Here is a 112,166-nt window from a genome sequence, read left to right on the forward strand (position 1 = left end):
CGTCTGGTCCGCGTACGCCCGCGCGAAGCGGACCATCGCCCGGTCCAGCCTGTCCGACCGCCCGGCGTACCCCGCGATCATCGACGCCCCGCTCGTGCGCGCGTGCCCCTTCGCGAGCAGGTGCCCGACGATGCCCGCGTAGTCGGCCAGCGCCGTCGCGTCGATCGCGTCGAGCGGGACCGTGCCCTTCATGTTCCGGAACTGCCGCACGTAGTACTGCCGCTCGCCGACGGTCGTCCACCCCAGCAGCGGGTCGCTCACGGTCTGCAGCGCCTGCTGGTACTCCACGACGCGCTGACCCTGGTGCGCGTGCCATGCGGAGTCGCCGTGCACGAACGGGGCCAGCACCGAGCGGCGCGCCTGCTTGAGCTGGAGGAACAGCACGTCGTCGGGGTCGCTGCCCTCGAGCAGCGCGACGTACGCCCGCAGGCCGACGCTCCCGACGCCGACGACCTTGTGGGCGAGGTCGACGAGCGTGTAGCCGCCGAGGACGCGCCGCCAGTGCGGGGCCAGGGTGTCGAGGTAGTCGTCCAGCGCGGCCGCCAGGTGCTCGGCCTCCGGCTCCGGCACGCGGGTGATCAGGGGCGGCTGGTCCACGATCTGGCGCCGGCCCTCGTGCTCGCGCGTGAACCGGGGCAGGGCCCGGTCGCTCGTGCGGCTGCGAGCCCGCCGTGCGGCCCGGATGATCTCGGCGCGCAGGGTCTTGTCGCTGGCCGTCTCGTGCATCCGCTCGACGTCGAGCCGGTTGTAGGAGCGCAGCAGCAGCGGCTGCCCGGCGAGGAACGTCACCTCCGAGCGGTAGGCGGCGACGCACGACGCGACGGCGCCGGCGCACTGCTCCTCGCTCGCCGCGTTCTCCCGGCCCGCGACCCAGATGCTCGCGACGAGCCGCCGCAGGTCCCACTCCCAGGCGCCGGGGTGCGACTCGTCGAAGTCGTTGAGGTCGATGACGAGCTCGCCCTCGGGCGAGGCGTAGAACCCGAAGTTGCCGAGGTGCGCGTCGCCGCAGACCACCGGCGTGATCCCCGTCGCCGGCAGGCCCGCCACGTCGTGCGCCATCACGATCGCCGTGCCGCGCAGGAACCCGTACGGCGACGCGACCATGCGCGCGACGCGGATCGGCACGAGCCCCTCGAGGCGGCCCTCGTGCGAGCGACGGATCAGCTCGACCGTGTCCGGGCGGTCGGTGGGCGCGCTCCAGTTCGCCAGCGCGCGCCGGGGGACCCCCTGGCGGAGGCTCTTGCCGAGGGCGAACCGCTCCTGGCGTGACGTGGGCCTCCGGCGCAGCGAGGTGAAGGCGTCGCTCTCGGGCGTGGCCAGCACGGTGTGGCGTCCGCGACTCGTCGTCACCTCGGCCACCTCCGCTCCCTGCCCCGTCTCGTTCTACCAGACGATCCGCCGGGCGGACGGTCTGAGCGGTCCGGCCGCAGCCGAGGTCGCGCTGTGCCTAGGCTGCCGGGATGGCCACAGTCATCCTCGTCCGGCACGGGCGCACCACGGCGAACGTCGACGGCATCCTCGCGGGGCGTCTGCCCGGGGTGATGCTCGACGACGTCGGGCGCGAGCAGGCGGCGCGAACGGGGGAGCGGCTCGCGGTCGTCCCGCTCGTCGGGCTCGTGTCGAGCCCCCTCGAGCGCTGCCAGGACACGTCCCGCGCGCTGCTCGAGCGGCAGGCAGGCGCGCTCGAGGTGAGGCTCGACGAGGCGCTCACCGAGTGCGGGTACGGCGAGTGGCAGGGCCGGTCGCTCGGCGAGCTCGCGAAGGAGCCGCTGTGGTCGGTCGTGCAGACGCAACCGTCAGCGGCGGTCTTCCCGGGCGGCGAGTCCCTCGCGGCGATGCAGGCGCGGGCCGTCGCGGCGGTCCGCGGGCACGACGCCGCGTTCGAGGCCGAGCACGGACCCGGTGCGGTGTGGGCGGCCGTGAGCCACGGCGACGTCATCAAGGCGGTCCTCGCCGACGCCCTGGGCATGCACCTCGACCTGTTCCAGCGGCTCAACGTCGGCCCCGCGTCGATCTCGATCGTCCGGTACGGGAAGGCCCGGCCCGACGTGGTCGCGACCAACACCGACTTCGGGGACCTGACCTGGCTCCGGTCCAGCGGCCCGGTGGCGGACGCGGCGGTCGGGGGAGGGGCCGGGCACGACGGCGTCGCCCGGCGCGATCCCGGTGCTGCCTCGTAGACTGGGGACCATGCGGACCCTCGTCCACGAGTTCGACTGGCCGGATCGCGTCGTCGTCGGGACGGTCGGTCGCCCCGGCGAACGGACCTTCTACCTGCAGGCCCGCGCGGGTGCGCGCTCGACGAGCGTCGCGCTCGAGAAGGAGCAGTCCGCGGTCCTCGCCGACACGATCGACGAGCTCCTCGACCGGCTCGTCGCCGAGGCGGGCAGCAAGGTGAGCGTCCCCGCGGAGACCCCGGCCGAGCTCGTCGACAACGACCCCCTGGACCAGCCCGTCGAGGAGCAGTTCCGCGTCGGTGCGCTGCGCCTCGGCTGGGACCCGCGGACCGCGCAGGTCGTCATCGAGGCCTACCCGGTCGAGGCGGTCGGGGAGGACGACGACGTGCTCCCCGAGCCCGACGCCGCCGAGCCCGCCGAGATGCTGCTCGTCCGGATCCCCGTCGGCACCGCCCGGGCGTTCGCCCAGCGCACGCGCCAGGTGGTCCGCGCCGGCCGGCCGGCGTGCCCGCTCTGCGGCGGACCGGTCGACCCCGACGGTCACGTCTGCCCTCCCGCCGACGGCGAGTGACGGCTCCGGACGTCGACCTCGACGGCGGCGCGCTCGAGCTCGTCGGTCGGATCACCGCCGCCTCGAACGCGACGTTCGTCGGCAAGGTCGGCGACGTCGCGGTGGTCTACAAGCCCGTGGCCGGCGAGCGGCCGCTGTGGGACTTCCCGGACGGGACCCTGGCGAACCGGGAGGTCGCGGCGTACCTGGTCTCCGAGGCGACCGGGTGGGACGTCGTCCCCCGGACCTGGCTGCGCGACGGACCGCTCGGGCCCGGGATGGTGCAGCTGTGGCAGGAGCCCGATGCCGCGCAGGACCCGGTGGACGTGGTCCCGGTCGCGGACGTGCCGGCGCAGGGGTGGCGCACCGTGCTCGAGGGGCGCGACGAGGACGGGAGGACCGTGGCGGTGATCCACGAGGACACCGCGGCGCTGCGGCGCATGGCGGTGTTCGACGTCCTCGTGAACAACGCGGACCGCAAGGGCGGGCACGTCCTGCCCACGGCCGGCGGTCACCGGTACGGGGTGGACCACGGGGTCACGTTCCACGAGGAGCACAAGCTGCGGACCGTGCTGTGGGGGTGGGTCGGCGAGCCGCTGTCGGCGGAGGAGCTGGCGGGGGTCGAGCGGGTGCGTGTGGGTCTCGGCGGTGAGCTGGGAGCGCACCTCGCGGACCTGCTCAGCCGGCCGGAGCTCCGGGCTCTGGCGGCCCGGTGCGGGGCGCTGACGGCCGCACGGACGCTTCCCGCGCCTCGCGGTGACATGCCCGCCGTGCCGTGGCCCTTGTTCTGAGGCGCGTCCCCGCGCCTCCGAGGTGACCCGTCGGCGGCGACGGGCCCGGCGAGGAACCGCTCGAGCCGGTACGCGTGGCGCAGCTCAGTGCTGATGCCCCGTCGTCGCGGGACGCGACGCTCTCGTCCCCGGCTCCACCACCACGAACTGCCCCATGAGCCCCTCGTCCTCGTGCAGCAGCAGGTGGCAGTGGAACATGTACGGCACCGCGGCGTCGGTGTAGTCCTCGAACCGCATGATCAGCCGGTACGTGCGCCGCGGCTCGAGGTACACCGTGTCCTTGGGACCGCCGAGGGCGGCCGGCGGTGCGTCGCCGTCGACGTCGAGCACCCGGAACTGCACGTCGTGCACGTGGAAGTTGTGCGGGACGGCGTCGTCGTTGCGGACCTCCCAGACCTCGGTCGCGCCGACCTCGACGGTCTCGTCGATGCGGGACATGTCCATGCGGCGTCCGTTGATCTCGCGCCCGGAGACCGAGAACGTCCGGGTCACGTCGGCGTCGGCGGTGCGCAGCGGCTCGAGCGCCGTCAGCACGTCCGCGACCTCGGGTGAGGCCGCCAACGCCGCAGCGGCGCGCAGCTCCAGCACGTCGAACTCGTCGTTGGCGCCCATCGCGAACCCGGCGGCGATCCGTCCGAGGTCAGGCCGGAACGACCGCAGCCGCACCGTCTCGCCCGGGGTCATCGTGACCACGACCTCGGCGCGCTCGCCGGGGGAGAGCCGGACACGCGTCGCCTCGACCGGCGCAGGCAGCAGCCCGCCGTCGGTCGCGACCTGGAGGAACGTCCGGTCGTCGGCGAACCCGAAGGAGTAGGTCCGCCCGGTCGAGCCGTTGAGCAGGCGCAGGCGGACCCGCTCGGTCACGACGGACAGGTGGCCGCCGTGCACGCCGTTCGCGGTGACGAGCGAGCCGAGCACGCCGACCTCGCCGCCGTCGAGGTCGAGCGTGCCGTCGTCGTCCAGGTTCTTGTCCTGGACGACGACCGGCACGTCGTCGACCCCGTACTCGTGCGGGAGGCCGACGTCGGGGGCCGCGGGGTCGTCGAGCAGGAAGAAACCGGCGAGGCCGCGGTACACGTGCTCCTCGGTCCGGCCGTGCGGGTGCGGGTGGTACCAGAGGGTCGCGGCCGGCTGGTCGACGCGCCACGTCGGGCGCCAGACGTCGCCGGGGTCGACGGGCTGGTGCGGGCCACCGTCCATCGCCGCGGGCAGGTGCATGCCGTGCCAGTGGACGCTCGTCGGCTCGGGGAGCTCGTTGCGGACCTCGACCGCGACCTGCTCGCCGCGCGACGCCCGCAGCGTCGGGCCCAGGAGGTCGCCGTCGAAGCCCCACGTCGGGGTGTCGACGCCGTCGACGAGCTGCGTCGTGCCCTCCTGCGCGGTGAGGTGGAACGTGCGGGTGCCGTCGGCGGCCACCTCCGAGGGCGCGAGCGGCGGGACGGGCAGCGGCGTGCCGAAGCCCTCGGGCGCGGAGACCGACGAGACCGAGACCGGCACGCCGCAGCCGCCGACGAGCGCGACGACCACGGCCGCTCCGACTGCCGCGGCGATCGTCCGCCTCACGGCCGCCGCCTCCGCCCACGCTGGATCGCCTGACCGAGCAGCCCCACGCCCGCGCCGAGCATCGCGACCCACACGAGCTCCCACAGCGCGCCGAGCACGATCACCGGACCGGTCACGCCGGCACCGCGGCCGCCCACGACCACCGAGAGCGTGACGATCGCCGCGCCGTACAGGACACCGGCGAGCGTCGCCGTCGCGACGGGGCGCGGCACGTCGCGCAGCCCGAGCACGCCGACCCACACGCCGGCGGTCAGGGCGAAGACGGTGAGCGCGAAGACGGGACCGTCCTGGCCGGCGATCCCGAGGAGCGGCCAGAGCAGCACCGTGGCGGCGAGGCCGAGGACGACGCGCCAGCGGATCGGGCGCGCGGAGGTGGTCGGGGGAGTCGTGGTGTCCATGCGTCCGACGCTAGGAACGGCGGCCCGGGCGGGAATCCGTCGGGTGTCGTCGGTGCACCCCGGCATCCGCGGACGCCCGATGTCGTCCGGAGGCGACACCCGGCATCGCCCCCTCGGGGATGTCCCTGGGCGCCACCGCTTCCTACGCTCGGGGAATGGCCGTCCCCCCTGCGTCGTCGCGACAGCGCGGAGCCGGCCTCGCGCACCCCGGTCCGTCGCACGGCTCCGGCACGCCAGCCGCCGACCGGCGCGCCGCGCGCACCCTCCATCTCGGCCCCGAGCGCACCGTCGACCTCGCGCTCGCCGCCGTCACGGTCCTCGTCGTCGGGCTCACCGTGGGTGCCGGGCTCGAGGCCGAGCGCGACCCGTCGGTCCTCGCGTACGTGTTCGCCGCGGGGTTCGGCGCTGTGCTGCTCGTGCGCCGCCGTCGGCCCGTGGCGGTGCTGCTCGTCACGGTGCTCGGCATCTTCGCGTACTACGCGCTCGGCTTCCCGGCCATCGGGCAGGCGCTGCCCGCGGCGGCGGCGCTGTACTCCGCGGCCGAGCTCGACCGCACGCGCGCGGCGCTGACGATCGGCGGCGTGCTCGTGGGCGTCGCGGCGTACTTCCGGATCACCGAGGGGCTGCCCGCGACCTACCTGCTGAGCTACGAGCTGCTGACCAACGTCGCGCTCGTGGTCGCCGCGGTCGCGCTCGGGGTCAGCGTGCGGGTGCGGCGGCAGTCGCGCCTCGACCAGGAGCGGCTGCGGCTCGCGTCGCTCGCGGAGCAGGAGCTCGAGACCGACCAGCGCCTGCAGGCACAGCGGGTGCGCATCGCCCGCGACCTGCACGACTCGGTCGGACACACCGTCTCCGTCGTCGCCGTGCACGCGAACGTCGCGGCGGAGGCGGTCGGGCGGGACGACGCGCTCGTCGCCGCGTCGCTCGAGCAGATCCGCACCGCGACGTCCTCGACGCTGCGCGAGCTGCGCTCGACGGTGCGGCTCCTGCGCACCCCGGCGGACGACCCGGCGCGCGGGACGGTCGGGCTCGCCGGACTGGCCGCGCTCGCGGGGTCGACGCGCGCCGCGGGACTCGACGTCCGCGCCCACCTCGACGTGCCGGACGACGCGGTCGACGGGGCGATCGGCGCGGGCGCGTACCGGATCGTGCAGGAGGCGCTGACGAACGCGCTGCGGCACGCCCACGCCGGCCGGGTCGACGTGCGCGTGGCGCTGGCGGGAGGCTGGCTCGACGTCGTGGTGCGGGACGACGGCGTCGGGGCGACGCGCACGCCGGCGGCAGCGGGCGCCGGGCAGGGGCTGCGCGGGATGGTCGAGCGCGCCTCCCTGCTGGGCGGGACCGTCACGTCCGGCGCGGCCGACGGCGGGGGCTTCGTCGTGCACGCGCGGCTGCCTGCGAGGCTGACCGCATGACGACGGCGGACACCGACGCGGACGGTTCCCGTGCACCCGACGGCGGCCGCCGCGTGATCCGCGTCGTGCTCGTCGACGACCAGGAGCTGCTGCGCGCCGGGCTGCGCACGCTCGTCGAGCGCGACGGCGACATCGCGGTCGTGGCCGACGCCGCGACCGGGCGTCAGGGCGTGGCGCGCGTGCGGGAGCTGCGGCCCGACGTCGTGCTCATGGACGTCCGGATGCCCGACCTGGACGGGATCGAGGCGACGCGGGCGATCGTCGCCGACCCCGCGCTGACCGGCGTCGCGGTCCTGGTGCTCACGACGTTCGACGAGGACGAGCACGTGTTCGAGGCGATCCGGGCGGGCGCCGCGGGGTTCCTGCTCAAGGACGTCGCGCCCGACGAGCTCCGCCAGGCGGTCCGCGCCGTCGCGGCCGGGGACGCGCTGCTCGACCCGTCGGTGACGTGGCGCGTGATGCAGGCCGCGGCGACGGCTCCGCGTCGCGACGACGGTGCCCGCCTCGCCGGGCTGACCGACCGGGAGCGCGAGGTGCTGCGCGAGATCGGGCGGGGCCGCTCGAACCAGGAGATCGCGACGACGCTGCACCTGAGCCCCGCGACGGCCCGGACCTACGTGAGCCGCCTGCTCACCAAGCTCGACGCGCGCGACCGGTCGCAGCTCGTGGTGCTGGCGTACGAGACCGGGCTCGTGTCACCGGGGACGCCCTCCGCCTGATCGGGCGCCGGATGCGGCTGCCGATCGTCCGGGAGGCGGCCTACCGTCGGTCGGATGGAGGACGCGCGGGTGACGGTGGACGGGTACCGGATCGTGCCGTTGAGCGCGGACACGTGGGACGCGTTCGCGGCGCTGGCGGAACGTCACAACGGGGTCTGGCGAGGGTGCTGGTGCACGTACTTCCACCTGTTCCCCGACCCGCCCGAGCGCAAGGAGATCGGGGAGCGCGAGCTCAAGCACCGGCTCGTCGTCGCCGGCCGCGCTCATGCGGCGCTCGTCACGGACGGCGACCGCGTCCTCGCGTGGGCGCAGTTCGGGCCGGTCGCCGAGCTGCCGAACATCCACCACCGCAAGGAGTGGGAGAAGGGCCTCGTCCGGGCGCCCGACTTCCGGATCACGTGCCTGTTCGTGGATCGCGACCACCGCCGGCGAGGGGTCGCGGCGGTCGCGGTGCGGGGTGCGCTGGCCCTGATCGCCGAGGCCGGCGGCGGGCTCGTCGAGGCGTACCCGCACGACCTCCCACCCGGGAAGAAGACCTCCTCCTCGTTCCTCTACAACGCCACGCGGACGATGTACGAGGGGCTCGGCTTCACGTACCAGCGACCCAAGGGCAAGGGGAACTGCGTCATGACCACGGAGGTCGCCGCGGCCCAGCGGACCGAGCCGCCCGGGCCGCCCGGCTGAGCGCCGGCCGACCGCGGGTCAGCCGGCGCGGTCCGGGGACCGTCGCCGCAGGTCGACGACGCCCAGGACGAGCGCGACCACCAGGAGCGCGACGGTCGCGCGCAGCCCGTGCGTGACCCCGGCCGCGGTGTCGCCGCTGCCGGTGCCGGCGAAGTAGAGCGACCCGGCGACGGCGATCCCGACGGCCGAGCCGAGCCGCTGCCCGGTCTGCAGCACGCCGCCGGCCGCGCCGGCCTGCTCGACGGGCACGTGCTCGAGCGCGAGCGTCTGGTTCGGCGAGATGACCAGGCCGCTGCCGAGCCCGGCGACGAGCAGCGGTGCGGCGATCCACCACCCGGTCGCGGACGAGCCAGCGGCGAGCGCGAGCAGCGCGTCGGTCGCGACCACGCCCACCACGACGAGCACGAGCCCCAGGACGACGACGCTGCGTCCGCGCGTGCTGACCACCCGCCCGCCGACCGCGGACGTCACGGCCGAGCCCAGCGCGAACGGGGTGATCGCGAGCCCCGCCGCCAGGGGCGAGTAGGCGAGCTCGTCCTGCAGGTACAGGGTCAGGACGAAGAAGATCGACGTGAACCCCGAGAAGTACGCGAGGGCGAGCAGCGCGCTGCTGCCGTAGCCGGGGACCCGGAACAGCGCGAGCCGCACCATCGGGGTCCCGCCGCGGGCGTCGACGCGCCGCTCCCACAGCGCGAAGGCGACGAGCAGGACGAGCCCGGCGACCAGCAGCACGAGGTCGACGGGCTCCCACTGCTCGCTGAGGAGCGGCCACAGGACGCCGACGACCCCCGCACCGAGCAGCACGGCGCCGACGGGGTCGAGGTCGCGTGCGGGCTCCTTGTCGCGCCGCGGCGAGAGGTAGCGCAGCGAGAGCAGGACGGCGAGCAGGCCCACCGGCAGGTTGACCAGGAAGACCCAGCGCCAGCCGTGCTCGGGCCCGACGACCGCGAGGATCACGCCGCCGAGCACGGGTCCGATCGCCGTGGAGACCCCGATGGTCGTGCCGAGCCTGCCGAACGCGCGCCCGCGCTCGGCGCCACGGAAGAGCTGCTGGATGATGCCGGAGACCTGCGGGTTGATGATGCCTCCCCCGATGCCCTGCACCAGCCGGGCGGCGACGAGCCATCCCGCCGACGGCGCGAGCCCGGCCGTCAGCGACGCGAGCGTGAAGACCACCACCCCGACGATGAACAGGCTCCGCCGTCCGCGGGCGTCGCCCAGCCGGCCGGCGCTGACGAGCACGAGCCCGAACGTCAGGGCGTAGCCGGACACGACCCACTGCAGGGCCGACGGCGAGGCGTCGAGCTCCTGGGCGATCGAGGGGAGCGCGACGTTGACGATGCTGACGTCGAGCAGCGTCATGAACCCGGCGGCGAGGCAGACGCTGAGCGCCTTCCACCGGTTCGGGTCCGGCTCGTCGGTGGGTGTGGCCGCGCTGCGGGTCCGGGCGTCCGTCACCCTTCCGGACACTACGTCCGGGGTCCGTGCCGCGCGCGTCGCCAGCGGGGCGTCCGCGGGAGGGCGGAGTCAGGGCCCGACGGGCTGGCGCAGGATCGTGCGCATCCGTTCCGGGGCGACGCGCCGCGGGTCCGAGAGGTAGACCTCGTGGTGGCGGCCTCGCAGCGCACGCCCGGCGCCGGCGGCGAACGCGTGCAGGCGCTCGATCGTCGGGCCCTCCGCCGAGTAGGGCCCGTGGTGCAGGACCTGGACGACCTCGCCCTCGTCGAGCACCTCGAGCCGGAGGCGGTCCGCCGCGGGCGCCTTCTTCTTGCGCCCCGCAGCGTCGAGCGCCTCGCCGACCAGCTCGGCGGTGACACCGTCGTGCTGCGCGATGAGCATCGTCCACAGCCAGTCGTCGCGCCGCCCCGCCGTGAAGGTGGTGAGGTCGTCGGCCCACCACAACCCCTCGAGCGGCATCACGGTCCACGGCGTGCCGCCCGACGCCTTCACCAGCGCCCGGACGCCGTAGCTCACCGCGTAGAGCGTCTGCACCGCGTCGGTGTAGGCCTGCGCCGTGGACGGGTCGCCCGCGCCGTCGACCATGAGGTACTGGACGGGCGGGACGACGACGAGCTCGGGGTCGTCGGGGGCGTGCCACACCCCGGGGTGGGTGCGCCGCAGGTCGGGACCGGTCGTCGTGGTCATCTCAGGGCTCCTCGCGGGCGGGGGACGGGGCGGTGGTGACGGGGACGCACACCTCGGTGACCCAGTGCGCAGGCTCCGGGTCGTGCGCGGGGGAGACGACGTAGACGTCGAGCAGCGGGCCGTCGAACGCGAGCCCCTGCTCGGCGACCCACGCGCCGACCGCCCCGATCGTCGCGGCGACGGCGTCGTACGGGCCGCGCAGGACCCCGACGGCGACGTCCTGCGCCGCCCGCTCGACGCACCGGACCTCGCCGGTCGACCCGAACGACGACGCGACCTCGCACTGCACCTCGACGTCGACGTCGTGCTCGCGGAACTCGGCGTCGTGGAGGACGGCGGCTGTCCACCCGGACGCGGCCGGACGGCCCCCGGCCGCCCCGAGCGCGGGGTAGAGGCGCTGCCAGAGCACCCCCTCGTCGGCGTACGTCGGGATCGTCGCGCGCAGCGCTGCGACCGTCCGGGCCGGGAGCCGGCGCCGCGTCACGGGGACGGGCAGGGCCGGCGCGCCGAGCGTCGCCAGGAGCCGGTCGACCTCGCCCACACGACCGAGCGCCGCGGCGGCCTCCCGCACGAGCCGGCCGCGCTGCGCCTCGAGCACCGAGCGCAGGGCGCCGGGGTCGTCGACCAGGCCGGCGCACGCCGTCAGCTCCGCGACGCCCAGGCCGAGGTCGCGGAGCGTGCGGACCCAGTCCGCCGTGCGCAGGGCGTGCGCCGAGTAGGTGCGGTAGCCCGACGCCGGGTCGACGTGCGCGGGCGGCAGCACGCCGTGCGCGTCGTAGTAGCGCAGCATGCGGACGCTGAGCCGGGACAGCCGGGAGAACTCCCCGATGCTCAGGAGGTGGTCGTCGCGCATGCCCATGACCCCACACCCTGACACCGTGCGAGGGTCAACGGGGCCTGCCGGCGGGGCGACGCCCCCGCCGGTCGGTACCCGCCGCGACGCGCGCCCAGGTGGACCCGCGCGGGCGCCTGCCGTCAGCCCGCCGCGAGCACCTCGCGCAGCCGGGCTGCGAACGCCTCGGGCTGCCCCGGCATCCCGTACTCGTCGCCCAGGAACCCGCCGTGGTTGCTCGGGAACACGGCGAGCTCCTCGCCGAGCTTCCCGGCGAGCGCCTCCGTCGTGCGCCAGGTCATCGTGTCCTTGCTCTCGATGCCCGCGGCGAGCACCAGCGGCACCGAGGCCGCGCGCAGCGCCTCGACGTCCGGGCGGTAGGCGACGACCGGGTCGGACGCGCCGGACAGCAGCGGGTCGGTGCGGGCGCCGTCGTCCTCGCCCGGCATGCCGAACATCGCCGGGTCGGGGGCCTCGGCGAGGACGTCGGGCGTGAACTCGCCCTGCCAGGACGTCATGGCGATGAACGACGCCATGCCCCAGCCCCAGCCCTTCGCGTCGAACGTGTCCCGGACGCGGCGCCACACGGCCGCCGCCTGCTCGGCGTCGGGCAGCACGGTGATCGCGGGCGGCTCGTGCGCGACGACCCGCACGACGTCCTCGGGGTGCGCGGTGAGGAGCGCGAGCGCCGTGATCGCGCCGCCGCTGCTGCCGAACAGCTCGACCGGCCCGGCACCGAGCGCGGCGACGAGGTGGTGCAGGTCCTCGGCCTGCTGCTCGGGCCGCTGCTCGGTGCTGCCGTCATGGCGCACGCTGCGGCCGAGCCCGCGCGGGTCGTAGGTGACGACCGTGCGGTCCGTGAAGTACGAGGCGAGCGTGCCGAAGCCGGCCGCGTCCATCGGCTGCCCGATCAGCAGCAGCGGCGGGGTGCCGTCGGCCGTCGGGAGCGGCCCGCGCACGTCGTAGGTCAGCGTCGCGCCCGGGACCTCGAGGGTGTGGGTCGCGAGGGTCGTCGTGGTCATTGCCGTGCTCCTGTCGGTCGGTCGTCCGTCGGGGCGCTGCTCCGCGCCCGCCGACAGTTCCGACTCCGCCCGGCGCCGTAACTCATCGCTCACCGGGCGGAGCGCCGGGTCAGAACAGCAGACCCTTCAGCGCCACGGTCCCGCCGGCCCCGATCACCGCGAGCACGAGGCCGACGACCGCCGCGGTCCGGCCCACGGGCGCATACCCCGCGGTCGTGAGCTGACCGGCCCGCACCAGAGCCTGCGCGCTCAGCACGATCGCGGCGATCGACGTGACCAGGAACGGGTTGAGGAGCAGCGACAGCACCCCGACCACGAGGCCGGCGGTCGCTCTCGTGTTCTTCAGGACGACCGGCGCGAGCGGGCGTGCGAGCCCCTCGAGCGGCCGGGTCTGCGCGCCCCACGCCGTCCCGTCCCACCAGCGCTCGACCCCCGGGGTCGCGCGGTCGGGGTACCAGCCCGGTGCGGCGGCGCCGTGCGGGGCGGCGGGTTGCGGAACCGTCGGGTCGGGTGCGTCGTGGCTCATGGACTCATCCTCGGGCACGCGGCGAGCCGGCGGCGGCCACGGCCTCCCCGTACCAGGCGACGAACGCCTCGCCGGCCTCGCCCGACCGGCGGCACGTGCGCCCTCTCACCGAGAGGACGAGCACCGGACGGTCCTTGGCGCCGGGCCGGTCCTCGAACGGGACGTCCGCGAACCACACCTCACCCGGACGCGGGGTCGGCCCGCGACCGCGGCGCGAGAGCCGCAGCAGCACGAGCAGGACGGCGACGGCGAGCGCAGTCAGCCACGGGCGCTCGTGCAGCGCAGCGGCGGCCGCGGCGAGGGTCGACTCCGGCGCGGTCACCCGGGCAGCCTAGGCCGCGCGGCCCGGCTCCCGGACCAGGACCTCCGGGCGGCGGCCCGGGTCGGCGTCGGCGTGCGTCGAGGGCCGTTCGCGGCCGGTGTTCACGAAACCGGCACGCGAACGACCCCGGAGGGTGGCGTGCACGTCTTAGGGTGCGTGCGTGACCCTGGGCGAACCCGCGCTGCTGCGCATCAACCACGTGTCCGAGAGCGTCTCCACGGTGCAGGGCCACGGTGTGCACACCGCGTTCTGCGACCTCGCGGCGGCGCACGCGGCGCTCGGCTTCGACGTCGGCATCAACGAGGACTGGCGCGACGGCGTCCTGCACGTGCACACGCTCGGGCCGGCGAGCCTGCGCCGGCTCCGGCGTCACCGCGGGCTGCGCGTCGTGTCCGCGCACGTGACCCCTGGCTCGCTCGAGGGCAGCCTCGTCGGCGTCCGGCTGTACGGGTCGGCGTTCACCGCGTACCTCCGGACGTTCTACAACCAGGCGCACCTGATCCTCGCGGTGAGCGCGGCGGCGGCCGCCGAGCTGCAGGAGATCGGGGTGCGCACCGCGATCGAGGTCGTCCCGAACGCGGTCGTCGCCGAGCCGTTCCAGGGCTCGCCGGCACACCGCGCGAGCGCCCGCGCGGCTCTCGGGCTCGGCGCGGACGAGTTCGTGGTGCTGGGCGTCGGCCAGCTGCAGCCGCGCAAGGGCGTGCAGGAGTTCGCCGACTGCGCCCGTGCGCTGCCCGACGCACGGTTCGCCTGGGTCGGCGGGACGCTGTTCGGCGCCGCGTCGGCCGGTCGCGGCGAGATGAGCCGCGTCGTCGCCGACGCGCCGTCCAACCTGCGGTTCACGGGTCAGCTCTCGCGCACCGAGGTCGCCCGGTACTGCCGCGCGGCCGACGTGTTCCTGTTCCCGTCGCGGCACGAGACGTTCGGGATGGCGCCCGTCGAGGCGGGGTTCGCGGGGCTCCCGCTCGTGCTGAGCGACCTGCCGGTGTTCGCAGAGGTCTTCGGCGCCCGGCCCGACGCGTACCTGCAGGCGGGGGACGTCGCCGGGTACGTCGCGCACCTGCGCGCGCTGCGCGACGACCCGGACCTGCGTGCGGACGCGGGCGCCCGGGCGGCGGCCGCGGTCGCGCGCTACGAGGGGAGCCGCGTCGCGGAGCAGATCGCGGACCTGTACCGGATCTGGTCCGGGCTGGGCGTGCTCGGCACCGGGACGGCGCCGACCGCGCAGGTCCGCTAGCCCCGCACGGCCGCCCCCCTTCAGGCGCCGCCCCGACGCGCCGCGCAGGTGCAGGCGCAGCGGGCCGCGCCGACTCGGTCTCGACGGTGCGTGCCGCGTCACTCCCCGCGCACGTGGCTGTACAGCCAGTCGATCATCACGTCGTTCGAGTAGGTCGGCACCCACGCGAAGTGCGGGTTGACCGGAGTCGTCCCGGCGGTCCACGCGGTGAACAGGGTGTGGCTGCCCTCGGCCTCCGCTCGCTCCCACTGCGCGCGGGCGTTCGCCTCGTTCTCCTCGTCGGGCAGGTTCGCGGCCCACTCGTCGCGCGTCACCGGCGTGCCGGTCGCCTCGATCGCGGCCATGAGGTTCCAGTCGGAGTCGGGGCGGTCGAACAGCACGGTCGCGTCGTCGACCGAGTGCGTCGCCCAGATCGGGATGTCCTTGAGGACCGGCGCCGACACCAGGTCCGCGTAGCCGGTCACCGGCAGCGCCGCCGCGAACAGCTCGGGCCGCTTGGGCAGGATGTCGAACGTCCCCATCGAGCCCATGGAGAGGCCCGTCAGGTACACGCGGTCGGGGTCGACGGGGTAGGTCGCGATGGCGCGGTCCACGAGCTCGAGGAGGGCCGACTGCACACCCGGGACCTCCCACACCGACTGGCCCGGCTCGAGCGGCTGCACCGACGGCGGCGGCGCCTGCGGCACGAGCACGAAGCTGGGGTCGGACGCCTGGCGCGACGGCTTCGCGAACGCGACGCCGAGCTCGTTCGCGAGGAGCTGCGTCGTCCCGTCGGTGCCGCGCTCGCCCGAGCCGTGCAGCGCGACGACGAGCGGGTACAGCGTCGCGTCGGGGCCCTCGCCGCGGCGGTGCCCGTGGTGCGAGCCCGGGGAGCGGTCGCGTGCCGGGGAGTAGAGCCCGTAGCGCAGCAGCACGCCCGACGACCCGGTCGACGCGCGCACCGCGAAGTCGTCCACCACCGGGATCACGACGTCGTCGTTCGCGAGCGCGTCGCCCGTCCCGCGCACGAGCACCCGGCCACGGCGGTCCACGACGTCGTCGAGGACGTCGACGAGGTAGGCGCCCTCGAGCGCGTACCGGTGGTTGAGCGTGCCGTCGTACCAGAGCACCGCGGCGTTCGGGTCGTCGGCGGCCAGCTCGACGACCACGACACGGCCGCGGGCGCGCGGCTCCCCGGGCTGCGCGGTGTCGCTCAGGTACACGTCGGTCACGGTGCGCGGCGCGGTGACGTCGTCGAGCGTGGCCTGCACCGCGAACGCGGCCTCGTCGAGGTCGGTGTACGGCGCGCTCACCGCGCGGTCGAGCTCGAGCGCGACCGCGGTGACGGCTGCCCCGAGCGGACCGACCTCCGCGACCACGTCGACGCCGACCACCGACGCCACACCGCGACCGGCCTGCGGAGCCTGCGCCGCGGTGGCGGGCGACGGCACGACCACCGCTGCGAGGAGCGCGGCCGCTGCGACCGCCGGGACGAGGTGTGCGCGCACGGTCATGGGAGCCCCCGAGGTCGTGGCGCGGTCGCCGTCGACCGCGCGCCCGCCCAGTCAACGATCAGGCGGGACGGGGGTCAACGGACGAAACGGACACCTCGGTGCACGAACGGGCCCCGACGAACTGGTCGCCCGGCCCCCACCGGGGACCGGGCGACCGTCGGTGCGCGGACCGGGGGTCAGCGCGTGGTGTCCGTCCGGCGCTCGTCGACCACGACGTCCGCGTCGGCGCGGTGCGCGCCGCCGGCGGTGTCGGTGCGACGGCCGTCCGTGGGCACGTCCGGGTCGATGCGGTCGGCGCGCCCGAGCTGGTCGTCGAGCTTGGCGCGGGCGCCCTCCGCGTGCTCCGCGCGACGGCGCGCCTCGGCCTGGAGCTCCGCGGCGTCCGCCGCGCGCTGGTCGGCCTCCGCCTGCGCGAGCCGAGCCTCGGCGTCGACGCGAGCCGCCTGGGCCTCGCGGCGCTGGACCTCGACGCGGTCCGCCTCGGCCTTCTCCCGGATCTGGCGCGCCTTGGCGCGCTGCGCCTCGGCCGCTCGCTCGCCGCGCTTGCGCGAGAGCGCGAGCAGCACCACGACGACCACCACCAGCACGACGACGCCGATGATGATCCCGACGGTCTGGCCGTCCATGATTCCTCCTGGGGTCCGAACGGGTGACCTGGCTACCCGACCGCCAACGGGCCGCGGCCGCAACCGGAGGCGGTGCGACGCCCGCGGCGACGACCCCTTCGAGTGACCCGGGCCGCCCCGGGACGTCCGGGTGATTCTGGTCCGGCGTCCAGGTGCACCCGCCCGCGTCGCTCACCGCGGCGCCCGCGGTGCCGAATCGCACACCATGAGCGGGCCTGGGTCGTCGGGGCGGACGCTCGGCTCCCGTCTGTTCGCCACGTACGCCGCTGCGAGCCTGGTGCCGATCGTCGGCATCAGCGCGCTCCTGATCGGTGGTGCGCGCTCCGACGCGCTCAACACCGGGCTGCTCCAGGCCAAGGCGCAGGCGGCCGTCATCCAGCAGATGGCCATCGGCCCGGCCCTGCGCGACGCGCACCTCGACGGCACCGTGCGGGACGAGGCGCTCACCGAGGACGCCGTCCGCCGCCTCGGCGAGTCGACGCAGCTCGCGGTCTTCAACGCCTCGGTCGTGCACCTGCGCGTGCGCGACGAGTCGGGCCGCGTCCTGTTCACCGACGACGGCTCGGACGAGAGCCCGCAGGCGGCGGACTCGCCCGACTTCCGGGCGGCCGTCGCGGGCACCCCGGTCGCGAGCCTCGTCGAGGACGGCGTCGACGGCACCGTCGTGCGGGTCACGCAGCCGATCATCGTGAGCACCGCGGGGCGCGCGAGCGGGGTGCTCGAGGTCGAGCTGCCCTACGAGCCGATCCAGCAGAACCTCGACGCGAGCCTGCGCAGCACCTACGGCCGGCTCGCCGGCGGCCTCCTCGTGCTCTACGTCGTGCTGGCGTCGATCTCCTGGTCGACCACGCGGCGCCTGCGCCAGCACGCCGCCGAGCGCGAGCACGAGGCGACGCACGACCAGCTCACCGGCCTGCCCAACCGTGCGCTCCTGCGCGAGCGCGTCCGGCGGATGACGGACCGCGGGGCCGAGCCGCACGGCGCGCTCGCGCTCGTCGACCTCGACCGGTTCAAGGACGTCAACGACACGCTCGGCCACCACGCCGGCGACGTGCTGCTCGAGGTGGTCGCGCGGCGGCTGCAGGGCGCGCTGCGTCCCGACGACACCGTCGCGCGGATCGGCGGGGACGAGTTCGCGCTCGTCCTGCCGGGCGTGACGACCGCCGACGAGGCGCAGGCGCTGCTCGCGCGCGTCGTCGACGAGCTCGGCGCCGACATCGACCTCGACGGCACCCCCATCCGCATCGACGCCAGCATCGGCGTCGCGCTCAGCCCGCAGCACGGCGCGTCGTTCGCCGAGCTGCTGCGGCACGCGGACGCCGCGATGTACCGCGGCAAGCGCGGCACGTCGAGCGTCGTGATCTACGAGCCCGGGGCCGCCGAGGCGCCGACGGGCCACGGGCTGCTCATGCGCGAGCTCGCCACGGCCCTCGACCGCGACGAGCTGGTGCTGCACTACCAGCCGCAGGTCGACCTCGTGACCGGGCGGGCGGTGGGGCTCGAGGCGCTCGTGCGCTGGCAGCACCCGACGCGCGGGCTGCTGGCGCCGCTCGAGTTCCTGCCGACGCTCGAGCAGTCGCACCTCGTCGACCCGTTCACCGCGTGGGTGCTGCGCCGCGCGCTCGCCGACCGTGCGCGCTGGGCCGAGCTCGGCCGGGACGTGTCCGTCGCGGTCAACGTCTCGCCCCGCAACCTCACCACGGCCGGGCTAGTCGAGACGGTCGCCGAGCTCCTCGAGCGCACGGGCACCCCGGCGGACCGGCTCACGGTCGAGGTGACCGAGAGCGCCTTCGGGACCGAGACCGAGCAGGCCGGCACCGTCCTGCGCGCGCTCGACGACCTCGGGGTGCGGGTCTCCCTCGACGACTTCGGCACCGGGTACACGAGCCTGCGCCAGCTGCGGAGCCTGCCGTTCGCCGAGGTCAAGATCGACCGGGCGTTCGTCGCGGGGGTGGCGTCGCCGGACCCCGACGCCGACCGTGCCGTCGTCGCGTCGGTCGTCGGGCTCGCGCACGGGCTCGGCTGCGTCGTCGTGGCCGAGGGCGTCGAGGACGCCGCCGCGGGCGCGTGGCTCCGCGCCGCCGGCTGCGACGTCGCGCAGGGGTACCACTACGCGCGCCCCGGACCGTGGCCGGACGTGCTCGGTCTCCACGCCGACGCGGACGCCACGGCCGCACCCCGCCCTGCCGGCACGCCGAGCACCGGCAGCACGCCCAGCCCGGACAGCACACCGAGCACCGACAGCACCGAGAACCAGGTGGTAGCGCCATGAGCACCCACGTCCTCCGCCGGGCCGCCGCCGTGGCCGCAGCGGCCCTCGTCGCGCTCGCCCTCGCCGGGTGCACGCCCGAGGCGGCGCCCGAGCCCGAGACGCGGCAGGCCGCGTTCTCCCAGGAGCTCCACGACCGGCTCCCGGCCGAGGTCCGTGACGACAGCACCCTCACGGTCCTGACGTCGGCCGGGTACGCGCCGGTCATGTTCTACGCCGCGGACGGGCGCACGCTCGAGGGCTCGGAGGCGGACCTCGCGGCGGCGCTCGGGCGTGTGCTCGGCGTGGACGTCGAGTTCCTCCCGGCCGAGTTCCCGACGATCCTCGACCGGCTCGCCGCCGGCGAGGCCGACCTCGGCATGTCGGGGATCACCGACACCGTCGAGCGGCAGGCCAAGGTCGACTTCGTCGACTACTTCCGCGCCGGGACGGCGATCCTCGTCCAGCACGGCAACGCGCACGGGATCACGGGGCTCGAGGACCTGTGCGGGCGGCCGGTGTCGGTCGGCGCGGGGACCACGCAGGAGCTGCTCGCCGGCCGGCTCCAGGAGACGTGCGGCGACGAGCCGCTCGCCGTCACGCAGTCGCTCACGGCGGCCGACGCGATGCTCGAGCTGCGCGCGGGCACGGTGCAGGCGACGCTCGTCGACTACCCGCCCGCGGCGCACCTCGCGAGCGACCCGCGCAGCCGCAGCGCGTTCGAGCTCGTGAGCGACGAGCAGCACGAGCCCGCGCCGTTCGGCATCGCGGTGTCGCGCACGAACGCGGGCCTGGCGCCGGTGCTGCAGGACGCCATGAGCGAGGTGCTCGCGTCGGGCGAGTACGAGGACGTGCTGGCCCGGTGGAACCTCCAGGGCGGCGCGGTCACCGAGATCACGCTCAACGCGGGGACGTAGCGGTGCGCGTCCGCCGAGCGGGCGGGGCCGGCGACCGGGCGCCGTAGAGTCGGGGCCGTGCACTGCTCGTACTTCGTGGCGGAGCGATGCCGGTCGTGCACGCTCCTCGACCAGTCGTACCCCGCGCAGCTCGCCGCCAAGCAGGCGCACGCGCAGGCCGTGCTCGGACCGCGCCCGGAGCTCGTCTGGCTCCCGCCGGTCCCGAGCATCGAGGCCGGGTTCCGCAACAAGGCCAAGATGGTCGCGGGTGGCACCGTCGACGCCCCGACGCTCGGGATCCTCGATCCCGAGGGAGCCGGCGTCGACCTGCGCGACTGCCCGCTCTACCCGCCGGCGCTGCACGCGAGCCTGCCGGTGCTCGCGGACTTCGTGGCGCTGGCCCGGCTCACGCCCTACGACGTCGCGCGCCGGACCGGCGAGCTCAAGTACGTGCTCGTGACGCAGTCGCCCGACGACGAGCTGATGGTCCGGTTCGTGCTGCGCTCGCAGGAGTCGGTGACGCGCATGCGCAAGCACCTGCCGAGCCTGCTCGCCGCGCTGCCCCACGCGGTGGTCGTCTCGGTGAACCTGCACCCCGAGCACAAGGCGACGGTCGAGGGCGACCGCGAGATCCTGCTGACCGGCGACGAGACGCTGCGCATGCGCGTCAACGGGTTCGACCTGCACCTGCGCCCGCAGAGCTTCTTCCAGACGAACACCGAGGTCGCCGCGGCGCTGTACCGGCAGGCGCGCGACTGGGTCGACGAGCGCGCGCCCGCGACGGTCTGGGACCTGTACTGCGGCGTCGGCGGCTTCGCTCTGCACGTGGCGGCGCCGGGCCGCACGGTGACCGGGATCGAGACGAGCGTCGAGGCGGTCGCGAGCGCCGAGGTCAGCGCGCGCCAGGCCGGCCTCGACGGCACGCGGTTCCTCGCGGGGGACGCGACGGCGTTCGCGCTCGGGTCGGGCGGGGCCGACGGCGCCGACGGCGCTCCGGACGTCGTGATCGTGAACCCGCCGCGGCGGGGCCTCGGGCCGGAGCTCGCCCGCTGGCTCGAGCGCTCGCCCGTGCGCAGCGTCGTGTACTCGAGCTGCCACTCGGGGTCGCTCGCGCGCGACCTCGCCGAGATGCCGTCGCTCGTCCCCGTCCGCGGGCGGGTGCTCGACATGTTCCCGCAGACGATGCACTACGAGGTCGTCACGCTGCTCGAACGCCGGTAGGACGGCGCCAGGGGGGCCAGGGCCGACGGTGGTGCGGCGGCGTGCCGTGTCCCCGGTCCGTGGTGGACTTCACCCGGGCGGGGGCGACGAGCGGGAGAGCGGGCATGACCTACGAGTTCGACGCGGAGCTGTGGCTGTGGCAGTCGCGCAGCGACAGCTGGACGTTCGTGAGCCTGCCCACGGACGTCGCGGACGAGGTGCTCGACGTCGCCGGCGGTCGCGCGCGCGGCTTCGGGTCGCTCCGCGTCGAGGTCACCGTCGGCGCGACGACGTGGCGGACGTCGATCTTCCCGGACTCGGGCCGCAAGACGTACGTCCTGCCGGTCAAGAAGGCGGTCCGCACGGCGGAGGGGCTCAACGCGGGGTCGACCGCACGCGTGCACCTCGTGGTCCTCGACGCCTGAGCACGGGACGTCCCGGCACCGCCCGGCGGTCCTCGTCCGTCCCGTCCCGCACGTCCCGCACGACCTCCCGCCGCAGGGCGACCACGACGACGAACGGCCACAGCGCCTGCGCCCCGGCGACGAGCCGCTCGGTGAGCCCGGTCGCGGCTCCGCCGTCGGGCGTCACGCCCTGCAGCTCGGCGACGAAGACCACGAGCAGCCCCGTGAGGACCCCGGCGGCACCGAGCGCGACCGCGCGCCGGCGCACACCGACCGCACCCGGGCGCCACGCGGCCGCCGGCCAGAGCGCGAGCGCGCCGAAGCCGATCCCCGCCGCGACGCCGTGCGGGTGGGAGAACGCGTCGACGGGGAGCGCCGCGACCGCGAGGGTCGCCAGCCCGCCGACGGCGTGCAGGGTGCGGGCGAGCCGGGGGAGCGGCCGCAGGCCGGCGGCGGTGACGACGTGCGCGACGCCGGTGAGCGCGAGCCCGGCGGTCATGATCCAGGGCGCGGTGACGTCCGCGGCGGCGAGCGCGCTGATCGTCTCCCGCACCGGGTCGAAGTCGTCCTGCACGGCAGCGGCGAGCGTCCACCCGCCGATCATCCCGACCGGGGCGGCGAGCGCGGAGACGAGCGCCCAGCGGGGGACGGGCGGCCGGTCGGTGGGTCGCGGGGTGGGCATGCTCGGACGGTACGCAGGCGCGGCGCCCCGTGCCCGCCCGCCCGGGGTGAACCCGCGGCTCCCGTCCCCCGCCGGTCGGTTCGCCCGCGGCGTCCGGGCCGGACCCGTCGCGGTGGACCCCGCGGCGTCCTCGTCCTCGGGTGCGCGGTCAGCGCCCGGCCACGCCCGTCCCGCCCCCGGACTGCCACGCGGCCGACGCCGCCTCGACGGTCAGGCGGAAGAGCTCGGGGTAGGTCGTGCGCAGGCCCTGCGCGGTCACTGCGAGCCCGTCCGCGCCGAGCGCACGGTTCGCCCGGCGGGACGAGCGCGCGATCGTCGTGAGCGTGAGCCGGTCCCACACGTCGTCGGCGACCCGCAGGACCAGGACGTGCTGGCCCGAGTGCGTCCACGTCGAGATCTCGAGCACGTCGGCCCACGGCACGGTCTCGCGGGCGATCCGCACGTCACGGAAGCCCTCCGGCGAGACGGTCACGACCGCGCCGCGCTGCACGAGCGCGCGCCGGACCCACACGGCCCCGCAGGCGCCGAAGAACAGCGCGCCGACCCAGCCGACGACCACCACGACGACGCCCTCGCCGACCAGCGCGAGCGCCGCCGAGGCGGCGGTCATGAGCGCGCTGAGCAGGGTGAGACCCAGGGTCCGGCCCGGGGACGTGCCGATCTCGACGGTCGGGCCGGCGGGCGTGGTCACGCGGTCTCCTGGGCGTCGGCCGCCGGGCGCTCGGTGGCGCGGGCGGCGGCGGGGTGCGGGGGCACGGGCGGTGTGCCGGGTGCCGGGGCTCGGGCGGGCAGCGGGCCCGTCAGTGCGCGTCGCCCGGCGCGCGCACCTCGACGTGCACCGTCCACGTCACGGGGATGCCGGGCTCGAGCAGCTGGGCGCGGCCGTCGTCGCGGGACGCACTGAGCGCCTCGCGGGCGCCCGTCGCGGGCTCGAGCGCCACGACGCGCTCGCGCGAGAACATGCCGGCGTCGACCCAGAGCGCCAGGTACGGCACGGCGGCGGCGTCCCACGAGAGCCGGAGCACCGACCCGTCGGCCGCGCGCACGCCCGCCCAGGAGGCCGGGGTCTGCGGCGCGACCCAGATCTTGAGCGCCTCGCCCGCCTCGACGTGCTCGGCGTCGGCGAGCTCGGGGGTCCACGGTGCCCGCCCGTCGAGCCCGTACACGCCGTCGACGTGGGTCGCGTCCGCGGGGAGCTCGATGCGCGCGCCGGGGCCGGGGGCGAGCTGGGGGTGCGCGGCCCACTGGAACGGCACCGGCTCCGTGCCGAGCGCCTCCGCGGTGTAGACCAGCGCGAGCCCGGTCGCGGTCGGCTCGGTGCGGCGCGTGAACCGGTACGGCAGCAGCCGGCTCTCGAACCCCCACGACCCGTCGTCCTGCGCGGTCCACGGCGTCGTCCAGGCCTCGCCGTGGTCGGGGAGCGCGACGCCGTCGAGCACGTCCGCGTCGACGTTCGGGACGCACTCGTCCCACCCGCACATCTCCGCGTCGGTGAACGACGCCGGGCCGCGCGCGGGCGGCGGCACGTCCGGGCCGGGACCGAGCAACCACTCGCGCCCGGAGGCGTCCCGCAGCGACGCGATCTTGGCGCCGCGGCCGGGCACGACCACCGCGACGAGCCCCCCGCCGCCGGTCACCTGCACCGCCGGCTCGCCGTGCCAGGTGGTCGTCGACTCGTGCGTGCGTGTCACCGTGCTGGTCTACCAGATCGCCCGGGCCCCGCGGGCGGTGGTTCGTGTCGTGGCGACGCCGGACCGCCCGCGACCTACGCTGCCCGGATGGACTGCGACGTCGTGGTGGTCGGTGCCGGGATCGCGGGCCTCGAGTGCGCCCGGACCCTGCACGAGCGGGGTCTGCGCGTCGTGGTGCTCGAGGCCGCGCACGAGGTCGGGGGGCGCATCCGGTCCGAGCGCGTCGACGGCTTCACGGTCGACCGCGGCTTCCAGGTGCTCAACCCGGCCTACCCGGCAGTCCGTGCCCGCGTCGACGTCCCCGCGCTCGACCTGCGTCCGCTCCTGCCGGGCGTCGCGGTGCGGCGCGACGACGGCCTCGCGCTGCTGGCCGACCCGCGCCGCGCGCCGCGCCTGCTGCGCGCGACCCTCGGCAGCGGGTACGTGCGCCCGCGCGAGCTCGTCGCGCTCGCGCGCTGGGCCGCGCCCGCGCTCGGGCCGGTGCGCCGGTTGCTGAGCGCGCCGGACGACGCCTGGGGGCGCTCGCTCGACGCGCACGCGGCCGACGGGCGCGTGCGGCGCGAGGTCCTCGAGCCGTTCCTCGCGGGGGTGCTCGCGGAGGACGACGGCTCGTCGTCGACCCGGTTCGTGCGGCTGCTGGTGCGCATGTTCCTGCTCGGGACGCCGGGCGTGCCCGCCGCCGGCATGGGCGCGTTCCCCGCGCAGCTCGCCCGCGGCCTGCCGGACGTCCGGCTCGGGCACGGCGTCGAGCGGGTCGAGGCGGTCGCGGGCGGCCACCGCGTCCGCACCGCCGCCGGGTCGCTGACCGCGCGGGCCGCCGTGGTCGCGACGGACGCGCCGTCGGCCGCGACGCTGACCGGCGTCGCGGTGCCCGCCATGAAGGGGCTGGTCACGTGGTGGTACGCGACCGACGAGCCGCCGGGCGCCGAGCCGGTCGTCGTCGTGGACGGGCGCCGCCGCGGCCCGGTGGTCAACGCGGCGGTGATGAGCGCCGCCGCGCCGTCGTACGCCCCCGCGGGCCAGAGCCTCGTCCAGGTGACCGCGCTGCTGCGGGGCACCGCGCCCGACGAGGCGGACGTGCGCCGCCAGGCCGGGGAGATGTTCGGTGTCGGCACGTCCGGCTGGCGCGAGGTCGCGCGCCACGAGATCCCGGCGGCGCTCCCCGTGCAGCCCGCGCCGCTCTCCACCCGGCGCCCCGCGCACCTCGGCGACGCGCTGTTCGTCTGCGGGGACCACCGCGACACCGCGTCGTCGCAGGGTGCTCTCGTCTCGGGCCGCCGGACCGGTGCGGCGGTCGTGCGCGTGCTCCGGGGGCCGGCGCGCTGAGCGCCCGCCGCGCGGCCCGTCCCGCACTCTCCCGGGGCACCCGGTCACGCGTCGCCGCAGCGCCTCAGGCGTCCGACGTCGCGCGAGCGCCCGCGGCAGCGATCGACCGGCGACCGCTCGGCAGGGCCATCGCGAGCCCGACGACCGCGAACAGCGCGATCCCCGCCGCGACCAGCAGCTGCTCGACGCGGAAGCGGTCGGCGAGCGGCCCGAACACCGCCATGCCGACCGGCATCGCGAGGGCCATGACGATGCCGACGAACCCGAACACCCGGCCCTGCATCTCGGGCTCGACCGTCTCCTGCAGCACCGTCGTGGACGGGGTCGAGAAGAACGGCACCGCGAGCCCGAGCGCGAACATCAGGCTGAAGAACACCCACATGTTCGTCGACAGGCCCATCGCGACCGAGAGCACCCCGAAGACGAGCGTCGAGCGCAGCAGCAGCGCCATCCGGTTCGCGTTCGCGGCCCAGGCGGCGACCGCACCGCCGCCGAGCATCATCCCGACGCTGAACGCGACCTCGTTGACGGTGAGCTTCCAGACCTCGTCGCCGAACGTCCGCACGACCATGAGCGGCGTCAGGTACGAGGGCGCGACGATGAGCACGAACACGACGGCGAAGAGCCCGAGCACCCAGCGCACGAACGCGTGGTGCGCGACGTACCGGAAGCCGGCGACGAGGTCGTCGAAGTACCCGACGGGTGCGTCGGCGTCCGAGCGCACCAGGCGCGGCACCCGGATCGTGAGCAGCAGCGCGATCCCGACGACCGCGGTCACGACGTCGACGAAGAAGATCGCGACGATGTCCCAGCCCGCGTAGAGGGCAGCGGCGGCGGCCGGCGCGAGCAGCATGAGCGCCGCCTGGATGGTGCCGTTGATCCCGTTGACGCGCATGAGCCTGCTGGTGGGGACGATCTGCGGCAGGAGGGCGCCGACCGCGGGCGTCTGGATGCCCGCCCCCGCGGAGCGGATGGCCAGCGTCAGGTAGATGAGCCAGAGGTCGTCGGCGCCGGCCATCATGAGCAGCGCGAGCGCGAGGGTCGTGACGGCGATCGTCGCGTCCGCCCCGATGATCAGGGCCCGGCGGTCGAGCCGGTCGGCCCACACGCCCCCGAACACCGACACGACGGCCTGCGGCAGGAACCCCACGACCGACGACACCGCCAGCACGGTGCCCGACTGCGTCGTGAGGGTCAGGTGCCACATCACCGCGTACTGCACGAGCATCGAGCCGAGCAGCGACACGGTCTGGCCCGTGAGGAAGACCGTGACGTCGCGCCGCCAGCCGGGCCGCTCCGCCTCGGCCGTCGCAGGGTCCGCCTCGGCCACCGCCGGGCCGCCCGGCGGTGCGGCGCCGTCGTGCGGGCCGGGCGTCCCGCGCTCGGGGCCTGCGCTGTCCTGGGGCGGCGTCGTGGTCACCCGCCCCATCGTGGAGACCGGGGACGGGGGAGTCCAGCGGTTTCGCTCGCGGGCCTGCTCGGGGTCAGCGGGGGACCAGACCGCCGCCGACCCACGCCCGGATCGCCGCGACGTCCGCGGGGCTGAGCTCCATGCGCGCACCTCGGCACAGCCCGACGACGTTGTCCGCCCACGTCTGCGCGAGCTCGACCGCGCTCGGCCTCGTGGTCAGGTCGAGGCCCGCGAACAGCACGCCCGAGATCACGGTGTTGACGGATGCGCGGCCGATCGCCTCGCCCGCCGCCTGGCACGCGTCGCGCACGCGTCGGGCCGTCTCGGGACGCACGAACGGCGTCGTGCGCACGTCGTCCGCGAGCGCCGTCAGCAGCACGCGGTAGCGCTCGGCCGGCAGGTTGGGGATGTCGGTGACCTCGACGACCTGGCGCTGCAGCGGGGGCAGGTCGACGCTCTCGGCCGGCTGCAGGTCGGCCTCGCTGAACCGCTTGGGGTCCCACACGAAGCCCGGCGCCGGCTGCGGCGCCGTGCCGAGCTCGGCGACCGACCGCGCGAGCCACCCGAACAGGTCGCCGGCGCCGTCCCACCCGGAGCCGCGCAGCCCGGGGTCGGCCTTCCACGCCGCCTGCGCGACGACGTCACCGGGCAGGGGTCGCTCCGCCGCGCGCACGAGACGCAGGACCGCCTTGCGGGCCGGGCTCGCCGGTGCGCGTCCGCCGCCTCGGCCCGCGGCGGGCGCAGCGGGCTCGGCCCCGGCGACGGCCGCCGCCGGGGCCGGTGCGTCCCCGGCGGGGGCGACGGCGGCCGGGGCGACGAGCTCCGCGGCGGCCGGCGGGGTCACGAGCTCGACGAGCTCGTCGGCCGTGACGACGGTGTCCGCGACGGCGCGGTAGGCGCTCGCGGCGGGGCCGGCCGTGACGATCGTGACGCGCCGGTCGGCGGCCCGGCAGCGCAGCGCGAGCGGCGTGAAGTCGGCGTCGGCGGACAGGATCACGAACTCGTCGTAGCGGGTCTGCGCGCTCAGCGCGTCGACGGCGTCGAGCACGAGGTTGATGTCGGCGCTGCTCTTGCCCTGCTGGGTCAGCGACGGGCAGTCCACGACGCTGAAGCCGGCGCGCGTGAAGTTCGGACGGAACTGCGAGAACACGGACGGGTTCAGGTAGCACGCCCGCACGAGGAACCGGCGCGTGAAGTCGCCGTCGATGTCGCTGCCCTGCTCGAGCGCGCGCAGCCAGTCCCCGGGGTGCGCCGCGAACGCCTCGGCCGCCGCGGGGTCGAGCCGCTGCAGCCCGATGTACACGTTGTCGAAGTCGACGAACAGCGCGCATCGCAGTCGCCGGCCGTTCTCGGTGGTCTCGCTCGTCGTCGTCACCCCGGCATCTTCCCTGCCCAGGGGCAGCGAGCGCACACCCGCGGGTGAGCGGCACACCCGGAGGACCCGGCCCGGCGCCCGGCCCGGGGTCGGACGTGCGTCCTGGACGGGCGGCGGGCGAACGGGCGTGCCATGGTGGAAAAACGATCTCCCGAACCTGCGGACGAGGCGGTGCTGGATGCGAGCGATGGTCTATCGGGGTCCCTACCGGATCCGTGTCGAGGAGAAGGACGTCCCGCCGATCGAGCACCCGAACGACGCCATCGTGCGCGTCACGATGGCGGCGATCTGCGGCTCCGACCTGCATCTCTACCACGGCCTCATGCCGGACACGCGCGTGGGCATGACGTTCGGGCACGAGTTCATCGGCGTCGTCGAGCAGGTCGGCTCGTCGGTGGAGAACCTGCAGGTCGGCGACCGGGTCATGGTGCCGTTCAACGTGTACTGCGGCTCGTGCTTCTTCTGCGCGCGCGGCCTCTACTCGAACTGCCACAACGTCAACCCGAACGCGACGGCGGTGGGCGGCATCTACGGCTACTCGCACACCGCCGGCGGCTACGACGGCGGTCAGGCGGAGTACGTGCGCGTGCCCTTCGCGGACGTCGGGCCCCAGAAGATCCCCGACTGGATCGACGACGAGGACGCGCTCCTGATGACCGACGCGCTCTCGACGGGGTACTTCGGTGCGCAGCTGGGCGACATCCACGAGGGCGACGTCGTCATGGTGCTCGGCGCCGGGCCGGTCGGGCTGTTCGCCGCGAAGTCCGCCTGGCTCATGGGTGCCGGGCGGGTGATCGTCGTCGACCACCTCGAGTACCGGCTCGAGAAGGCGCGCACGTTCGCCCACGCCGAGACGATCAACTTCACCGAGCACGACGACCTGATCGTGCACATGAAGAAGACGACCGACCACCTCGGCGCGGACGTCGTGATCGACGCCGTCGGCGCCGAGGCGGACGGCAGCTTCTTCCAGCACCTGACCGGCTCGCGCCTCAAGCTCCAGGGCGGCTCGCCCATCGCGCTCAACTGGGCGATCGACTCGGTCCGCAAGGGCGGCACGATCTCGGTCATGGGCGCCTACGGGCCCATCTTCAGCGCGGTCAAGTTCGGCGATGCGGTCAACAAGGGGCTCACGCTGCGGATGAACCAGTGCCCGGTCAAGCGCCAGTGGCCCCGGCTGTTCGAGCACATCCGCAACGGCTACCTCAAGCCGAGCGACATCGTCACGCACCGCATCCCGCTCGAGCACATCGCGGAGGGGTACCACATCTTCTCCGCGAAGCTCGACGGCTGCATCAAGCCGATCATCGTCCCGAGCGCGAGCTGAGGAAGGACCTCCCCATGGCCTACACGCCCGAGAAGCCGCCGCTCCCGGAGACGTTCGACGAGCTGCGCGCCCGCATCCCCGGCTGGGGCGTCGACCGGGACCCGCGTGACCGGCCCGCGGTGCCGCGCGAGCGCTTCGACCCGGGGGCCAGCGGTGCGCGCTGGGAGTTCCCCGAGCGCCAGGTCGAGCACACGCCGCGCGAGCGCTCGATCGAGCACGCGTTCGTCACACCGGTGTTCGGCACCTCTGCCCCGCTCAAGGGGCTGTCGGGGGTCATCCGGCGCTACGCGTACGAGAAGTACAGCGAGGCGCGCGCCGCGCACTGGCTGCTCCTCATGGGTGCGGACCGGGTCGACGCCCTGGAGAGCGTCCTGGCGTCGTTCGCCACGCTGCGCCCGGACAACCCGGTGACCGAGACCGGCGTGCTCAGCGAGGCGTCGCACCACCCGGTCGCCTCGCGCCGCGAGGGCAGTCGCGCGGACCTCGGGCACCAGGCGCTCGACCCGCTGCTCAACGCGGTGCCGTGGGTCGTCGGCGGTGCGCTCGCGCTCGGGGGCGTGCGGTCCGTCGTGCGGGCGCTGCGCCGCTGAGCCGGGGCGGGGCGCGGGCCGGCGTCGCCGGGCCGCGGCGGGCTGCTCAGACGGGGTCGGGCTCCGTGCTGATCCGCAGCGCCGCGACGAGCTCGCGGTAGAGGTCGTCGGTCACGAGCAGCTCGGCGTGCGTGCCCGTCGCCCGGACCCGGCCCGCCTCCAGCACGACGATCTGCTGCGCGTCGATCACCGTCGACAGCCGGTGGGCGATCGTCAGCACCGCGTGCTCGCGGCCGACGCCGTCGATGACGTCCTGGACCGCCGCCTCGGTGAGGCCGTCGAGCTGCGCGGTCGCCTCGTCGAGCAGCAGCACGTCCGGCACCCGCACGACCGCGCGCGCGAGGGCGACCCGCTGGCGCTCGCCGCCGGACAGGCTCGTCGCGGACACGACCGTGTCGAGCCCGTCGGCGAGCGAGCGCACGCGGTCGCCGAGCCGGACCGCGTCGAGCGCGCGCCACACCTCGTCGTCGGTCGCGTCCGGGTGGCGGATCACGACGTTCTCCCGGAGCGTCCCGGACAGCAGCGGGGTCTCCTGCTCGACGTACGCGAGCCGCGAGCGCACCGCGTCGATGCTCAGGTCGGTGAACGGCACGCCGTCGAGCCGGAGCGTGCCGCCCGTCGGGTCCACGAACCGCAGCAGCAGCGAGAACGTCGACGTCTTGCCGGCGCCCGACGGCCCGACGATCGCGGTGTGACCGCGGCGCGGCACGGCGAGCGAGAGCTCGTGCACCGCGGGCTCGTCCGCGCCCGGGTAGGTGAGCGTCACCCGGTCGAGCTCGAGCACCGCCGGGGACGCGGCGCCCGCCGGCAGCGCCCCGCCCGCGTGCACGTCCTCGACCTCGATGCCCTCGGTCTCGCGGATCCGCGCGGCCGCTGCGACGCCTGACTGCAGCTGCGTGAACGTCTGGGTCAGCGTCGTGATGGGGTCGATGATGTTGAAGGCGTAGAGCAGGAACGCCACGAGCGTCGAGACGGTGAGCCCGCCGGCGTCGACGCGCCAGGCGCCGATCGCGAGGATCGCGATGATCGCGAGCTGGATGCCGCCGCCCGCGATCGACCACGCGACCGCGGTGATCCACACCGCCCGCACGCTGTGCCGTGCCGACTCCTCGGCCTCGTGCACGATGCGCTCGACCTGACGCTCCTCGGCCCGGCTGGCCTTCACGGTCCGCAGCGCGCGCAGGCTCGTCTCCAGCACCGAGCCGAGCTGCCCCACGGAGGCCTGGGCGGCGCGCTGCGCGACCCCGATCTTCGGCAGGAGCATCCCGAGCAGCACGGCGACCACCACGATGGCCGCGAGGGTGCTGAGCAGCAGCGGCAGGTCGAGCACCGCCATGAGCACGACCGTCCCGACGAGCGAGACGAGGCCGTTGACGAGCTGCACCGCGCTCGACGACGCCGCCTCGCGGAGCAGCACGGTGTCGGAGGTGATGCGCGTGACGAGCTCCCCGGTCGGCCGCTCCGTGACGTCACCGAGCCGGCCGCGCAGGAACCGGTGCACGAGCGAGGTGCGCGCGTCGAGCACGACCTGCTCCGCGAGGCGTCCTAGCAGGACCCACTGCGCGAGCCCGCACACGAGCCCCAGGAGGAGGAGCCCGACGAGGATCCCGACGGGGCGCGAGAGCGAGGCGTCCGTGCCCAGGGTGTCGAGCACCCACTTCGTGGCGAGCGGCATGGCGAGGGTCGCGGCCGTCGCACCGAGGCCGAGCACGATCCCGACCGCGACGACCCGGGCGTGCGGGCGGACGAAGGCCCAGAGGACGCGCAGGTTCTCCCAGCGCAGCGGGACCTTCTCCTCGGTCGCGGTCGCGGTCGCGGTGGCGGTGCCGGCGGCGGCCGGGTCTGCGGCGGCGCCGTCGCCGACGTCCGCGCGGTCGGCGCTCACGACGCCCTCCCCGCGACGCGCGCCGCGACCCCGTCGAGCAGCAGCGCGAGGCCGGTCCGGAACGTCTCGGTCGCCTCCTGCTCGAGGTAGGGCACCGACTCGTCGTCGAGCGTGAACGCGCCCTGGCCGGCGAGGCGGGTGACCGCTGGGAACCGGGTGTCGAAGTCCGTCGCGACCTGCTCGAGCAGGGCCGAGCGCTCGTACCACCACGCGTCCTCGGCGACGCCGGTCGCCGACTCCGCCTGCCGGGTCTCGGCGACGGTCTGCGCGACCCCGCCGACGAGCTGGACGAGCGCGCTCGCGAGCCGGCGCAGGTCCCGCGGGGGCAGCCCTGACCCCTCGACCGCCGCGAGCAGGCCGTCGAGCTGGGCGTACTCGTGGGGTCCGAGCACGGGCCGCGCGGGCGACACCTCGAGCACCCACGGGTGCCGGAGGTAGAAGGCCCACGTCGCCTCCGCCCACGACTCGACGCGCTCCCGCCACGTCGCGCCGGGGTGCGTGCGCGGGAGCTCGGCGTGGACGGCGTCGTGCATGAGGTCGACCAGGACGGCCTTGGTGGGCACGTGCGTGTAGAGCGCCATCGCCGTGCAGCCCAGGCGGTCGCCGACGGCGCGCATCGAGACCCCGGGCAGGCCGCGCTCGTCGGCGAGCGCGATCGCGGCGTCCACGACCGCGTCGACCCCCAGCGGGACGGGGGTCGACGCGCGGCCCGACGGCGGGCCTGCGGTCGCGTCCGGCGGCGCACCACCGGGTGTGGGGGACCGCCACAGGAGAGGCATGGCACGGGCGGCGCTGCCCTGGGATGTGTACACGAGGCTCCTTACGCCGTAAACCGTCGACTATACGGCGTAAAGGTGCGCTGCCGCCAGGGTCAGTCGTCGACGACCGCGGCGGCGGCGGCGGTCGCGAGCAGGAAGAACGACTGCGCCTCCGCCGACGTGCCCGGCCGGTCGAACCGCGGCGCCCCGCACACCGGCGTGACGAACCCGCAGGGGTCGACGCGCGCCCGCGCCGCACCGACCAGCGACCGACCCACGGACGCGTAGGACGCGGGGAGCCAGCCGTCGGCGACGCCCGTGAGCACCGCGTAGGCGAGCATCTGCGCGAGGTTCGTCTCGGGGAACGTCGCCGGGTCCGTCACCACGTCGTGGAAGACGCCGTCCTCGTCCCGGTGCTCGAGGCACGCGTCGATCACCTCCCGGGCGTGCGCGGCCGCGGCGGCTCGGAAGCCGTCGCCGCCACCGGCCACGTCGAGGTCCCCGAGCAGGTGCAGCGCCCGCGCGATCCCCGCGACGACCCAGCCGTTCCCGGTGCCCCACGGCGCGGCGAGCGTCAGCCGGGCCGAGTCCTCGTCCCAGCGCGCCGAGTACAGCCCCGTCGCCTCGTCGAACAGCCGGGCGCGGTGCCCGGCGAGCTGCCGCGCCGCCTCCTCGACCTCGCCCGCGAGCACGAGCAGCGGCAGCACCATGTACACCGAGTCGACCCAGACCTCGCGCGTGCCGACGAGGTGCAGCAGGGTGCCGTCGTCCGCTCGCGGCGCGTCGCGGGCGATCCAGCGGACCTGGCGGTCGAACGCCTCGCGCAGCGTGGCGTCGCCGGTGTGCTGCGCCGCCCGCAGCACCGCCTCGCCGTTCGCCGCGGAGTTCACGATCCCGCCGTCCTCGATCTCGGCGAGCTTGCCCTCGGCCGTCTGGCGCGTCACGGCGTCCCGCGCCACGACCTCGGCCAGGCCGGTCAGCCCGAGGTCGAGCAGCGCGTGGCTCGCGACACCCTGCTCCCACGACTGCCGCTGCATGGCGAGGAGCGCCGCGAGCACGCGCCGCTGGTCGGGGTCGAGCCGCGCCCAGGCCGCCGCGTCGTCGTCCATCAGTCCCCCTCCGTCGCTCGTGCGCCGACTCCTCCGATCCTCGCCGGGACGGGGGCGGGCGGCGCGGCGGCGGCGGGCCGGCGCACGAGACGGAAGAACGCGCGCAGCTCCGCGACGAAGGACTCCGGCTGCTCGAGCGCGGGGAAGTGCCCGCCGCGGGCCGGCTCGCTCCAGTACCGGAGGTCGGTGAACCTGCGCTCGGCCCAGCGCCGCGACGGGCGCTGGTTCTCGCGCGGGTAGACCGTGCCCCCGGCCGGGACGTGCACCGGGTCCGCGCCTGGCACCGTCAGCACCCGGTGCACGTCGTCGATGCTCTCGGCATACAGGCGGGCCGACGACGCGCCCGTCCCCGGGAGCCAGTACAGCATCACGAGGTCGAGGAGCCGGTCGCGCGGGACGACGGCCTCGAGGTGCCCGTCGCCGTCCGTCCACGCCCACAGCTTCTCGAGCACCCAGGCGGCCAGGCCGACGGGGGAGTCGACGAGCGAGTACCCGACGGTCTGCGGGCGCGTGGCGTGCACGCGCGCGTAGCCCGAGTCCTCCTCGCCCTGCCGCAGGCTCTCGAGGGCCGAGCGCTCGGCGTCCGTCAGGTCGTCGAACGTCGCGGGGTCGGGCGCGGCGAGCGGCGGCATCAGGTGGACGCCGGCGACGTGCTCCGGGTCGAGCCGTCCGAGCGCGGCGCTGATGCTCGTGCCCCAGTCGGTGCCCTGCGCGCCGTAGCGGTCGTACCCGAGCCGCGCCATGAGCTCGGCCCAGGCGGCGGCGATCCGCTCGACGCCCCAGCCGGGCCCCGACGGCTTGTCGCTGAACCCGTACCCGGGCAGCGACGGGACCACCACGTGGAAGGCGTCGGCGGCGTCGCCCCCGTGCGCCGGCGGGTCCGTCAGCGGGTCGACGACGTCGAACAGCTCGGCGACCGAGCCGGGCCAGCCGTGGGTGAGCACCACCGGGAACGCGCCCGGGTGCGGCGACCGGACGTGCAGCGCGTGGATGCCCAGGCCGTCGATCTCGGTGCGGACCTGCGGCCAGGCGTTCAGCCGCGCCTCGGTCGCACGCCAGTCGTACGTCTCGAGCCACGTGCGGCAGACGTCCCGCAGGTGGTCGACCGGCACGCCCTGCGCCCAGCCGTCCGCCGTGGCGGGCTCCGGGAAGCGGGCGCGCCGCAGCCGGTCGGCGAGGTCGTCGAGCTGCTCCTGCGGGACGTCGACCCGGAACGGGACCAGGCGGCGGCTCACGGGGACGCGGGCGGGTTCTCGGCCAGCCACCGGCGGCGCAGCGTCACGGGTGCGCGCACGAGCCACGCATCCGTCACGACCTCGGCGAGCTCGTCCGGGTCCAGCGCGTCTACCCGCCCGAGCACGAGCGGGTAGCCGTCGAAGTGCGGCGTGGTGAACCAGACCTCCGGCTCGCTCGCGAGCAGCGCCTCCTTCGCGCCGAGGTCCTCGACCCAGGCGCCGAGCGGGGCGTCGACCGGCGCGAGGTCGCCGAGCGCGGCGCGGTCCGCGGCGCGCAACGGCCGCTCGAACACGAAGGCCCGGCCGCGCACGGACCAGTGGCGCTCGGGCTGCTCGGTCGTCTCCGGCAGCGTCCCGGCGCAGCGGCGCACGTCCGCCCAGGTGGCCATGGACCGACCGTACGCCGGGCCACCGACACGCCCCCGGCCGGACGACGTCGCGTCCGCGGCAGAACGGTCAGTGACCCGGGCCGCCGGTCAGCGGGCCCCGCTCGCCCTCGCCGGGGACCGCCGTCGCGCCGTCGCCGCCGGAGCCTCCGCCCGGGACGGGCGCCGCCGCGAGGCTCCTCCCGAGGCGGCTGTGCCGACGGCCGTACAGCACGTAGATCACGAGCCCGACGACCATCCACGCGAGGAACCGCAGCCAGGTCTCGAGGGGCAGGTTGATCATGAGCCAGCCGCACGCGACCACGCCGAGGATGGGGACGACCGGCGCGCCGGGGGTCCGGAACGCGCGCGGCAGGTCGGGGCGCGTGCGTCGCAGCACGAGCACGCCGAGGCACACGACCACGAAGGCGAACAGCGTGCCGATGCTCACGAGCTCGGACAGGGCCGAGAGCGGGACGAAGCCCGCGAGGATCGCCACCGCGCCCGCGACCACCACGGTGATGACCCACGGCGTGCCGAAGCGCGGGTGGACGCGCGCGAGCGACGGCGGCAGCAGGTGGTCGCGCGACATCGCGAACAGCACGCGCGTCTGACCGAGCATGAGCACGAGGATCACGCTCGTGATGCCCGCGACGGCTCCGAGGGCGATGAGCCGGGCCGCCCACGTGATGCCGACGGCCTCGAACGCCTCGGCGAGCGGTGCGCCGGTGTTGAGCTCGGTGTAGGGCACCATCCCGGTGAGGACGAACGACACCGCCATGTACAGCACGGTGCAGATCGCGAGCGAGCCGAGGATGCCGCGCGGCATGTCGCGCTGCGGGTTCTGCGTCTCCTCGGCGGTGGTGGCCACGATGTCGAAGCCGATGTACGCGAAGAACACGACGGAGGCCGCAGCGACGACCCCGAAGGCCCCGAAGTGCGTCGGCTCGAGCCCGAGGAACGCCTGCACGATCGGCTGGTGCAGCACGCTGCCGCGCGCGCCCTCGGCCGCCTCCGCGGGCGGGACGAACGGGGAGTAGTTCGCGGTGTCGACGTACATCGCGCCGAGGCCGATCACGAAGAGCACGATCGCGACCTTGACCACGACGAGCACGCCCGTGAACCGGCTCGAGGCCTTCGAGCCCCGGATGAGCAGCAGCGCCAGCACGACGACGATCGCGATCGCCGCGACGTCCGGCCGCGCCGCGTCGCCCGCGAGCCACGGCGGCAGGTCGAGCAGCGACGCGAGGTACGCGGACCAGCCTCGCGCGACGACGGCGGCGCCGAGCATGAGCTCGAGCAGCAGGTCCCACCCGATGATCCACGCCACGAGCTCCCCGAGGGTCGCGTAGGAGAACGTGTACGCGCTCCCCGCGACGGGCACGGTCGACGCCAGCTCGGCGTAGCAGAGCGCCGCGAGCCCGCAGGTGATCCCGGCCAGGAGGAACGACAGGACGACGGCGGGACCGGCGTTCGTCGCGGCCTGCTGACCGGTGAGGACGAAGATGCCGGTGCCGATGATGACCCCCACGCCGAACACCACGAGGTCCCAGGCCCGGAGCGTGCGCTTGAGGCGGTGGCCCGGCTCGTCGGTCTCGGCGATGGACTGCTCCACGGACTTCACTCGCCAGATGCCCGCCATGGGGACCCCCGCTGCTGCTCTCGCACGTGTCTTCCCGGTCGGCCCGACACTAGCGGCGCACCTCGGCGACCGCCCTGGGACGAGGGTCCGGCACCGGCCGGGGTCCGGTCCGCTACGGGGGAGGGCTCGCGCGGGAGGGTGGCTCCGCGGTGGCTCCGCGGTGGCGCCGGGCGGCGGCGCGGTCGACGCTGGGAGTCTGCCGACGACAGGAGCGCACGATGGGCGACGAGCTGCACAAGGGCGACGAGGTGACGTGGCGCAGCCACGGCACGACGGTCGAGGGGATGGTCGAGAAGAAGATCACGGCGGACACCGAGGCGGCCGGGCGCACCGTCCGCGCCTCGAAGGACGACCCGCAGTACCTCGTGCGCAGCGACAAGACGGGTCGTGAGGCGGTGCACAAGCCCTCGGCGCTCGAGAAGGACTGACCCCGGCGCGACGGGCGAACCGCTCCGGCGCGACGACACGCCGGGCGGTCCGGACGGGCCGGCGACGACGGCCGCCTCGGGGGACGCCCCGGTCTGTCCTGGTCAGGCCCGGCGCCCGAACAGGGCGAGCAGCCGCGTCTGCTGGTCCGCGCCGTCCGGCACGTCGAGCGGCCCGGCGAACACGGACCCGGGGCCGAGCTCGTCGGTGCGGTCGGACCACTCGACGAGCAGCCGGTCGACCGTCGAGGGATCCATGTCGTCCTCGACCCCGAGGCCGCGGGCGAGGTCCCACCCGTGCACCGCGAGGTCGGTGAGCATCTCGTCGAGGTAGTCGTGCGCCGCGGTCGGCCCCCGGCTCAGGTCGACGGTCCGGCCGAGCGCACCGGCCTCCGCGAACGCGGCCAGGGCGGCGGCGATCGCGGCGTCCCAGGCGGCGACCGGGTCCTCGCCGAGCACGTCGCCGTCGAACCGGTCCCCGACCTCGGCCACGGTCCGGCCGGCGAGGAGCTCGGGCGCCCACAGCTGCTCGGACGTGAGGTGGTTCACGAGGTCGCGGACCGTCCAGTCGGTGCAGGGCGTCGCCCTCCGCCACGCGGGGCTGTCGGGCGGGCCGACGCGGTGGACCAGGCGGGAGAAGCGCTCGGCGTTCACACGGTGCAGGCTCAGCAGCTCGTCCATGTCCCCAGGGTGCTCCGGGCCGCCGGGACGCGCTCGCCGGGCGGCCCCCCCGGCCCCCGCCGTACGGTGGCCTCTCGACCGTCACGCGGACTCGGGAGGCACTCATGGGCTCGGTCAAGCTGCGTCACCTGCCGGCGCGCGCGGCGATCGGCGCGTACGTCCTGGACTCGGGGCTGAGCAAGCGGGGGGCCGACGCGGAGACCGCGGCGGGCCTGCACGGGATGGCCGCGCAGGCGTACCCGTTCCTCGCCGACGTCGACCCGCGCACCTTCGTCCGGCTGCTCTCGGCGGCGGAGATCGCGCTCGGCGCCGCGCTGCTCCTCCCGGTCGTGCCGACGGGGCTCGCCGCCGCCGGCCTCACGGCCTTCTCGGGCGGGCTCGTCGGGCTGTACCTGAAGACACCCGGCATGACGCGGGAGGACGGCATCCGGCCCAGCCAGGAGGGCATCGGGCTCGCGAAGGACGTGTTCATGCTCGGCAGCGCCGTGGGACTGCTGGTCGACGTGGCGGGGGACCGCGCGCGGACGGCGGCCACGCGCCTGCGGCCGTCGCTCCGACGCAGCTCCTAGGGCAGCCCGCTCGGCCCGTCGGCGCGCCGGTACCCGCGCACGTGCTCGACGACGAAGTCCTTCGGGTAGGGCCCGGGCGGCGGGCCGCCGTCGGGCGCCGGGAACGCGTACACGTTCAGCATGAGCTGCATCGGGTACGCGGGGGACTGCGCGACCCGGGTGACGTGCACGCCGTCGACGAGGAAGTCGACGTGCTCGGGCGTCCAGTCGACGGCGTAGGTGTGCGCCTCGCGCGCGTCGATCGCGACGGGGTGCGCGGCGAACTCGTCGACGATCGTGGGGTCGCCGAAGGGGTGCACGCCCATGCCGACGAGCGCGCGGTCGGGGCGGACGTCCCGGCCGAAGATCTCCGCGACGCAGATCTCCGCCGAGCGCTCGGGCGTGTCCTCGACGCCGATCATCCACAGGGCGACCATCGCCGCGGGGTCGTCGGTCGCGCGGGCGCGCATCTCGACCCAGCCGTACTGCGGGGTCCAGAGCCGTTGCTCCTCCTGGGCCTCGCGCACGACCGCGTCGGGGTGGAACCGGTGCTGACCGACGCGGCTGCCGACGGGACCCGACAGCACCCCCGTCTGGAGCGAGGAGACGCGCAGCTGCCCGTCGAGGTCGGGGCACCACGGCGGCTGGTCCGCCTCGACGCGCAGCCGCAGCGTGCCGTCCCCGAGCACGTACCGGGCGGCCGACTCGGCGCGCGAGCTCCACTGCGGCAGGTAGTGCGGGACCCACCGGGCCGGGTCGAGCGTCGTGCCGTCGAAGGTGTCCTCGAGCTCGAGGACGTAGCGGTCGGGGTCGGGCGGGCCACCGGACGCGGGCGCGGGCCCTGGGGTCACGCGCGGTCCCGGGCCCACGGCACCTCGGCCAGGGTCCGCCCGGTCTCGACGAACGTCTTGAGGTTGGACAGCACGGCCGCCCACCCGGAGGCGGCCTGCCGGCGATCCTCCTCGGTGAGGTCGACGTGCGTGACCGTCAGCCGGGTGATCGTGCCGTAGCGCGCGACGTCGAACGTCACGCGCGAGGCGCCCTCGACAAGGTCATCGCCGGGCAGCGCCCAGGTCGTCACGAGCCGGTGCGGGGGCTCGCTCTCGAGCACCGTGCCCACGACGTCGGCCGTCCCGCTGCCGTCGGTGCGCCGGTGCTCCCAGCCGGAGCCCACCTGCCAGTCGGACACGTTGCTGTGGCCCCAGTACTGCGCGGTCAGGTCGGCGTCGGTGAGCGCCTCCCAGACCCGCTCCGGGGTCGCGTCGATGTAGGTCACGTACACGAACGCCGGCGTCTCGGCCATGGCGTCCTCCGCTCGTCGTCGTAGGTCGCTGAGGGCCCGCAGCCGCGGGCGCTCGAACTTGTCGATCCACCGCTCCTGGATCTCGTGGAGGGGGACGGGGTTGAGGTAGTGCAGCCGGGCCCGGCCCTGCCGCACGGTGCTGACGAGGTTCGCGGCCTCGAGCAGGTCGAGGTGCTGAGTCACGGACTGCCGAGCCATCCCGGTGCCGTCGGCGAGCTCGCCGAGCGTCTGACCGTTCCGCTCGTGCAGCCGGTCGAGCAGCAGGCGGCGCGTGCGGTCGGCGAGCGCCTTGAACACGTCGTCCACGTCGTCGGCCACACCTCACGTTAGGCAGGTATATACCTGCATGTCAAGGACGGCGGTTCGGCTCAGCCCGCGAAGAACGCCGCGAGCGCCTCGGTCAGCGGGCCGGGGGCCTCCTCCGCCACGTGGTGCCCCGAGTCGATCCCGTGACCGCGCACGTCCCGCGCCCAGTCGCGCCAGATCCGCAGCGGGTCCCCGTAGAGCTGCTCCAGGTCGTCGCGCGTCGACCACAGCACGAGCAGCGGCGGCTCGACCCGGCGCCCGGCGGCCCGGTCGGCCTCCTCGTCGCGCCGGTCGACCGTGAGCCCGGCGCGGTAGTCCTCGAGCATCCCGCGCACGACCTCCGGGTCCCGCACCGCCGCACGCCACTCGGCGTGGTTCTCGGGCCCCATCACCTCGGGGTCGCCGCGGTACCAGGCGTCCGGGTCCGCGGTGATCACGCGCTCCGGGATCCCGGGCTGGGCGTAGAAGAACCAGTGCCACCAGGCGGTCGCGAACCGCGCGTCCGCGCGGGCGAGGTGCTCGCTGATCGGCAGGCAGTCGAGGAGCGCGACGCGGTCCACGACGTCGGGGTGGTCCAGCGCCAGACGCAGCGCGGCGTAGCTGCCGCGGTCGTGCCCGGCGACGCCGAAGCGCTCGTGCCCGAGTGCCCGCATCGCCGTGCGCAGCCGCTCCGCGACCGCGCGCTTGGAGTGCGGCTCGTGCCCGGGGGCGGGCACCGGCTTCCCCGACCGCCCGTATCCGGGCAGGTCCGGGCACACGACCGTGAACCCGCGCTCGACGAGCAGGGGCGCGACGCGGTGCCACGTCGCCGACGTGCGCGGGTGCCCGTGCAGCAGCAGCACCGCCGGACCGCTGCCGCCGTGACGCACCAGCAGGTCCACGTCGCCGGCGGGGACCCGGTCCTCCGCGAAGCCGTCGAACACGCCTCAGTCCCGCGGGCTCAGCACGCAGAACTCGTTGCCCTCGGGGTCGGCGAGCACGATCCACGAGACGTCGGCGCCCTGCCCCACGTCCGCCCGCGTCGCCCCGAGCGCGAGCAGCCGCTCGACCGCCTCCGCTTGGTCCTCGCCGGCGCGCGGCGCGAGGTCGAGGTGCAGCCGGTTCTTGACCTGCTTGCGCTCGGGCACCGCGCCGAAGCACAGCCCGGGGCCGCGCTCCTCGACGGGGACGTCCCGCGACGCGTCGAACGCGTGCGGCGGGACGAGCATCGACTCCTCGCCGGACTCGTACGCTACGACCCAGCCGAGCACCTGCGCCCACCACGCTGTCTGTGCGCGCACGTCGGTGCAGTCGACCTCCACGGAGTACCAGCGGACGGGCATGGGTGTGCTCCTCGTCGTCGGGCCTCGCGGACGCCCCTCCACGCACCGGGCCGGCCGCCGTTGACCCCTGTCTACCGGCGCCCGCCCACACGCGCCGCCCGTGGCCCACGGGTGCCGGGCGCCGGGGCCGCCGGCGGCCGCCGGGACCCGCCGTCCCGACCCGCTCGTTCCGGACCCCGCACCCGCGCGCTCTGCTCGCCGACCCGGCCCTCGACGGCGACCTCCCCGTGGTGCTCCTGGGCGACCTCAACGCCGGCCCGGGCACGCCCGAGCCCGCGCCGCTCGACGCCGTCGCGACCGACCTGTGGACCGCGGGCGGCGGGGACCCGGACGCCGTGACGCTCAGCTCCGCGGTGCCCTTCGCGCCGCTCGAGGCCGTCAAGCAGGTCGACCGCCGCATCGACCACGCGTACGCCCGCCCCGGGCGACCGGGCGGGGCGGGCGTCGCGCACGGCAGCGTGCTCGCGGGCACGGCGGAGGTCGACGGCGTGCTGCCGTCGGACCACGACGCGGTCGTGACCGACCTCGAGGTGTGAGGTCGCTGCCGGGCCGCGGGGGAGGGCCGGCACGCCGCGGACGCCGGCCCTGCCCGGGGAGGATCACGTCAGGACGAGACGTCCGCCGTCGTGAACCGGCTCCACGCGAGCGCGCCGAAAAGGACGACCCACGCGCCCTGCACCGCGAGCCCCTGTGCCAGCACGTCCCAGCCCACCTCGACGCGCAGGAACTCCGCGAAGTCGAGCCAGTGGTGCGTGAGCAGCCCGCCGTGGATCGCGGAGAGCTGCGGCAGCGTGTCGAGCACCGCGGAGACGATCGCGACGACGACGGTCGCCGCCATGGCCCCGACCGGCACCTCGGTGAGCGTCGAGAGGAAGAGCCCGACGGCCACGAGCCCGGTCATCGACAGCGCGACGTACGCGACGACGCCGGCCATGCGCGCGATGCCGTCGCCGAGCGGGATCGTCGACCCGGACAGCAGCGCGACGTCGTCGAGCCCGAAGTACGCCGCGCCCGCCACGAACGCGACGACCGCGATCGCGAGGACCGCCGCGCCGGCGAACGCGAGCGCGCCGAGCGCCTTGACGCCGAGCAGCCGCGTGCGCGAGACCGGCACGGTCAGCAGGTAGCGCAGCGTGCCCGCGGACGCCTCGCCCGCCACGGCGTCGCCCGACGCGATGCCGATGGTCAGCGGGAGCAGGAACGGCAGGCACAGGAACAGCGCGGCGACCACGAGGAACAGCCCGTTGCCGGTGACCCGCCCCACGAACCCGGGCCCCTGGCCGCCGAGCGCCGAGTCCTGCGTGACGAACAGCACCGTGCCGAGCAGCAGCGGCACGGCGGCGAGCCCGGCGAGCAGCACCTGGTTGCGGCGCCGGCCGAACACGAGCCGGAGCTCGCTGCGCATGAGCCGCGCCCACGCACCGCGCCGGCGCACGGCGGGGACCGGCGGCGTCGACGTCCGTGCGGCGGCGGCGCCGTCGAGGACCTCAGCGTGCGACATCGAAGCCCTCCCCGGTCAGCTCCACGAAGACCTGCTCGAGGCTCGGCCGCGTGACCTCGAGCCCCACGAGGTCGAGCCCCGCGTGCACGATCGCCGCCGAGATCTTCTCGGGCGGCGTGCTCGCGAGGAGGGCACGCAGCGTCGGCCCGTCGGTGGTGACCTCGGTGAGCCCGAGGCCCGTGAGGACCTCCGCCACGGCGCCCACGTGCGCGAGCGACGTCGTGACGCCCACGTGCGCCGTGCCGCGGTCCGTCAGCGCCTGGCGCTCGCCCTGCAGCAGCAGGTGGCCGCGGCTCATGATCCCGATGTGCGTGCAGACCTGCTCGATCTCCGCGAGCAGGTGCGAGGAGACCAGCACGGTCGTGCCGGCGTCGGCGAGCTCCCGCACGAGGTGGCGGACCTCGCGGGTGCCCTGCGGGTCGAGCCCGTTGGTCGGCTCGTCGAGCACGAGGAGCTCGCGCGGGCGCAGCAGCGCGGCGGCGAGGCCGAGGCGCTGCTTCATGCCGAGCGAGTACTGCCGGTACGGCTTCGCGGCGGCGGCGGAGAGCCCGACGCGCTCGAGCGCGTCCTCGCTGCGCCGGTGCGACGTGCGCGGGTCGGCCGTCGCGTCGCTCGCGTCGAGCCGGGCGAGGTTGGCCCGGCCGGTGAGGTACGGGTGGAACGCGGGGCCCTCGACGAGCGCACCCACGCGCGGGAGCACCGTGGCGCCCGCCTCGGGCATCGCACCGTCGAGCAGCCACGCCCGCCCGCTGGTCGGGCGCACGAGCCCGAGCAGCATGCGGATCGTCGTCGTCTTGCCCGAGCCGTTCGGGCCGAGGAAGCCGTACACCGAGCCACGGGGCACGCGCAGACCGATCCCGTCGACCGCCACCTGCCCCGACCGGAAGCGCTTGGTCAGGCCGTCGGTCCGCACCGCGAGGTCGTGGTCGCCGGGCGCGCCGCCGACGGCGGGCAGCTGTGCGCTGCCCGCCGTCGCGGTCACGTCCGACGCCACGGTGGTCCCCGTCACGCCATCCCGCGCAGGACGTCCGCGGGGACCGCCCCGGCCAGGACGCGGCCGTCGGTCGTGACGAGCACGCTCAGCAGCGACGAGCTGAGCAGCCGGCCCTCGGGGACCTCGGTCGTGAGCTGCTCGTAGAGCGCGCTCGTGTCGAGGTCCGGCACGCCGTGCTGGCCGTTCTCGTCGGTCGGCGCGAACTCCTGGATGAGGTCCTGCGCGCTCTCGGAGCCGAAGCTCTTCCCCGCGCCCGGGACGCTCGTGAGCGCGGCCGGGTCGCCCGCGACGAGGTTGGCGACGTCGAGCCCGGTGACCTCGGTGACCGACTCCCAGCCGGTGCCGGTGACCGTGACGCCCGGGGGCAGCTCCTGCGCGTCCTTGGCCGAGGGCACCTGCGCGAGGTCCGCGGCGCTCGGCAGCGGGACCTCGACGTCCTTGACGCTCGCACCCGCCGGGGCGGAGAACGCGAGCACCGCGTCGTCGGGGGCCTCGAACGCGACGTCGGTGAAGCCGACCTCGAGGGCCGGGGCGCCGTCGTCCTGCGTGCTCCAGACCTGCACGCGCAGCGGCGTCGACGTCTCGGCGTCGACCGCGACCACGGTGCGGGCGACGAGCGTGTCGGCGCCGCCCTTGGGCGTCACGACGAGCTGGTAGGCGTCGCGCCCGGCGACCGTCAGCTCGGCGTCGAGCGTGACCGAGGAGAACTGCTCGGCCTGCGCGAGCACGTGCCCGGCGACCTCGTCGGGCGTCGGCAGCTCGCCCGCGACCTCGGGGAGCGACCCGGCGCGCGCCTGCTCGGCGAGCGCGTCGTAGCGGGTCTGGTCCTCGGGGCTCAGCGCGTAGTGCACGACCTCCTCGTCGGAGCTCGAGTACGTCCACGCCTCGGCGCCGTCCCGGACCACCGAGTACTCGGAGACCGAGCCCAGCAGCGAGACGCGCGAGCGCTCCGTCCCGTCGGTCCAGACGCGCAGCGTCGAGCTGCCGCCGAGCAGGGCGATCGGGTCGGCGCCACCGACCTCGCCGAACGGGATCTCGGGGAGCCCGAGGCGCGCGGTGTAGACGAGCGTGCCGCTCATCGGGACGGGCTGGGCGGCGGCGACGGAGCTGATGAGCTCGGCCGGGGTCACGTCGGGCAGGCCCTCGGCGCCCGCGGAGGCGAGCAGCGGGGGTGCGACGAAGGCGCCCGCGACGGCCACGGCGGCGACGGCCGGGACCGCCCAGCGGGCGCGCTGGGAGAAGGTTCGGGGAGTGCTCGAGGGCTCGGTCGTCTCGGTCATGGCTCCACTGTGCGCCCCGGCGGCTGAGGGCGCGCTGAGAGGCCGTCCGGTCCGGCTGTGGGGTCCGCGGCGCGCGCGGTGGGATGCTCCTCCTGTGCGGGTCCTGGTGGTCGACGACGAACGCGGGCTCGTGCGCGCCCTGCACCGCGGGCTGACGGCCGAGGGCTTCGCGGTCGACGTCGCGTTCGACGGCGCGACCGGGCTGCACCTCGCGACCGAGAACGAGTACGACGCGATCGTGCTCGACATCATGCTGCCGCGCCGCAACGGCTACGACGTCGTCACCGACCTGCGGGCGCTGGGCGTCTGGACGCCCGTGCTGCTCCTGAGCGCCAAGGACGGGGAGCACGACGTCGCCGACGGGCTCGACGTCGGCGCGGACGACTACCTCACGAAGCCGTTCTCGTTCGTGGTCCTCGTGGCCCGCCTGCGCGCGCTCGTGCGCCGGCCCGCGCACGCCCGGCCCGCCGTCCTGCAGGTGGGCGACGTGGTGCTCGACCCCGCGACGCGCGTCGTGACCCGCGCGGGCGAGGTCGTCGCGCTCACGACCCGTGAGACCGCGCTGCTCGAGTACCTCATGCGCCACGCCGACCGCGTCGTCGGCAAGGTCGAGCTGCGCGACCACGTGTGGGACGGCTCGGGGGAGGACCTCAACGTCGTCGAGGTCTACGTCGGGTACCTGCGGCGCAAGCTCGGGCGGGACGTCGTCGCGACCGTGCGCGGTGCGGGGTACCGCGCGGCCGGATGACCGGGCCGGGTGCGCCCGGGACCGAGCCTGTGCCGGCCCGCGGTCCGGGGCGCTGGTCGCTGCGCCTGCGGCTGACCCTGCTCACCTCGGGCGTGCTGTGCGCGGGCCTCGCCGCCGGCGCACTCATCCTGACGAACGTGCTCTCGGTCAGCCGGGTCGACGCGCTCGACGACATCGCGCGCGACCGGGCGCTCACGGTGGCGACGCTCGTGGGCGACGACCGGCTGCCCGAGGCACTCCCGGTCGGTGAGCCGGGGGAGCTCGTCCAGCTCCTCGACGCGGACGGCGCCGTCGTCGCGTCGTCCCCGAACGCGAGCCGCACGCTCCCGGTGCTGCCGCCGGACGCGGTGCGCGGGCTGCGCGCCGAGGCGGCCGCGACCGGCGACGTCCTCGTCACCGGGACCGACCGCAGCGCCTACGACGGGGACGCCCGCGTCGCGGTCCTCGCCGAGACCTACCGGGACGCCCCGGTGACGGTCGTCGCGACCGTGCCGCTCGCGGAGGTGCGCGGGCTGCTCGACGCCCTCCGGCTCGCGCTCGTCGGCGTCGTCCCGGTCCTCACCGCGCTGCTCGCCGTCGTGATCTGGACCGTCCTCGGGCGGGCCCTGCACCCCGTCGAGCAGCTCCGGCAGGCGGCCGCGCAGGTCGCCCGGACCGGGGGCCCGGGCTCGCTCCCGGTGCGGCGCGCGCACGACGAGCTCGGTGCCCTGACGCGGACGCTCAACGAGATGCTCGACCGGCTCGAGGTCGCCGCCGCCCGGCAGCGCACGTTCGTCGGCGACGCCGCGCACGAGCTGCGCTCGCCGCTCGCGTCGCTGCGGACCTCGATCGAGGTGGCCCGCGCGCACCCCGACGCCTACACCGGCGCCGAGCTCGCGGAGGACCTCGAGGGCGAGGTGCTGCGCATGCAGGCGCTCGTCGACGACCTCCTGCTGCTCGCGCGCGTGGGGTCGACGCGCGCCCAGCGTGTCGAGCTCGACCTCCTCGACGTCGTGCGGGGCGCCGCCGAGGCGTCCGGGGCGGTCGCGGCGCGCGCGGACGTGAACGTCGCCGTCAGCGGCTCGGGCCGCGCGCACGCCGACCCCGCGGCGGCGCTCCGCGTCGTGCGCAACCTGCTCGACAACGCCGTCCGGCACGCGGCGGGGCGCGTCGAGGTCACCGTCGAGGACGGTGCGATCACCGTGGACGACGACGGCGCCGGGATCCCGGCGGCGGACCGCGAGCGCGTGTTCGAGCGCTTCGTGCGGCTCGACGACGCCCGCGAGCGCGAGGCGGGCGGCAGCGGGCTCGGGCTGGCGATCGCGCGGGAGGTCGCGCGCGAGAACGGGGGCGACGTGGAGCTCGGTGACGCGCCGCTCGGCGGTGCGCGCGCGGTGCTGCGGCTGCCGCGCTGAGACCCTGCTGCGGGCCGAGGCGTCCCCGCGCAGACTGGCGGCGATGAGCTCGACAGCGCGCCGCACGCCGGCCTTCCTCGACCGCCGGTCGCTCGCCGGGGTCTACCTGCCCGCGCTCGTGTTCCAGGTCGGCATCGGCGCGGCCGTGCCGATGGTCGCCGTGACCGCGTCGCAGCGCGGTGCGTCGCTCGCGCTCGCCGGGCTGCTCGCCGCGATGGTCGGCGTCGGGCAGATCCTCGGCGACGTGCCCGCGGGCTGGCTCGCGTCGCGGGTCGGTGACCGCCGGGCGATGCTCGTCGCCTCGGGCGTCGCGGCGCTCACGCTCACGGGTGCGGCGCTGTCCCGGGACCTGCTCGTGCTGGCCGTGTCCGTGCTCGGCACCGGTGCGACGGCGTCGGTGTACCAGCTCGCCCGGCAGTCGTACCTGACCGAGATCACCCCGGTCGAGACCCGCGCCCGGGCGCTGTCGACGCTCGGCGGGGTGAGCCGCATCGGGTCGTTCCTCGGGCCGTTCGCCGGGGCGCTCGCGGTGCACCTCGGCGGGACGTCCGCGGCGTTCGGCCTCGCGGTGGTCACCGCGCTGCTCGCGGGTGCCGTCGTGCTGGCGGTGCCGGACGCCGCGGGGGCCGAGACGGTGCGGCGGCGCACCGCGGCTCGGGTCCCGGTGCGTGCGGTGCTGCGGGCGCACCGCCGCGTCCTCACCTCGCTCGGGGTGGCCGTGCTGCTCGTCGGCGCGGTGCGCGGTGCGCGTCAGGTCGTCCTGCCGCTCTGGTCCGAGCACCTCGGGCTCGCGCCCGCCACGACGAGCCTCGTGTTCGGGCTCTCGGGCGCCGTCGACATGCTGCTCTTCTACCCCGCGGGCCACCTCATGGACCGCCGCGGGCGGCTGTGGATCGCGGTCCCGTCGATGCTCGTCATGGGTGTCGCCCTGCTGCTCCTCCCGCTCGCCGGGACGCTGCCCGCGCTGGCGGTCGCGGCGATGGCGCTGGGCCTCGGGAACGGCATCGGCTCCGGGCTGCTCATGACGCTCGGCGCGGACGTCGCGCCGCCGGCGGCGCGCTCGCAGTTCCTCGGGGCGTGGCGGCTCCTGCAGGACTCCGGGGTCGCCGCCGGCCCGCTCGTCGTCGCCGGGGGCGCGGCGCTCGGCAGCCTCGCGCTCGGTGTGGCCGCGACCGGCGGGCTCGCGCTGCTCGCCACGGCGGCGCTCGTGCTCACCGTGCCGCGCTGGTCGCCGCACGCGAACCGCCGCACGCGCGAGGCCGCGGGGCTCGCCCGCGACGGGACGCCGGGCTGACGCCGGACGCCGCCCCACCCGGCTCGGGCGGGACGGCGTCCGTGGGCCGGGTCCGCCCCGCTCAGTGCGGCGGGTGGATGCTGACGATGCCGGTGCGCAGCCGCTGCGGCTCGCTCAGGTCGAGGTCGAACCCGGCCGACGGCCGGTTGTCGTACACCGTGCCGGCCCCCGGGTTCGGTCCCGCAGCGAGGTCCCAGACCACGGTGCGGAAGGCGTCCGCCCCGCCCGGGCACCCGCTCGTGGCGCGCGTGGTGCACCCGTAGAAGACGAAGCCGTAGCGCCCCGACCGGCCCTGCAGCGTGCCGGTGCCCTTGGCGGCGACCTTCCCGTCCGGGGTCACGACCAGCCAGTCGACCCCTCGGTCGCCGGCGTCGAACCGGTAGGCGGCGTCGCTCCCCGCGACCCAGGTCTTCGCCGTCGCCACCGGTCGGGTGTCGTCCGAGTGGTAGTACTGCGCTCGCAGGTGGAACCACACGTCCTCGCGGGACCCCGTGCCGACCAGCGAACCCGAGGGTGACGCGATCGAGCCGTCGGTGTTGGCCCAGCCGGCGTCCGGGTCGTACACGACGACCATGACGTCCCCGGTGCCCTGCCCGGCGTCGTCGTCGGTCACCGCGAGGTCGATCGTGAACATCCCGGCGTGCCGGTAGGTGTGCGTGGCCACGCAGCCCGCCGACCCGGTGGCCGTGACGTCCTCCGACGTGCCGTCGTCCCACCGGATGCGGCACGTGTGGGTGTCGTTCGTGCCCGGGTCGGTGATGGGGGCACGCACGGTGACGCTCTCCCCGGCCCGGAACAGCTGCCAGTCCACCGGGGAGGCCGGCTGCCCCGCCGCAGCGGCCACCGCCGGGGCGGCACCGGCGGCTGCGACGCCGAGCGGCGCGCGCTGACCCGTCGTCCCGCCGACCGACGGGGCCACGTTGGCCGTGACCACCTGCGCGGAGTCGCTGACCGCGCCGTTCACGCCGTCGTTCGCCGTGAGCGTGAGGCGGAAGGTCCCGTCGTCGTTGCAGGTGACGGTGGTCCGCAACGACGTGGGTTCGGCGAAGGTGCACGCGCCGCCCGTGTCCACGCCGGACACCGGCTCGCTGCTCCAGCGCACCCCTGGCGTGCCGCCGTCGTCGCTGGCGAAGCCGGCGATGCTGATCGGCGCCCCCTCGTCGCCGCGGAGGTCCGGCCCGGCCCCGACGACCGGCGGCTGGTCCGTGCTCCCGCCGGGCTTCTCGCCCGTGTAGTTGAGCAGGGTGCCGTCGTCGCCGCCCAGCCCCTGGTCGGTGCGCAGCCGCAGCACGTACAGCCCGTGCAGACCCCGGACGGTGCGCTCGCACTCGCATCCCTCGCCGCCGACCGCGTCCCCCGCGTCCACGACGGTCCCGTTCGCCGCGTCGACGAGCTCCCAGTGGACGGTCGACCCGAGCTTGGCCGAGAGGTCGACGCGCACCCAGTTCTCGGTGCGGTGGGCCCACACCGGGCGGTCGGTCTCGCACGTGAGCTGCGTCGAGAAGATGTCGCAGCTGTCGTCCTGGTAGTCGACGCACGAGCCGTCGCCGTGGAGCTCACGGATGCCGCAGTTGACCACCTCGCCGATGCGGTCCAGGCGCTCGATCCCGTTGAGCGGCAGCGGCGTGAAGGGCAGCTCCGCGTTGTCGTCGCTCAGCAGCGACAGCACGTAGTCGTACCCGGCGCGCCCCCCGCTCACGTGGCCCGTCGATGTCACGTGCCACTCGTCGTCCTCCCCGCCCAGCTTGGAGAAGCCGATCTTGACGGCGCGCTCGGTCCCGGGCGGGGCCGACGACGTCACGCCGTACTTGCGTTCCGCCCGCCGGAGGAGGTCGAGCGCGTACTCCCGGCGGGAGTCCTCGATGAGGTCGTTCGGGTAGGCGAACAGCTTGAAGAGGGTGACCTGGTCACGGGCGGTGGTGTAGGTGTCGCCGAAGGCACCGCCGTCGTCCGGGTACGTCCCCGTCGTCCCGGCGGCCTCGAGGAAGTTGCGGAACGCCGTGCAGGGCCGGACGTTGCTGTTGTCGTCGGGGTCGCCGTCGCCGTCCTTGCCGCAGCCCAGGCTGTCCCGCCAGAGCGCGAGGGCGGTCTCGTTGTCGGACTCGATGATCATCTTCTCGACCTGGGGACGCTCGGCGTCCGTGAGCGCCTGCGGCCGGGCCAGCAGCGCCGCCATGATCGCGGCCTTCACGAGGCTGGCGGTCTGGTAGCCGGTCGACTCGTCGCTCCAGCACTCCGTCCCGGTGACCCGGTCGTAGAACGCGACGCCGGGCTGGTCGACGAATCCGTTGTGCACCTGGGACCCCGTGTTGACCGCTGCCCGCACGACGTCGGCCAGGCGACCGGCCAGCTCGGGGTGCTCCTCGGAGGTGCACGTGACGTCCGGCGCCTCGGTGAACACCGCTGCCTGCGCCACGGCCGGTGTGCCGACGATGCCGCCAATGGCCAGCAGCACGGCCGTCAGGACGAGCGCCGTGCGTGGTCCTCGCTGTCTCATGATCCCCCCCGTCGCGACGGGTGAGCGCCCGTCCGTCACTCACGCCCCCTGCGTGACGCGGGTCACACTAGCGGCAGAATCGGACATTTCGCCAGGACGAGCCGCGCCCGGCCGCCACCCTCGCCGGTCGGCGTGCCCGGGCCCCTCCGTGCGTCGGGCCCGGCCGGTCCGCCTGCTCAGTCCAGCCGCGCCGGGTCGACCAGACCCCAGTACGCGGGCTTGGCCTGCAGGTCACCGTCGAAGAGCAGCGGCGCCTCGTACGGGCGCTCGGTCGGCCAGGCGCGCAGCCAGCTCCGCGCGTCGTAGAGCCCCCACACGCTCAGCGACGAGACGGCGCCGGGGTGCCGGCGGAACGCGGCGAGGAGGTCCTGGTAGTACAGGCCCTGCTCGTCGAGGCGCTCGCGCGGGGTGTGGTCGAGGGCCTCGTCGGGCGACTCCGCGATCGCGACGTCGAGCTCCGTGACGGCCTGCCGGACGCCGAGGTCCGCGAACGTCGCGATCGTGTCCTCGATCCGCGAGACCGGGACGCCCAGGTTCACGTGCATCTGGTGGCCGACCCCGTCGACCGGCACGCCCTCGTCGAGCAGCCGGCGCACCACGTCCGCCGCGGCGCGCCGCTTCGCCGCGCCCTCGGTGCCGTAGTCGTTGAGGTACAGCACCGTGTCGGGGCCGAAGGCCTCGCGCGCGATCCGGAACGCGTGCGCGACGTACTCCGGGCCGAGCACCGCGTACCACTGGTTGCGGCGCAGGCCGTCGTCCTCCTCGGGGTCGATCGCCTCGTTGACGACGTCCCACGTGCGGACCGGGTTCGCGTCGCCGTAGCGCTCCTGGAGGTGGTCCGCGACCGCCCGCACGTGCGCCTCGAGCCGCGCGAGCAGCAGCGCCTGGTCCTCTGCGCTCGGGCCGAGCTCCCGGCCGTCGGCCGCCCGGAAGAACCAGTCGGGGGTCGAGCGGTGCCACACGAGGGTGTGGCCGTGCACGGCGAGCCCGTGCTCGACGGCGAAGTCGAGCACCTGGTCGGCCTGCTCGAACGTGAACTCGCCCTCGTGGGGCTGCAGGCTCGTGGGCTTGAGCGCGTTCTCGGGCGTGATCGTCGAGAAGTGGCGGGTCAGGAGCTCCGCGGGTGCGCCCTCGAGGTCCTGGCGCCCGACGGCGGTGCCGACCGGGAAGTCGGCGGCGAGGGCGTCGCGCAGCGCGGGGATGTCGGTCTGCACCGGGGGCGCCTCCTTGGTCACGGTGACGTCGTCCACGAGCAGGTCGGCGAGCGTCCCCGTCGACTCGACGTAGAGCTCGGGGTGCTGCGAGCCCTCGGGCAGCGTGTACGCGGTGCGCAGCTCGACCCAGGCGTCGGTGCCCACGGGGGTGTGCACGAGGTGGTCGTAGACGCGCTCACCGTCGGCGTCGCGCCGGACGGTGAGCTGGAGCTCGTCGGCCTCGCCACCGGCGGCGACCGCCCGGTCACCGGTGTCGCCGGTCTCGTCGCCACCGGCGTCCGCCGCTGCCGGCTCGGTCCCCGCCGCGCCTGGCGCCAGGCGCACCCACACCGACAGCGTGTGCTCCGTGCCGGGGGTGACGACGCCCTGGAGGTCGAGCAGCGCGCCGTTCCACGCCTCGGTCCGTCCGCTCACGAGCAGGCTCGACGCGCCGCTGCGGGCGTCACCCTCGCGGGTCGTGACCTCGGCGGTCCCGAGCCCCTCCCAGCCGTCGGTGCCGTCCTCGAACTCGCTCGACAGGACGGTGCTCACGCGCTCGGGCGCGGCGGCGGTGCTGGCGGGTGCCGCGGCGGTGGGCTCGGGCTCCTGGCTCGGCGAGAGCGGCCCGGCGAGCAGGACCACGACGAGGACGAGGGCGCCGGCCGCGAGGATCAGCGCAGGGATGAGGCGTCGCACGACGGCGCAGCTCCCCCCGGTCGGTGGCACGTCGGTGACCCCACCGTAGGCAGACGGACGCCACCCGGAGCAAGTGCGTCACGGCGCCCGAGCGGGCACCGTGACGCACCGCACACGGGTGGCGTCCGCTACGTCCTGGTCTGGGTCAGTGCACCCCGGCGGGCGCCGACCCGGCGTCCACCGCTCCCCGCTCGGCCTTCGGCACGCGCACCGCGAACGCCGCGGGGATCGCGAGCACCGAGATCACCGCACCGACCAGGAACGCGGCGTGCACGCCGCCCGCCATCGACGTGACGGGACCGGCGCCGGTCTCGGTGAGCGTGGCCGCCCGCGCGGTGAGCACGGTGACGAACAGCGCCGTCCCCGCGGCGCCCGCGACCTGCTGGACGGTGCCGACCATCGCGCTGCCGTGCGAGTACAGGTTCGGCGTGAGCGAGCCGAGCGACGCGGTGAACAGCGGCGTGAACATGAGCGCGAGCCCGACGCTGAGCACGACGTGCCCTGTGAGCAGCAGCCACGGCGAGCTCTGCTCCCCGAGCGTGGCGAGCAGCCATGCCGCGACGCTGACGATCGTCGCCCCCGGCACGAGCAGCACGCGCGGCCCGAACCGGTCGTACGCGCGGCCCACCGACGGCGCCAGGAAGCCCATGAGCAGCCCGCCCGGCAGCATGAGCAGGCCGGTCTGCAGCGCCTCGAGCCCAAGCACCTGCTGGGCGTAGAGCGGCAGCAGGATGATCGTGCCGAACAGCGACATCATGCTGATCGCCATGAGCACGATCGCCACCGTGAACACCGGGGAGCGGAAGGTGCGCAGGTCGAGCAGCGCCGCGTCGGTCCGCTGCAGCACGAGCTGGCGTGCGACGAACAGCCCGAGGGTAACGAGCCCGACACCGAGCGCGGTCCACGCCGCGCTCGCCCCGCCGCCCGCGGCCGACTCCCCGACACGGCTGAGGCCGTACACGATCCCACCGAACGCGAGCGCCGAGAGGACGACCGAGACGACGTCGACGCGGGCCTCGCGCGGCGTCGTGAGGTTGACGAGGCGGGCGGCACCGAGCGCGAGCGCGCCCACGGCGATCGGGAGCACGAGCCCGAACAGCCAGCGCCAGTCGAGCACGCTGAGCACGAAGCCGGAGATCGTCGGGCCGAGCGCCGGCGCGACCGAGATCACGACGGAGATGTTGCCCATCGTCCGACCGCGGCTCGCGGGCGGGGTCACGGTCATCACCGTCGTCATGAGCAGCGGCATCATGATCGCCGTGCCGCTCGCCTGGACGACCCGGCCGAGCAGGAGCACCTCGAACCCGGGCGCGAGCGCGCAGACCAGCGTCCCGACGCTGAACAGGCCCATCGCCGCGAGGAACGCCGCGCGCGTCGTCGTGCGCTGCAGCACGAAGCCCGTGACCGGGATGACCACGGCCATCGTCAGCATGAACGCGGTCGTGACCCACTGGGCCGCGCTCGCGGTGATGCTGAGGTCCTCCATGAGCCGCGGGAGGGCGACCCCCATGACGGTCTCGTTGAGGATGACGACGAACGCGGACACGAGGAGCAGCGAGACGGCCGTGCGGTCGCGGGCCGTCATGCGGTCGGGGGAGTGGTCCGGCGCGTGGCCGGACGGGAGGTCGGTCCCGGTGGCGCCCGGTGGGGTGCTCGGGGCCGGTTCGGTCCGGGTCTGGGTCACAAGTCACACCTGTCGGTCGGGAGGAACGGGGCTGCGCGGCGTCGCGCGGTGCACGTCGCGCCGGTGGTGCGGCGCGGGCGGGGAGCCACCAGTGTGCTGGTCCCCACCGACACCGGTCGACCTGTTTGCGGGCGAGAACTCATCGGTCGCTGCACGTCGATCTCGTGGGCGGCCGTTCGTGTAAAAGGTGAGAGGCCGGCGCAGGGTCGGCCGAGATCCCCAAGGAGGGGTTCCCATGACGCAGTACCTCCTCAGCGTGATGCAGCCCGACGGCCCGGCGCCCGAGCCGGAGGCGCTCGCGCCGATCATGGCGGCGGTCGAGGAGCTCGACGCCGAGCTGCGCGCCGCCGGCGTCTGGCTGTTCACGGGCGGCCTGCACGACGCGAGCACCGCGACGGTCCTGCGCGCGAAGGACGACGAGGTGCTCGTGACCGACGGCCCGTACCTCGAGGGCAAGGAGCACCTCGGGGGCCTCACGGTCATCGACGTCCCGGACCTCGACGTGGCGCTCGACTGGGGTCGTCGCATGGCGCAGGCGACAACGCTCCCCGTGGAGGTCCGCCCTTTCCAGTTCGCGCAGGGGCGCTGACCGTCGCATGACCACGATCGGCCTCGCGGACGTCGAGCGCGTGTTCCGTGAGGAGCACGGGCGGGCCGTGGCGGTCCTGACCCGCGTCCTCGGCGACCTGGACCTCGCCGAGGACGCGGTGCAGGACGCGTTCGCCGCGGCCGTCGAGCGCTGGCCCGCGACCGGGCTGCCGCCGAGCCCGGCGGGCTGGATCCTCACGACCGCCCGCCGCAGGGCGATCGACCGGATCCGGCGCGAGTCCAGCCGTGCGGACCGCCACGCGCAGGCCGCGCTCCTGCACGCCCCGCCCGAGCCCGTCGAGGAGGGCCCCGTGCACGACGACCGGCTCCGCCTGGTGTTCACCTGTTGCCACCCTGCGCTCTCCCCGGCGGCGCGCGTCGCGCTCACGCTGCGGATGGTCGGCGGGCTCACGACCACCGAGATCGCCCGTGCGTTCCTCGTCGAGGAGCCGACGATGGCGCAGCGGCTCGTGCGCGCGAAGGGCAAGATCCGCGACGCCCGCATCCCGTACCGGGTCCCGGACGACGCCGAGCTGCCCGACCGGCTCCGTGCGGTGCTCGCGGTCGTGTACCTCGTGTTCACCGAGGGGCACACCGCGAGCGCGGGCGACGCGCTCGTGCGTGCCGACCTGTGCGCGGAGGCGGTCCGGCTCGCACGGCTGCTCGCCGAGCTCATGCCCGACGAGGAGGAGGTCGCGGGCCTGCTCGCGCTGCTCCTGCTCGTCGACTCCCGCCGAGCCGCCCGGACCGCGCCCGACGGCGCGCTCGTGCCCCTCGCGGAGCAGGACCGGAGCCGGTGGGACCGCGCGCTCGTCGCCGAGGGGCAGGACCTCGTCCGGTGGTGCCTGCGCCGCGGGCGACCGGGGCCGTACCAGGTGCAGGCGGCGATCCAGGCGGTGCACGCCGACGCCCCGGACGTCGCCTCGACCGACTGGGCGCAGGTGCTCGCGCTCTACGACCACCTGCTGACCCTCACCGGATCACCGGTCGTCGCGCTCAACCGGGCGGTCGCGGTCGCGGAGGTCGAGGGTCCCGAGGTGGCGCTCGCGGCCGTCGACCCGCTGGGCCTCACGACGTTCCACGTCTTCCACGCGGTGCGCGCCGACCTGCTGCGCCGGCTCGGCCGCCGGGGCGACGCGGTGGCGGCGTACGACGAGGCGCTCGCCCGGTGCGCCAACGCGGCCGAGCGGGCGTTCCTCGAGCGGCGCCGGAGCGAGCTCGTCTGAGCGCGTCGCCGCGGGGACCGCGCGGGCACCGTGGTGACCGGGGAAAGAGGCGGTCGGCGGACCGAGCCGGGCACCGATGAGTTCCGCGCGCCTGCCCGGTCTCCCCGGTGTCCGCCGCCCGAGCCCCGAGAAGGCAGGTCCCCGTGCCGCTGCTGCGTGTCCACAACCTCGCGATGTCGCTCGACGGCTACGTCGCCGGCCCGCACCAGGGCCTGGAGCACCCGCTCGGTGTCGGCGGCGAGCGCCTGCACGACTGGCAGTTCGCGACCCCCTCGTTCCACGGCGGCGAGGGGCGGGACGGCGACACCGCGGGCGAGCGGGGCGTCGACGACGGCTTCGTGCGGCGCGGCGAGACGGGGATCGGCGCCACGCTCATGGGCCGGAACATGTTCGGACCGGTGCGCGGGCCGTGGCCCGACGAGTCCTGGCGCGGCTGGTGGGGGCCGAACCCGCCCTTCCACCACCCGGTGGTCGTCCTGACGCACCACCCGCGCCCCGCGCTGACGATGGAGGGCGGGACGACGTTCCACTTCGTCGACGACCCGGAGCTCGCCCTGGAGCGGGCGTTCGAGGCGGCGGACGGCCGGGACGTGCGGCTCGGCGGCGGCGCGCGGACCGTCCGGCTGTACCTGCGCGCCGGCCGGGTCGACGAGCTGCACCTCGTGGTCGTCCCCGTCTTCCTCGGGGCGGGCGAGCGGCTGTTCGACGACCTCGACGGCGGCCCGACGGGCTTCACGTGCACCGAGCTCGTGAGCTCACCGGCGGTGACGCACGTGCAGCTCGTCCGGACGGGGCAGGACGGGTGACCCGGGCGGGTCTCACGACCCCTCGCGCACCGACCCCGAGCCGTCGACGTCCGACGTCACCCGCGCGCCGCCCGTGTGCGTGACCGACCCGCTCCCGGACACGCTCGCCTCGAGCGTCCCGGTGACGTCCACCGTGGCGTCGCCCGACCCCTCGACCGCCACCGCCGCCTCGCGGGTCCGCAGAGCCGCGGCGTCGTAGCCCCCGGACCCGGCGACGGTGACGCGCTGCACGTCCGCGGTGCCGGCGAGCGTGATCCGGCCGGAACCCTGGCTGCTCGCGTCGACCTGGTCCACGTCGACGCCCTCGACGACCACGTCGCCCGACCCCTCGAGCAGGACCGCGAGCTCGTCGCGCGTCGCGACGTCGCCGTCGACCCGCACGTCCCCGGAGCCCTCGAGCCGGATCGCGTCGAGGTGGTCGACCACGAGGCGGTACTCGACCGTGCCGGTGCGCGACCAGCCGGGCCGGTCGTCGTGGTCGAGCACGAGGACGCCGTCGCGCACCTCGCTCGTGAGCCGGGGCAGGACGTTGCGGCCCGCGGTGACGGTGAGCGACGGCTCGTCGCCGTGCTCGATCACGAGGGTCCCGGACGTCGAGAGCTCGACGGCGGTGACGCCGTCGGCAGGGCGCTCCTCCGTGGTGGACGGACCGAACGCCGCCGCCCCGCACCCGGTGAGCAGGAGCAGGGCACCGACGGAGGTGACGGCGAGCACGGGACGCAGCGACATGGGTGACCTCACGTTGAGCACGTGGCCCGGGACGTCCGGACCGTGCTCCACGCTCGCACCGTGCGGGGGCCGGGTCATCGGGTACGTCCCTGACCCGGCCCCTGAACGACCCCTGAGGGGTGCCGGTGCGGGGTCAGTCGCGCGGGACCACGCGGTGCAGCGCGGCGAGCACGACGCTCGCGGACCGCTGCGCGGCGTCGTCGACGTGCGTGAGGAAGTCGTCGTTCGCCGCGGGGCCGCACAGGTCGGAGATGCCGCGCACCGAGAGGAACGGGACCCCGTACAGGTGGCAGGTCTGCGCGAGCGCCGCGGTCTCCATGTCGGTCGAGAGCGCGTCGGGGAACGAGGCGCGGACCGCGTCCACGAGCGAGGCGTCGATGAACGCGTCGCCCGAGAGCATCGTCCCCGCGCGCACGGTGAGGCCGTCGTGGGGGACGGCGAGGGTCGCCTCGAGGAGCGCCTCGTTCGCGACGAACCGCGCCGGCATCCCGGGGACCTGCCCGAGCGCGTAGCCGAACGCGCGCGCGTCGGCGCCCGAGTACACGAACTCGGTGCCGACCACGACGTCGCCGACGCGGACCTGCTCGCCGACGCCGCCGGCGCTCCCCGCGCTGATCACGACGCTGGGGCGGGTCCCGCTGATCGCGACGGCCGCGGCCGTCGCCGAGCTGACGAGCCCGATGCCGCACTGCACGAGCAGGACCCCGCGGCTCTCGACCGACAGGACCCGGTGCAGCGCGTGCCCGACCTGGGCGACGGGGCCGACGAAGTCCGCGCGCTCGACGAACGCCTCGGCCTCGTCGGCCATCGCGGTCACGACGACCGCGTCGACGGCGATCACGCGGTCACCTGGCTCCACCCGTCGCGCGCGGCGAGGAACGTGCGGGCCGCCTCCTGCGCGCCCTCGAGCGTGTGGTTCGCGCCCCAGCCGCACTGCACCTCGTTCGCGGCGGGGACCTCGGTCGCCCGCGTGACGTCCTCGAGCGTCTCCTGGACGAGGCCCATGACGGCCTCCGGCTCCCACTCGCCCTCGAGGATCAGGTAGAAGCCCGTCTGGCAGCCCATCGGGGAGAAGTCGATGACCTGGGTCGAGTGGTTGCGCGAGTGCTCCGCGAACAGGTGCTCGAGCGAGTGCACGACCGGCATCTCGAGGTGGCCCTGGTTGGGCTGCGTGAAGCGCACGTCGAACTTGCTCAGGACGTCGCCCGCCGGGAGGACCTTGCGGTCCGCGAGGCGGATGTAGGGCGCGGCGACGGTGCGGTGGTCGAGGTTGAACGACTCGACGTTCATGCGGGGCTGGTTCACGGTCGGCCTTCTCGTCAGGACGGGCGGGGTTCGCCCCATTGTGTCGCACGCGTCCGTCACGGCGTCGGCGTGCTCGCGTCCGGTCCTCGTGCCGCCCGGGTCGTCGACGCCGCCGACCTGCCCGCGCACGCCCGGCGGGGCTAGCGTGCTGTGCATGGTCCACCGCAGCGCGAGCACCCCGTCCGTCGTCGCCGTCACCGGGGGGTACGTCGTCCCCGTCGCCTCCGAGCCGCTCGACGCCGGCACCGTCCTCATCGAGGACGGGCGCATCGTCGCCGTCGGCCTCGACGTCGCGGTGCCCGACGGCGCGCACGTGGTCGACGCGACCGGCCGCTGGGTGCTGCCCGGCTTCGTCGAGGCGCACGGGCACGTCGGCATCTGGGAGGAGGGCGAGGGTGTCGCGGGGGACGACGTCAACGAGATGACGGGACCGGACATGGCGGCGGTGCGCGCGGTCGACGCGGTGAACATCGACGACGAGGGCTTCCGCGACGCGCTCGCGGGCGGGGTCACGTCGGTCGTCGTCAAGCCGGGGTCGGGCAACCCGATCGGCGGGCAGACCGTCGCGATCAAGTCGTGGGGCGGGCGCACGATCGACGAGCAGGTCCTCTCGGCCTCCGTGAGCGTGAAGTCGGCCCTCGGCGAGAACCCCAAGCGCGTGTACCGCGAGAAGGGGCAGACGCCGTCGACCCGCCTCGGGGTCGCGAAGGTCATCCGCGAGGCGTTCGTCAAGGCGCAGCACTACGCCGCCGCGCGGGCCGCAGCCGCCACCAAGGGGGAGCCGTTCGCACGCGACCTCGGCCTGGAGACCCTGGTGCGGGTGCTCGACGGCGAGCTCGCGTGGGACCAGCACTGCCACCGCCACGACGACATCGCGACCGCGATCCGGCTCGCGGACGAGTTCGGCTACCGGCTCGTCGTCAACCACGGCACGGAGGGCCACAAGATCGCGGACGTGCTCGCCGAGCGCGGGATCCCGGTGATCTACGGCCCCATGCTCACCAACCGCTCCAAGGTCGAGCTGCGCGACCGCGGCATCGAGCACCTCGCGACGCTCGCGGCCGCCGGCGTGCGCGTCGCCATCACGACCGACCACCCCGTCGTGCCGGTGAACTTCCTCGTGCACCAGGCGACCTTCGCGGTCAAGGAGGGGCTGCCGCGCGCGACCGCCCTCGAGGCCCTCACCGTGAACCCCGCGGCGATCCTCGGGCTCGACGAGCGGGTCGGGTCGCTGCGCCCGGGGCTCGACGGCGACGTCGTGGTCTGGTCCGGCGACCCGCTCGACGTGCACGCCCGCGTCGAGCACGTCCTCATCGAGGGCGTGAGCGTCTACGCGTGGGACGACGCCGCGCAGGCCGGCCGGGTCGTCGAGCGCCGCGAGCGCTTCGCGGGCTGAGCACGCCGGCTCACCGCCCGGTCACGCTCCACCGGCCCGCCGCGAGGTCGAGCAGGCGCGGCAGGATCACGTCGCCCGCGACGCGCAGGCCGTCGTGCAGGAGCTCGTTGGTCACCCACACCTGCGTCGCCCCCACGCGCGACGCGGTGTCGAGCGCGAGGTCGAGGTCGACGTACGGGTCGTCGTAGTACTGCGCCGCGGCCACGGGGACCTCGTTCGACGCGAGCCGGTCGGGGTCGTAGAGCGCGGGCCACGACGTGCGCGCGGCCAGCTCCTCGGCGACCGCCCGGAACGGCCGCAGCGACCCGATCTGCTCGTACATCCACGGGAACATCGCCTCGCCCGTCAGCAGGAGCGGCCGGGCACCGGGCGCGAACGCGTCCCGCCGCTCGTGCTCGGCCTGCGCCGCCCAGCCGCCCGCCCGCTCGCCCTGGTGGTAGATGACCTCCTGGAGCACCGCGTACAGCGGGTTGTCGACGAACGACGTCCCCTGTGCGAGCGCCGCGAGGAACGGGTCGGCGAGCTCGCCCGTGGTGTCGAGCGCGGTGTCGAGGAGCCAGTGCAGCGCGTCGACGCCGGTGCTCATGCCGAGCGGCATCCCGAGCAGCTGCAGCCGCTCGACGGTGAGCACGTCGCCGTCGGGCAGGTGGACGTCGCCGGCGGACACGCGGTCGGCGATCCGGCCGAGCAGCGCCACGTCCCTGGGGTACCGGCGCGCGAGCTCCCGGTTGCGGGCCGCCTGCCGCGGGTAGGTGCGCGCATAGGTCTCCTCGGCGCTCGCGGTCAGCGGCGGCAGGCCGCCCGTCACGAGGCACTCCGTGAGCGCCTCCGGGTGCCGCGAGAGGTACGCGAGCGTGACGAAGCCGCCGTAGGACTGCCCGAGGGTCGCCCAGCGCCGCCCCCCGTAGACGGTGCGCCGCACGTGCTCGGCGTCGGCCACGATCGCGTCGGCCCGGAAGCACGCGAGGTACGCCGCGCCCTCGGCGGGGGTCCCGAGCGCGGCCACCTCGCGGGCCGCGATGCGCGTCGAGCGACCCGTCCCGCGCTGGTCGAGCAGCACGACCCGGTGGGTCGCGAGCAGCGTCGTCCACCAGCCGCTCCCGAGCGGGCGTGGGCTCGCTCCGCCGGGCCCGCCCTGCAGGAACAGCAGCAGGGGGAGGTCCTCGCCGGCGCGGCGCGGGTCGACGAGCTCGCGCACGAAGACCTCGATCGGCGCGTACCGCTCGGGCGCGGACCAGTCGACGGGGACCGCGACGCGGTGCTCGCGCACCACGAGGCCGGGGACGGGGTACTGGGTCGACGTCGGCGCGGGCGCGCCCGTCCGGGTCATCGGGTCGAGCCCGACGCGACCGGTGCGGTGACCTTGGCGGCGCGCGCACCCCGCGCGACGGCGAGCGCCCAGCCGACGAGCGGCACCTGGAGCGGCAGCCGCCCCCACGCGACGACCCGCCGCGTCGTGATCCCGGGGGCCCCGCGGCGGGTGCGCAGCGCCATCGTGACGTTCCCGGGGAACACGGCGACGAGCAGCGCAGCCGTCGCGAGCGCCCCGGCGTTCCGGGTCCGCGCGGGCACGAGCGCGGCCGCGCACGCGAGCTCGGCGACGCCGCTGCCGAGCACCCATGCGCGCGGGTTCCCGAGCGGGCGGGGGATGAGCGGCTCGTAGACGCGCGGCACGACGAGGTGCAGCACGCCCGAGAGCGCGAGCACCGCGCCGAGCACGGCGGCGGACGCGGGGGAGGGCGGACGCGGCCGGGACGACGGGGTCATCGGGCCACGCTAGCGGCGGGCCCGCCGCGGTGGGCGGGTGCGGGCGTGCGGGTGCGCGACGCGCGGGGCAGGGCGGACCGTTCCCGGCTCGCTCCCGAGGGAGTCGGCGCGGGGGCCCGACGGCTGCCCGACGGTCAGCGCGGTGCGGGCGCCGCCGCCGCGGCGCGTGGTGCCGGGACGCCGTCCCGCCGCGCCGGTGCCACAGGTGCGCGCGTGCGGGTGATCTCCGCGATGACCGCCGGGATGCCCGCGGCGGGCCCGGGACGCGCGAGGCCGAACCCCTGCGCGGCGTAGCAGCCCATCTCCGAGAGCATCGCGAACGTCGCGTCGTCCTCGACACCCTCCGCGACGACCGACAGCCCGAGGTGCCGCGCGAGCTCGATCGTGGACCGGACGATCGCCTCGCTGGCACGGTCCTGCGCGATGCCGCCCACGAACGCGCGGTCGAGCTTGAGCCGGCCGACCGGCAGCCGGTGCAGGTACGCGAGCGAGCTGTGGCCCGTGCCGTAGTCGTCGACCGCGAGCTCGACACCGAGCCGCTCCAGCGCGTCCAGCGCCTCGAGCGCGCGCTCCGGGTCGCTCATCGCACTGCTCTCCGTGATCTCGAGCTCGAGCGCGGACGCCGGCAGCCCGTGGCGCGCGAGCGCGGCGCGCACGTCGGAGACGATCTCGGGGTCGAGCAGGTTCTGCGCCGCCAGGTTGACCGCCACCGCGATGTCGAGGCCGTCGGCGCGCCAGCCCGCGACCGCGCGCAGCGCCTGGTCGAGGACGTCGCGCGTGAGCGGACCGATCACGCCCGTGCGCTCCGCGGTGGGGATGAACAGGTTCGGGGTGAGCAGGCCGTGCTCGGGGTGCTGCCAGCGCACGAGCGCCTCGACGGCGAGGACGCGCCCGGTGCTGACCTCGACGATCGGCTGGTAGTGCAGCACGAGCTCGCCGCGCGAGATGGCGCCGAGCAGCGTGCCGCCCAGCGCGGGGGCGAGGGTGCTGGCCGAGCTCATCGAGGCGTCGTAGCGCGCAGGCAGGCGCGAGCCGCGCTTCGCGGTCGAGAGCGCGACGTCGCCGCGGTGCAGCAGGTCCAGCGGGTCCGTGCCGTCGTCGGGCGCGACCACGAGCCCGACGCTCACCTGGACCCGCACCTCGAGGTCGTCGAGCCGGACGGGACGGGCGAGCGCGTCGTGCACCGACTGCGCCAGGTTCATCGCCGTGCCGCTCCCGGGCACGTCGCGGAACAGGATCGCGAACTCGTCGCCGCCCGGCCGGGCCACCAGGCCGGCGTGGCCCGCGACGGACCGCAGCCGCTCGCCGATGCGGATCAGGACCTCGTCGCCGGTGCGGTGCCCGAACGTCTCGTTGATCTCGCTGAAGCGGTCGACGTCGACCAGCACGAGCGCGACGCGGGCCCGCGGTGCCGCGAGGGCGTCCCGGATCTCCCGGACGAGCAGCCGCCGGTTCGCCAGGCCGGTCACGATGTCGGTGTCGGCGGCGCCGCGCAGGCTCTGCGCCTGCTCCTCGAGCCACCGGGTCATGCGCGCCATCCGGATGAGCGAGAGCACCGTCAGGGCGACGGCCGCGACCGCGGCGGCCCACACGTCGACGGTGCCGCCGAGCACGAGCTGCACCACGAGCACCGTGGGCGCCATGAACACGGCGGGGCCGACGAGCATGAGCCGTTGGCGGCCCTTGCGCTGCTCGGGCTCGACCGCGCGCTCGGACATCAGGCGCATGCCGGGGTCGAGCGCGGCGGCACCGAACAGCGCGTAGGAGACGAGCCAGCCCGCGTCGAGCAGCAGCACGTGCTCCTCGAGCGCCGGCACGAGCGCCGAGAGCTGGAACAGCGCGTCGACCGCCATGAGCGACCCCGTCGCGCTCACGAGCAGGACCGACGCGGTCGACCGGGCCCCGGGCGCCGTCAGGAGCCGGACGAGGAGCCCGATCAGGATGATGTCGACGATCGGGTACGCCGCTCCGACGACGGTGCTCGCGAGGTCCAGCTCGGGGTCGCGCAGCGCGGGCGCGACGAGGGTGACCCAGGCGACCAGCCCGAGCCCGATGGACACGAGCAGGCTGTCGATCGCCGCGGTCGGGTGCCGCTCGCTGCCGCGGGCCCGCGCCAGCATGAGCAGCCCCGCACCGAGGAACGGGTACGCGGCGAGGTAGACGACGTCCGCGGCCGAGGGGTACGGGTCGGTCTCGAGCACGAGCTCGAACCAGGACCACAGGAAGTCCCCGACCGTCATGAGCGCGATGCCCACGGTCAGCAGGTACCAGGGGAGCCGGGCCGCCGGTGCGTTGCGGCTGATCCCGACGAGCATGACCGCGACGGAGAGGAAGCCGACGGACACGTAGACGATGCCGCGCGGGAACCCGAGGGGGAGCAGCAGGTGCAGCACGGCGACCGCGGAGGAGGCCGCGAGCCAGCGGGACCACGCGCTCCTCACCCAGATCACGCACCAATCGCATCGACGACGAGGCCCCACGTCGCCGGGGCACCGACCGCGCGGCGGCCGGACCTCGGCGGGTCCTTCGTGGAGGTGATCGGCCGGGGACGGCGGCGTGCGAGGTGTGCGCGGGGTGAAAGGTGCACGTCGGGCCGGTGCGGGCGCCCCGGACCCGACCGGGGAGCCCGTGACCGGTGGTGCCGGCGAGGAGCGCTAGCCGACGACCTTGAGGCCGACGACGCACCCCACGATCCCGAGCAGCAGGAGGACCCGCACGAGCGACACCGGCTCGGCACCGGTCGCCATCGCGTAGGCCACGGTCAGCGCCGCGCCGACCCCCACCCACACGGCGTAGGCGGTCCCCGTCGGCAGCTCGCGCATCGCGTACGCGAGCCCACCCATGCTCAGCACGAGCGCGACGGCGAAGACCACGGTGGGGACCCAGCGGGTGAGCCCCTCCGACCGCCCGAGCGCGGTCGCCCAGACGGCCTCGAGAACACCGGACAGGACCAGCACGAGCCAGGACATGACGATCTCCCTCGGCGCCGTCTTGTCGCACTCCGGGTACGGCGCACCTCGTCCGGGAACCCGTGGGGGCCCTGCCTCCAGGGTCGCACGCCCCCGCGTCCCGGCCCAGGAGGGGAGCGGTGAGGTCGGTCACCGGGGTCGGTCACCGGGGGCTCGGGGGCGCGCTGCTCCGGCACCGGACGAGGACCGGTCCCTGCGCCGCGCCGCCCACGGGGGCCCGCGCGGAACCGTCGGCGACGCGGCGCCCACTTAATGGATTCGTCCGCGGGCGCGTCCTGGCGCCGTCCCGCGAGCGCCCGTCAGGCTGCCAGTCCGGCCCGCGCGCTGTCCCCGCGCGTCCCGTCCCCAGCCCCCTCGAGAGGGAGACCTGCGCCATGACGACGCCGTCCGCACACCCGAACCGCCGCTCCCTGCTCGCCCTCGTCGCGGTCGCCGCGCTGCTCCTGGCCGGGGTCCTCGCCGCCGCGGCTCCGAGCCGCGCGGCCGCCTCGGCGCCGGTCCGCATCATGGCCCTCGGCGACTCGATCACGGGCTCACCCGGCTGCTGGCGGGCGCTGCTGTGGCAGAAGCTCCAGAACGGCGGGTACACGGACGTCGACATGGTCGGGACGCTGCCGACGCAGGGCTGCGGCATCGCGCACGACGGCGACAACGAGGGCCACGGCGGCCTGCTCGCGACGAACGTCGCCGCGGAGGGCCTCCTCACCGGGTGGCTCGCGCAGACGCGCCCGGACGTCGTCCTCATGCACTTCGGCACCAACGACGTGTGGAGCAACCGCTCGACGACCCAGATCCTCGCGGCGTACACGACGCTCGTGCGCCAGATGCGCGCGAGCAACCCGGCCATGAAGGTGCTCGTGGCGCAGATCATCCCCGTCGCACCCCCGACGTGCGGCGAGTGCGCGCAGCGCACCGTCGCCCTCAACGCCGCGATCCCCGCCTGGGCCGCCTCGCTCAGCACCAGCGCGTCGCCGATCACCGTCGTCGACCAGTGGACCGGCTGGAACTCTGCGGCGGACACGTCCGACGGGGTGCACCCGAACGACGCCGGCATCGTCAAGCTCGCGGACCGGTGGTACCCGGCGCTCGCGGGCGTGCTCGACGGCGTGACCCCGACGCCCACGCCGACCCCGACCCCGACGCCCACGCCGACCCCGACGCCCACCGCGACCCCGACGCCCACGCCGACCGCCGGCGCCGGCTGCACGGCGGTCTACCGCGTCGCGAACAGCTGGCAGGGCGGGTTCATCGGCGCGGTCACGGTGACCGCCGGCTCGGCGCCCGTGACCGGCTGGACCGTGACCCTCGCGCTCCCGGACGGCGGGGTCGCGAACGTCTGGGGCGGCCAGGCGAGCACGGCGGGGACATCGGTGACCGTGCAGAACGCCGCGTGGAACGGCTCGCTCGCCGCGGGCCGCAGCACCGAGCTCGGCTTCCAGGGCACCGGCTCCGGTGCGGGTGCGACCGTCAGCTGCTCTGCGCGCTGACCACGAACGCCGGCGCGCCCCGGGGTGCGCCGACGACCGGCGGGCGGACGCCGGTGGGCTGACAGGCGCAGGGCCCCGTCAGCCGCGGTGCCCCGGTCCTCACGGGCCGGGGCACCGTCCTGCGCCGGGGCCGGTGCGGTCCTGGGGCCGGTGGGGTGCTGCGACTCCGTAGGGCGCTGCGGCTGTGCATGGACGCCACCGGGCGCTTCCGGCGGCGGCACGCCGGGTCCACGGCCCGACCCCGGTCGAGGACGGGCTCGGCCCCGTGGTGACCAACGCGGCCGCGCGGACTCCGTGCCGCCGACAGGTGCCTGGAGACGACAGAACCGCCCCGGCCGAGGCCGGGGCGGTTCTGTGTGCTGGGTGCCGACCGGTGAGGGTCAGCGCGCCGATCCGAGGATCAGAGGGGCTGAATGTTCTCCGCCTGCGGGCCCTTCGGGCCCTGCGTGACGTCGAACTGCACCTTCTGGTTCTCCTCGAGCGAGCGGTAGCCGCTGCTCTGGATGGCCGAGTAGTGCGCGAAGACGTCGGCGCCGCCGTCGTCAGGCGCGATGAAGCCGAAGCCCTTTTCGGCGTTGAACCACTTCACGGTTCCAGTCGTCATGGTTGCTCCCTTGCGGGTTAGGGGACGACCCCGGGTGTCGGGGGCGATATCACGGTGTCGTCGTCCGCTCCCTAGAGAACGCAACGCCGAGGCTCAGCCCCGACGGTCAAGGACGTGCGAATCACAGTAACTCCGGGCACGACAATAGCCGGTGTGCGGCCCGGATGCGAGACCTGCTCGCGTGTCCGCTCCCCGCGGACCGCTCCGGACTCCCCAGTGTCCGCTCCCCGTGCGGGCGAGCGCGACTGCTGGAGCGGGTGATCACGCGCCGATCGGCCCGCGCGGCCGGGCGGACGGCCGCACGCGCGCCCCGCGCCGCGCCCGGCGGTGCGTTCGGCGGGTCCCGGGGTTCCGCCCGGACGACGTCCGCCGTACCGTCGGGAGCATGTGCCGGAACATCCACACCCTCCACAACTTCGAGCCGCCCGCCTCGCAGGACGAGGTGCACGCGGCGGCCTTGCAGTACGTGCGCAAGGTGAGCGGCTCGACCGTGCCGTCGCAGGCGAACCGCGAGGCGTTCGACCGCGCCGTCGAGGAGATCGCGCACGCGACGCGCCACCTGCTCGACGCGCTCGTCACGTCAGCGCCGCCCAAGGACCGCGAGGTCGAGGCCGAGAAGCGCAGGGCCCGGTCGGCCGAGCGGTACGCGACCGCCTGACCGCCGGACCCGCAGCCGGCCGGGCGACGGACCCCGCCGCCCGACCCGGGTGCGGTCAGGCGTCCCGGTGCGCCCGGTAGTACTCGATGAGCCCGCGCGTCGACGGGTCCTGCGCCGCGATGGCGTCGGCGTCGCCGGACACCGCAGGGGAGATCTGCATCGCGAGCACCTTGCCGAGCTCGACGCCCCACTGGTCGAAGCTGTCGATGCCCCACACGACGCCCTGGACGAACGTGATGTGCTCGTAGAGGGCGATCAGCTGGCCGAGCACGGAGGGCGTGAGCGACGGCGCCATGATCGACGTCGTCGGTCGGTTGCCGGGGAACACCCGCGCCGGGACGATCTCCTCCGCCACACCGTCGGCGCGCACCTCGTCGGCCGTCTTGCCGAACGCGAGCGCCTTGGTCTGCGCGAAGAAGTTCGACAGGAAGAGCTCGTGCACGTCGGCGTCGCCGTCCTGCAGGGGGTGCGCGGGTGTCGCGACGGCGATGAAGTCCGCCGGGATGAGCCGCGTGCCCTGGTGGATGAGCTGGTAGAACGCGTGCTGGCCGTTCGTGCCCGGCTCGCCCCAGAAGATCTCCCCGGTGTCCGTCGTGACGGGTGTGCCGTCCCAGCGCACGGACTTGCCGTTCGACTCCATCGTGAGCTGCTGGAGGTAGGCCGGGAAGCGGTGCAGGTGCTGCGCGTACGGGAGCACCGCGTGCGTGTGCGCGTCGAGGAAGTTGACGTACCAGACGTTGAGCAGCCCCATGAGCACGGGCACGTTCTGCGCGAAGGGCGTGCTGCGCAGGTGCTCGTCGACCGCGTGGAAGCCGGCCAGGAGGTCGCGGAACCCGTCGGGGCCGATCGCGATCGCGAGCGACGTGCCGATCGCCGAGTCGAGCGAGTACCGGCCGCCGACCCAGTCCCAGAAGCCGAACGCGTTCGCGGGGTCGATGCCGAACGCCGCGACCTTGTCGAGCGCGGTCGAGACCGCGACGAAGTGCTGGGCGACGGCTTGCGTGCGCGCCTGGTCGGTGTCCTCGATCGCGCCGGCCGCGAGGAGCTGCTCCCAGAGCCAGGTGCGGGCGAGCCGCGCGTTGGTCAGCGTCTCGAGCGTGCCGAACGTCTTGGACGCGACGATGAACAGCGTCGTCGTCGGGTCCAGGCCGCGCACCGTCTCGGCGAGGTCGGTCGGGTCGATGTTCGACACGAACCGGACCTCGAGGCCGTCCTGGACGTACGGCTTGAGCGCCTCGTAGGCCATGACCGGCCCGAGGTCCGACCCGCCGATGCCGATGTTGACGACCGTGGCGACGCGCGCGCCCGTGACGCCGGTCCACTCGCCGCTGCGCACCTTGTCGGCGAACGCGGAGACCTTGGCGAGCTCGGCCTGCACGTCGGCGTCGACGTCCTGGCCGTCGACGTGCAGCGCCGGGGACGCACCCGCGGGGCGGCGCAGCGCCGTGTGCAGCACCGCGCGGTCCTCGGTGACGTTGATGTGCTCGCCCGTGAGCATCGCCTCGATGCGCCCGGGGAGCCCGACCTCGTCGGCGAGCCGGACGAGGAGCTCGAGGGTCTCGTCGGTCATGAGGTTCTTGGACAGGTCGACGTGCAGGTCCCCGACCGTCCGGGTGAGGCGCGTCGCACGCTCGGGGTCGGTGGCGAACCAGCCGCGCAGGTCCGGCGTGAGCGCCGACCGGTGGGCCGTGAGGTCCTGCCAGGCGCTCGTGCTCGTGGCGTCGATGGGTGTGGTGGTCACGGTGCTCCCTCTCGCGATGTCGTGGCACCACCGTATTGCGGCGCGGGGGACCGGTCCTGGGACGTCCGCGCGCAGGGGCCGTGCGGGGCGGACGGGATGCGACGGAACCGACGGGCGCTGCCTAGAGTGGCGCGCATGAGCCGCCTGCCGACCGCCGTGATCGCCGCCGTGACCCTCGTCGTCGGCTTCGCCGTCGCCCAGGGGACCGGGGTGCGCTGGCTCGGCGGGGTCGTGCTCGCGGCGGGGCTGCTCTGGTGCGCGGCCCGTTCCGTCCGGCGGGCGGGGCCCGTGCGCACCGCGGGCGCCGGTGCCGTGGCGCTCGCGGCGTTCGCCGGCTCGCACGTGGTCGCGGACGTGCTCGGGCCCTGGCCGTCGGTCCTGCTGGCGGCGCTCGTCGCGGGCGTGGGCGTGTGGCTGCTCGTCGACCGGGCCGACGCGGGGCGTGCCGTCCGCGTGACGACGCACGCCTGACCGGTCCACGTCGGCGCCGGCCGGCCGGCCGGCCTGCGCTCACCGTCGGCCCGCCGGGTCCGGGGACGAGCGTGCCGGGCGGGGTCCCCGGCGGGCGGGTCCTGCGCCGGGTCGGGCGCGGCAGGATGGGCGCATGACGTCCACGCTGCCCCTCGTCGTCGCGTGCGGGCTCGTGACCCTCGACGTGCTGCAGGACGTCGACCACGTGCCGGCGCCGGACGAGAAGCTCGTCGCGACCCGGCTCGACGTGACGTTCGGCGGGCCGGCCGCGAACGCCGCGGCGACGGCGGTCGCGCTCGGCGTGCCGGCCCGGCTCGTGACCGCGCTGGGGTCGGGCCCGGTGGCCGCGCTCGTGCGTGCGGGCCTCGACGAGGCGGGCGTCGAGGTCGTCGACCTGCTCGACGGCGTACCCGCGTCGCCCGCCGTCTCGACCGTGCTCGTCACGCGCGGCACGGGGGAGCGCGCGGTCGTGTCCGTCAACGCGAGCGCGTCGGGCGACCTCGCACCCGCCGCCCGCTCCCGGGCCGCCGCGGTGCTCGAGGGCGCGGACGTCCTCCTCCTCGACGGTCACCACCTCGGTGCGGCGCTCGTGCTCGCCGAGGCCGCCCGTGCGCGCGGCGTCCCCGTCGTGCTCGACGGCGGCAGCTGGAAGCCGCGCACCGACGAGCTGCTCGGGTACGTCGACCACGCGGTGCTCTCGGCGGACTTCCGCCTGCCCGAGGGCCTGCGCGGCGCGGCGCAGGCCCTGACGGCCGGCGCGCCCGACGACCACGACCTGGCCGCCGTCGCGCTCCTCGGCCCGGCGTTCGTCGCGCGTTCGGCAGGACCCGGGCCGGTGCGGTTCCGCCGGCGGGTCACCGGTGCGCCCGACGCGGAGGTCGGCGCGGTCGAGCCGTCGACGGTCCCGGCCGTGGACGTCGTCGACACCCTCGGCGCGGGCGACGTGCTGCACGGCGCCTTCGCGGAGCAGCTCGCGCGCGGCGTCGACCCCGTGACCGCGCTGGCCGCGGCGACGCGGGTCGCGAGCCGTTCGGTGCAGGCGCGGGGTGCGCGCGGCTGGGTCGCCGGCCCTGCGGCCGGGAGGCGCTGAGCGCAGGCGAGCACCCGCGAGCACCCGTGTGCGTGTGCGGCCGTGCACACCGACCTGAGACGCCGCTGAGAAGGTCGGTTCGCGACCCGCCCCCCGGGCGGTGACCATGAGGCATGTCCGTCGCCGAGTCCGCCCGCACCCGCCTCGCGACCGCGCTGCTCGGCCGCGTCGCGGGCGACGACCACCGCGACAAGCACGACCGCATCCACTTCACTCCGGGTGACCGCTGGTTCGAGCCCGGCAGTGCGATCCAGCGCGTGCACGGCGACGCCTCGATGTTCGTCGGTGGCCTGCGCGCGCTGCTGCTCCAGTCGCTGCACCCGCAGGCCATGGCCGCGGTCGCCGGGCACTCGGGCTACCGCGGCGACCCGTGGGGCCGGCTGCAGCGCACCAGCACCTTCCTCGCCGTCACGACGTTCGGCACCGCCGCCGACGCCGAGCGCGTCGTCGGGCACGTGCGCGACGTGCACGAGCGCGTGCGCGGCAAGGACGAGGACGGTGTGCCCTACCGGGCCTCCGACCCGCACCTGCTCGACTGGGTGCACGTCGCCGAGGTCGACAGCTTCCTGCGCGCGCACCAGCTCTACGGCGAGAACCCGCTCGACGACGCCGGCTGCGACGAGTACGTCGCGCAGGCCGCGGTCGTGGCCCGCAAGCTCGGCGGCGCGGACGTGCCGACCGACGTCGCCTCGCTCGAGCGCGCCCTCGCCCGGTACCGGGGCGAGCTGCGCGGCACGCAGGCGGCCCGGGACGCGGCGCGGTTCCTGCTCGTGCACCCGCCGCTCCCGCTCCCCGCCCGCATGCCGTACGGGGCGCTCGCCGGGGCCGGCGTCGCGATGCTGCCGCGGTGGACGCGTCGTCCGCTGGGCCTGCCCTACGCGCCCCCGGTCGAGGCGACCGTGGTGCGGGCGTCGGGGCACGCGATGGTCCGCGCGATCCGGTGGGCGCTCGCCGACTTCTGACGGCCGGACGCAGCACGCCCGGCCCGCCGCAGGGGGGGTGCGGCGGACCGGGCGTGGTCCTGGGGTGACCCGAGGTCACCGCGGGGGTTCGGCGGGGTCGGGGTCGGGGGGCGACCCCGGCGTCACCGGTAGACGATCGTGGACGGGGTGTACCCGCACGCGGCGGACGGCCCGGAGGAGACCTTGCTGGGCTCGCCGGAGGTCACGCCCTTGTACTCCTCGCAGATCGCGATCTTCTTCGCGGGGTCCCCGACGATGGTCAGGCCCGAGAGGGTCGCCTTGTCGCCGAGGTTGGGGTTGATGCCGACGAGGGACTTCGCCGGGGCGGTGACGGTGACGTTCTGCACGACGACGGTGCGGGCGTGCTGCGTGGAGCAGTTGCCGCACGAGCGGTAGAGCTTGCCGATGTCGGAGACCTGGAAGTTCTTGATGACGAACGTGCCGGGGCCGTTGTGCTGGAAGACCTTGTCGCTCGCGGAGCGGGCGCCGCCGCCGTTGATCGTCATCGTCTGCGAGGCCGAGGTGCCCTTGAACGTCGCGGCGTCCTCGCCGACGTCCTCGAACCACACGTTCTCGACGGTGCACGTGCCGGTGCAGTGGATGCCGTCACCCGCGCCGGTGCCCAGGATGACGTTGCGGAGCACCGCGCCGTCGGCGAGCCTGAACATCGGCGGCTGGCTCTCGCCCTGGTCGCCGGAGGAGATGCCGTGGTAGCGCACGAGGCCCATGTCCTTCGTGCCGCTGATCTCGATGGTCGCCGAGACCTTCTGGGACGACGTCGGCGTGGGCCAGGCGCCCGTCGCGGGCGGCGGGGTCGGCCGCGCGGTGGCGGTCGGGGTCGCGCCCGCGGTCGGCCTGGGCGTCGCGCCGGCGGTCGGCCTGGGCGTCGCGCTGGCGGTCGGCGCCGGCGTCGTCGGGCTCGGGGCGCTGCCCTGGGCGACGAGCGTGAACTGCTGGTGGTTGGCGTTCGTGTCCGCCGCCTGCTCGAGGCGCGCGCCGTTCTCCTTCGACGCGCCGACGACCTGGAGCGCGAGGCCGCTCGCACGGCTGACGAGCTTGATGCGGCCGGACGAGCCGGCGGCGACCGTGAACTGCTGCGTCGCTGCGCCCGCGGGCGTCGACTGCGTCGCGAGCGAGCCCGAGCCGGTCGCGATGGTCAGGGCGAGGCCCGAGTGCCGCGCGCGCACCTCGTAGAACCCGCCGCCGACCGCGACGAACTGGAACTGCTGGTTCGTCGCGCCCGTGGGCGTCCACTGCGCGACGGCCGTGCCGGAGGCGGTCGAGGACCCGGCGACGTCGACCGCCTTCTTGCTGCGCCAGCTGACGAGCGAGTACCAGGCGCCGGTGTCGATGCCGGGCGCTGCCTGCGCGGAGCCGGCGACGGCCACGCCGCCGAGGGCGGCGACCGCGCCGACCACCAGGGTGGCGACGGCGCGGGACCAGGCCGACCGACCGCCTCGCGCACGTCGGGGATGCTGCATGTTCACGCTCACTACCTTCCGTCGTCCGCCACGCGGGGGCGCAGCGGGGGAGGCCGCGCTGAGGCAGGCCGCCGATCGGGGGAGGCGGCGACCGCACGCGGCGACGTCAAGGTAGACGGGCGTCCGGAATGCCGTCAATGACCGATGTACAACGTGAGAGATGTCTCACGGCAGGGCTCTGACCTGCGGGAGCGTGTCCACCCGCGTTGCGCGGCCGAGGGTGCGACGAACCGCTTCGACACGGGGCTCGGGGGAGCTCAAGACCCGTCAGCCGCCGAGCGCCTCGCGCACGAGCGGGGCGACGCGCGTCCCGAGCAGCTCGATCGCGCGCAGCGACTCCTTCTGCGGGACCCCCGAGAGGTCCATCTGGAACGCCTGCCGGTCATGGTGCAGCACCTCGTGCAGCGCGACGACGCGCTCGGCGACCTCCTCCGGCCCGCCCACGAAGTAGGCACCGCCCCGGGCCGCCTGGGACTCGAACGAGATGCGGTTCGGCATCGCGAACCCGCGCTCCGAGGCGATCCGGCGCATCGAGTCGTGCCAGTACGGGTAGAAGAAGTCGCGTGCGGCGCGCCCGTCGTCCGCGAGGAAGCCCATGCCCGCGACCGAGACCTTCCGGGTGGACGCGTCGTGCCCCGACTGCTCGTGCGCGCTGCGGTAGAGGTCGACGAGCGGCGCGAACTGCGCCGGCTGCCCGCCGATGATCGCGTAGCTGATCGGCAGGCCGAGCACGCCCGCGCGCACCGACGACTCCGGGTTGCCACCGGTCGCGACCGCGATGTCGAGGTGCCGGCCGCGGCCTGGTCGGTCGTACGGGCGCGGCAGCACCAGCGCGTCGTCCAGGGCGGGCCGGAACCGCCCCGACCACGTGACGCGCTCGTCGGCGTCGAGGCGGAGCAGGAGCACGATCTTCTCGTCGTACAGCGCGTCGTAGTCGTCGAGCGAGGCGCCGAACAACGGGTAGGACTCGATGAACGAGCCGCGCCCGGCGAGCAGCTCGACCCGTCCGCGCGAGAGCAGGTCCATGGTCGCGAACTGCTGGTACACCCGGACCGGGTCCTCGGTCGACAGGACCGTGACGGCGCTGCCGACGGTGACCCGCTCGGTCTGCGCGAGGGCGGCGGCGATGACCGTCGAGGGGGAGGAGATGGCGTAGTCGGGCCGGTGGTGCTCCCCGATGCCCACGTAGTCGAGGCCGACCTGCTCGGCGAGCCGCACGCGCTCGAGCACGTCGGCGAGGCGCTGCGCCGGGTCGGTGACCGCGCCGGTCACCGGGTCGGGGTGGATGTCGCCGAACGTGTAGAAGCCGAGTTCCATGGCGGCGACAACGCCCGGGGGTCCCGTGTGCTTCCCGCCGCCCGGGTCAGCCGCGCAGGAGGTGGTCCAGGGCCAGCGTCACGCCTGCCGAGACCGCACCGCAGAGCGGCAGGGCCCACGTCAGGAGGGTGTCCGCGCGGCGCGAGCGACGCCGGACCGAGGCGGGGTCCTCGAGCGGGCCGGCGAGGACGTCGGCGCTGTCGAGCGAGCCGCGGAGCTGGGCGACGAGGGCGGGGACGACGAGCACCGCCGCCGCCACGGCGGTGAGCGGGGCGGACGGGACGGTGGCGCCGACGCCGGGCAGCAGGTGCGCACCGAGGAGGCCGAACCCGACGGCGAGCCACGCCCCGACCTGCACCGCGACCCAGGCGAGCCAGGGGCGCGTGGTGCACCAGCGCACGAACGCCGTGAGGTGCCCGACGAGCAGGCCCAGGGCGACGAGCGCCACGAGGGCGACGGCGACGTGCGCGGCGCCGAGCCGGAGCGGCTCGTCGCGTGCCCAGGAAGCGGCCGACATCCCGACGAGGGCGACCGCGAGCATACCCACGGCGTACCGCACCAGCGTCGAGCGGCTCAGCTCGACGCCAGGAGTCGGGGTGGCGGAGCCGCTGGGCAGCCGGAGGCTCGCGGCGTGCTCCCGCGCCGGCCCGAACGCCTCCTCGGCGTCCCGGTCGGCGTCGGCGCAGAAGGACTCGACGTGCGCGAGCGCGTCGCCGATGTCCGCACCGGACACGTCGCGCTCGCGCAGCGCGAGGACGAGCTCGTCGCGCCAGGCCCGGGGGATCCGCTGGGTCGTGGTCATGGTGGCCTCTCAGCTCGGGGTGGTGGCGCGTGCGCCGGGTGCGGGCGGTGCGGGGGTGCCGTGGCCTGCGGAGCGGGCGACGACGGCCGCCGTCGTCGCGGCGAACCGCGTCCAGGCCGCCCCCTTCGTCGCCAGCGCGGTCCGGCCGAGGTCGGTCAGCGTGAAGTACTTGCGGCCGGGGCCGCCCTCGCCGGGCCGCCACTCGACGGTCACGGCCCCGGACTCCTCGAGGCGCGCCAGCAGGGGGTAGAGGGTCCCGCCCTTGACCGTCCCGAGGCCGAGCTCGTCGAGGCGCGTGGTGATCGCGTAGCCGTAGGTCGGTCCCTCGTCGAGCACCGCGAGGACGCACACCTCGAGCGCGCCGCGGAGCCACTCGCCCGGCCAGGGGTCGCCGGCGGGCGCGTGGGCCGGCGAGCGGGTCGCCGCGGCGTCGGTGGACACAACTAGAAGGTATGCCTGACTAGTCGGCGCGTCAACCTAGTCCGCTCGTGGCGCGGCGCGCGGACGCGCGGGGGACGGACCTCGGCGGTGTCGGTCCGGCGCCGTAGACTCGGACCCCATGAGCGAGCCCCTGCCCCCCAGCACCGGTCCTGACGACCCGTTCGGGGCGGACCCCGGCTCGGGCACCTCGACGAGCGTCCTCGAGCGGTCCGAGACGACCGAGCAGGTCGAGCCGGGCGACCACGAGCGCTTCGCCCACTACGTCCGCAAGGACAAGATCATGGCCTCCGCCCTGTCGGGGAACCCGGTGATCGCGCTGTGCGGCAAGGTCTGGGTCCCCGGGCGCGACCCCAAGAAGTTCCCGGTCTGCCCGGTGTGCAAGGAGATCTACGACGGCCTGCGCCCGCCGCAGGACGACAAGGGCTCCGGCGACTCCTCCGGCGGGAAGTGAGCGCGCCCCAGCGCCTGCCCTCCGTCCCCTCGACGCACGCGTCCACGTCGGCCGCGCAGCACCTGCCGCCGGCGTTCCCGGCGCGCGCGCCGTGGGGGACCGCGGGCAAGCTCCGGGCCTGGCAGGCCGAGGCGATCGAGCTGTACCGCACGCGCAACCCGCGCGACTTCCTCGCGGTCGCGACGCCCGGCGCCGGCAAGACGACGTTCGCGCTGCGGATCGCGACCGAGCTGCTCGAGGCCGGCGCGGTCCGACGCGTCACGGTGGTCGCGCCGACCGAGCACCTCAAGCGCCAGTGGGCCGACGCCGCCGCACGCGTCGGGATCACGCTCGACCCGAACTTCAAGAACGCCCAGGGCCGCCACGGCCACGGGTTCGACGGCGTCGCGGTCACCTACGCGCAGGTCGCGAGCAAGCCCGCGCTGCACGCCGCGCGCACGGGCGCCGCGCCGACCCTGGTGATCCTCGACGAGGTGCACCACGGCGGCGACGCGCTCTCGTGGGGAGACGCGGTCCGCGAGGCGTTCGAGGGGGCGACGCGGCGCCTGTCGCTGACCGGCACGCCGTTCCGCTCGGACACCGCGGCGATCCCGTTCGTGACGTACGAGCGCGGCGAGGACGGCATCCGGCGCAGCGCCGCGGACTACACCTACGGCTACGGCGACGCGCTGCGCGACCACGTCGTGCGCCCCGTCATCTTCCTGTCGTACTCGGGCGCGATGCGCTGGCGCACGAAGGCGGGCGACGAGGTCAGCGCGCGCCTCGGCGAGGCCCTGACCAAGGACATGACCGCGCAGGCGTGGCGCACCGCGCTGAACCCGAACGGCGAGTGGATCCCGTCGGTGCTCGCGGCCGCGGACCGCCGGCTGACCGAGGTCCGGCGCGCGGTGCCCGACGCGGGCGCGATGGTGATCGCGACCGACCAGACCGACGCGCGCGCGTACGCCGGGCACCTCGCGCGGATCACGGGGACGTCGCCGACCGTCGTCCTCTCGGACGACGACGGCGCGAGCGACCGGATCGACGAGTTCTCGGCGTCGGACTCGCGCTGGCTCGTCGCGGTGCGCATGGTCTCCGAGGGGGTCGACGTCCCGCGGCTCGCGGTCGGCGTCTACGCGACGAGCACCGCGACGCCGCTGTTCTTCGCCCAGGCGGTCGGGCGCTTCGTGCGTGCCCGGCGGCGCGGCGAGACCGCCTCGGTGTTCCTGCCGAGCGTGCCGCAGCTGCTCGTGCTCGCGAACACGCTCGAGGCCGAGCGGGACCACGCCCTCGACCGCCCGCTGACCGCGGAGGAGCAGGGCGACGACTACAACCCCGAGGACGCCCTGCTCGCGGCGGCGAGCTCGGCCCGCGGGGGAGCGGACGCCGTGGGCCCCGACGGGCTGCAGGGGTCCTTCGAGGCGCTCGAGGCGCAGGCGTCGTTCGACCGCGTGCTGTTCGACGGCGGCGAGTTCGGCACGGGTGCGGACGTCGGCTCCGAGGAGGAGCTCGACTTCCTCGGGCTGCCGGGCCTGCTGGACGCGGACCAGGTCACGACGCTGCTCCGGCAGCGCCAGGCCGACCAGCTCAGCGGCAAGCGGCGGCCCAAGGCCGGCGCGCAGCAGGAGGCCGAGCGCCTCGCGGAGATGGACCACCGCAAGCAGGCGGAGCTGCGCAAGGAGCTCGCGCAGCTCGTCGGCGCGTGGTCGCGGCGCAGCGGTCAGCCGCACGGCGCCGTGCACACCGAGCTGCGCCGCCGCTGCGGCGGTCCGGAGGTCGCGCTCGCGGACCCCGACCAGCTCGCGGCGCGCGTCGAGATGCTCCGGGGCTGGTTCGTCGGCAAGCGCTGAGCGCCCGGGGCGGCGCTCCGGGCGGCGGCCACGGGCTGCCGGGGTCCCGGCGACCCCTCGACGGAGGCGGCCGGCGCGATCGACCTCGCACCCGTCTCACATGATGGACAGGGGGTTGCGCTCTTTCATCAAGTTCTCATGTGTGCGTTCGTGCAGGTCAGGGCGCTGGACGCGTGACCACTTACCAGCGAACCGCGCGTCCGCAAGCGCAGCGCAGCGGATGCCGAGCCCGCACGCCGGTGCCACGGTTGAGCCGTCACCCAGCACCGGGTACCCCCGGTCAGCTGAAGCGAACGGCCTCCGGGTCGTCTGAACGGAAGGGGCGCATCATGCCGTCCTGGCTCCTGCTCATCCTCGTCGGCGTCGTCCTCATCGTGCTCGGGGTCGCGACCGAGATCGGCCAGTTCCTGCTGTGGATCGGTGTCGCGGTCCTCGTGGTCAGCCTGATCCTCGGCCTCGTCGGCCGTGGCCGCGGCGCACGCATCTAACACCTACGACGCGACGTCCGCGGCGGCGGTCCCCCCACCCAGCCGCAGCGTCCCCGTCGGAACCGCGGCCTCGTCCGCGGACAGGCGCCGGGCCCCCCGAGGCAGCTCGTCTCGGGAGGCCCGGTGTCGTTCTGCCGCCGTCCGGACGCCCGCAGCCCCGGTCCAGCGCGTGTCGACGGCACCGTGCACGACGAGCGGCACGTGCAGCGGCCGCATCGCCTGGTCGTCGGGGCTCCACGACGTCACGTCCGAGTCGGCGCCCGTGATCAGCAGCTCCTCGACCGCCCGGCCCTCGTCGTCGAGCCGGCGCGCCGCACCCTTGCGGCCCCCCACGCTCGTCTTGAGCCGCGAGGCCTTCGCGACCGGCTCGAGCGTCCCGTCCCGCCCCTCGCGCGCGACGAGCTTGTAGACCATCCCGCACGTCGGCGCGCCCGACCCGGTCACGACCGAGGTCCCCACGCCGTAGGAGTCGACCGGCGCGACCGCGAGCGAGGCGATGGCGTGCTCGTCGAGGTCCGAGGTCACGACGATCCGCGTCCCCGTCGCCCCGAGCGCGTCGAGCTGGGCGCGCACCTCGAGCGCGAGCACCCCGAGGTCGCCCGAGTCGAGCCGGACCGCCCCGAGTCCCGGACCCGCGACCCGGACCGCGGTCTCGACGCCGCGACGCACGTCGTAGGTGTCGACGAGCAGCGTCGTGCCGGGCCCGAGGGTCGCGACCTGCGCGCGGAACGCCGACTCCTCGTCGTCGTGCAGCAGCGTGAACGCGTGCGCCGCGGTCCCGATCGTCGGGATCCCGTACCGGCGGCCCGCCTCGAGGTTGGACGTCGCCGCGAAGCCCGCGACGGCGGTCGCCCGGGCTGCCGCGACCGCCGCGTCCTCGTGCGCGCGCCGCGAGCCCATCTCGAGGCACGGCCGCCCGATCGCCGCACTGGTCATGCGCGACGCGGCGGACGCGACCGCCGAGTCGTAGTTGAGCACCGAGAGCACCAGCGTCTCGAGCAGCACCGCCTCGGCGAACGAGCCCTCGACGACCAGCACGGGAGACTGGGGGAAGAACATCTCCCCCTCGGCGTACCCGTGGATCGACCCTGTGAACCGGTAGCCGGCGAGGAAGTCGAGCGTCGCCGCGCTCACGACGCCCGCCTGCGCGAGCCACTCGAGCTCGGTCTCCTCGAACCGGAAGTCGGCGAGCGCCTCGAGCACGCGGCCGGTGCCCGCGAGCACGCCGTACCGGCGCCCGGCGGGCAGCCGCCGCGTGAACACCTCGAACACGCAGTGCCGCGACGCCGTCCCGTCGTTGAGCGCCGCGTCGAGCATCGTGAGCTCGTAGCGGTCGGTCAGGAGCGCGGTGCTGCGGTGGCGGGCGGCGCGGCGGTCCGTCGCGGCGTCGGGCAGGGCGGCGGCGGTCTGCGGAGCGCTCATGGCGCAAACGTAGGCGGACGGGTGTCGCGCCCGCACCTAGAGTGGGCGCGTGGTCGCCCAGCTCGCTCCCGAGGAGACCGTCGCCGCCGAGGAGCAGACGGGGCTCGGCGACGCATGGGTCACGATCGTCTGGAACGACCCCGTCAACCTCATGAGCTACGTGAGCTACGTCTTCCAGTCCTACTTCGGCTACCCGCGCGCCACGGCCGAGAAGCTCATGCGCCAGGTGCACGAGGAGGGGCGCGCCGTCGTCTCGACCGGCAACCGCGAGACCATGGAGGTCGACGTGCAGGCGATGCACGGCTTCGGCCTCTGGGCGACGATGCAGCGCGGGGGGCAGTGATGCGGGGGTTCCGGCGCGAGCGCGGGGCGTTCGTCGCGGAGCTCGACGCGCAGGAGCGCGAGGTCGTCGCCTCGGTCGTCGCCGACGTCGCCGAGCTGCTCGGCGCCGCCCGCTTCGAGGACGGGCCGCCGCCGGAGACGGGCCACCCCGATCCGCTCGGCCTGCGGATGGACGAGGAGTGGGTCGCCCCGCCCGAGGACGCGGCCGTGCGCCGCCTGCTCCCCGACGCGTCGCGCGAGGACCCCGCGGTCGCCGCGGAGTTCCGGCGGCTCACGGAGGCGGACCTGCGCCGCACCAAGATCGCGCGCCTCGCGGCGGTCTGGCAGCAGCTCACGTCCGGGGACGGGCGCGGGGGCGCGCTCGTCGTGCAGCCCGGCGACGCGCAGGCGCTCGCCGCGACGCTGACCGACCTGCGGCTCGTGCTCGCGGAGCGGCTCGGGATCGTCGACGAGGAGGCCGCCGACGCCCTCTACGAGACGCTCGAGGCGGAGGTCGGGGAGGACGACCCCGCCGGTCAGGCGCGGCAGTACCTCGGGTCGGTGTACGCGGCGCTGAGCTGGCTCCAGGAGTCGCTGCTCGCCGTGATGCTCGAGGACCTGCGCCGCTCCCGCTGACCGGCCCCGGGCCTCCGGTGGCAGCCGGACCCGGCGCCGGGCCGCCGCCGACACGCACGCGAGCCGCGTCACACCCGCAGGGGACCGGTCCGTCGCGGCGGAGCGGTTAGGCTCGGCCGCGTGAACGACGCCCCGATCGGCATCTTCGACTCCGGTGTCGGCGGGCTGACCGTCGCGCGGTCGATCCTCGACCAGCTGCCGCAGGAGTCGACGCTGTACATCGGCGACACGCTCAACACCCCGTACGGCGAGAAGCCGCTCGCCGCCGTCCGGGCGCACGCGCTCGAGGTCATGGACGACCTGGTCGACGCGGGCGTGAAGATGCTGGTCATCGCGTGCAACACGGCCTCGTCGGCGGTCCTGCGCGACGCGCGCGAGCGGTACACCCAGCGCCGTGGCATCCCCGTCGTCGAGGTCGTCCTGCCCGCGGCCCGCCGTGCCGTCGCCGCCACGCGCACCGGGCACATCGGCGTGATCGCGACCCGGTCGACCGTCGAGTCCCGCGCGTACGACGACGCGTTCGCCGTCGCCCCGGGCGTCGAGCTCGTGACGCGCGCGTGCCCGCGGTTCGTCGGCTTCGTCGAGGCGGGCATCACCTCGGGGCCCGAGATCCTCGCCGCCGCGCACGAGTACCTCGACCCGGTGCGTGACGTGGGCGTCGACACCCTCGTGCTCGGCTGCACGCACTACCCGCTGCTCACGGGCGTCATCTCCTACGTCATGGGGGAGGGCGTCACGCTCGTCTCGAGCGCCGAGGAGACCGCGAAGGACGTGTACCGCACGCTCGTCGCGCACGACCTCGAGCGCGACCCGGCCGCGGGGCCGCCCGAGCACCGGTTCCTCGCGACCGGCGACCCGGCGTCGTTCCACGTGCTCGCGCGCCGCTTCCTCGGGCCCGAGGTCGGGGCCGTCGAGGACCGGCTCGCGCTGCGCTGGCAGGCGCACCGGTGAGTCACCGCGCGGGGGGCGCACGATGAGGCTCGTGGTGGTGGGCTGCGCCGGGTCGTTCCCGGGCCCGGACGCGGCGGCGTCCGCGTACCTCGTGCAGGCCGAGGGGCCCGACGAGCGCACGGGCGTGGTGCGCACCTGGACGGTCCTGATGGACCTGGGCAACGGCGCGCTGGGCCCGCTGCAGCGCCTCGCGGACCCGACCGCGCTCGACGCGATCGCCGTGTCCCACCTGCACTCCGACCACGTCGCGGACCTCGTGGTGCTCAACGTGCTGCGCCGGTACCGGCCCGGTGGTCCCTGCCCGCCCGTGGCGGTGCACGCTCCCGAGGGTGCGTCCGAGCGCCTCGCGCTCATGGCCGGCAAGGACCCCGCGACCGAGGTGTCCGGGCAGTTCGCGTTCCGCACGTGGGAGCCCGGCGTGCCCGTCGTCGTGGGGCCGCTGACGTTCGTGCCCGTGGCGGTCGAGCACCCGGTCCCCGCGTTCGGCTTCCGCGTGACCGGACCCTCCGACCACGACGCCTCGCGCACCGTGACGCTCGCGTACACCGGGGACACCGACGAGTGCCCCGGGCTCACCGAGCTCGCGGACGGGGTCGACCTCCTGCTCGCGGAGGCCGCGTACCTCGAGGGCCGGGACGACGGGCTGCGCGGCGTGCACCTGACCGGGCGCCGCGCCGGCCTCGCCGCGGCCGCAGGCCGTGCCGGACGCCTCGTCCTGACGCACATCCCCGCGTGGAACGACTCCGCGGAGACCCTCGCCGAGGCCGGTGCGGTGTACGCGGGCCCGCTCGACCTCGCGCGGACCGGCGACGTGCACGTCCTCTGACGCAGGTCGCCGGCGCTTCCCGGGATCCTGACCCCGACCTGCCCGCGCCTCCCGGGCGCTCCCGAGGCGTCGTCCGGAGCCGCCGTTAGGCTCGTCCGCATGACCCCCACGACTCCCGTGACCTCCGGCACGCCCGCGACGCGCCCCGACGGCCGCCGCCCCGACCAGCTCCGCCCCGTGACGATCACCCGGCGGTTCCTCGAGGCGGGCGAGGGCAGCGTGCTCGTGGAGTTCGGCGGCACCAAGGTGCTGTGCGTCGCGTCGTTCACCGAGGGCGTGCCGCGCTGGCGCAAGGGCTCGGGCGAGGGCTGGGTCACCGCGGAGTACTCGATGCTGCCGCGCGCGACGAGCACGCGGTCGGACCGCGAGTCGGTCAAGGGCCGGGTCGGCGGCCGGACGCACGAGATCTCCCGGCTCGTCGGGCGCTCGCTGCGCGCGATCATCGACGTCAGCGCGCTCGGGGAGAACACGATCGTGCTCGACTGCGACGTGCTGCAGGCCGACGGCGGCACGCGCACCGCGGCCATCACGGGGGCGTACGTCGCGCTCGCCGACGCGGTGGCCTGGGGACTGCAGAAGAAGGCGATCAGCCGGAGGAAGCCCGTGCTGCGCGACTCGGTCGCGGCGGTGAGCGTCGGGATCGTCGACGGCGTCCCGGTGCTCGACCTGCCGTACGTCGAGGACGTGCGCGCGGAGACCGACATGAACGTCGTCGTGACGGGCTCGGGCGCCTTCGTCGAGGTGCAGGGCACGGCCGAGCACGCGCCGTTCGACCGCGCCGAGCTCGACGCGCTGCTCGACCTCGCCCTCGCGGGGACCGCCGAGCTCACCCGGCTGCAGCGCGCGGCGCTCGACGCGCCCGCCTCGGACGGCAGCGCGTCGCGGTCGACGCTCGTGCACACGACGGCCGAGACCGTGCCGGCCGGCGAGGTGACGGGTCCGGTGACCGCATGACGGTGGCTCCCCGGCTCGTCCTCGCCACGCACAACGCGCACAAGCTCGACGAGCTCCGCGCGATCCTCGGCCCCGCGCTGCCAAACCTCGACCCCGTGAGCGTCGTCGGGGCGCGCGACGTCGGCGCCCCGGAGCCGGTCGAGGACGGCGTGACGTTCGAGGCGAACGCGCTGCTCAAGGCGCGGGCCCTCGCGCGGTTCACCGGGTTGCCGGCCGTCGCCGACGACTCGGGGCTCTCCGTCGACGTGCTCGGCGGGGCGCCCGGGATCTTCTCGGCGCGCTGGGCCGGGCGGCACGGCGACGACGCGGCCAACCTCGCCCTGCTGCTCGCGCAGCTCGCGGACATCGGCGCCGAGCACCGCGGCGCGCGGTTCACGTGCGCCGCCGCGCTCGTGACGCCGGACGGGTTCGAGCACGTCGAGACCGGGCACCTCGTGGGCCGGCTCACGGACCGGCCGCGCGGCGGCGGCGGCTTCGGCTACGACCCCGTCCTCGTGCCCGACGGCGAGACGCGCACGTGCGCCGAGCTCACGCCCGGGGAGAAGAACGCGATCAGCCACCGCGGGCAGGCGTTCCGCGCGCTCGTCCCGGTGCTGGTCCGTGTCCTGCGCGACGGCGGGCCGAGCCGCAGCACCCCGGACGCCGGCGGCCCCGTCGCGGGCACCCCGGACGCCGGGCCGTGAGCGTGACGCGCGGCGGGGCACGCGGGCAGCCGCTCGGCGCAGCGGTGAGCCCGGGCGCCGCCCCGGTCACGCTCGGCGCCGTGCACCTCGTGGCCGACGCCGTGACGTTCGGCTACCCCGGGCGCGCGGTGCTCGACCGCGTCGACGTCGCGGCGCCCGCGGGGACGCGGCTCGGCGTCGTCGGGGAGAACGGCGCGGGCAAGTCCACGCTGCTGCGGGTCCTCGCGGGGGAGCTCGCGCCGCAGGACGGCACCGTCCGCCGCGCCGGGACCGTGGCGGTCGTCGCGCAGGAGCTGGACGTCGGGCCCGCGGCGACGGTGGGGACCCTCGTGGGCGAGTCGCTCGCGGGCGTCCGGGCCGCCTCCGCCCGGCTCGAGGAGGTCGTCGACGGGTTCGACCACGAGACCGGCGACCTGGCGGCGCTGACCGAGGCGATCGGGCGCGTCGAGCACCTCGCGGCGTGGGACGCCGACCGCCGCGTCGACGAGGCCCTGAGCAGGCTCGGTGCGCCGCGCGACCCGGGCCGGCGCCTCGACGAGCTGAGCGTGGGGGAGCGGTACCGGGTGCGTCTCGGCTGCCGCCTGGCCGAGCGCGCCGACATCCTGCTGCTCGACGAGCCCACGAACCATCTCGACGTCGCCGGCATCGACTACCTGACCGCGCAGCTGCGCGGCTGGCCGGGCGTCGTCGTCATCGTCACGCACGACCGGCAGCTGCTCGACGACGTGATGACCGCGATCCTCGACCTCGACCCGTCGATGGACGGGCGCCCGGTGCTGTACGGCGCGACCCGGTACGCGACCTACCGCTTCGCCAAGACGCAGGCGCTGCGGCGCTGGCGCGCGCGGTACACCGCGGAGCGCAAGCGCGCGGTGCGGCTCGCGGAGCGGCTCGACGCGTCGTACGAGGGGCTGTCCGACGAGTGGCGCCCGCCCAAGGGCTCGGACAAGCACCGCCGGGGCACCCGCGCCCGCCAGCACGTCAAGGCGGCGGACCGGCTCGTGCAGCGGCTCGAGGCCGAGGCCGTCGAGGTCCCGGTCCCGCCGCTCGAGCTCACGTTCCCCGACCTGCCGTCCGTCCCCGACGACTACCCCGGCGGGCCGCTGCTCGACGTGCGGGCGCCCCGGGTCGCGGGCGCCGGCGGGCGTGACCGGCTCGACCTCGCGGGGACCCGCATCGACCTGCCGCCCTGCGGGCGGCTGCTCGTGACGGGGGCGAACGGTGCGGGCAAGTCGACGCTCCTGGCGGCGCTCGCGGGCACGCTCGGTCTCGACCGCGGCACCCGCAGCGTCGCGGCGGGCGTGCGCCTGGGGGTGCTCGGCCAGGAGGGTCTCGACGGCGGCGTGCCCGCGCGGGGGAGCCGGACGGCACGGACCTCCGTCGCAGGGTCGTCCCGCGCCGGCGCCCCCGAGCGCGAGAGCGGCTTCGACGCCTACGCGCGCCGCGCGCTCGAGCTGCTCGAGGCGGGCGCGCTCGACACGACGCGGCTCGTGCCGGTCGCCTCGCTCGGCCTGCTGACCGAGGAGGACCTCGACCGCCCGCTCGAGGAGCTCTCGGTCGGCCAGCGGCGCCGGTTCGACCTCGCGTGCGCGCTGCTCGCCGCGCCGCACGTGCTCCTGCTCGACGAGCCGACCAACCACCTGTCGATCGGGCTCGTCGACGAGCTCACCGAGGCGCTGCGCGCGACCTCGGTGGCCGTCGTGGTCGCGACGCACGACCGGAAGATGCGCGCCGATCTCGCGGACTGGCCGGAGCTCGTCCTCGGCTGACCGGCCGGGGCGGCCGGGCGCGCGGCTCAGGGCAGGCGGCCCACGTGCGCCATCGCCTGGCGCAGGAGGAGCCCCTGGCCGCCGGTCATCTCGAGCTGCACCTGGTGGTCGGCGGCCTGCTCGGGCGTGAGCCACGCGAGGTCGAGCGCGTCCTGCTGCGGCCGGCAGTCACCGGAGACCGGCACCACGTAGGCGAGCGAGACCGCGTGCTGGCGCGGGTCGTGGTACGGCGTGACCCCGGGCGTCGGGAAGTACTCGGCGACCGTGAACGGCTGCGGCGACGCGGGGATCTGGGGGAGCGCGACCGGCCCGAGGTCTTTCTCGATGTGCCGCAGCAGCGCGTCGCGCACGCGCTCGTGGTACATCACCCGGCCGGAGACGAGCGCGCGGGACATGACGCCCTCGGGCGTCACGCGCAGCAGGAGCCCGACGGCGACCACATCGCCGGACTCGTCGACGCGGACGGGCACGGCGTCCACGTAGAGCAGCGGGAGGGTCGCGCGCGCGTTCTGGATGGCGTCGGGGCTGAGCCAGCCGGCGGGTCGCTCGGGCTCGCGGGGGAAGTCGGCGGTGTCGGTCACCGTGCTGTTCTACCCTGCCCGGCGCCTGCGCCGCTCGCGGCACGCTTCGGCGCGTGCCCCGGCGTGCCCTTGCCTGCCTCTGCGTTCGCCCGTCGGGGAATACCCGGCGGCCCCCGTGCGCTCTACCGGGCGGAACCCACGACCCCGAGGAGGCACCGCATGGCCACCACCGAGCTGACCCACGACACGATCCAGCAGACCATCACGAGCAACGAGATCGTGCTCATCGACTTCTGGGCCGAGTGGTGCGGACCGTGCAAGCGGTTCGGCCCCGTCTTCGAGGCGTCGTCGGACAAGCACCCCGACGTCGTCCACGCGAAGGTCGACACCGAGGCCGAGCAGCTGCTCGCGAGCGAGCTCGCGATCACGTCGATCCCGACCCTGATGGCCTTCCGCGACGGCATCCTGGTCTTCAACCAGGCCGGCGCGCTGCCGGGCCCGGCGCTCGAGAGCGTGCTGCAGAAGGTCAAGGAGCTCGACATGGACGAGGTGCGCCAGCTGATCGCGGCTCAGGCCGCGGAGCCCGCCGAGGCCTGACCTGCGCGATCGGGGGCCCGTCTGCCGTCCGGCAGGCGGGCCCTTTTGCATCCTTTAGTCCCTTGACGGGGAATTTGTGCCTCCTTATCCTTCGGTTTGCTCTCTGGCAAGACACGACTTACGGTGTTCATGAGACCGCTCTCACAGTCTGACCAAACGGGGGCCTGACGGGGAGCGGATCTCGGCGGCACGCAACGATGCGTGCCGTCCGACACACGGGGCACGGCGTCAGGACACGCGCCGGTCCCGCGGGGGCTCCAGAAAATGCACTCACGCACAGAGATCCACTCACCTCAACCCTCCTCGGGCGCGCCACGCAGCGCCCGGACGCGGGTCACGTCGGCTGCGCTCGTCGCGCTGCTCGCCGCGGCCACCGTCGGCACCGTGGCGTCGTCCGCCGGTGCCGCCGTGCGCGACGTCGGGGCCGGCGGGTACACGACCGATCAGGTCGGGCCGGCGCCCGAGGGGTGCGCCGCCCTGGCGACCGACGCGCGCGCCTACGTGACGGACGACGCTCCCGAAGGGCCCGTCCCGACCAACGACTGGTGGTCGTCGCTGCTGTTCAAGAAGTGGAACTGCACGGCGAGCGAACCGCTGCACGCGCACCCGCTCGCGTACCAGCCCAGCGCCACCGGGCTCGGCCTGTCGTACACCACCACGCCCGTGATCAGCGGGCGGTCCGGCGGGGTCGGGGAGTTCCACTACTCCTACGCGGAGGACGTCGTCGTCGGGGTCGCCGGCCTGTCCGCCGGGGTCGTCGAGGTCGCGGACTGGACCGACTGGACCGTGACCGCGTCGTGGGCCGACTCCGACCAGTCGCTGCGCGCGACGATCGGCCACGGCCTGCCGTTCAGCTGGTACCACGTGACCGGCGGTGACGCGGTGCTCAGCTCCGCGGAGGACCAGACGGTGTGGCTCAACGACGGCGAGACCGTCGGGTTCACCGCGGGCGGCACCGACTACGTCGCGTACGCCCCGAGCGGCTCGACCTGGACCGTCTCCGGCTCGTCGCTGCGCAGCACGCTCGGCGGCAAGGGCTACCTGAGCGTCGCCTCGCTGCCGACCACCGCCGACGACACCGACGCCGACCGCAAGGCGCTCGCGGAGCAGTACGCGGAGCACGCCTACGCCGAGGTCACCGGCACCACGGTCGCCTACGAGTACGACGAGCAGGCGGGCGCCGTGCGCACCACCTACGCGCTCGAGACCACCGCGCTCGAGGGCGAGCAGTCCGGCACCGTCGTCTCGCTCTACCCGCACCAGTCGCAGTTCGTGACGGAGGCCGCCGCGGGCGACGGCTCCGCGGCCGAGCTCGATCGCGAGTACTTCTCGCCCCGCGGCGACATGACGACCTACGTCGGCGCGACGTCCTTCACCACCGAGACGCCGTTCACGGGCGTGCTGCCGGAGATCCCGGCCGTCGCGACCGGTGAGGGTGCCGCGAACACGCGCCTCGACGGCCTGCTCGACCAGGTCAAGGACGACCCGATGGGCATCATCAACGGCGACACCTACTGGACCGGCAAGGCCCTCGGCCGCGCCACCCGCATCGCCGAGATCGCCGACCAGGTCGGCCGGGACGACGTGCGCGACAAGGCGCTCGCCCAGATCAAGGCGACGCTGACCGAGTGGTTCACCGCGACGCCCGGCAAGGCCGAGAAGGTGTTCGCGTACAACGAGAACTGGGGCACGCTCGTCGGCTTCCCGGCCTCGTACGGCTCCGACAAGGAGCTCAACGACCACCACTTCCACTACGGCTACTACATCGTCGCGGCCGCGACCCTCGCCCGGTTCGACCCCGAGTGGGCGTCGGACGAGCAGTACGGCGGCATGGTCGACCTCCTGATCCGCGACGCGAACAACTACGACCGCGACGAGACCCGCTTCCCGTACCTGCGCGACTTCGACATCTACGCGGGCCACGACTGGGCCTCGGGCCACGGCGCGTTCGCCGCGGGCAACAACCAGGAGTCGAGCTCCGAGGGCATGAACTTCGCGAACGCCCTGATCCAGTGGGGCGAGGCGACCGGTGACACCGAGGTCCGTGACGCCGGTGTCTTCATGTACGCGACGCAGGCCGCCGCGATCCAGGCGTACTGGTTCAACGGGGCGGACAACCTCCCGGAGAAGTTCGGCCACACGACGGTCGGCATGGTCTGGGGCGACGGCGCCACATACACGACGTGGTTCAGCGCCGAGCCGGAGATGATCCAGGGCATCAACACGCTCCCGATCACCGGCGGGCACCTGTATCTCGGCATGCGTCCCGAGGACGTGCGGTCCAACTACGCCGAGCTGGTCAAGGCCAACGCGGGTGAGCCGACGGTGTGGCAGGACATCCTGTGGGAGTACCTCGCCCTCGGTGACGCGCCGGCCGCGCTGAAGGCGCTCGACGCCAACCCGGGCTACACGGTCGAGGAGGGCGAGAGCCGGGCGCACACGTACCACTGGGTGGCCAACCTGGCCGCTCTCGGGACGCTCGACACCGGCGTCCACGGCGACCACCCGCTCTCCGCGGTGTTCAGCGACGACGGCGACCGCACGTACGTCGCGGCGAACGTGACCTCGGAGGACCTCACGGTCACCTTCTCCGACGGCACGACGCTCGACGTCGCCGCCGGCACCACGGCGACCACGGGCAAGTACACGTGGAGCGGTGGCTCGGGCACCGGTGGCCCCGGGGGCAACCCGGACCCGACGCCGACGACGTCACCGACCGCGACGCCCAAGCCGACGGCCACGGCCACCCCGAAGCCGACGGTGACGCCCAAGCCGACCGCCACGGCGACGCCGAAGCCGACCGTCACGCCGACACCGACCCCGACGTCGACGGCCCCGACCGGCTTCACGCTGTTCCTGCAGTCGAACGGCTCGCTCGGCTCGAAGGCCGGCACCACGCCTACCGCGACCGTGCCGATCGCCACCGGCGTCGACGCGGTCGGTGAGCCCGGCAAGGGCCTCGTCTACACGGCGACCGGGCTCACGGGGAAGCTCGGCGGCGGGACGACGTCGTTCGACGTCGCGCTCGACGCCGGCACCAGCGTCGGGCAGGCGACCCGCGTGCGGGTCTCGTACGACCTGACCGGCAACGGCAGCTGGGACCGCGTGGAGACCTACCGGTACTTCGCGACCGACCCGGTGACCGGCTGGGAGCGGTACACGCAGGCCGCCGGCCTGGAGAGCCAGTCCGGCACGCTGGGCGACCTCGCGAAGGGGTCCGTGCGCGTCGAGATCTGGAACGTGTTCGGCGGGGCGACCAGCACGGTCGACCTGACCAGCTCGAAGGTGAGCCTGCCGTTCAGCTGAGGCTGACCGGCGAGCACACCCGCTGACGGGACCGGTGGCCGTCCCTGCGTCACGACGACGCGGGGGCGGCCACCGTCGTGCGCCCCGCGGCCGCCCGCCCGCACGCCCGCCCGCGTGGTACTCCGGTGCGGGAGACGGGAGTCGAACCCGCACGCCCGTGAGGGCACCAGGACCTAAACCTGGCGTGGCTGCCGTTTCACCACTCCCGCGCGCGCACCCGGCTGCTGCCGCCCGCCGGAGGTGCGCGTCCGGCGGGCGGAGGTGCGTCAGTCGATCTCGAGGTCGCGCCGCAGCTTCGCGACGTGCCCGGTGGCCTTGACGTTGTACTGCGCGAGCTCGACCTTCCCGTCCGGGTCGACGACGACGGTGGAGCGGATCACGCCCGTGACGGTCTTCCCGTACAGCTTCTTCTCCCCGAACGCGCCCCACGCCTCGAGCACCGACCGCTCGGTGTCCGACGCGAGCGGGAACGTCAGGCCGTCCTGCTCGGCGAACTGCGCCAGCTTGTCGACCGGGTCGGGGGAGATGCCGACGACCGCGTAACCGGCCCCCTGCAGCGCCGAGAGGGAGTCGCGGAAGTCGCACGCCTGCGTCGTGCAGCCCGGCGTCATCGCGGCCGGGTAGAAGTACACGACCACGTGCTGGCCGCGCAGCTCCGAGAGCGTCACGCTGCGGCCGTCGGCCGTGGGCAGCGTGAAGTCCGGCGCGGTGTCTCCGGCGGTGAGGCGAGGCATGGGTCTCCGAGGCTCGTGCGGGTGGTCGGCGCCCGCAAGCCTACGTCGGGGCGGCGGGGCGCGGCTGTCGGTCGTCGCGCGTGCGGGTAGCGTCGGCCCGTGAGCCAGCCCGTCCCGTCCCCGCGCCCCGAGCTCCCGATCCGGATGCTGAACGACCGCCTGCTCGTCGAGCTCGACGACGAGGCGTCCGAGCGCCGGTCGACGGCCGGCATCGTCATCCCGGCCACGGCGGTCGTGGGCAAGCGCCTGGCGTGGGCCGTCGTGGTCGCCGCGGGCCAGCACGTCCGCCAGGTCGAGATCGGCGACCGCGTGCTGTTCGACCCGGACGAGCGCGCCGAGGTCGAGCTCGAGGCCCGGACCTACCTGCTCCTGCGCGAGAAGGACGTCCACGCCGTCGCGCAGCCACACGCTGGGCGTGAGGGCACCGGGCTGTACCTGTGACGTCCGTTGTGACGTCCCCCGTGGCGACGGCGCCCGCTCGGGTCCGTGGGGGCCGCTCGGGGCCCGGCCGGGTGCAGCCGCACGGGGCACGCGCGGATCTCCTGCTTGCGCGCACGGCACCACGGGTGCTGCGATGACGGTCGACCAGGGAGATGAACGGATGACTGACAACCTCGAGAACCCGGCTGACGACGCCCCGGCCGACGCGTCCGTGGAGCCGCCGGCCGTGGCGCCTGCCGTCACGCCGCCCTCCGTGATGGACCTGCTGGCCGAGCACGTGCCGCTCGCGCTGCTCGCCGACCTCGCCGCGCCGGACGGTCCCGTGTCGCAGGCGATCCTCGAGACCGAGGGCATCCCCGAGGACGCCTGGTGGGAGGGCGACGACCGCCCCGCCTCCGCGGACGACGCGGCCGCGGGCGCCGAGGACGAGCTCCCGGTCGACCCCGACGCCGCCGCGGGGTGAACCGCGTCACAGTGCCGCCCGGCGGCGGTATCCGGTTCGCGACCACGGCCTGACCCCTGGTAACGTTTCGCCCCGCGCGCCATTAGCTCAATTGGCAGAGCAGCTGACTCTTAATCAGCGGGTTCGGGGTTCGAGTCCCTGATGGCGCACCACCGCGAGGCCCCTGACCTGGATGGTCGGGGGCCTTCGCCGTTCCCGGGCATGGTCTCCGGTCGGGTACCCGACGCTGCGCCGCACCGCGGACGGTGCCCGCGGGTCGCCGCGCCGACGTCCGCCCACGCTGGTGCAACGGGGGCGTCCGCCGCGACGATGAGGCTTCACCTCAGGAGGGAGCGGACATGGCGCAGGACGACCGGCAGGTGCACGAGTACGACGTCGTGGTGATCGGGGCGGGAGCCGTCGGGGAGAACGCCGCCGACCGCGCGCACCGGGACGGGCTGAGCGTCGTCGTGCTGGAGGAGGAGCTCGTCGGCGGGGAGTGCTCCTACTGGGCGTGCATGCCGTCCAAGGCGCTGCTGCGCCCCGGCGCGGTCCTCGAGGCCGCGCGGGCGGTCCCGGGTGCTGCCCAGGCCGTCACCGGGACGGTCGACGTCGCCGCGACCCTGGCGCGGCGTGACGAGTTCACGTCGCACTGGGACGACCACGGCCAGGTCGGGTGGCTCGAGGGCGCGGGGCTCGCGCTGCTGCGCGGCCGTGCGCGGTTCACCGGGCCGCGCGAGCTCGCGCTGACCGACGCCGACGGCGGGGTGCAGGTCGTGCGCGCGCGGCACGCGGTCGTGGTCGCGACGGGCAGCGAGCCGGTCGTCCCCGACGCCCTCGCGGCGGTCCGTCCGTGGACGAGCCGCGAGGTGACGTCCGCGGAGCAGGTGCCCGGGACGCTGGTGGTCGTCGGCGGCGGAGTCGTCGCGGTCGAGATGGCCGTCGCGTACACCGACCTGGGCTCGCGGGTCACGTTGCTCGTGCGCGGCGAGCGCGTGCTGCCGCGCGCCGAGCCGTTCGCGGGCGACGAGGTCGGGGAGTCGCTCGTGAAGCGCGGGGTCGACGTGCGCTACGGGGTGGAGGCGACGGCGGCGACGCGCGACGAGAGCGGAGTGCACCTCACCCTGGCCGACGGCTCGCGGGTGGACGCCGACGAGCTGCTCGTCGCGACGGGCCGCACGCCGCGCACCGCCGACCTCGGGATCGACGTGCTGGGCCTCACGCCGGGCGAGCCGCTCGCCGTCGACGACGCGCTCGAGGTCACCGGGGTCGAGGGCGGCTGGCTCTTCGCTGCGGGCGACGTGACCGGCCGGACCGCCACGACGCACCAGGGGAAGTACGACGCCCGGGTCGTGGGCGACGTGGTCGCGGCGAGGTTCAGCGGCGTCGAGACGGCGGCGGAGCGCGAGCGCACGGCCGGGCCGTGGAGCCGGTACCGGGCGAGCGCCGACCACACGGCGGTGCCGCAGGTCGTCTTCTCCCGCCCCGAGGTGGCGTGGGTCGGGCACACCGAGCGCGAGGCGCGCGACGCCGGGCTCGACGTGCGCACCGTGCGCTACGCGATCGGGTCGGTCGCCGGGGCGGCCGTCGCGGCTGACGGGTACGCGGGCACCGCCCAGCTCGTGCTCGACGAGGTGCGCGGCACGATCGTCGGTGCGACGTTCACCGGCCCCGACGCGGCCGAGCTGCTGCAGGCCGCGACCGTCGCCGTGGTGGGGGAGGTGCCGCTCGACCGGCTCTGGCACGCCGTGCCGGCCTACCCGACCGTGAGCGAGGTGTGGCTCCGGCTGCTCGAGACCGCGGGCCTCTGACCCGCACGACGGGCGCCGTCCGGGTCCGGACAGCACGACGCCCCGCCCGCCCGGTCGTGCCGGGGGAGCGGGGCGTCGTCGTGGGTCAGCTCGCGAGCGAGCCGTCGCTCGACAGCACGAGGCCGATCGCTGCCTCGCCCTGGCGGACGGCCTCGCCGATCAGGCCGAAGTCGTAGGCCGTGAACTCGGCGAACTCGAGCCCGTAGGTCTCCTCGAGCCCGGGCTGGCAGAACGGGCGCTCGGGGCACTCGGCCGGGCCGGCGAGCACGAGGCCGCCACAGGCCTCGGCGAGCTCGCTGAGCGTCTCGACGCCGTGCTCCTCGGCGAACGCGCTCGTCACCGCGAACGCGTTCTGGTCCTGGGCCTCGGCGACCGCGCCGAACGTCAGGCCGACCTCCTCGCCGAGCGAGGTCAGCGCCGTGACGGTCTCCCCGGGGTCGGCGCTCGCGACCGGCTCCGCGCCGTCGCCGTTGACCTTCGTGTTGAGGAACTCGGCGAGCGTGGCCGCGTACTCGGGCGTCAGCGTGATCTGGCCGCTCTCGAGCGCCGGCAGGTAGGTCTCGCGGTTGCCGATCGTCTGGACCTCGACCTCGTAGCCGGCGGAGCGGAGCACCTCGCCGTAGACCTCGGAGAGCGTCGCGCTCTCGGAGAAGTTGGCCGCGCCGATGACGACCTTGGTGCCGGCACCTGCGCTCGCGTCCGCCGCGGCCAGGCCCTCGTCGGCGACGTACTCGGCCGCGACCTCGCTCGACGTGCGCCGGTCGATGTCGACCGAGCGGTTCAGCTCGATGAGGTCGTCCGTGTCGAGCGACTCGGAGACCGAGTCGAGCAGCGGGACCAGCGCCGGGTCCGCCGCCGCGGCCGCGGCGTTGACCGCCGGGATGACGTTGTCCGCATTCTGCAGCCCCTTGTCGTCCTCGAGCACGACGAGCTCGTCGCCCGCGACAGGCTCGCAGGTGGCGCCGGCCGCCGTCGACGCGGCGGTCTCCTCCTCGCCTCCGCCGGAGCCCGGGCTGCCGCACGCGGCGACGAGGAGCAGGAGTCCGGCGGCGCCGGCAGTCAGGATCGGGCGACGTGCGGGCATGGCGTTCTCCTCGCGAAGGCCTGGCGGGGTGGTGGCACAATTCGACCGGTCCTGGCGTGCGTCGGCAACAGCACGCGGGGTGGAGCACGTCACCATCGGGTCACGATCCTGCGGGGCCGGAGGGTCGCGGCGACGGTCCGGCGGGTCACGAGCTCTCGCGCGCGACGCGGCCGCGCATCGGGCGGGGCGTCAGCGCACGCTGCCCGCCGGCCAGGACGGCCTCGACGAGCAGGCACAGGCCGGCGACGAGCACGCCGCCCGCGAGGACCTCGCCGTAGCGCTGCAGGGCCAGGCCCGACGCGATGAGCGAGCCGAGCGAGGTCCCGCCGACGAACGCGGCGAGGGGCACGGTCGCGACGACCTGCACCGCGGCCGTCCGCAGCCCCGCCCCGATCAGGGGGAGCGCGAGGGGCAGCTCGACGCGCCGCAGCGAGGTCCAGGCGGACATCCCCATGCCCCGGGCGGCGTCCCGCACGTCGGCGTCGACCTCGAGGACGCCCGTGTAGGCGTTCGTGAGGATGGGCGGGACCGCGAAGATCGCGACCGCGAGGGTCGTCGCCGAGCCGCCGAAGAGCCCGGCGGACGCGAAGATCGTGAGCAGCGCGAACGTGGGCAGCGCGCGCGAGGTGTTCGCGACGACGACCGTGACCGCGCCGCCGCGGCGCCGGTGGCCGAGCCACACCCCGAGCGGCAGTGCGACGAGCGCCGCGAGCGCGACCGCCGCGACCGAGATCAGCAGGTGCTCGCGGGCCAGCGCGAGCACGCCGCCCCGGCCCGTCCAGTTGAGCGGGTCGTTGAGCCAGAGCAGCGCGTCCTGGACGACGTCCATCACGCCTCCCTCAGGGTGTCCGGGACGACGCGGCCCGGGACGACGTGGCCCCGGACGACGCGGCCCGGCCCCGCACGGTCCGGCCTGGCACGGTCCGGAGCGCTGCGGTCCCGCGTCATGCGGTCCGGCCCGCCCGCGACCACGGGGTCACGGCGCGCCCCGCGGCGTACAGCACGAGGTCGCAGACGAGCGCGAGCGCGAGGCACAGCAGCGTCGCCGTCATGATCTCGGCGTGGTACCGGCTGCGGAAGCCCCGGAACATCAGCTGCCCGAGCCCGCCGTAGCCGACCACGACACCGACCGTCACGAGCGCGACCGTGGTCACGGTCGCGAGCCGGACGCCCGCGACGATCGCCGGGAGCGCGTTCGGCAGCTCCACGGTCAGCAGCAGCCGCAGCCGGCCGTACCCGAGGCCGCGGGCGGCGTCGCGCACCGCGGGGTCGACCCCGGCGAGCCCGACGACGATGTTGCGCAGGAGCACGAGCAGCGCGTAGGTGACGAGGCCGATCAGCACGGTCGTGCGGCCGATCCCCGTCCACGGGGCGAGGATGGCGAAGAGCGCGACGGACGGCACGGTGTAGAGCACGCCCGCGGTCCCGACGAGCGGACCGGCGAGCCGCGGCCGCACGTGCGCGATCGCGCCGAGCGGCAGCGCGAGCACGAGGGCGATCGCGACGGCCTGGAAGGTCAGCGTCGTGTGCTGGGAGAGCGCGCGCAGCAGGTCCTCCTGGTTGCGCGTGACGTAGTCCCACGACAGCCACGGATTCGCGGGCTCGGTCGCGGCGCGCAGCGCACGGGAGGGGATCATCCGGGCGAACGTACCGGCGCCCGCCGACAGCCGCACCGGGGGACGCGGCGGGCGTCGCTCCGGAGGACCGTTGTCGGTCCGGCCCGGTAGCGTCCCCGGGATGGGAACCGCGATCGCGTTCGAGCACGTGCGCAAGGTCTACGCGGACGGCTCCGTGGCGGTCGAGGACCTCTCGCTCGAGGTCCGCGAGCACGAGCTGCTCGCGCTCGTCGGCCCGTCAGGCTGCGGCAAGTCCACGACGCTGCGCATGGCGAACCGCCTCGTCGAGCCCACGTCGGGCCGCATCCTGCTCGGGGGCGAGGACGTCACGAACGCCGACGCGGTCGAGCTGCGCCGGCGCATGGGCTACGTGATCCAGCACGTCGGGCTGTTCCCGCACCGCACGGTGGCGCAGAACGTCGCGACGGTCCCGGTGCTGCTGCGCTGGGACCGGCGCCGGACGACCGCCCGCGTCGAGGAGCTGCTCGATCTCGTCGGCCTCGACCCCGCGGTGTACGCCCGGCGCTACCCGCACGAGCTCTCGGGCGGCGAGCGCCAGCGCGTCGGGGTCGCCCGCGCGCTCGCGTCGGACCCGCCGGTGCTGCTCATGGACGAGCCGTTCGGCGCCGTCGACCCGGTCGGGCGCCGCCGCCTCCAGTCCGAGTTCGCGCGGATCCGGCGCGAGCTCGGCACGACCGTGATGCTGGTCACGCACGACGTCGACGAGGCCGTCCGGCTCGGGGACCGCATCGCGGTCCTGAGCAAGGGCGGGCACCTCGAGCAGCTCGCCGACCCGGTGCAGGTGCTCGCGGCACCCGCGAGCGCCGCGGTCGCGGACCTCGTCGGACAGGGGGCGGCGGTCCGGCTGCTCGCGCTGGGTCGCGTCGAGCTCGGCGACCTGGTCCCCGTCCCGAGCGCTCCCGGTGCGGGTGAGGAGCGTGAACCCGCCCTGCCGCCCGCGGAACCGCTCCCGCTGGGGGCGTCGCTCGACATGGCCTTCGCCCGGCTGGCGGCCGCCCACGGCGGGCACGTGCCGGTCACGGACGGCGGGAGGGTCGTCGGCTCGCTCGACGGCGCGTCCCTGCTCGCCGCGCTCCACCGGGTGACCCGCGCGGCGCTCGACGCCGAGGCAGCGGCCGGTCGCACCGCCTGACCGGCCGCGGCCGCACCCGCGCTGTGGCCCGGACGACGGCTCGCTACGCTGCACGGGTGACCCAGCCCCGCATCGCCCTCGCGACCTCGTCCGCCCTCCCCGAGCTCGAGGCCGACGACCGCCCGCTGGTCCCGGCCCTGGCGGAGCGCGGCATCACCGCCGAGCCCGTCGTCTGGGACGACCCGGCGGTCGACTGGTCGTCCTACGACCTCGTGCTCATCCGCTCGACGTGGGACTACACCCAGCACCCCGACGACTTCCTGGCCTGGAGCCGGAAGGTCGAGGAGGTCTCGCGCCTCGTCAACCCGGCGTCGGCCGTCGCGTGGAACGTCGACAAGCAGTACCAGCGCGCGCTCGAGAGCGCCGGCCTGCCGATCATCCCGACCATCTGGCTCGACCCCGAGCGCAACTTCGACTCGCGCGCGATCCACACGCGCTTCCCGGCGTTCGGCGACTTCGTCATCAAGCCGACCATCTCGACGGGCTCGCGGGACACCGGGCGGTACAACGCCGGGGAGACCCCGTCCCGGGCCCTGGCCATCACGCACGCGAAGAACCTGCTCACCGCGGGCCGGCACGTCATGGTCCAGCGCTACCTCCGGCAGGTCGACACCGTCGGCGAGAGCGCGCTCGTGTTCATCGACGGCCGGTTCAGCCACGCGGTCCGCAAGGCCCCGCAGCTCGAGGGCCCGTTCCGCGCCGAGGACGCCGAGGGCGACAAGACCGTCAAGCACGAGGTCATGACGGCGCGCGAGGCGAGCGCCGAGGAGATCGCGGTCGCCGAGCGCGTCGTCGCGGCGCTGCCGCAGCTCGTGGACGGCGTCGAGAGCCCGCTGCTGTACGCGCGCGTCGACCTCGTCCCGGACGACGCCGGGCGCCCCGTCGTGCTCGAGCTCGCACTGACGGAGCCGTCGCTGTTCTTCTCCCTCGGCGACGGGTCCCTCGAGCGCTTCGCGGACGCCCTCGCCGCGAGGCTCTGAACCCGCGGACCGCGGCTCCGGCCCGGCCCGGCCCGCGAGGCCGGAGTGGCCGCGAGGGTCCGTGGCTCCCGGGCTCATGACGAAGGCCCCGCACTCGACGAGTGCGGGGCCTTCGTGCCGGGGTGAGTAACGGGACTTGAACCCGCGACCCCCTGGACCACAACCAGGTGCTCTACCAGCTGAGCTATACCCACCATGCCTGCGCGGGACCCGTCGCTCCGGGACCCGGCCAGCCTGCGCCGCGGACGGCGCGAGAAGAAGTGTACAAGGTCAGGCGGGGTGCGGTGCACCGGATACCGCGGCACCGGTCGCGTCCCCGGTCCCGGCGCCCGTCGGCGCCGCGGCCGCGACGCGCGCGACGGAGGTCGCGACGACCTCGGCGGCGATGGCCTTCGCCGTCTTGGAGTCCGGACCCGGCTGCGGCGCGAGGAGCGCCGCCCGGTAGTACCGCAGCTCGTCGATGCTCTCGAGGATGTCGGCGAGCGCGCGGTGCCCGCCGTTCTTCTTGGGGGACGCGAAGTACACCCGCGGGTACCAGCGCCGCGCGAGCTCCTTGATGGAGGACACGTCGATGACCCGGTAGTGCAGGTAGCCGACGAGCTCGGGCATGTCGCGGTCGAGGAACGTCTTGTCCGTCCCCACCGAGTTGCCCGCGAGCGGCGCGCGCCCGGGCTCGGGGACCCACTGGCGGATGTAGTCGAGCACCTGCTCCTGCGCCTGGGCGAGCGACGTGCCGCCGGGCAGGTCGAGCAGCAGCCCGGACGTCGTGTGCATGTCCCGCACGAAGTCGTTCATCTGCTCGAGCGCGCCCGGTGGCGGTGCCACGACCACCTCGACGCCCTCGCCGAGCACGTTCAGCTCGGAGTCCGTCACGACCGCGGCCACCTCGATGAGGGCGTCCGCCGTGAGGTCGAGGCCCGTCATCTCGCAGTCGATCCACACGATCCGGTCGTTGCTCGTGTGTCCGTTACCCGTCGTCGTCACCCCGCCAGCCTACGGCGCGGGGCGGTGCGGGCCCGACCTGCCCGGTTCGTCTGGCGCGCCGTCGCGCGTTCTGCCCGGGGCGATCGACGGCCCGGGCACGGGTGGCACGGTCGACGCGACCCACGCGGCCAGCACCACGACGGCCGCGCCGACGCCTCCCGCGACGAGCGCGGTGCGCCACGGCAGACCGGCCCACGCGAGCACGAGCGTGGTGGCCCCGCCGGCGACGGCCCCCAGCACCGCACGCTCGCCGAGCGCGCGCAGCCCGGCCCGCAGGCGCTGGACTCGACCCGGCCGCGCCGCGGGACGGCCCCGCGCCCCGTGGTCGCCCGCGGTCACGGCGCGGGCAGGGCGCGCGAGCCGGTCGGCGGCGGCACCCCGGGAGTCATCCGGCCATCGTTCCACGCGTCCCCCACGTGCGGGCGTGGATCGGTGCCTCCGGGCAGCGCGACGACGCGGACCCCCAGGGGTGGTCCGCGTCGTCGGTCGTGCGGTGCTCGGGTCCTGCCGGGTGGCCGGCCCGAACGGGTGAGCGCGCGCTCGCGGTCCGCGTGCGGCGCCGGGCTCAGCGTGCGGCGCCGGGCTCAGCGTGCGGCGCCGGCGAGAGCCGGGACCGCGAGGATCAGCCACGGACGGCGCCGCTGTTCGGGCGGTCGACCGGAGGCCTCGGAGGCGGGATCTCGCCGGTCGGGGACCGGGCGGCGCGCCCGCTCCGCACGCGCGGCGGCGAGGCGCTCCTCGTGGTCGCGACGGACGAGGTCGAAGGTCGTGGTGGGGTGCATGGTGGTGGTCTCCGTGAGTCGTGCGAGTGGGCCTGGCCTGGCCCGGGAGGTCACCGCGGTAGGTCCACGGAACCACCGCGCACGTGCCCGGGTCATCCCTTTTTTCTGGTGCGAGCCGCCCCGGCGGCGGGTGGGCGCCCCGGGGTCCCGCCCGCCGGTGCGGTGCGCTCGTCGACCTCGGGGTTCGACGCGCCGGTCGCGGGACGCCTGGGTAGCGTCGGTGCATGTCCCACGAGCACGCGGTCCCCGGCGACACCTCGTCGCTGCGCCGCGCGTGGTCGCGGGTCACCGGCGACGCGCTCGTCCGCGCGACCGTCCCGGGCCTGCTGCTCGTCGCGCTCGGTCTGGCCGTGTTCGGCGGTCTGCTCGACGGCGTGCAGGAGCAGGACGACCTCACGGTGCTCGACCGCCCGCTGCTCACGTGGCTCGTCGAGCAGCGGGGTGACGCCGCGACGGCGGTGCTCGCGGCGATCACGTTCGTCACCGGCCCCACCGTGCTGCCGGCGGTGGTCGTCGTGGCGTGCGCGCTGTGGGCCCTCGTGCGGCGCGAGTGGTGGCGGCCGCTGCTCCTCGCGGGGGCCATGGCAGGCTCGACGCTGCTCTCCCTCGCGATCAAGGGGCTGGTCGCCCGCCCTCGGCCGCCGATGGAGACGATGGACATCCCCGGCGCTGAGACGACGGCGTCGTTCCCGTCGGGGCACACGATCGGCACGTCGACGTTCCTGCTCGTGGCGGGCTACCTCGCGTGCCGTCGGCGGCCGACCGCGGCCCGCATCGTGACGTGGACCGTCGGGGGAGCGCTCGGCATCGCCGTGGTCGGCCTGAGCCGGCTCTACCTCGGCTACCACTTCCTCACGGACGTGCTCGCGGCGATCGCGCTCGCGGTGGCGATCACGGGGGTCGTGACGATCGTGGACCGGTGGCGCGCGTGGAAGTCGGCGCGAGGGCACGCGGGCGACCTGCCGCCCGACGAGCCGCTGCGCCCGGTGGACTGAGCAGCCCGGCGCAGGGTGCGACGGGGCGGACGAGGGAGCGGCGATGGAGACGTTCACGCGGGACGGCCTGACGTTCGACGTCCGCGACACGGGGCCGGCGGGTGCGCCGACGGTCGTGTGCCTGCACGGGTTCCCGCAGGACGCGCGCGCGTTCGAGGGCGTGGTCCCGGGGCTCGTCGCCGCCGGGTTCCGGGTCCTGGTACCCGATCAGCGCGGGTACTCCCCGGGTGCCCGGCCGGCGGGGCGCTCCGCGTACGTGCTGCGCGAGCTCGTCGCCGACGTGGCGGCGCTGCTCGACGCGGCGGGCGTCGACCGGGCGCACCTCGTCGGCCACGACTGGGGCGGTGCCGTCGGGTGGGCGTTCGCGAGCCGGCGCGCCGAGCGCACGGCGTCGCTCACCGTGCTCTCGACCGCGCACCCCGCGGCGATGGTCCGGGCCCTCACGCGCAGCTCGCAGGGGCTGCGCTCCGCGTACGTCGCCGGCTTCCAGCTCCCGTGGCTGCCCGAGCGCCTGCTGCTCGCCCGGGGTGGCTCCGTCCTCCGTCGCGCGCTCGTGCGCTCCGGGCTGCCCGACGACCTCGCCACCCACGACCTGCGCCGCATGCAGGAGCCCGGCGCCCTCACGGCCGCCCTGGCGTGGTACCGCGCGATCCCGCTGGGACGCGGGTCCGCCGCGGGCGAGGTGCACGTGCCGACGGTGCTCGTGACCGGGACGCAGGACCCCTCCTTCGCGCCCGCGTCGGTCGAGGGCACCCGGCGTCTGGTGCGCGGGCCGTACGAGCACCGTCCGCTGGCCGCCGGGCACTGGCTGCCCGAGACGCGCCCGGACGACGTGGTCGCCGCCGTCCTCTCCGCGGTGCGCGCGTCCGACGCGGAGCCGGACCGTGCAGCCGCGCCCGGGCTCGCCGGGTGGGAAGGTGCGGGGCGGTGGCCGGTCGACGACCAGCCCGTCCGGGAGGACGCGGGGCCCACGATCGAGCCCTGGGCCAACGTGGACCCCGGCCGCCCGGGTCCCAACCTCTGAGGTGCCGGTCCGGGGCCGGACGCACCGCCGCCCGAGAGCCGGCGCCGCCGGTGTGCCCCCAGCAGGACTCGAACCTGCAACCTACGGATTAGAAGGCCGTTGCTCTATCCATTGAGCTATGAGGGCGGGGCCCGGACATCGGTGCTCACGGGGAGCGTCGGGCCGCCGGGCCTCTCCGGCCTACCGTATCGGCTCGGCCCGCGCGTGCTCGCGACCCGGGCCGTCGCGGCCTGACCCGGATCGCACGCCTCGGCTGTGACGGCCGACACACGCACCGGCGGACGCGCCGCCGTCGCTGCGGCGCGTGCGTTTGGCCTGTTCACGTCGGCACGCGACTATAGGGACGTGAGTGCGCACGCGGGGACCGCAGTCGCTGAGGAGCTGCTCGTCCGGCCCCTGGCGCAGATGTCGCTGCTCGACGCCGTGCGCGTGCTGCACCGGGACGTCGAGCGGACGGGGTTCCCCCTGGAGATCCCCGGCGTGCCCGAGGCACGGGCGTCACGGGCCCGCCTGCTCGACCAGCTCGCCGACCACCTCGTCCCGCGGCTCGAGGAGCTCTCGGCGCCCGCGGTCGTCGTCGTGGCCGGCTCGACCGGCGCGGGCAAGTCGACGCTCGTCAACTCCCTCCTCGGCGCCGAGGTCACCGCGGCGGGCGTGCTGCGGCCGACGACGCGCCGCCCCGTGCTCGTGCACCACCCCGACGACGAGGACCTCCTCGCGCACCACCCCGTCCTCGAGGCCGTCCAGGTCGTCGCGAACGCGAACGTCCCGCGCGGCGTCGCGCTGCTCGACGCCCCCGACCTCGACTCGGTGCTCGAGTCGAACCGGGCGTCCGCGCACCGGCTCCTCGAGGCCGCCGACCTGTGGCTGTTCGTCACGACGGCCGCGCGCTACGGCGACGCGCTCCCGTGGCAGGTGCTGCGGGGTGCCGTCGCGCGCGGGGCCTCGATCGCGATGGTGCTCAACCGGGTGACCCCGGCGTCCCTGCCGACCGTGCGCGGCGACCTGCTCGAGCGCCTGCGCGCGCACGGGATGCAGGGCGCGCCGCTGTTCGTGGTGCCGGACGTCGGTCCGCACGAGGGTCTGCTGGGCTCCGCGGTCGTCGCGCCGATCAACCGCTGGCTCACGATGCTGGCCGGCCCCGACCGGGCGCGCACCGTGATCGGCCGCACGCTGCGCGGCTCGCTCGCGGCCCTGCGCCCGTGGGTCGACGAGCTCGCCGAGGCGGTCCAGGCGCAGGCCGACGCCGCCCAGGCGATCGCGGCCGAGCTCGACGTGGCCGCGGCCGGGCCGGCCGACGCCGCGCGCGCCGCCGTCCACGGCGGTGTCGTCGCCGACGGTGCGGTGCGCGCGCGCTGGGCCGAGCTGACCGCCGCGGGTGGCCCGCTGGCCGACGTGGTGCGCTCGTCCGGCCGGGTGCACCGCTCGCGCCGCGCGGGCCGGCGCCGCGAGGAGGCCGTCGCACCGCTCAGCCGTGACCTGACCCGGTCGGCCGCCGCGAACCTGACCGCTGCGGGCGCGCAGGCCGAGCGCCTCCTGCGCACGCGCCTGACCGGCGCCGGGGCACCGGTGGGCGGGCCGTCGGTCGAGGCGCTCTGGCCGGCGCAGGAGCGCAAGGACGCCCGCGTCGCTGCCGCGGAGCGCTCGGCGCGCGACTGGGTCGACGAGGCGCCCGTGATCGTGCGCGCGGCGCTCGCCCGCGCGCGTGGCGAGGGACGCGACGCGGCGGAGCTGCGCAGCGCCAAGGACGTCGCGCGTGCGGCCCGGCGCGCCGAGCTCGCGGAGCGCGCGCTGGGGGAGCAGGGCATCGCGGCGGTCGCGCTCGCCGCCGCCGCCGGGCTCGAGCCCGCCCGCTTCCTGCTCGAGGACCTCCTGGGCGACGCGGGCACGTGGGCGCGAGACGTGCTGCGTGAGGAGCTCGCGGACCGCGCCGCGGCGCAGGTCGAGCTCGAGCGCACCTCCGCCGCCGCGCTGCTCGACCAGCCCGACCTCGCGGAGGACGCCTCGTCCCTCCTGCGCCTGCGCCTCGCCGTCCTGAAGGGGCTCACATGACCGAGAGGACCGAGACGGTCCGCACGCTGCCGGGCTGGGCGACCGTGCACGGGACGCTCCACGGCGCCGAGACGGAGGCGCTGACGCACCGCGTGGCGCAGCTCGAGGAGGCGCTCGAGGTCGGTGGTGACCGGCTGGACCCCGAGGTCTCGGCGCGCGTCGCCGCGTCGGTCGGGCGGGTGCGCGAGCGGCTCGCCCTCGGCGTCGACCACACGATCGTCGCGCTCGTCGGCGGCACGGGCTCCGGCAAGTCGAGCCTGTTCAACGCGATCTGCGGGCTCGACTTCGCGGACGTCGGGGTCAAGCGCCCGACGACGTCCAAGGTCACCGCGTGCGTGTGGGGCGAGGGCGGCGGTGCGCTGCTCGACTGGCTGGGCGTCGACGAGGACCGGCGCATCGAGCGCGAGAGCCTGCTCGACGGCGACACCGAGGCGCCCCTGCGCGGGCTCGTGCTGCTCGACCTGCCCGACCACGACTCGATCGAGCCCGCGCACCGTGCGGTCGTCGACCTGCTGCTGCCCATGGCGGACCTGCTCGTCTGGGTCGTCGACCCGCAGAAGTACGCGGACGACGCGCTGCACTCCGGCTACCTGCGCCGGCTCGTGGGGCACGAGGCGGCGATGGCCGTCGTGCTCAACCAGATCGACACGGTCGCTGCCGACATGCACGACGAACTGGTCCGCGACGTCGAGGGCCTGCTCGTCGAGGACGGCCTGACCGGGGTGCACGTGCGCACCGCGTCGGCGCACACCGGCGAGGGCGTCCCCGAGCTGCGGGACGGGCTCGCCGCGGTGGTCCGCCGCCGTAGCGTCGCCGCGGAGCGCGCGGGCGCCGAGCTCAACGACGCCGCGACCCTGCTCGCGAGCCAGGTCGCCGACCGCGAGCCCGCGCCGAGCCGGCTGGGGGTCGTCGAGCTCGTCGACGTGCTCGCCGAGGGCGCCGGCCTGCCCGCGATCGCTGACGCCGTCGGCGCCGTCGTGCGCGGCGGCTCCCGCACCGTGCCGTCGTTCGGCGCCGTCCAGGCCGACACGGTGGTGCTCGCACGGGCCGGCTGGCTCGCGGGCGTGACCCGCACCGTCCCCGTCCGGTGGGCCGACGACATCGTCGCGCGCGTGACGCCCGCCGAGCGGCTGCGCCTCGAGATCGACGACGCGCTCGCGCGGGTGACCGTCGCGGCCCGCCGCTCCCGGCTCGCCGTCACGGGCTTCGTGCTCGCGGTGCTCGCGGGCGTCGGCGCCGTGGCCGTGGCGTCGATCGGGCTCGGCCTGGAGCTGGGGTCCGTGGGGCAGGGCTCGGAGGACTGGGCGCTACCCGTCGCGGCCGGGCTCGCGGTGCTCGCGCTCGTGCTGGCCGTGGCCACGTGGCTGCTGCGCCGCGCGCTCGCGCGCCGCCGCTCCGAGCGGGTCCTGAGCGAGGGTCGGGCCGAGCTGGAGGCCGTCGCGCGGACCCGGCTCGCGGAGCCCGCAGCCGAGGTCGTCGCGGAGCACCGCCGCGTGCGCGAGCTCGTCGCGCTCGCGACCGTGCGCTGACCCCGGCACCAGCCACCCCCAGCCCGTCCGGCCGCCGCCGCGCGCACCGTCGCGGTCACGTCGCCCCGGTGCGGTCGTGCCCGCGCGCCACGCTGCCTCCACAGGGTCGGCGCTCGCCGGCCCCTCACCGAGGAGGACGCATGAGCACGAACGAGCTGACCCTGACGCTGGTCGGGTGGCTGGGCACCGACCCCAAGCACTACCCCGGCACGAGCAACGGCCCCGGCGCCGTCCCGGGCCAGGCCCCGACGGCGGCGGGGACGTCGGGCGGTGCGACGCCGGGCGCACCGTCGGCGGCCGGCGGCTCGTCGACCCCCTTCACGACGTTCCGCATGGCGTCGACCCGCCGGTGGTTCGACCGCGAGCGCGGCACCTGGGTCGACGGGCGCACCGAGTGGTTCACGGTCAAGGCCTGGCGCGGGGCTGCGCGCAACGTCGCCGAGTCGCTGCGCAAGGGCGACCCGGTCCTCGTGCACGGGCGGCTCTCGACCGACGAGTGGAGCACCGCCGACGGCGAGCCCCGCACGTCGCTCGTGCTCGACGCGATCGCGATCGGGCCGGACCTGGCGTTCGGCACCGCCCGCTACATGCGCACGATCCACTCGAGCGCGGGCGACGCCGCCCCGGCGGACACCCCGGACGGCGCACCGGGCGACGGCGACGGGTTCGACGCGCTCGACGACGCGGAGGCCGGCGACCCGGCGCTCTACGGGCTGGCCGACGTGCGCCCCGACGAGGACCTCGCACTGACCGGTACGAGGTGATCGCCTAGGCTGGGGCCACCGGACCGCAGGGCCCGGGCCTTCCGGCTGCCGACGCGACACCGCGCGCGGCCGGGAGGCCCGTTCCGTGCACTCCCTCGACACACCCCCGAGCACCGAGGCGGACGAAGAGCCAGTGGCTGAGTTCATCTACTCCATGTACAAGGCGCGCAAGGCGCACGGCGACAAGGTCATCCTCGACGACGTCACCCTGAACTTCCTGCCCGGCGCGAAGATCGGCGTCGTCGGCCCCAACGGCGCGGGCAAGTCCACGATCCTCAAGATCATGGCCGGCCTCGAGCAGCCCTCGAACGGCGAGGCGCGGCTCTCGCCCGGCTACACCGTCGGCATCCTCATGCAGGAGCCGCCGCTCAACGAGAGCAAGACGGTGCTCGGGAACGTCGAGGAGGGCGTCGCCGAGATCAAGGGCAAGCTCGACCGGTTCAACGAGATCTCGAACCTCATGTCGGAGCCCGACGCCGACTTCGACGCGCTGCTCGCCGAGATGGGCCAGCTCCAGGAGGCCATCGACGCCGCGGAGGCGTGGGACCTCGACGCCCAGCTCGAGCAGGCGATGGACGCGCTGCGCTGCCCGCCGCCGGACGCGGACGTCTCGGTGCTGTCCGGTGGTGAGCGCCGCCGTGTCGCGCTCTGCAAGCTGCTCCTCGAGAAGCCCGACCTGCTGCTGCTCGACGAGCCCACCAACCACCTCGACGCCGAGAGCGTGCTCTGGCTCGAGCAGCACCTGTCGCAGTACCACGGGGCCATCCTCGCCGTGACCCACGACCGGTACTTCCTCGACCACGTCGCGGAGTGGATCTGCGAGGTCGACCGCGGACGCCTCTACCCGTACGAGGGGAACTACTCGACGTACCTCGAGAAGAAGCAGCAGCGCCTCGAGGTCCAGGGCAAGAAGGACGCCAAGCTCGCCAAGCGCCTCGCCGAGGAGCTCGCGTGGGTGCGTCAGAACGCGAAGGGCCGCCAGACCAAGTCCAAGTCGCGCCTCGCGCGCTACGAGGAGATGGCCGCCGAGGCCGACCGCACGCGCAAGCTCGACTTCGAGGAGATCCAGATCCCGCCGGGCCCGCGCCTCGGCAGCCTCGTCCTCGACGCGAAGAACCTCGAGAAGGGCTTCGACGGCCGGGTGCTGATCGACGGCCTGAGCTTCACGCTGCCGCGCAACGGCATCGTCGGCGTGATCGGCCCGAACGGCGTCGGGAAGACGACCCTGTTCAAGACCATCGTGGGGCTCGAGCCGCTCGACGGCGGCGAGCTCAAGGTCGGCGAGACGGTCAAGATCTCCTACGTCGACCAGTCGCGTGGCGGCATCGACCCGAAGAAGACGCTGTTCGAGGTCGTCTCCGACGGGCTCGACTTCCTCAAGGTCGGCAACGTCGAGATGCCCTCGCGCGCGTACGTCGCGGCCTTCGGGTTCAAGGGCCCGGACCAGCAGAAGCCGGCGGGCGTGCTCTCGGGCGGTGAGCGCAACCGGCTCAACCTCGCGCTCACGCTCAAGCAGGGCGGCAACCTGCTCCTGCTCGACGAGCCCACCAACGACCTCGACGTCGAGACGCTGGGCTCGCTCGAGAACGCGCTGCTCGAGTTCCCCGGCTGCGCCGTGGTGGTCTCGCACGACCGGTGGTTCCTCGACCGGGTCGCGACGCACATCCTGGCCTACGAGGGCACCGAGGAGAACCCGTCGAGCTGGTACTGGTTCGAGGGCAACTTCGCGTCCTACGAGGAGAACAAGGTCGCCCGCCTGGGCGCCGACGCGGCCCGGCCGCACCGGGTCACGTACCGCAAGCTGACGCGGGACTGAGCCGGAGAGCCGCGCAGTGGCAGCGAGCGTGCACACGGAGCTGGTCGACGCCCTCACGGTGCTGCGCTCGCGCGTCGCCGAGACCCGGCTCGCGCTCGACGTCGCCTCGGCAGGGCCGGGGCGCGTCGAGCGCGCGCAGGTGCTCGACCAGCTCGACGACTACCTGCTGCCGAGGCTGCGCGCGGAGAACGCGCCGCTGCTCGTCGTGGTCGGCGGGTCGACGGGCGCGGGCAAGTCCACGCTCGTGAACTCGCTGCTCGGTGAGCAGGTCACGACGTCGGGCGTGCTGCGGCCGACGACCCGCTGGCCGGTGCTCGTGCACCACCCGCTCGACGCGCGGTGGTTCTCGACCGACCGCGTCCTGCCCGGTCTCGCGCGGCTCGTCGGCGCGCGCGTGGACCTCGCGAAGGGCGGGACCGACGGCGGCGCTGCGGGAGGGACCGGGAACGCGGGCTGGTCCGGCGGTGCCGGTGCGACGGGTGGCGGATCGACCGGAGGCTCCTCGATCGCCGGTGGTGACGCCGGCGAGACGGGCACGGACGGGCGCGGTGCCGGGCTGCGGCTCGTGTCCTCGCCCGCCCTGCCGCCGGGACTCGCGCTGCTCGACGCACCCGACATCGACTCGGTCGTCGAGGAGAACCGCGCGCTCGCGACCCAGCTGCTCGCCGCCGCGGACCTGTGGCTCTTCGTCACGACTGCGGCGCGCTATGCCGACGCCGTCCCGTGGGAGCTGCTCGGGGCGGCCGCGCGCCGTCGGGTGCACCTCGCGCTCGTGCTCGACCGGGTCGACGACGGCACCGAGGCGCTCGTGAGCGCCCACCTGCGGCAGATGCTCGACGAGCACGACCTCACCGAGGCCACGGTCCTCCTCGTGCCGGAGACCTCGACCGACGGCGGGCTCCTCCCCGAGGTCGCAGTCGGGGCCGTCGCGGACTGGCTCACGGCCCTCGGCGGCGACCCGGCGGCGCGGGCCCGCGTGATCCGCGGGACCCGCGAGGGCGTGACGCGCGACGTGCTGGTGCGCGCCGAGGACCTGGCCCGCGCCGCCGACGACCAGCGCGCGGCCGACGCCCGGCTGCGTGCCGCGGTCGCCGCCGCCTACGAGGACGCCGCGACGCAGGTCGAGCGCGCGACGTCCGACGGCACGATGCTGCGCGGCGAGGTGCTCGCGCGCTGGCAGGACGTCGTCGGGACCGGTGAGTTCCTGCGGGCCGTCGAGCAGAAGGTCTCGGGGCTCCGCGACCGGATCACCGCCGCGTTCCGCGGTCAGCGGGCACCGGAGCCTGCCCTCGCCCACGCGATCGGCCACGGCCTCGAGGCGGTCGTGCTCGACGCCGCCGAGGACGCCGCCGAGCGCGCGCACTCGGCGTGGCGCACCGACCCGGCGGGCGTCGCGCTGCTCGAGGGGCTCGCGCTGTCCCGCGCGTCGGGCGACCTGCGCGGCCAGGTCGCGGAGCAGATCCGTGCGTGGCAGTCCGACGTCCTCGCGCTCGTCGAGCGGGAGGGCGCCGACAAGCGCACGACCGCCCGCGCCGTGTCCTACGGGGTCAACGGTCTCGGCGCCGCGCTCATGGTCGCGGTGTTCGCCTCGACCGGCGGCCTCACCGGTGCCGAGGTCGGCATCGCGGGCGGTGCGGCGATCCTCGCCCAGCGGCTCCTGGAGGCGGTGTTCGGCGACGAGGCCGTGCGCCAGCTCGCCCGCGAGGCCCACGAGCGGCTCGCGGTGCGCGTCCGCGCGGTGCTCGCCGGCCAGGCCGCGCGGTTCACGGCGCAGCTCGACGCGCTGGGCACCGCCGACGCGAGCGGTGACTCGCTGCGCACGGCGGTCGCCCAGGTCACCGCCGCGGCTGCACGCGCCGAGGGCGCGGCCGCGGCGTCGGCGGCGGAGCCCGTCGTCGGCGTCCCCGGCGCGGGTGCCGAGACCGGGCGGCTCCGGGGTGCCGGCATGCTCGCGCGCCTCGCCGCCGAGCGCGGGGAGCTCCCGACCGGACGGGGTGGACGCGGCACCACGACGGACGGCGAGCCCGACCCGCTCGCGCCGGAGGGGACGAGCGCGCAGCGCACCGGGGCGCCGTCGCCCGAGCGGCCGCCCGAGGGTCGGCTGCGGTCCTGGTGGCGACGCGTCACCGGTGCGCCGCAGGACGGCCAGGACGCGTGAGCGCCCGACGCAGCGGCCGCGCACCGGGACGGGACCTCACCGCGCAGGTCGACGCGCTCGCGGAAGCCGTGGACGCGGGCCAGGGCCGCCTCCCGCAGCGCGTGCTCGACGACGCCGACGCGGTGCTCGCGCACGCACGCGAGCGAGCGGCGCTGTCGGGGGAGTACACCGTCGTCGCGCTCGCCGGGGCGACCGGCTCGGGCAAGTCCTCGTTGCTCAACGCCGTCGCCGGTGCGGACCTCGCGGTCCCGGGGGTGCGCAGGCCGACCACCGGCCGTGCGCTCGCTGCGGTGTGGCCCACGCCCGCGAGCGAGGGCTCCGCGCGCGACGACACGGCAGCAACGGGCACGTCGGGAACGGGCACCGCGGAGACGCGCTCGGCGGGGACGGGCTCGGCGGGGACGGGCACGGCGGGGAGCGGCTCGGCGGGGACCGGCGGGGCACGGGCCGGCACGGCGGTGCGGGCACTGACGGGGGGACCGGGCGACGCGGCCGGGGAGGACGGCGCCGCGCACGCGCTGCTCGACTGGCTCGGGGTCGACGAGCGGCACGAGGTCGCCGGGACGGTCACGCCCTCGGGCGTCACGACGGGCCTCGTGCTCCTCGACCTGCCCGACCACGACTCGGTCGAGACCGAGCACCGTGTGCGCGCCGAGCGGCTCTACGGCCGGGTCGACCTCCTCGTGTGGGTCGTCGA

The 112,166-nt window shown here is 75.3% G+C and carries 108 protein-coding genes, 4 tRNA genes and 1 riboswitch (2 of these 113 cut by a window edge); of the genes, 55 read left to right on the forward strand and 57 right to left on the reverse strand.

All coding sequences use genetic code 11. The annotated features are described in order from the left end of the window. Positions 1–1,350, reverse strand: the 5' portion of a protein-coding gene (locus NXY84_RS07560) for a DUF2252 domain-containing protein (RefSeq protein WP_258726490.1). 99 nt of this gene lie to the left of the window's left edge; only the first 1,350 of its 1,449 coding nucleotides appear in the window; the start codon lies at positions 1,348–1,350; its stop codon lies off the left edge, out of view. Positions 1,351–1,460: 110 nt separating this feature from the next. Here NXY84_RS07560 and NXY84_RS07565 point away from each other — a divergent pair, with 110 nt between their 5' ends. Genes NXY84_RS07565 through NXY84_RS07575 form a run of 3 tightly spaced genes read left to right on the forward strand, consistent with a single transcriptional unit; the run spans position 1,461 to position 3,518 of the window. After that, positions 1,461–2,180: an MSMEG_4193 family putative phosphomutase gene (locus NXY84_RS07565; protein WP_258726491.1), complete on the forward strand. Its 720-nt coding sequence runs from the start codon at positions 1,461–1,463 to the stop codon at positions 2,178–2,180. Positions 2,181–2,190: 10 nt separating this feature from the next. After that, positions 2,191–2,748 carry a DUF3090 domain-containing protein gene (locus NXY84_RS07570; protein WP_258726492.1) on the forward strand — a complete coding sequence of 186 codons (558 nt, stop codon included), beginning with the start codon at positions 2,191–2,193 and terminating at the stop codon, positions 2,746–2,748. Beyond that, the gene (locus NXY84_RS07575; protein ID WP_258726493.1) at positions 2,745–3,518 is read left to right on the forward strand and encodes an SCO1664 family protein; all 774 of its coding nucleotides are present in this window, start codon (positions 2,745–2,747) and stop codon (positions 3,516–3,518) included. Before NXY84_RS07570 ends, NXY84_RS07575 begins: the two co-directional genes overlap by 4 nt. Positions 3,519–3,602: 84 nt before the next feature. Here the strand turns inward: NXY84_RS07575 and NXY84_RS07580 are convergent, their stop codons facing one another. Both NXY84_RS07580 and NXY84_RS07585 read right to left on the reverse strand, forming a co-directional pair. After that, positions 3,603–5,081, reverse strand: a complete 1,479-nt coding sequence (locus NXY84_RS07580; protein WP_258726494.1) for a multicopper oxidase family protein — start codon at positions 5,079–5,081, stop codon at positions 3,603–3,605. Continuing rightward, entirely contained in the window at positions 5,078–5,479 is a 402-nt protein-coding gene (locus tag NXY84_RS07585) for a hypothetical protein (RefSeq protein WP_258726495.1), read from the reverse strand. The genes NXY84_RS07580 and NXY84_RS07585 overlap by 4 nt, the downstream gene beginning before the upstream one ends. Positions 5,480–5,634: 155 nt before the next feature. Here NXY84_RS07585 and NXY84_RS07590 point away from each other — a divergent pair, with 155 nt between their 5' ends. From NXY84_RS07590 to NXY84_RS07600, 3 genes are read left to right on the forward strand one after another with little or no spacing between them, the layout of a single operon-like run. Then, positions 5,635–6,894 (forward strand): sensor histidine kinase, encoded by a 1,260-nt coding sequence (locus NXY84_RS07590; protein WP_258726496.1) that lies wholly within the window; start codon positions 5,635–5,637, stop codon positions 6,892–6,894. 53 nt (positions 6,895–6,947) lie between these two features. Further along, positions 6,948–7,613, forward strand: coding sequence for a response regulator transcription factor (locus tag NXY84_RS07595; RefSeq protein ID WP_258727144.1), 666 nt, complete (start codon positions 6,948–6,950; stop codon positions 7,611–7,613). Positions 7,614–7,667: 54 nt separating this feature from the next. Further along, the gene (locus tag NXY84_RS07600) at positions 7,668–8,297 is read left to right on the forward strand and encodes a GNAT family N-acetyltransferase (protein ID WP_258726497.1); all 630 of its coding nucleotides are present in this window, start codon (positions 7,668–7,670) and stop codon (positions 8,295–8,297) included. Positions 8,298–8,315: 18 nt separating this feature from the next. Here NXY84_RS07600 and NXY84_RS07605 read toward each other — a convergent pair whose 3' ends face one another. The 6 genes from NXY84_RS07605 to NXY84_RS07630 all read right to left on the reverse strand — a co-directional run bounded on the left by NXY84_RS07605 (position 8,316) and on the right by NXY84_RS07630 (position 13,144). Beyond that, a complete protein-coding gene (locus NXY84_RS07605; protein ID WP_258726498.1) occupies positions 8,316–9,755 on the reverse strand; it encodes an MFS transporter in 1,440 nt (479 codons plus the stop codon). Positions 9,756–9,824: 69 nt separating this feature from the next. After that, positions 9,825–10,442, reverse strand: a complete 618-nt coding sequence (locus tag NXY84_RS07610) for a GyrI-like domain-containing protein (protein ID WP_258726499.1) — start codon at positions 10,440–10,442, stop codon at positions 9,825–9,827. A 1-nt stretch (position 10,443) separates the two neighbouring features. Next, entirely contained in the window at positions 10,444–11,301 is an 858-nt protein-coding gene (locus NXY84_RS07615) for a MerR family transcriptional regulator (protein ID WP_258726500.1), read from the reverse strand. Between the two features lie 116 nt (positions 11,302–11,417). Further along, a complete protein-coding gene (locus NXY84_RS07620) occupies positions 11,418–12,296 on the reverse strand; it encodes an alpha/beta hydrolase (RefSeq protein ID WP_258726501.1) in 879 nt (292 codons plus the stop codon). Positions 12,297–12,405: 109 nt separating this feature from the next. Then, positions 12,406–12,822, reverse strand: a complete 417-nt coding sequence (locus NXY84_RS07625; protein WP_258726502.1) for a DUF2510 domain-containing protein — start codon at positions 12,820–12,822, stop codon at positions 12,406–12,408. 4 nt (positions 12,823–12,826) lie between these two features. After that, a complete protein-coding gene (locus NXY84_RS07630; protein ID WP_258726503.1) occupies positions 12,827–13,144 on the reverse strand; it encodes a hypothetical protein in 318 nt (105 codons plus the stop codon). Between the two features lie 160 nt (positions 13,145–13,304). Between NXY84_RS07630 and NXY84_RS07635 the strand changes: the two genes are divergently transcribed. Then, positions 13,305–14,381 carry a glycosyltransferase family 4 protein gene (locus tag NXY84_RS07635; protein ID WP_258726504.1) on the forward strand — a complete coding sequence of 359 codons (1,077 nt, stop codon included), beginning with the start codon at positions 13,305–13,307 and terminating at the stop codon, positions 14,379–14,381. 98 nt (positions 14,382–14,479) lie between these two features. On the opposite strand, the gene NXY84_RS07640 is transcribed toward NXY84_RS07635, so the two are convergent. Both NXY84_RS07640 and NXY84_RS07645 read right to left on the reverse strand, forming a co-directional pair. Further along, a complete protein-coding gene (locus NXY84_RS07640; protein WP_258726505.1) occupies positions 14,480–15,874 on the reverse strand; it encodes a prolyl oligopeptidase family serine peptidase in 1,395 nt (464 codons plus the stop codon). A gap of 176 nt (positions 15,875–16,050) precedes the next feature. Further along, complete coding sequence (locus NXY84_RS07645; RefSeq protein ID WP_258726506.1) at positions 16,051–16,500, reverse strand: hypothetical protein; 450 nt, start codon at positions 16,498–16,500, stop codon at positions 16,051–16,053. A gap of 205 nt (positions 16,501–16,705) precedes the next feature. Between NXY84_RS07645 and NXY84_RS07650 the strand changes: the two genes are divergently transcribed. The 4 genes from NXY84_RS07650 (at position 16,706) to NXY84_RS07665 (ending at position 21,269) form a co-directional block, all read left to right on the forward strand. Then, the gene (locus tag NXY84_RS07650) at positions 16,706–18,772 is read left to right on the forward strand and encodes a putative bifunctional diguanylate cyclase/phosphodiesterase (protein ID WP_258726507.1); all 2,067 of its coding nucleotides are present in this window, start codon (positions 16,706–16,708) and stop codon (positions 18,770–18,772) included. Then, positions 18,769–19,665 (forward strand): ABC transporter substrate-binding protein, encoded by an 897-nt coding sequence (locus NXY84_RS07655; protein WP_258726508.1) that lies wholly within the window; start codon positions 18,769–18,771, stop codon positions 19,663–19,665. Before NXY84_RS07650 ends, NXY84_RS07655 begins: the two co-directional genes overlap by 4 nt. 57 nt (positions 19,666–19,722) lie before the next feature. Continuing rightward, positions 19,723–20,865, forward strand: a complete 1,143-nt coding sequence (gene rlmC, locus NXY84_RS07660) for a 23S rRNA (uracil(747)-C(5))-methyltransferase RlmC (RefSeq protein WP_258726509.1) — start codon at positions 19,723–19,725, stop codon at positions 20,863–20,865. 104 nt (positions 20,866–20,969) lie between these two features. Further along, the gene (locus NXY84_RS07665) at positions 20,970–21,269 is read left to right on the forward strand and encodes a DUF1905 domain-containing protein (RefSeq protein WP_258726510.1); all 300 of its coding nucleotides are present in this window, start codon (positions 20,970–20,972) and stop codon (positions 21,267–21,269) included. Here the strand turns inward: NXY84_RS07665 and NXY84_RS07670 are convergent. The 3 genes from NXY84_RS07670 to NXY84_RS07680 all read right to left on the reverse strand — a co-directional run bounded on the left by NXY84_RS07670 (position 21,220) and on the right by NXY84_RS07680 (position 23,621). Beyond that, a complete protein-coding gene (locus NXY84_RS07670) occupies positions 21,220–21,930 on the reverse strand; it encodes a DUF998 domain-containing protein (protein ID WP_258726511.1) in 711 nt (236 codons plus the stop codon). The two genes, NXY84_RS07665 and NXY84_RS07670, sit on opposite strands and share 50 nt — an antisense overlap. Positions 21,931–22,078: 148 nt before the next feature. Next, complete coding sequence (locus NXY84_RS07675; RefSeq protein ID WP_258726512.1) at positions 22,079–22,621, reverse strand: STM3941 family protein; 543 nt, start codon at positions 22,619–22,621, stop codon at positions 22,079–22,081. Positions 22,622–22,730: 109 nt separating this feature from the next. Next, the gene (locus NXY84_RS07680) at positions 22,731–23,621 is read right to left on the reverse strand and encodes a hypothetical protein (protein WP_258726513.1); all 891 of its coding nucleotides are present in this window, start codon (positions 23,619–23,621) and stop codon (positions 22,731–22,733) included. A gap of 87 nt (positions 23,622–23,708) precedes the next feature. Between NXY84_RS07680 and NXY84_RS07685 the strand changes: the two genes are divergently transcribed. Then, entirely contained in the window at positions 23,709–24,947 is a 1,239-nt protein-coding gene (locus NXY84_RS07685) for an FAD-dependent oxidoreductase (RefSeq protein ID WP_258726514.1), read from the forward strand. Between the two features lie 64 nt (positions 24,948–25,011). Here NXY84_RS07685 and NXY84_RS07690 read toward each other — a convergent pair whose 3' ends face one another. Then, on the reverse strand, positions 25,012–26,367 hold the full coding sequence (locus NXY84_RS07690; RefSeq protein ID WP_309485066.1) for an MFS transporter: 1,356 nt from the start codon (positions 26,365–26,367) through the stop codon (positions 25,012–25,014). A gap of 64 nt (positions 26,368–26,431) precedes the next feature. Continuing rightward, positions 26,432–27,733 (reverse strand): NYN domain-containing protein, encoded by a 1,302-nt coding sequence (locus NXY84_RS07695; RefSeq protein WP_258726515.1) that lies wholly within the window; start codon positions 27,731–27,733, stop codon positions 26,432–26,434. A 178-nt stretch (positions 27,734–27,911) separates the two neighbouring features. Here NXY84_RS07695 and NXY84_RS07700 point away from each other — a divergent pair, with 178 nt between their 5' ends. Both NXY84_RS07700 and NXY84_RS07705 read left to right on the forward strand, forming a co-directional pair. Further along, positions 27,912–29,060, forward strand: a complete 1,149-nt coding sequence (locus NXY84_RS07700; RefSeq protein ID WP_258726516.1) for a zinc-dependent alcohol dehydrogenase — start codon at positions 27,912–27,914, stop codon at positions 29,058–29,060. A 14-nt stretch (positions 29,061–29,074) separates the two neighbouring features. Further along, on the forward strand, positions 29,075–29,650 hold the full coding sequence (locus NXY84_RS07705; protein ID WP_258726517.1) for a hypothetical protein: 576 nt from the start codon (positions 29,075–29,077) through the stop codon (positions 29,648–29,650). A gap of 46 nt (positions 29,651–29,696) precedes the next feature. Here NXY84_RS07705 and NXY84_RS07710 read toward each other — a convergent pair whose 3' ends face one another. From NXY84_RS07710 to NXY84_RS07735, 6 genes are all read right to left on the reverse strand, one after another. Further along, positions 29,697–31,535, reverse strand: a complete 1,839-nt coding sequence (locus tag NXY84_RS07710; RefSeq protein WP_258726518.1) for an ABC transporter ATP-binding protein — start codon at positions 31,533–31,535, stop codon at positions 29,697–29,699. Further along, on the reverse strand, positions 31,532–32,347 hold the full coding sequence (locus NXY84_RS07715) for a TetR/AcrR family transcriptional regulator (protein WP_258726519.1): 816 nt from the start codon (positions 32,345–32,347) through the stop codon (positions 31,532–31,534). The genes NXY84_RS07710 and NXY84_RS07715 overlap by 4 nt, the downstream gene beginning before the upstream one ends. 59 nt (positions 32,348–32,406) lie before the next feature. Further along, positions 32,407–33,402 carry a glycoside hydrolase family 88 protein gene (locus NXY84_RS07720; RefSeq protein ID WP_258726520.1) on the reverse strand — a complete coding sequence of 332 codons (996 nt, stop codon included), beginning with the start codon at positions 33,400–33,402 and terminating at the stop codon, positions 32,407–32,409. Beyond that, entirely contained in the window at positions 33,402–34,637 is a 1,236-nt protein-coding gene (locus tag NXY84_RS07725) for an epoxide hydrolase family protein (RefSeq protein WP_258726521.1), read from the reverse strand. The genes NXY84_RS07720 and NXY84_RS07725 overlap by 1 nt, the downstream gene beginning before the upstream one ends. Further along, complete coding sequence (locus NXY84_RS07730; RefSeq protein WP_258726522.1) at positions 34,634–35,026, reverse strand: MmcQ/YjbR family DNA-binding protein; 393 nt, start codon at positions 35,024–35,026, stop codon at positions 34,634–34,636. The genes NXY84_RS07725 and NXY84_RS07730 overlap by 4 nt, the downstream gene beginning before the upstream one ends. 67 nt (positions 35,027–35,093) lie before the next feature. Next, complete coding sequence (locus NXY84_RS07735) at positions 35,094–36,644, reverse strand: amino acid permease (protein WP_258726523.1); 1,551 nt, start codon at positions 36,642–36,644, stop codon at positions 35,094–35,096. A gap of 218 nt (positions 36,645–36,862) precedes the next feature. Between NXY84_RS07735 and NXY84_RS07740 the strand changes: the two genes are divergently transcribed. Beyond that, a complete protein-coding gene (locus NXY84_RS07740) occupies positions 36,863–37,072 on the forward strand; it encodes a DUF2945 domain-containing protein (RefSeq protein ID WP_258726524.1) in 210 nt (69 codons plus the stop codon). 102 nt (positions 37,073–37,174) lie between these two features. Here the strand turns inward: NXY84_RS07740 and NXY84_RS07745 are convergent, their stop codons facing one another. Then, positions 37,175–37,750: a TIGR03086 family metal-binding protein gene (locus NXY84_RS07745; RefSeq protein WP_258726525.1), complete on the reverse strand. Its 576-nt coding sequence runs from the start codon at positions 37,748–37,750 to the stop codon at positions 37,175–37,177. Positions 37,751–37,854: 104 nt separating this feature from the next. Between NXY84_RS07745 and NXY84_RS07750 the strand changes: the two genes are divergently transcribed. Next, positions 37,855–38,319 carry a hypothetical protein gene (locus NXY84_RS07750; RefSeq protein WP_258726526.1) on the forward strand — a complete coding sequence of 155 codons (465 nt, stop codon included), beginning with the start codon at positions 37,855–37,857 and terminating at the stop codon, positions 38,317–38,319. On the opposite strand, the gene NXY84_RS07755 is transcribed toward NXY84_RS07750, so the two are convergent. The 4 genes from NXY84_RS07755 to NXY84_RS07770 are packed head-to-tail and all read right to left on the reverse strand — an operon-like array spanning position 38,316 to position 41,229. Next, a complete protein-coding gene (locus NXY84_RS07755) occupies positions 38,316–39,149 on the reverse strand; it encodes a glycoside hydrolase family 16 protein (protein WP_258726527.1) in 834 nt (277 codons plus the stop codon). The two genes, NXY84_RS07750 and NXY84_RS07755, sit on opposite strands and share 4 nt — an antisense overlap. Beyond that, the gene (locus NXY84_RS07760; protein WP_258726528.1) at positions 39,146–39,919 is read right to left on the reverse strand and encodes an ArsR/SmtB family transcription factor; all 774 of its coding nucleotides are present in this window, start codon (positions 39,917–39,919) and stop codon (positions 39,146–39,148) included. The genes NXY84_RS07755 and NXY84_RS07760 overlap by 4 nt, the downstream gene beginning before the upstream one ends. Before the next feature lie 50 nt (positions 39,920–39,969). Next, complete coding sequence (locus NXY84_RS07765; protein WP_258726529.1) at positions 39,970–40,830, reverse strand: alpha/beta fold hydrolase; 861 nt, start codon at positions 40,828–40,830, stop codon at positions 39,970–39,972. A 3-nt stretch (positions 40,831–40,833) separates the two neighbouring features. Next, entirely contained in the window at positions 40,834–41,229 is a 396-nt protein-coding gene (locus NXY84_RS07770; RefSeq protein ID WP_258726530.1) for a VOC family protein, read from the reverse strand. A 227-nt stretch (positions 41,230–41,456) separates the two neighbouring features. Here NXY84_RS07770 and NXY84_RS07775 point away from each other — a divergent pair, with 227 nt between their 5' ends. After that, entirely contained in the window at positions 41,457–41,765 is a 309-nt protein-coding gene (locus NXY84_RS07775; protein WP_258726531.1) for a hypothetical protein, read from the forward strand. A gap of 68 nt (positions 41,766–41,833) precedes the next feature. On the opposite strand, the gene NXY84_RS07780 is transcribed toward NXY84_RS07775, so the two are convergent. Genes NXY84_RS07780 through NXY84_RS07790 form a run of 3 tightly spaced genes read right to left on the reverse strand, consistent with a single transcriptional unit; the run spans position 41,834 to position 45,004 of the window. Beyond that, positions 41,834–42,730 (reverse strand): ABC transporter permease, encoded by an 897-nt coding sequence (locus NXY84_RS07780; RefSeq protein WP_258726532.1) that lies wholly within the window; start codon positions 42,728–42,730, stop codon positions 41,834–41,836. Then, a complete protein-coding gene (locus tag NXY84_RS07785; protein WP_258727146.1) occupies positions 42,717–43,685 on the reverse strand; it encodes an ABC transporter ATP-binding protein in 969 nt (322 codons plus the stop codon). The genes NXY84_RS07780 and NXY84_RS07785 overlap by 14 nt, the downstream gene beginning before the upstream one ends. Before the next feature lie 50 nt (positions 43,686–43,735). Further along, the gene (locus tag NXY84_RS07790) at positions 43,736–45,004 is read right to left on the reverse strand and encodes a LolA family protein (protein WP_258726533.1); all 1,269 of its coding nucleotides are present in this window, start codon (positions 45,002–45,004) and stop codon (positions 43,736–43,738) included. Between the two features lie 94 nt (positions 45,005–45,098). On the opposite strand from NXY84_RS07790, the gene NXY84_RS07795 reads away from it, so the two are divergent. Genes NXY84_RS07795 through NXY84_RS07805 form a run of 3 tightly spaced genes read left to right on the forward strand, consistent with a single transcriptional unit; the run spans position 45,099 to position 48,440 of the window. Then, a complete protein-coding gene (locus NXY84_RS07795) occupies positions 45,099–45,752 on the forward strand; it encodes a response regulator transcription factor (protein WP_034629455.1) in 654 nt (217 codons plus the stop codon). After that, complete coding sequence (locus tag NXY84_RS07800) at positions 45,749–47,146, forward strand: HAMP domain-containing histidine kinase (protein WP_258726534.1); 1,398 nt, start codon at positions 45,749–45,751, stop codon at positions 47,144–47,146. The genes NXY84_RS07795 and NXY84_RS07800 overlap by 4 nt, the downstream gene beginning before the upstream one ends. Positions 47,147–47,189: 43 nt before the next feature. Continuing rightward, positions 47,190–48,440, forward strand: coding sequence for an MFS transporter (locus NXY84_RS07805; protein ID WP_258726535.1), 1,251 nt, complete (start codon positions 47,190–47,192; stop codon positions 48,438–48,440). A 61-nt stretch (positions 48,441–48,501) separates the two neighbouring features. Here the strand turns inward: NXY84_RS07805 and NXY84_RS07810 are convergent, their stop codons facing one another. From NXY84_RS07810 to NXY84_RS07820, 3 genes are all read right to left on the reverse strand, one after another. Next, positions 48,502–50,937: a PKD domain-containing protein gene (locus tag NXY84_RS07810; protein WP_258726536.1), complete on the reverse strand. Its 2,436-nt coding sequence runs from the start codon at positions 50,935–50,937 to the stop codon at positions 48,502–48,504. 176 nt (positions 50,938–51,113) lie between these two features. After that, a complete protein-coding gene (locus tag NXY84_RS07815) occupies positions 51,114–52,826 on the reverse strand; it encodes an endo-1,4-beta-xylanase (protein ID WP_258726537.1) in 1,713 nt (570 codons plus the stop codon). A 145-nt stretch (positions 52,827–52,971) separates the two neighbouring features. Then, on the reverse strand, positions 52,972–54,411 hold the full coding sequence (locus NXY84_RS07820; protein WP_258727147.1) for an MDR family MFS transporter: 1,440 nt from the start codon (positions 54,409–54,411) through the stop codon (positions 52,972–52,974). A 334-nt stretch (positions 54,412–54,745) separates the two neighbouring features. Here NXY84_RS07820 and NXY84_RS07825 point away from each other — a divergent pair, with 334 nt between their 5' ends. The 3 genes from NXY84_RS07825 (at position 54,746) to NXY84_RS07835 (ending at position 57,130) form a co-directional block, all read left to right on the forward strand. After that, positions 54,746–55,099 (forward strand): YciI family protein, encoded by a 354-nt coding sequence (locus NXY84_RS07825; RefSeq protein WP_258726538.1) that lies wholly within the window; start codon positions 54,746–54,748, stop codon positions 55,097–55,099. Between the two features lie 7 nt (positions 55,100–55,106). Then, complete coding sequence (locus tag NXY84_RS07830) at positions 55,107–56,324, forward strand: RNA polymerase sigma factor (protein ID WP_258726539.1); 1,218 nt, start codon at positions 55,107–55,109, stop codon at positions 56,322–56,324. 143 nt (positions 56,325–56,467) lie between these two features. Beyond that, a complete protein-coding gene (locus NXY84_RS07835; RefSeq protein ID WP_258726540.1) occupies positions 56,468–57,130 on the forward strand; it encodes a dihydrofolate reductase family protein in 663 nt (220 codons plus the stop codon). A 12-nt stretch (positions 57,131–57,142) separates the two neighbouring features. Here the strand turns inward: NXY84_RS07835 and NXY84_RS07840 are convergent, their stop codons facing one another. The 3 genes from NXY84_RS07840 to NXY84_RS07850 form a co-directional block, all read right to left on the reverse strand. Beyond that, positions 57,143–57,910 (reverse strand): head GIN domain-containing protein, encoded by a 768-nt coding sequence (locus NXY84_RS07840; protein WP_258726541.1) that lies wholly within the window; start codon positions 57,908–57,910, stop codon positions 57,143–57,145. A gap of 82 nt (positions 57,911–57,992) precedes the next feature. Next, positions 57,993–58,700, reverse strand: coding sequence for a 5'-methylthioadenosine/S-adenosylhomocysteine nucleosidase (mtnN, locus tag NXY84_RS07845; protein ID WP_258726542.1), 708 nt, complete (start codon positions 58,698–58,700; stop codon positions 57,993–57,995). Next, on the reverse strand, positions 58,697–59,149 hold the full coding sequence (locus tag NXY84_RS07850) for an S-ribosylhomocysteine lyase (RefSeq protein WP_258727148.1): 453 nt from the start codon (positions 59,147–59,149) through the stop codon (positions 58,697–58,699). The genes mtnN and NXY84_RS07850 overlap by 4 nt, the downstream gene beginning before the upstream one ends. 169 nt (positions 59,150–59,318) lie before the next feature. On the opposite strand from NXY84_RS07850, the gene NXY84_RS07855 reads away from it, so the two are divergent. Further along, on the forward strand, positions 59,319–60,560 hold the full coding sequence (locus tag NXY84_RS07855; protein ID WP_258726543.1) for an amidohydrolase: 1,242 nt from the start codon (positions 59,319–59,321) through the stop codon (positions 60,558–60,560). 10 nt (positions 60,561–60,570) lie between these two features. Here the strand turns inward: NXY84_RS07855 and NXY84_RS07860 are convergent, their stop codons facing one another. From NXY84_RS07860 to NXY84_RS07875, 4 genes are all read right to left on the reverse strand, one after another. After that, entirely contained in the window at positions 60,571–61,890 is a 1,320-nt protein-coding gene (locus NXY84_RS07860; protein ID WP_258726544.1) for an alpha/beta hydrolase, read from the reverse strand. Continuing rightward, positions 61,887–62,327, reverse strand: a complete 441-nt coding sequence (locus NXY84_RS07865; RefSeq protein ID WP_258726545.1) for a DoxX family protein — start codon at positions 62,325–62,327, stop codon at positions 61,887–61,889. Before NXY84_RS07865 ends, NXY84_RS07860 begins: the two co-directional genes overlap by 4 nt. Before the next feature lie 134 nt (positions 62,328–62,461). Then, the gene (locus NXY84_RS07870; RefSeq protein ID WP_258726546.1) at positions 62,462–64,777 is read right to left on the reverse strand and encodes a putative bifunctional diguanylate cyclase/phosphodiesterase; all 2,316 of its coding nucleotides are present in this window, start codon (positions 64,775–64,777) and stop codon (positions 62,462–62,464) included. A 204-nt stretch (positions 64,778–64,981) separates the two neighbouring features. Beyond that, entirely contained in the window at positions 64,982–65,296 is a 315-nt protein-coding gene (locus tag NXY84_RS07875; RefSeq protein WP_258726547.1) for a DMT family transporter, read from the reverse strand. Between the two features lie 11 nt (positions 65,297–65,307). After that, a riboswitch (guanidine-III (ykkC-III) riboswitch) is annotated at positions 65,308–65,371 on the reverse strand. A 299-nt stretch (positions 65,372–65,670) separates the two neighbouring features. Between NXY84_RS07875 and NXY84_RS07880 the strand changes: the two genes are divergently transcribed. Further along, positions 65,671–66,783 carry a GDSL-type esterase/lipase family protein gene (locus NXY84_RS07880; RefSeq protein WP_258726548.1) on the forward strand — a complete coding sequence of 371 codons (1,113 nt, stop codon included), beginning with the start codon at positions 65,671–65,673 and terminating at the stop codon, positions 66,781–66,783. Positions 66,784–67,183: 400 nt separating this feature from the next. Here the strand turns inward: NXY84_RS07880 and cspE are convergent, their stop codons facing one another. Next, a complete protein-coding gene (gene cspE, locus NXY84_RS07885; protein ID WP_034634923.1) occupies positions 67,184–67,387 on the reverse strand; it encodes a transcription antiterminator/RNA stability regulator CspE in 204 nt (67 codons plus the stop codon). 385 nt (positions 67,388–67,772) lie between these two features. On the opposite strand from cspE, the gene NXY84_RS07890 reads away from it, so the two are divergent. Next, positions 67,773–68,045 carry a DUF2277 domain-containing protein gene (locus NXY84_RS07890; RefSeq protein ID WP_258726549.1) on the forward strand — a complete coding sequence of 91 codons (273 nt, stop codon included), beginning with the start codon at positions 67,773–67,775 and terminating at the stop codon, positions 68,043–68,045. 55 nt (positions 68,046–68,100) lie between these two features. Here NXY84_RS07890 and pgi read toward each other — a convergent pair whose 3' ends face one another. Beyond that, on the reverse strand, positions 68,101–69,786 hold the full coding sequence (gene pgi / locus NXY84_RS07895) for a glucose-6-phosphate isomerase (protein WP_258726550.1): 1,686 nt from the start codon (positions 69,784–69,786) through the stop codon (positions 68,101–68,103). Between the two features lie 135 nt (positions 69,787–69,921). Between pgi and NXY84_RS07900 the strand changes: the two genes are divergently transcribed. The 3 genes from NXY84_RS07900 to NXY84_RS07910 all read left to right on the forward strand — a co-directional run bounded on the left by NXY84_RS07900 (position 69,922) and on the right by NXY84_RS07910 (position 72,309). Then, positions 69,922–70,257: a hypothetical protein gene (locus NXY84_RS07900; protein WP_258726551.1), complete on the forward strand. Its 336-nt coding sequence runs from the start codon at positions 69,922–69,924 to the stop codon at positions 70,255–70,257. Between the two features lie 133 nt (positions 70,258–70,390). Then, positions 70,391–71,347 (forward strand): PfkB family carbohydrate kinase, encoded by a 957-nt coding sequence (locus tag NXY84_RS07905; RefSeq protein WP_258726552.1) that lies wholly within the window; start codon positions 70,391–70,393, stop codon positions 71,345–71,347. 113 nt (positions 71,348–71,460) lie between these two features. Next, complete coding sequence (locus NXY84_RS07910; protein WP_258726553.1) at positions 71,461–72,309, forward strand: oxygenase MpaB family protein; 849 nt, start codon at positions 71,461–71,463, stop codon at positions 72,307–72,309. A gap of 122 nt (positions 72,310–72,431) precedes the next feature. Here NXY84_RS07910 and NXY84_RS07915 read toward each other — a convergent pair whose 3' ends face one another. The 4 genes from NXY84_RS07915 to NXY84_RS07930 all read right to left on the reverse strand — a co-directional run bounded on the left by NXY84_RS07915 (position 72,432) and on the right by NXY84_RS07930 (position 76,350). Then, positions 72,432–73,790, reverse strand: coding sequence for a pectate lyase (locus tag NXY84_RS07915; RefSeq protein ID WP_258727149.1), 1,359 nt, complete (start codon positions 73,788–73,790; stop codon positions 72,432–72,434). A 267-nt stretch (positions 73,791–74,057) separates the two neighbouring features. Beyond that, positions 74,058–75,107 (reverse strand): LLM class flavin-dependent oxidoreductase, encoded by a 1,050-nt coding sequence (locus tag NXY84_RS07920; protein ID WP_258726554.1) that lies wholly within the window; start codon positions 75,105–75,107, stop codon positions 74,058–74,060. 46 nt (positions 75,108–75,153) lie between these two features. Next, on the reverse strand, positions 75,154–75,909 hold the full coding sequence (locus NXY84_RS07925) for a hypothetical protein (RefSeq protein WP_258726555.1): 756 nt from the start codon (positions 75,907–75,909) through the stop codon (positions 75,154–75,156). Between the two features lie 9 nt (positions 75,910–75,918). Further along, positions 75,919–76,350, reverse strand: coding sequence for a PadR family transcriptional regulator (locus tag NXY84_RS07930; protein ID WP_258726556.1), 432 nt, complete (start codon positions 76,348–76,350; stop codon positions 75,919–75,921). Between the two features lie 118 nt (positions 76,351–76,468). On the opposite strand from NXY84_RS07930, the gene NXY84_RS07935 reads away from it, so the two are divergent. The 3 genes from NXY84_RS07935 to NXY84_RS07945 all read left to right on the forward strand — a co-directional run bounded on the left by NXY84_RS07935 (position 76,469) and on the right by NXY84_RS07945 (position 79,118). Further along, on the forward strand, positions 76,469–76,801 hold the full coding sequence (locus tag NXY84_RS07935) for a DUF3039 domain-containing protein (RefSeq protein WP_258726557.1): 333 nt from the start codon (positions 76,469–76,471) through the stop codon (positions 76,799–76,801). After that, positions 76,798–78,630 carry a DEAD/DEAH box helicase gene (locus tag NXY84_RS07940; RefSeq protein WP_258726558.1) on the forward strand — a complete coding sequence of 611 codons (1,833 nt, stop codon included), beginning with the start codon at positions 76,798–76,800 and terminating at the stop codon, positions 78,628–78,630. The genes NXY84_RS07935 and NXY84_RS07940 overlap by 4 nt, the downstream gene beginning before the upstream one ends. A gap of 329 nt (positions 78,631–78,959) precedes the next feature. Then, positions 78,960–79,118: a hypothetical protein gene (locus NXY84_RS07945; RefSeq protein ID WP_258726559.1), complete on the forward strand. Its 159-nt coding sequence runs from the start codon at positions 78,960–78,962 to the stop codon at positions 79,116–79,118. Positions 79,119–79,121: 3 nt separating this feature from the next. On the opposite strand, the gene NXY84_RS07950 is transcribed toward NXY84_RS07945, so the two are convergent. After that, positions 79,122–80,540, reverse strand: a complete 1,419-nt coding sequence (locus NXY84_RS07950) for a nicotinate phosphoribosyltransferase (RefSeq protein WP_258726560.1) — start codon at positions 80,538–80,540, stop codon at positions 79,122–79,124. Between the two features lie 49 nt (positions 80,541–80,589). On the opposite strand from NXY84_RS07950, the gene clpS reads away from it, so the two are divergent. The 7 genes from clpS to NXY84_RS07985 all read left to right on the forward strand — a co-directional run bounded on the left by clpS (position 80,590) and on the right by NXY84_RS07985 (position 86,680). Continuing rightward, on the forward strand, positions 80,590–80,883 hold the full coding sequence (gene clpS, locus NXY84_RS07955) for an ATP-dependent Clp protease adapter ClpS (RefSeq protein ID WP_258726561.1): 294 nt from the start codon (positions 80,590–80,592) through the stop codon (positions 80,881–80,883). Further along, complete coding sequence (locus NXY84_RS07960; RefSeq protein ID WP_258726562.1) at positions 80,883–81,497, forward strand: DUF2017 domain-containing protein; 615 nt, start codon at positions 80,883–80,885, stop codon at positions 81,495–81,497. Before clpS ends, NXY84_RS07960 begins: the two co-directional genes overlap by 1 nt. A 120-nt stretch (positions 81,498–81,617) precedes the next feature. Further along, positions 81,618–82,448 (forward strand): glutamate racemase, encoded by an 831-nt coding sequence (gene murI, locus NXY84_RS07965; protein ID WP_258726563.1) that lies wholly within the window; start codon positions 81,618–81,620, stop codon positions 82,446–82,448. Between the two features lie 22 nt (positions 82,449–82,470). Then, the gene (locus NXY84_RS07970) at positions 82,471–83,274 is read left to right on the forward strand and encodes an MBL fold metallo-hydrolase (RefSeq protein WP_258726564.1); all 804 of its coding nucleotides are present in this window, start codon (positions 82,471–82,473) and stop codon (positions 83,272–83,274) included. 99 nt (positions 83,275–83,373) lie between these two features. Then, the gene (gene rph / locus NXY84_RS07975; protein WP_258726565.1) at positions 83,374–84,228 is read left to right on the forward strand and encodes a ribonuclease PH; all 855 of its coding nucleotides are present in this window, start codon (positions 83,374–83,376) and stop codon (positions 84,226–84,228) included. After that, positions 84,225–84,911 (forward strand): RdgB/HAM1 family non-canonical purine NTP pyrophosphatase, encoded by a 687-nt coding sequence (gene rdgB / locus NXY84_RS07980; protein WP_258726566.1) that lies wholly within the window; start codon positions 84,225–84,227, stop codon positions 84,909–84,911. The genes rph and rdgB overlap by 4 nt, the downstream gene beginning before the upstream one ends. A gap of 44 nt (positions 84,912–84,955) precedes the next feature. Next, positions 84,956–86,680, forward strand: a complete 1,725-nt coding sequence (locus tag NXY84_RS07985; protein WP_396126388.1) for an ABC-F family ATP-binding cassette domain-containing protein — start codon at positions 84,956–84,958, stop codon at positions 86,678–86,680. Between the two features lie 26 nt (positions 86,681–86,706). Here NXY84_RS07985 and NXY84_RS07990 read toward each other — a convergent pair whose 3' ends face one another. Continuing rightward, entirely contained in the window at positions 86,707–87,261 is a 555-nt protein-coding gene (locus tag NXY84_RS07990) for an NUDIX hydrolase family protein (protein WP_258726567.1), read from the reverse strand. A gap of 159 nt (positions 87,262–87,420) precedes the next feature. Here NXY84_RS07990 and trxA point away from each other — a divergent pair, with 159 nt between their 5' ends. Both trxA and NXY84_RS08000 read left to right on the forward strand, forming a co-directional pair. Further along, the gene (gene trxA, locus NXY84_RS07995; RefSeq protein ID WP_258726568.1) at positions 87,421–87,798 is read left to right on the forward strand and encodes a thioredoxin; all 378 of its coding nucleotides are present in this window, start codon (positions 87,421–87,423) and stop codon (positions 87,796–87,798) included. Positions 87,799–88,062: 264 nt separating this feature from the next. After that, positions 88,063–91,104: a glycosyl hydrolase gene (locus NXY84_RS08000; protein WP_258726569.1), complete on the forward strand. Its 3,042-nt coding sequence runs from the start codon at positions 88,063–88,065 to the stop codon at positions 91,102–91,104. A gap of 126 nt (positions 91,105–91,230) precedes the next feature. Here the strand turns inward: NXY84_RS08000 and NXY84_RS08005 are convergent. Then, positions 91,231–91,313, reverse strand: a tRNA-Leu gene (locus NXY84_RS08005). 57 nt (positions 91,314–91,370) lie between these two features. Next, the gene (gene bcp / locus NXY84_RS08010; RefSeq protein ID WP_258726570.1) at positions 91,371–91,838 is read right to left on the reverse strand and encodes a thioredoxin-dependent thiol peroxidase; all 468 of its coding nucleotides are present in this window, start codon (positions 91,836–91,838) and stop codon (positions 91,371–91,373) included. Between the two features lie 144 nt (positions 91,839–91,982). On the opposite strand from bcp, the gene NXY84_RS08015 reads away from it, so the two are divergent. The 4 genes from NXY84_RS08015 to NXY84_RS08030 all read left to right on the forward strand — a co-directional run bounded on the left by NXY84_RS08015 (position 91,983) and on the right by NXY84_RS08030 (position 94,532). Continuing rightward, entirely contained in the window at positions 91,983–92,279 is a 297-nt protein-coding gene (locus NXY84_RS08015) for a GroES family chaperonin (protein ID WP_258727152.1), read from the forward strand. Between the two features lie 160 nt (positions 92,280–92,439). Further along, positions 92,440–92,742, forward strand: coding sequence for a hypothetical protein (locus tag NXY84_RS08020; protein WP_258726571.1), 303 nt, complete (start codon positions 92,440–92,442; stop codon positions 92,740–92,742). Between the two features lie 76 nt (positions 92,743–92,818). Further along, positions 92,819–92,894 (forward strand) — tRNA-Lys (locus NXY84_RS08025). A gap of 186 nt (positions 92,895–93,080) precedes the next feature. Next, positions 93,081–94,532, forward strand: coding sequence for a dihydrolipoyl dehydrogenase family protein (locus NXY84_RS08030; protein ID WP_258726572.1), 1,452 nt, complete (start codon positions 93,081–93,083; stop codon positions 94,530–94,532). An 85-nt stretch (positions 94,533–94,617) separates the two neighbouring features. On the opposite strand, the gene NXY84_RS08035 is transcribed toward NXY84_RS08030, so the two are convergent. The 3 genes from NXY84_RS08035 to NXY84_RS08045 form a co-directional block, all read right to left on the reverse strand. Then, positions 94,618–95,616: a glycine betaine ABC transporter substrate-binding protein gene (locus NXY84_RS08035; RefSeq protein WP_258726573.1), complete on the reverse strand. Its 999-nt coding sequence runs from the start codon at positions 95,614–95,616 to the stop codon at positions 94,618–94,620. Positions 95,617–95,761: 145 nt separating this feature from the next. Further along, a complete protein-coding gene (locus NXY84_RS08040; protein ID WP_258726574.1) occupies positions 95,762–96,445 on the reverse strand; it encodes an ABC transporter permease in 684 nt (227 codons plus the stop codon). 115 nt (positions 96,446–96,560) lie between these two features. Beyond that, on the reverse strand, positions 96,561–97,253 hold the full coding sequence (locus NXY84_RS08045) for an ABC transporter permease (protein WP_258726575.1): 693 nt from the start codon (positions 97,251–97,253) through the stop codon (positions 96,561–96,563). A gap of 100 nt (positions 97,254–97,353) precedes the next feature. Between NXY84_RS08045 and NXY84_RS08050 the strand changes: the two genes are divergently transcribed. Continuing rightward, a complete protein-coding gene (locus NXY84_RS08050) occupies positions 97,354–98,385 on the forward strand; it encodes an ABC transporter ATP-binding protein (protein ID WP_258726576.1) in 1,032 nt (343 codons plus the stop codon). 56 nt (positions 98,386–98,441) lie between these two features. After that, positions 98,442–99,365, forward strand: a complete 924-nt coding sequence (locus NXY84_RS08055) for an ATP-grasp domain-containing protein (protein WP_258726577.1) — start codon at positions 98,442–98,444, stop codon at positions 99,363–99,365. A gap of 121 nt (positions 99,366–99,486) precedes the next feature. On the opposite strand, the gene NXY84_RS08060 is transcribed toward NXY84_RS08055, so the two are convergent. The 3 genes from NXY84_RS08060 to NXY84_RS08070 form a co-directional block, all read right to left on the reverse strand. After that, positions 99,487–99,559: transfer RNA gene (locus tag NXY84_RS08060), tRNA-His, on the reverse strand. 76 nt (positions 99,560–99,635) lie between these two features. Then, a complete protein-coding gene (orn, locus tag NXY84_RS08065; protein ID WP_396126389.1) occupies positions 99,636–100,289 on the reverse strand; it encodes an oligoribonuclease in 654 nt (217 codons plus the stop codon). 69 nt (positions 100,290–100,358) lie between these two features. After that, positions 100,359–100,754 carry a hypothetical protein gene (locus NXY84_RS08070; RefSeq protein WP_258726579.1) on the reverse strand — a complete coding sequence of 132 codons (396 nt, stop codon included), beginning with the start codon at positions 100,752–100,754 and terminating at the stop codon, positions 100,359–100,361. A 601-nt stretch (positions 100,755–101,355) separates the two neighbouring features. On the opposite strand from NXY84_RS08070, the gene NXY84_RS08075 reads away from it, so the two are divergent. Both NXY84_RS08075 and NXY84_RS08080 read left to right on the forward strand, forming a co-directional pair. After that, entirely contained in the window at positions 101,356–102,126 is a 771-nt protein-coding gene (locus NXY84_RS08075) for a phosphatase PAP2 family protein (protein WP_258726580.1), read from the forward strand. Positions 102,127–102,169: 43 nt separating this feature from the next. Next, a complete protein-coding gene (locus tag NXY84_RS08080) occupies positions 102,170–103,150 on the forward strand; it encodes an alpha/beta fold hydrolase (RefSeq protein WP_258726581.1) in 981 nt (326 codons plus the stop codon). A 53-nt stretch (positions 103,151–103,203) separates the two neighbouring features. On the opposite strand, the gene NXY84_RS08085 is transcribed toward NXY84_RS08080, so the two are convergent. Continuing rightward, a tRNA-Arg gene (locus NXY84_RS08085) sits at positions 103,204–103,276 on the reverse strand. Positions 103,277–103,495: 219 nt separating this feature from the next. On the opposite strand from NXY84_RS08085, the gene NXY84_RS08090 reads away from it, so the two are divergent. The 6 genes from NXY84_RS08090 to NXY84_RS08115 form a co-directional block, all read left to right on the forward strand. Continuing rightward, complete coding sequence (locus tag NXY84_RS08090) at positions 103,496–105,202, forward strand: dynamin family protein (RefSeq protein WP_258726582.1); 1,707 nt, start codon at positions 103,496–103,498, stop codon at positions 105,200–105,202. Then, positions 105,199–106,731 carry a GTPase gene (locus tag NXY84_RS08095; protein WP_258726583.1) on the forward strand — a complete coding sequence of 511 codons (1,533 nt, stop codon included), beginning with the start codon at positions 105,199–105,201 and terminating at the stop codon, positions 106,729–106,731. The genes NXY84_RS08090 and NXY84_RS08095 overlap by 4 nt, the downstream gene beginning before the upstream one ends. A gap of 140 nt (positions 106,732–106,871) precedes the next feature. Continuing rightward, positions 106,872–107,495 (forward strand): single-stranded DNA-binding protein, encoded by a 624-nt coding sequence (locus NXY84_RS08100; protein ID WP_258726584.1) that lies wholly within the window; start codon positions 106,872–106,874, stop codon positions 107,493–107,495. A 133-nt stretch (positions 107,496–107,628) separates the two neighbouring features. Beyond that, entirely contained in the window at positions 107,629–109,311 is a 1,683-nt protein-coding gene (gene ettA / locus NXY84_RS08105; RefSeq protein WP_258726585.1) for an energy-dependent translational throttle protein EttA, read from the forward strand. Positions 109,312–109,339: 28 nt separating this feature from the next. Further along, positions 109,340–111,469, forward strand: a complete 2,130-nt coding sequence (locus NXY84_RS08110) for a GTPase domain-containing protein (protein WP_309485067.1) — start codon at positions 109,340–109,342, stop codon at positions 111,467–111,469. Next, positions 111,466–112,166, forward strand: partial view of a GTP-binding protein HSR1 gene (locus tag NXY84_RS08115; protein WP_258726587.1) — the start only. It continues 1,123 nt past the right edge of the window; only the first 701 of its 1,824 coding nucleotides appear in the window; its start codon is at positions 111,466–111,468; its stop codon lies beyond the right edge, outside the window. The genes NXY84_RS08110 and NXY84_RS08115 overlap by 4 nt, the downstream gene beginning before the upstream one ends.

Source organism: Cellulomonas sp. NS3 (assembly GCF_024757985.1).
In the GTDB taxonomy this organism is placed as follows: domain Bacteria; phylum Actinomycetota; class Actinomycetes; order Actinomycetales; family Cellulomonadaceae; genus Cellulomonas_A.

Coding starts and splice junctions, on each gene's coding strand:
- NXY84_RS07900 (WP_258726551.1), top strand. CDS start 69,922: ATGAGCCGCCTGCCGACCGCCGTGATCGCCGCCGTGACCCTCGTCGTC.
- NXY84_RS07610 (WP_258726499.1), bottom strand. CDS start 10,442: ATGACCACGACGACCGGTCCCGACCTGCGGCGCACCCACCCCGGGGTG.
- NXY84_RS07730 (WP_258726522.1), bottom strand. CDS start 35,026: ATGGCCACCTGGGCGGACGTGCGCCGCTGCGCCGGGACGCTGCCGGAG.
- NXY84_RS07750 (WP_258726526.1), top strand. CDS start 37,855: ATGGGCTCGGTCAAGCTGCGTCACCTGCCGGCGCGCGCGGCGATCGGC.
- NXY84_RS07960 (WP_258726562.1), top strand. CDS start 80,883: ATGCGGGGGTTCCGGCGCGAGCGCGGGGCGTTCGTCGCGGAGCTCGAC.
- NXY84_RS07805 (WP_258726535.1), top strand. CDS start 47,190: ATGAGCTCGACAGCGCGCCGCACGCCGGCCTTCCTCGACCGCCGGTCG.
- NXY84_RS07705 (WP_258726517.1), top strand. CDS start 29,075: ATGGCCTACACGCCCGAGAAGCCGCCGCTCCCGGAGACGTTCGACGAG.
- NXY84_RS07615 (WP_258726500.1), bottom strand. CDS start 11,301: ATGGGCATGCGCGACGACCACCTCCTGAGCATCGGGGAGTTCTCCCGG.
- NXY84_RS07585 (WP_258726495.1), bottom strand. CDS start 5,479: ATGGACACCACGACTCCCCCGACCACCTCCGCGCGCCCGATCCGCTGG.
- NXY84_RS07915 (WP_258727149.1), bottom strand. CDS start 73,790: ATGCAGCATCCCCGACGTGCGCGAGGCGGTCGGTCGGCCTGGTCCCGC.
- NXY84_RS07645 (WP_258726506.1), bottom strand. CDS start 16,500: ATGGACGGCCAGACCGTCGGGATCATCATCGGCGTCGTCGTGCTGGTG.
- NXY84_RS07720 (WP_258726520.1), bottom strand. CDS start 33,402: ATGGACGACGACGCGGCGGCCTGGGCGCGGCTCGACCCCGACCAGCGG.
- NXY84_RS07945 (WP_258726559.1), top strand. CDS start 78,960: ATGCCGTCCTGGCTCCTGCTCATCCTCGTCGGCGTCGTCCTCATCGTG.
- NXY84_RS07950 (WP_258726560.1), bottom strand. CDS start 80,540: ATGAGCGCTCCGCAGACCGCCGCCGCCCTGCCCGACGCCGCGACGGAC.
- NXY84_RS08050 (WP_258726576.1), top strand. CDS start 97,354: ATGGGAACCGCGATCGCGTTCGAGCACGTGCGCAAGGTCTACGCGGAC.
- NXY84_RS07745 (WP_258726525.1), bottom strand. CDS start 37,750: ATGGACGAGCTGCTGAGCCTGCACCGTGTGAACGCCGAGCGCTTCTCC.
- NXY84_RS07600 (WP_258726497.1), top strand. CDS start 7,668: ATGGAGGACGCGCGGGTGACGGTGGACGGGTACCGGATCGTGCCGTTG.
- NXY84_RS07925 (WP_258726555.1), bottom strand. CDS start 75,909: ATGACCACGACCCAGCGGATCCCCCGGGCCTGGCGCGACGAGCTCGTC.
- NXY84_RS07865 (WP_258726545.1), bottom strand. CDS start 62,327: ATGACCCCGTCGTCCCGGCCGCGTCCGCCCTCCCCCGCGTCCGCCGCC.
- NXY84_RS08035 (WP_258726573.1), bottom strand. CDS start 95,616: ATGCCCGCACGTCGCCCGATCCTGACTGCCGGCGCCGCCGGACTCCTG.
- NXY84_RS07570 (WP_258726492.1), top strand. CDS start 2,191: ATGCGGACCCTCGTCCACGAGTTCGACTGGCCGGATCGCGTCGTCGTC.
- NXY84_RS07850 (WP_258727148.1), bottom strand. CDS start 59,149: ATGAACGTCGAGTCGTTCAACCTCGACCACCGCACCGTCGCCGCGCCC.
- bcp (WP_258726570.1), bottom strand. CDS start 91,838: ATGCCTCGCCTCACCGCCGGAGACACCGCGCCGGACTTCACGCTGCCC.
- NXY84_RS08030 (WP_258726572.1), top strand. CDS start 93,081: ATGGCGCAGGACGACCGGCAGGTGCACGAGTACGACGTCGTGGTGATC.
- NXY84_RS07650 (WP_258726507.1), top strand. CDS start 16,706: ATGAGCGGGCCTGGGTCGTCGGGGCGGACGCTCGGCTCCCGTCTGTTC.
- cspE (WP_034634923.1), bottom strand. CDS start 67,387: ATGACGACTGGAACCGTGAAGTGGTTCAACGCCGAAAAGGGCTTCGGC.
- NXY84_RS07670 (WP_258726511.1), bottom strand. CDS start 21,930: ATGCCCACCCCGCGACCCACCGACCGGCCGCCCGTCCCCCGCTGGGCG.
- NXY84_RS07735 (WP_258726523.1), bottom strand. CDS start 36,644: ATGGCGGGCATCTGGCGAGTGAAGTCCGTGGAGCAGTCCATCGCCGAG.
- NXY84_RS07905 (WP_258726552.1), top strand. CDS start 70,391: ATGACGTCCACGCTGCCCCTCGTCGTCGCGTGCGGGCTCGTGACCCTC.
- NXY84_RS08040 (WP_258726574.1), bottom strand. CDS start 96,445: ATGGACGTCGTCCAGGACGCGCTGCTCTGGCTCAACGACCCGCTCAAC.
- NXY84_RS07625 (WP_258726502.1), bottom strand. CDS start 12,822: ATGAGCCACGACGCACCCGACCCGACGGTTCCGCAACCCGCCGCCCCG.
- NXY84_RS08080 (WP_258726581.1), top strand. CDS start 102,170: ATGGAGACGTTCACGCGGGACGGCCTGACGTTCGACGTCCGCGACACG.
- NXY84_RS07620 (WP_258726501.1), bottom strand. CDS start 12,296: ATGACCACGACGACCCTCGCGACCCACACCCTCGAGGTCCCGGGCGCG.
- NXY84_RS08100 (WP_258726584.1), top strand. CDS start 106,872: ATGAGCACGAACGAGCTGACCCTGACGCTGGTCGGGTGGCTGGGCACC.
- NXY84_RS07685 (WP_258726514.1), top strand. CDS start 23,709: ATGGACTGCGACGTCGTGGTGGTCGGTGCCGGGATCGCGGGCCTCGAG.
- NXY84_RS07810 (WP_258726536.1), bottom strand. CDS start 50,937: ATGAGACAGCGAGGACCACGCACGGCGCTCGTCCTGACGGCCGTGCTG.
- NXY84_RS07825 (WP_258726538.1), top strand. CDS start 54,746: ATGACGCAGTACCTCCTCAGCGTGATGCAGCCCGACGGCCCGGCGCCC.
- NXY84_RS07565 (WP_258726491.1), top strand. CDS start 1,461: ATGGCCACAGTCATCCTCGTCCGGCACGGGCGCACCACGGCGAACGTC.
- NXY84_RS07740 (WP_258726524.1), top strand. CDS start 36,863: ATGGGCGACGAGCTGCACAAGGGCGACGAGGTGACGTGGCGCAGCCAC.
- NXY84_RS07770 (WP_258726530.1), bottom strand. CDS start 41,229: ATGCCCGTCCGCTGGTACTCCGTGGAGGTCGACTGCACCGACGTGCGC.
- NXY84_RS08015 (WP_258727152.1), top strand. CDS start 91,983: ATGCTGAACGACCGCCTGCTCGTCGAGCTCGACGACGAGGCGTCCGAG.
- NXY84_RS07860 (WP_258726544.1), bottom strand. CDS start 61,890: ATGACCCGGACGGGCGCGCCCGCGCCGACGTCGACCCAGTACCCCGTC.
- NXY84_RS07910 (WP_258726553.1), top strand. CDS start 71,461: ATGTCCGTCGCCGAGTCCGCCCGCACCCGCCTCGCGACCGCGCTGCTC.
- NXY84_RS07665 (WP_258726510.1), top strand. CDS start 20,970: ATGACCTACGAGTTCGACGCGGAGCTGTGGCTGTGGCAGTCGCGCAGC.
- NXY84_RS08000 (WP_258726569.1), top strand. CDS start 88,063: ATGCACTCACGCACAGAGATCCACTCACCTCAACCCTCCTCGGGCGCG.
- rdgB (WP_258726566.1), top strand. CDS start 84,225: ATGACGGTGGCTCCCCGGCTCGTCCTCGCCACGCACAACGCGCACAAG.
- NXY84_RS07590 (WP_258726496.1), top strand. CDS start 5,635: ATGGCCGTCCCCCCTGCGTCGTCGCGACAGCGCGGAGCCGGCCTCGCG.
- NXY84_RS07790 (WP_258726533.1), bottom strand. CDS start 45,004: ATGACCGAGACGACCGAGCCCTCGAGCACTCCCCGAACCTTCTCCCAG.
- NXY84_RS08020 (WP_258726571.1), top strand. CDS start 92,440: ATGACTGACAACCTCGAGAACCCGGCTGACGACGCCCCGGCCGACGCG.
- NXY84_RS08075 (WP_258726580.1), top strand. CDS start 101,356: ATGTCCCACGAGCACGCGGTCCCCGGCGACACCTCGTCGCTGCGCCGC.
- NXY84_RS07920 (WP_258726554.1), bottom strand. CDS start 75,107: ATGGAACTCGGCTTCTACACGTTCGGCGACATCCACCCCGACCCGGTG.
- NXY84_RS07830 (WP_258726539.1), top strand. CDS start 55,107: ATGACCACGATCGGCCTCGCGGACGTCGAGCGCGTGTTCCGTGAGGAG.
- NXY84_RS07875 (WP_258726547.1), bottom strand. CDS start 65,296: ATGTCCTGGCTCGTGCTGGTCCTGTCCGGTGTTCTCGAGGCCGTCTGG.
- NXY84_RS07780 (WP_258726532.1), bottom strand. CDS start 42,730: ATGTCGCACGCTGAGGTCCTCGACGGCGCCGCCGCCGCACGGACGTCG.
- NXY84_RS07820 (WP_258727147.1), bottom strand. CDS start 54,411: ATGACGGCCCGCGACCGCACGGCCGTCTCGCTGCTCCTCGTGTCCGCG.
- NXY84_RS07855 (WP_258726543.1), top strand. CDS start 59,319: ATGGTCCACCGCAGCGCGAGCACCCCGTCCGTCGTCGCCGTCACCGGG.
- rph (WP_258726565.1), top strand. CDS start 83,374: ATGACCCCCACGACTCCCGTGACCTCCGGCACGCCCGCGACGCGCCCC.
- NXY84_RS07800 (WP_258726534.1), top strand. CDS start 45,749: ATGACCGGGCCGGGTGCGCCCGGGACCGAGCCTGTGCCGGCCCGCGGT.
- orn (WP_396126389.1), bottom strand. CDS start 100,289: ATGACGGGCCTCGACCTCACGGCGGACGCCCTCATCGAGGTGGCCGCG.
- NXY84_RS07935 (WP_258726557.1), top strand. CDS start 76,469: ATGAGCGAGCCCCTGCCCCCCAGCACCGGTCCTGACGACCCGTTCGGG.
- NXY84_RS07970 (WP_258726564.1), top strand. CDS start 82,471: ATGAGGCTCGTGGTGGTGGGCTGCGCCGGGTCGTTCCCGGGCCCGGAC.
- NXY84_RS07655 (WP_258726508.1), top strand. CDS start 18,769: ATGAGCACCCACGTCCTCCGCCGGGCCGCCGCCGTGGCCGCAGCGGCC.
- NXY84_RS07890 (WP_258726549.1), top strand. CDS start 67,773: ATGTGCCGGAACATCCACACCCTCCACAACTTCGAGCCGCCCGCCTCG.
- NXY84_RS08095 (WP_258726583.1), top strand. CDS start 105,199: ATGACCGAGAGGACCGAGACGGTCCGCACGCTGCCGGGCTGGGCGACC.
- NXY84_RS07700 (WP_258726516.1), top strand. CDS start 27,912: ATGCGAGCGATGGTCTATCGGGGTCCCTACCGGATCCGTGTCGAGGAG.
- NXY84_RS08045 (WP_258726575.1), bottom strand. CDS start 97,253: ATGATCCCCTCCCGTGCGCTGCGCGCCGCGACCGAGCCCGCGAATCCG.
- trxA (WP_258726568.1), top strand. CDS start 87,421: ATGGCCACCACCGAGCTGACCCACGACACGATCCAGCAGACCATCACG.
- NXY84_RS07880 (WP_258726548.1), top strand. CDS start 65,671: ATGACGACGCCGTCCGCACACCCGAACCGCCGCTCCCTGCTCGCCCTC.
- NXY84_RS07640 (WP_258726505.1), bottom strand. CDS start 15,874: ATGACCGTGCGCGCACACCTCGTCCCGGCGGTCGCAGCGGCCGCGCTC.